The following is a 106915-nucleotide window of genomic DNA, read 5'->3' as shown; positions in this document are numbered from 1 at the left end:
ATTGATATCACTCACCTCGTAGATCACTGCCACTAGCTCATAATAGTTCTTTATCGTGTCGGGCTCGAGAGGACGGGTTCTGAGGGCACCGCGGCTAGGCGTGGGCGTGAAACGCCGTTACGATGGGCGCGCTGGACGTGGCGCGTCGGCGTCGGCGACGGGACTAGGTGCGGCCCGCGCGCCCGGGGTCGACGTCGATGGCGTCGACCGGGCAGACGTCGACGCAGAGCATGCAGTCGATGCACTGTGCCTCGTTCGCCGGATCGGCCTTGAGTTCGCTCTCCGGGTGCCCCGGCGTGTCCACCCACTCGAAGACGTCGACCGGACAGTCCTCGAGGCAGGCCCCGTCGGCGAGGCAGATGTCGAAGTCGACGGCGACGTGCGTTCCGTGGATGCCCAGTTTCTCGGGTTCCTCGACCGGCCCCCACACCGCGTGACCGTTGTGCTCGTCCACGGTTTCGCGGTTCGTCTCGAACTGCGGATCTATGGCCATTGTTGTCTATGGGCAGTGCACGCACGGACTTAATAGTATCCTCGCTGTCGATTCGGTCCGGTCGGTCGCCTCGCGGAGTTGACGACGACGAACGCGACCGGCGGGAACGCGGCGAGGTACGTCGACGCCGTCCTCGCGGTACTCGTGTCGCTCGATCCGATCGGCGTCCGGTCGCTACCCGTCGAGTGGATCGCCGCACTCCTCGGTCGGTTCGGCGTCGCCGGACGTCCCCCTCCCCCCGCTCGATTACCGCTTGCACCGGCCGATCGGTGATCGCCCCCGGGAACGAAAGTAGCGAGAGACCGAGGCGCGGTCCCGATGCACAATCACTTAGACGAAACGGGGATGACTGTTCGTATGGAGGAGATATTAACAGATATTCAGCAGACGATCGCGGCCTCGCCGACTCCGGCCGCGGAGTTCGGACGGTTGTCGCGGGGCCGACAGCGGGAGGTGTTCTTCCTCCTCCCGCGGCCGATTCAACAGTCGCTCGTCGAGGACATGGACCGCGAGCAGTTACAGCAGTTCGTCCGCAGGCTGGACCCCGACGAGGTCGCCGACGTACTGGGACTGGCGAACGAAGACACGCGTGGCGACGCGCTCCGACGACTCGACGACAATCGCCGGGAGAAAGTGGAATTCCTCCTCGGGTTCAGCCCCGAGAGTGCCGCCGGCCTGATGCACCTCGACTACGTTACCGTCGGAGCGCATCGAACCCTCGACGAGGTAGCACGGCGAGTCAAGCGACACGAGGCACGAACCGGCCGGGTCCCGACGATCTTCGTCACGGACGACGAGGAACTCGTGGGGGAACTCCCCGGACAGATCCTGGCGATGACCGACCAGGGATCCGTGGACCTCTACGACTACGTCCACGAGACGCCCGCTGTCACGTACGACACGCCGGAGGAGGAGGTCGTCGACGTGTTCCGGACGAATCCGGAGAGCTCAATCGCCGTGCTGGACGACGACGGGAGCATCCTGGGGGTCATCTACGCCGAAGATCTCCTCCGCATCATCGAGGAGGAAGCGGCCGAGACGCTCTACGAGTTCACCGGCGTTCAGGAGGAGGAGAGCATCCTCGACGGCCCGCTCGCGAAGGTTCGCCATCGCTACAAGTGGCTGATCATCAACCTCGGAACGGCGTTTCTGGCCGCCGGGGCGGTCGGCGTGTTCGAGGATACGATCGCGGCGTTCACGCTACTGGCGGTGTACATGCCGGTCGTCGCCGGAATGGGGGGCAACGCCGGCACGCAGTCGATGGCCGTGACCGTCCGCGGAATCGCGCTCGGACAGATCTCCCTGTCGACCGGGAGTCGCGCCGTGATCAACGAGGTCGTCGCGGGCGGCGCGAACGGGTTCATCACGGGCGTTCTCGTCGCGGTCATCGCCTCGGTGTTCAATCAGAGCCCGCTCCTGGGTCTCGTGCTCGGCGTGTCGATGGTGCTGAACCTCGTCATTGCCGGGTTTTTCGGGACGAGTATCCCGCTGGTGCTCGATCGGATCGGGAAGGATCCGGCGACCTCGGCGACGATCTTCATCACGACGGCGACGGACGTCCTCGGATTCTTCATCTTCCTCGGGTTGGCCCGGACTGTTCTCTGAGACGCCCCCGTGCCCGTCCGTGTTCACGGCCTCCGATTCGTGGACCGCGGTCCGCGCGCTGGACGAACGGGACGGCCTCTCGCTCGACCGTCCGGAGCGTAACCCGCTCGCCGTTCAGTAACGTCGGCCACGAGTCCGCGTTCGGCGAGGTTCACGATACCTCTCCGCGACGGTTCCGGTGGGGACGGGACCGGTCGATCCCCCGCCTCGACGTCGCGGACCTACGGGTGGGCGTAGTACGCCACGACGCGCCTCTCCTCCGACGTGTCCGCGTCGCCCCCCGCCACGCCGTCGATCCGGGCGAACCCGACGCGTTCGAACTGTACCACATCGCCGGGTTCGTACCCCTGGATGCCGGGCTCGGCGCGCCCCGTCACGTCGCCCCCCATCGTGCGCAGGGTGACGGGCACGCTCCCGTCGGCGGGGACCCAGTGGACGACGGGGACGCCCTCCTCGCGCACCGCGTCGATGTCGTCCCCGGTGAACTCGAACGCGTCCCGGGTGTGCCGGACGCAGCCGAAGCCCTTCAGCCAGACGCGTTTCCCGTTGGCCGGCACGTCGTCGGGTTCGACGAGGACGGCCCCCTCGACGGGAACCCGTCGCGTCCCCCGGTCCGGGTGGTCCGGGTGGATCGGCGGCTCGGCCGTCTCCGGGCCACCGACGACCGGCTTCTCCACGCCGCCGCGCACGAGGAAGCGGCGGTCGGCCTCGTCGTCGATCAGCTCGCGGTTCCTCGCGTAGATGGAAGACATGGCGAGGTCCACGTCGCTCGTGGAGGTGCCGAGTTCGACGAGGGCGTCCACGACGGCCCGGCCGCGGATCCCGCGCCGGCGGACGCTCGCGAGCGTCGGCGCGCGCGGATCGTCCCAGCCGTCGAGTTCGCCGCGCTCGATCAGTTCCTTGATCGTCGAGGTGGACATCTTCACGTCGTAGGCGTCGATCTGGATCTTCCCCCAGTGGATCACCTCGGGGTACTCCCAGTCGAAGTAGTCATAGACGAACCGCTGGCGCTTGGCGGAGTCCTGCAGGTCGATCCCGCGGACGATGTGGGTGATGCCGGTCAGGTGATCGTCGATCCCGGACTGGAAGTCGAGCATCGGCCAGCACCGGTAGTCCGCCGCTTCCGGGCGCGGGTGGGGCGTGTCGACGATCCGGAACGCCACCCAGTCGCGCAGCGCGGGGTTCCTGTGTTCGATGTCGGTCTTCACGCGCAGGACCATCTCGCCCGCGCGGTACTCGCCGTCGACCATCGCCTCGAACTCCGAGCGGACGGTCTCGGGATCCTTCCCCCGGTGGGGGCAGGGCTCGCCCGCGTTCTTCAGAGCGGAGAACGCCTCGGCGGCGCAGGAGCAGGTGTACGCCCCGCCTAGTTCGACGAGCTCGCGGGCGTGGTCGTAGTAGGTCTCCAGGCGGTCGCTCGCGCGGATCACCCCGTCCGGCTCGAAGCCGAGGTAGTCGATCGCGTCGAGGATGGCGTCGTAGGCGTCGAGATCGGGACGCTTGGTCTCCGGGTCGGTGTCGTCGAACCGACAGAGCATCCAGCCGCCGTAGCGGTCCTTGTACGTCCCGATGACGGCGGGCATGCGGGCGTTCCCCAGGTGCCACGGCCCGTTCGGGTTCGGCGCGAGGCGCATGCGGATCTCCCCGTAGTCCCCCGCGTTCGGGAGGTCGGGGAGCTCCCGCTCGTCCGCCTCGTCCTCGGCTTCGAGTTCCGCCAGCGCGTCGGGGTCGAGTTCCGCCAGACGTTCCCTGCGCTCGGCCGCCGGGAGGTCGTTGACGCGCTCGACGACGGGCGCGACGACGCCCGGGACCTCGCTCCCGTGCTCGCGGAACTCGGGGTTCTCGCCCATCAGCGGCCCCATGATCGCGCCCACCTGTGCGTCGCTGTCGTGCTTGAGCGCGTTGTAGAGCGCGCTCGTCTCGGCCGCGCGCTCGACGCGCTCGCGGAGGTCGTCGTCCATTACCGGTACGGTTCGCGCGAGGGGTCAAAACGGGCGTGGATTCCCTCGCGTCGGCGAACGACGATCGTCGTGGGCGGGGACCGTCGTCCGCCCCGGCGAGCAAACGTCGATCCGGCGGGAGAGCGCGACCCCGCCCTCAGCGCTGGGAGTCGCGCAGGATGAGCGGACCGATGGCGAGGGTTCGCTTCGCGATGGTGGCGACGCGGAGCACGTAGGCGATGAACAGGAGAAACGGAACGACCGTGACGGTGAACGCGGCCGCGGTCACCCACAGCAGGTCCGTGACGCCGAAGGTCGCCCCCGTGAACGTGGCCGTGTCCACGAACGTCGCCATGACCGCCGCGACGACGAGCGCGGGGACCGCCGCGTAGACGATGAGCTGTGAGAGGTCGATCAGCGCCCACTGGAAGTAGAGCGTCTTCACGTGCTCGCGGGCGGGGCCGAACATCGCGAGCGACGAGTGGAGGTCGTCGAGGGCGCGCCGGACGTTCTCGTCGATGTCGTCCGCGTACACGTCGCGGAGCCGCTCGGTCTGGAACATCTTCCAGGAGTAGTTGTAGTCGAGCGCCGCGTGGAGGACGTCGAACGAACCGAACGTGGCTCCGTCCAGCCGGTCGCCGACGACGTCCGCGTTCTCGACGAGGCTGTCGACGAACTCGTCTACCTCCCGCTTCAGGTCCTCCTCGGCGTCCGAGCCCGAGTCCAGGCCGTCGACCAGCCCCCGGAGCTTCTCCGCGCGTTTCGCGGACGCTTCGACGATGGACGCGAGGAACGCCGACGGGTCGGCCGGAGTCGTCGTCCCGATGAGTTCGCCGGTGTACGTGCGGAAGTCGAGCGCGTTGCTCATCCGTTCGCGCTGGTCGCCGAGCGGCCCGTTCTCCTGAGAGATGACGAGCTGGCTGATCGTGACGACCAGCGTCACGCCCGTGATGAGGGCGCTTATCATCGTGGTGAACAGCGTATCGAGGACGTCCCCGCTCGCGACCGTCTGCGTGAACGGAGGGAGGAGAAACACTCCCGCGAGGAGGAACGCGACGAACACCAGCGCCGCCAGGACGCCGGTGACGATGAGACGGTTCGCGCCCAGCAACAGCCAGAGCTTGAGTCGGTTCTCCCCGGCGCGCGACCGCATCGTGTTCTCCGTGCTGACGTCCGACTCCCGCCCCGCCGACCGCTCGGAACCGAGGGCCGTCTCACTCATCGGTCAGGGGGCGCTTGAGGACGAGGTACTTCGTCCCGCCGCCGGCGTAGTCGACGGAACACACGAGCTCCCATCCCTCGGTGCCGAGCTCGTTCAACTCCTCGCTCGGATCCGCCGCCTCGTGTTTCGTCGCCTCACGCGGCGGTCGGAGCGTCTCGTACTCCCAGCGCTGGGGGTCGTTCATCGTGCACTGTTGGACTCGGCGCGGGGGTAAAAACCTGACCGCGGGAGGGCGACCCGGCGGTCAGTAGGTGCGGTCGACGAGGTAGTCCGCGATGCCCGCGAGCGTCGTCCGCGCCTCGGACTCGGGGAGGACGTCGAGGCGCTCCTTCCCCCGGTCGACGAGGTCGCGCGCCGTCCCGCGGGCGTACTCGATGCTCCCGACCGACTCGAGGCGCTCGACCGCGGCCTCGATGTCCGCCTCGGTGACGTCGTCCGGGTGCCCCGCGTCGACGAGCGCGTCCACGTCGACGCCCCGCTCGCGGGCGTGCAGGGTGACGATGGTCCGCTTGCCCTCGACGAGGTCGCTCCCCCGCGTCTTACCGAGCGTCTCGCTCGGGACGGTGAGATCGAGGAGGTCGTCCTGGATCTGGAACGCCCGTCCGACGTCGAGCCCGTAGCCGCGTAGCGCGTCGACGACCGCCTCGTCCGCGCCGAGCAGGATCGCGGGGATGGCCGCGGCGGCGGCGTACAGCACCGCGGTCTTGTGCTCGATCATCTCGAGGTACTCCTCGGTCGTCACGTCGTCTCGCCCCTCGAAGTCTACGTCGAGGGCCTGCCCCTCGCAGATCTTCGTGCAGGTGGTGGCGAGCGTGTCGAGCGCGCGCACCGATCGATCGGCCGGCGCGCCGGTCTCGAGCATGCACTCGAACGCCTTCGAGTAGAGCGTGTCGCCCGCGAGGATGGCGGTCTCGGTGTCGTACTCCTGATGGACCGACGGGACGCCGCGACGGAGGTCGTCGTCGTCCATGATGTCGTCGTGGATGAGCGTGAACGACTGGATGACCTCGACGGAGACGGCGGCGGCCATGACGTCGAGTTCGTCCGGCCCGAACGCGCGGTAGTCCTCGGCCCGCGGTTCCGTCTCGGTGACCGCCTCCGCCGCGAGCAGGAGCATCGCCGGGCGCAGTCGCTTGCCGCCCGCGTCGAGCAGGTAGCGCGACGCCTCGTAGAGGCGCTCCGGACGCTTGATCGGGAGCGTCTCCGCGATGGCGTCGTTGACCTCCTCGCGGCGGGCCTCGATCGCCGCCTCGACGCGCGCGCTGTCGGCGCTCATTCCGTCAGTTGGATCATGTTCCCGTTTCGCGTGACGTGCAGGTCGCGCCCGAGCTTGTAGCCCTGGCTGGCGCAGAGGTCCGTGTACGGGGCGAAGCCCTTCATGTCCTGGTGGGCCGGGATGACGTGCTGGGGCTGGAGCGCCCGCAGCATCTCGTAGTGGCCCTCCTCGCGGAGGTGGCCCGAGACGTGGACGTCGTCGTAGATCCGGGCGCCCTGCATCTTCAGCAGCTTCTCGGACTGGTAGCGCTGGCCCTCGTTCGTCGGCTCGGGGATGACCCGCGCGCTGAAGATGACCTTGTCGCCGTCCTCGAGGTCGTAGGGGGTCTCCCCCCGACCCATCCGGGTGAGCATCGCGCGCGGCTCGCCCTGGTGGCCCGTCACGATGGGCAGGAAGTTCTCCTTGCCCTCGTTCATGATGCGCTTGAACGTCCGGTCGACCGACTTGCGGTGGCCGTACATCCCCAGATCCTCGGGGAAGTCGACGAAGTTCAGCCGCTCGGCCGTCCCGGAGTACTTCTCCATCGAGCGCCCCAGCAGGACCGGCTGGCGGCCGATGTCGTCGGCGAATTCGACGAGACTCGACACGCGGGCGATGTGACTGGAGAACGTGGTCGCGACGATCCCGCCGTCGTAGTCCTCCATCGACTGCAGCACGTCCCGGAGGTGGCGTCGGGCGACGCTCTCGCTCGGGGTGCGGCCCTTCCGCCCCGCGTTCGTGCAGTCCTCGATGTAGCAGAGGACGCCGTCGCCCTGCCGACCGATATCCCGGAAGCGGTCCATGTCGATCGGATCGCCCAGGACGGGCGTGTGGTCGATGCGCTTGTCGAGGCCGTAGACGACGGCACCCTCCGGCGTGTGGAGGACGGGATTAATGGCATCGATGATCGAGTGGGTGACGTTGACGAACTCTAGTTCCACCTGACCCGTGTCGCCGATGCGCATCGTCTCGCCGGCCTCCATCGCGACGAGGTCGTTCTGAACGCCGAACTTCTCCTCGCTCTGGATCTGCTGCTTGACGAGTTCGATCGTGAACGGCGTCGCCACGATGGGCGCGTCGTAGCGGTGGGCGAGCTTCGAGAGCGCGCCGATGTGGTCGAGGTGGCCGTGCGTCGGCACGATCGCCTGCACGTCGCCCTCCAGGTCGGACATGACGCGGTCGTCCGGGATCGCGCCCATGTCGATCAGATCGAGCGAGTGCATCCGCTCGGTCTCGACGTTGTCGTGAATCAGTACCTGCGAGAGGTTGAGGCCCATGTCGAAGACGACGACGTCGTCTCCGGCACGGACGGCCGTCATCTGCCGGCCGACCTCCTGGTAACCGCCGATCGTTGCGATTTCGACTTCCATAGTTTCCACTCCGAGAGGAGTCGCCCGGAGGAGCGCGGTCTGGCGCGCGACCGGCGAAGACGTACCGCTGGCACTCCAGAGGCCCGCGTGATCCGAGCGAATCGATAGACTGCGCCCGGATCGCGCCGGTCGCCCGCCCACGTTCCCGGGGCGACCGTATGCTCGGTTACTGTCCCCTACAGGCCGCGGTGTTAAAAACTACGTGGCTTGCTCCGCGTAATGCGACCCGGTAGCGAGGTCAGAAACCCGAGTTCGGCGAAGCAGTGACGGCGACCGGGCCGCCGTCGCGGTCACCCGATGCGCGTCCCCGGACTCCCGCCCGCGAGGAAGGTCTCGGCGTCGTCGAGTTCGAAGACGAACGCGGGGACCGAGAGCGAGAGCAGTTCGCGCACCTTTGCGGCCATCCCGCCGGTGACGTCGGTCGACTCGCTGCCGCCGACCGCGGCCTCGACCGCCTCGATCGATTCGATGCGCTCGATCACCTCGCCGTCCTCGTCGTAGACGCCCGGGACCGCCGAACAGAGGCCGACGCGGTCGGCGTCGAGGTGGTCGGCGAGTTCGACCACCAGTTCGTCGCCGCTGACGACGGTCGCGCCCCTCCCCTCGTGGGCGATGACGTCGCCGTGGACGACCGGGACGAACCCCTCCCGGACGAGCACCCGGACCTGTCCGGTCGGGAGGACGAGGTCGCTCACCGCGTTGCGAAAGCCCGCCGAGAACGGGTGGACGGGGACGGCGGGCACGTCCGCGGCGTGGAACGCGTCGAGGACCGCGTCGTTGAGTCGCTTCATCGCGGCGTGGATCGCGACCACGCCCTCGTAGTCGTGGGTGCCCCGCGTCCGGCTGACGCCGTACTCGTTCGCGTGGTGATGGCCGAACGACCCGCCGCCGTGGACCAGCACGAGGTCGTCGTCGGCCGCCGCCGCGACGGTGGCCGCGATCCGGTCGAGGGCCGCCTCGTCGACCGTCTCCGGCGAGTCCTTGTCGGTGATGACGCTCCCGCCGAGTTTCAGAATCGTGGTCATCCCTCGGCGCGCACCCCGTCGCGGTCGAGTCCCGCCCGGAAGGCGTCCTCGCAGCCGGGCGTGTACCGCAGCGCGGTCTGCGCGCCGGGCGTCTCGTCGAGCGCGACGATGCACCCGCCGCCGCCCGCGCCGGTCAGCTTCGCCCCGAGGGCGTCCGCCTCGCGCGCGGCCCACACCATCGCGTCGAGCGAGCGCGAGGAGACCCCGATCGCCGAGAGCAGGCCGTGGTTGAAGTCCATCAGGCGGCCGATCTCCTCGACGTCGTCCTCGGCCAGCGCGCGCTCGCCCCGGCGGACGACGTCGCCGATCGCCCCGACCGTGTCGGCGGCGAAGTCGTACTCCTCGCGGAGCGCGCGCACCCCGGCGACGAGTTCGCCGGTGTCGCCCGCGCCGCCGTCGTAGCCGACGACGAGCGGCAGGTCCGGGATGTCATCGATACGCTCGCAGTCGTCGCCCTCGACCCGGACGGCTCCGCCCACCGTCGAGCAGAACGTGTCGGTGCGGGACGCCTGGCCGTCCTGTACCCCGTGTTCGACCCTGTACGCGCGGTCGGCGATCTCCTCGGCCGGGAGGTCGACGCCGAGTTCGCGGGCCGCGGCGTCGATCGTCGCGACGATGACGGCCGCCGACGAACTCAACCCCGCCCCCAGCGGGATCTCGCTCTCGACGATCAGGTCGAGGCCGGCGTCCGGCGCGCCGGCGGCCTCGCGGGCCTGCTCGACGGCCCCGTCGACGTAGCCCATCGCCGCCTCCACGAGCGGCGTGGGGACGTTCACGTCCAACTGGTCGTTCGCGCCGCCGCTGTACTCGACGGTGAACCCGTCGAGAGTCAGGTCGCGGGCCTCCACCTGGAGGCGGTCGTCGTCCCGGCGTTCGACGGTCACCCGCGCACGACGGTCGATAGCACATCCGACCGCCGGTTCGCCGTAGACGACCGCGTGCTCGCCGAAGAGGTACAGTTTGCCCGGCGCGCTCGAAACGGTCATACCCGGTGGTAGCCGGACCGCCCGTTTAAGAGTATCCGAACGGTTCCGCCCGGCGGACGACCCGCCCGGCGCGACCGCTCGACGGCGTCGATTTCGACGGTACGATACCGATGCTCACGGCGACGGTGCCGCTCGTCGGAGAACGGGGAGACGGGCCCCCTCAGATCTCGGTCTCGAAGTCATCGAGCGCGTAGGACGGCTCGGCACCGCGGTTGTCCAGCGTCTCGTTCGCGAGCAGCCAGTAGACGACCGACAGCGCCTTGCGCCCCTTGTTGTTCGTCGGGACGACGAGGTCGACGTTGCTCGTCTGGTTGTTCGAGTCGCACATCGCCACGACGGGGATGCCGACGGTGATCGCCTCCTTCACGGCCTGACTGTCGCCGATGGGGTCGGTGACGACCACCACGTCGGGTTCGATGTAGCCCGCGTACTGCGGGTTCGTCAGCGTGCCGGGGATGAACCGCCCGGTGCGCGCGCGCGCGCCGACGGCGTCGGCGAACTTCTCCGCCGGATAGCGGCCGTACTGGCGCGAGGAGGCGACGAGGATCTGCTCTGGCTGGTAGTTCGCGAGGAACTTCGCCGCCGTGCGGATGCGCTCGTCGGTTCGGCTCACGTCGAGCACGTACAGCCCGTCGGTGCGGACGCGGTGGATGAACCGCTCCATGTCCTTGGTCTTCTGCTGGGTCCCGATGTGGACGCCGGCCGCGAGGTAGTCCTCCACCGGGATGAGCAGGTCCGCCTCCTCGTCGGGCATGACGTCCTCGTCGAAGGTGGGTCCCGACTCCTCCTCCTCCTCCGGTTCGGGGTCGGGGTTCGACTCCGTCGCGTCCTCGGTTTCCGGTTCGGCCGCCTCGTCGGCGGCGGGCGTCTCTGCTTCGGTAGACTCGTCTCGGACCTCGGCCTCGGCGGCCTCCTCCTCGGCGGCCTCCTCCTCGGCGAGCTCCTCGAGCCCTTCTTCGTTGTCGCTCATGCGTTTTCCTCGATTCGAATGAGTTCGTTGAGTTTCGCGGTTCGCTCGCCGCCGACCGCCCCCGTCTTGATGTAGGGGGCAGCGGTCGCCACGGCCAGGTGTGCGATCGTCGTGTCCTCGGTCTCGCCGCTACGGTGGGAGATCACCGGCGCGTAGCCGTTCTCCACCGCGAGTTCGATGGCGTCGAAGGCGTCGGTCAGCGTCCCGATCTGGTTCGGTTTCACCAGGACGCTGTTCGCCGCCCCGCGCTCTATCCCCGTCGCGAGCCGCTCCACGTTGGTGACAAACAGGTCGTCGCCGCAGATCAGCGTCCGGTCTCCTCGCGGGCGCTGCCCGCTCGAACGTCCCGAGGCGCTGTGCGCCTCGCTGCCCACCCGGTCGGTGAGGGCGGCGAAGCCGTCGAAGTCGTCCTCGTCGAGGGGGTCCTCGACGTAGACGAGGTCGTACTCGTCGATCAGGTCGGCGACGTAGTCGATCTGTTCGTCGGGCGTGCGCTCGGCGTCGGCGTACCGGTACGCGTCGCCGTCGAACAGCTCGGAGGCGGCCACGTCCAGCCCGATGCCGATCTCGAAGCCGACCTCGTCCTCGACGGTCGAGACGGCCTCGGCGACCACCTCGAACGCCTCGGCGTCGTCGATGGCGGGAGCCCACGCGCCCTCGTCGCCCTTCGCCGCGGGAACGCCGCGATCGGCGAGGACGTCGCTGACCTCGCCGTGGACGGCAGCGTTGGCGAAGACGGCGTCGGCGACGCTCGGCGCGCCGACCGGCGCGGCGAGGAACTCCTGGATGTCCGTCGCGTCCGCGGCGTGCTCGCCGCCGCCGATGACGTTGCCGAGCGGCGTCGGGAACTCGTTCCCGCGGAACGCGCCCCCGAGGTGCTGGTAGAGCGGCGCGCCGAGCATGTCCGCCCCGGCCTTCGCGGCGGCCATGCTGATCGCGACGGCGCTGTTCGCGCCGATCTCGCCGAAGTTCTCCGTCCCGTCCGCCTCTCGGAGCACCCGGTCGACCGACCGCTGATCGCCCGCGTACACCTGTCCCTCGAGCCGAGGGACCGCGAGTTCGCGCGCCCTGGCGATGGCCTCCTCGGCGGGGAGTTCGATCGCCTCGTACTCGCCCGTCGATGCGCCGCTCGGGGCGGCACCGCGTCCGAACCCGCCGCTCTCGGTTCGGACCTCGGCCTCGACGGTCGGGTTGCCGCGGGAGTCGAGGATCCGCCGCAGGCGGATCTCGGTGATGAGCGTCACGTTGCTCCCTCCCCCCGGTGGACGGTGAAGGGCAGGACCCCCGCGTCGTACTCCTCGGCGGCGATGAGGATGGGTTCGGTCTGCTCCGTCTCCACCAGCACCGGAGCGCCGTAGGAGACCTGCAGCGCTCGCGCGCCGATGATGCGAGCCTTCTCGTAGCGGTTGTGGTGTTGTTGGGCCATCACTGGTACGGAGAGACGATGTCGACGAGGTCCTTGTGCGAGACGAGCATCCGCCGGCAGCACGCCCGCTCGATGCCGAGGTCGTCGAGCACGTCCGACGGGGACTCACCCTCCTCGGTGCGGCGTCGGTACTCGTCCCAGTACTCGCCGACGACGGTACCACACGTGAAACACCGGACGGGTATCATCATGAGTGGATCACCTCAGCGGTAGGACTTCTGGTAGCGCGCGCGAGCGCCGGGACCGCCCCACTTCTTGGATTCGGACTGGCGCACGTCGTTCACCAGCAGCGAGCGGTCGAAGTTCATGTAGGCGTCGCGCAGTTCGGCGTCGTTCGTGTGCTCGACGAGTCCGCGGGCGATGGCCGTGCGGACGGCGTCGGCCTGTCCAGTGATGCCGCCGCCGGAGACGTGTACCTCGACGTCGACGCCCTCGCGGAGGTCCTCGCTCGCGATGCGGAACGGTTCCAGCATCTTCAGGCGGGCCATCTCGGGCTCGACGAGCTCGACCGGCCGTGCGTTGATTCGCACCCGACCCTGGCCCTCCCGGACCGTGGCGCGGGCGACCGCCGTCTTCTTCTTGCCGCTGGTGTTAGTTACCATGTAACGTTCGCCCCCAGTTGTTCGCTGATCTCGCCCAGCGAGACGAATTTGATGTTCGATAGCCGGTCGAGGGAGGTGTCCTCGAGCACCTCGCCCTCCTCGTCGAGCGGGTTGCCGACGTAGACGCGGACGTTCTCGAGGGCCTCGCGACCGCGCGGGGTCTTGTAGGGGAGCATCCCGCGGATCGAACGCTTGAGGATGCGGTCGGGGCGCTTCGGGTAGTACGGCCCCTGATCGGAACCGACCTCGGCGCGCTTGCGGTAGACCGCCATCACGTCGTTCTCGTTGCCCGTGATGACCGCGCTCTCGGCGTTCACGACGGCGACGCGCTCACCGTCGAGCGCGCGCTGGGCGACGTTGCTCGCGACGCGGCCGAGGATGCAGTCCCGGGCGTCGACGACGACGTCTGCGTCGAACTCGGCGACGCTCATCGGATCACCCGTACGTTCGAGCCGTCGGGGTTCTGTTCGAGTGCCTGTTCGAGGTCGATCGCCTCACCGACCTGACCGATCTTCGTGCGGGCCGTCCCGGAGAAGTCGACGGCGGCGACGGTCACTTCCTTGCGGAGTGCGCCGCTGCCGAGGACCTTACCGGGGACGATGACGGTCTCGTCCTCCTTGGCGTACCGCTCGATACGCCCGAGGTTGACCTCCGCGTGCGTGCGCCGGGGCTTCTCGAGCCGCTCGGCGACGTCGCCCCACACGGCCGCCCCGCTGCGCGCGGCGGCCTTACAGTCGGCGATGAGACTCTGGAGTCTCGGGTTCGTCTTGTTCATTATTGTGACACCTGAGAGAAGTGCAGGGAGCAGGATTTGAACCTGCGGACCTCTACAGGACAGCGCCCTGAACGCTGCGCCGTTGGCCAGACTTGGCTATCCCTGCTCGCGATTGTATCTACCTCGACGCCCCACATACCAGTTTCGATGCCTCGCTGACGCCGGCGGCGAGTCGCGGTGTGTGTGGGGGTCATGGTGTGGTGTGTCCGTGTTCGTCTGTCGCTCTCGTGGCTGTACTACAGCTGGACTGCCCGCTCGAGTTCGTCGGCCCGGTCGTACAGCGAGTCGACGGCCGCGAGGACCAGTTCCTCGACGCTCATCGAGCCGTCGGTCTCGACGTGGAACACGAACGCGTTGGGCACGTCGTGCACCTCGACCTCCTCGCCGGGGTAACGGTTGCGGAGGTCGTTGTCGAACGTCTCGGCCGGGACGAGTTCGCCGCCCTCCTCGATGACGCCGCGGACGATCTGCGGCTCGTCGTCGGCGAACTCGGCGCGGTCGCCGACGACCTCGACCCGCTGGAGGTGACGGTAACCGATGGCGACGCCGCCCTGGAACTTCGCGTGTTCCTTGCCGCGGTCGAGCGTGGCCTCGGCCTCGATCTCGAGGCGCTGGTTCTCCTTCAGTTCGATGATGGGAACGTTCCCGTCTGCGGGTTGCACCAGGCCGTCGCTCGAGACGAGGTCGCCCGAGTAGGCGGTCGCCGGCCCCTCGACGTCGAGCGCCAGCGTCACCGTGTCGCCGAGTTCGTATTCGCCCGGCGTCGTCGTCAGGGGGACGAGCCCCAGCCGCAGGCCGATCATCTCGTCGAACATCACCGACGAGTTCTCGATGACGCGCACGGTGTCGATCGACATCGTGGGCACGTCGGCGAGCATCGCCCGGCGGATGCCGTTGGCGAACGCGGGGGTCAGCCCGCGCACGACGAACCGCGCCTCGCGCTCGTCCCGGTCGATGAACTCCACGTCGAAGTCGCTCATGATGTTAGAACCCGCTGTTCTTCGGCGGGCGCGTTCCGTCGTGCGGGATGGGCGTGACGTCCTCGATGCGGCCGATCTCCAGCCCGGCGCGCGCGAGCGCGCGGATCGTCGCCTGCGCGCCCGGGCCGGGGTTCTTCTGCAGGTTGCCGCCGGGACCGCGGACGCGGACGTGGACGCCGGAGATCCCCTGCGCCAGGACATCCTCGGCGACGCGCTCGGCCATCTGCATGGCGGCGTACGGCGACGCCTCGTCGCGGTTCTGCTTCACCACCGAACCGCCGGAGGACTTGGCGAGCGTCTCCGCGCCCGTCTCGTCCGTGACGGTGATGATGGTGTTGTTGAACGATGCGTGTACGTGAGCGATGGCCCACCGCTCGTCGGATTCCTGACTCATTTACTCCTGACCCTCCGCCCGGGCGGGGTGCAGGTCGTCCGCCAGCGGGCTCGTCTCGTCGAACTCGATGCTGTCCTCCTCCTCGACGAGGACCGTGTACGACGGGGTGGTGACGCGGTGGTCGCCCACGGTGACGTGTCCGTGGACGATGAACTGCCGCGCCTGCTTGGGCGTGCTCCCCATCCCCTTGCGGTACGCGACCGTCTGGAGACGGCGTTCGAGCACGTCCGTGATGTCCAGGCTCAGGACGGCGTCGAGGCCGTCCTGCTCGTCGAGGATGCCCTTGCGCTTAAGGCTCTGGAGGAACTCGCCCGCCTCCTCGCCCGCGGCCTCGACGTCGCCCATCGTCCGGCCGAGCAGGCTCCGGGCCTCGCGACGGTAGTCGCGAAGCTGGGACTGGCTCCGCCAGAGCTCCTCCTTGTTCTTCAGGCCGTAGCGACCGAGGAGACCGGCCTCCTCGGCGATGCGCTCGCCCTGGTAGGGGTGGTTCGGCGTCTCGTAGAGCTTGGTGTTCTGTCCGAGCGCCATCTTACTCCGTCTCCTCCTCCTCCTTGATGGCCTCGACGTTCACGCCGACGGTGCCCTCGGTGCGACCCGTGGACTTCGTGCGCTGGCCGCGGACCTTCTGGCCGCGCTTGTGACGCACGCCCTTGTATGAGTTGATCATCTTCATGCGATTGACGTCCTGCCGACGGGTCATCGAGAGGTCGTTGCCGACCTCGTGTGTCGTCTCGCCCGAGAAGTAGCCGCGCTGGTGGTTCGTGAGCCACTCGGGCACTTCCTCGACGTAGTTCTCGACGGCCTCGACGACGGCGTCGACGCCGTCGTCGTCGAGACGGCCGAACGTCGCTCTCCGATCGACGCCCGCCGACTCGCAGACGAGTCGGGCCGTCCGTCGACCGATGCCGTTCATCTCGATGAGCGCACGCTCGACGCTCTTCGTCCCGTCGAGGTCGGTCTGTCCGATGCGGACGAAGTATCGGATGTCGTCCTCCCCTTCGCCCTCAGGTTGTTCCGTACTCATGGTGTGGTGGTGTGGTGGTCGAACGTTGTGGCGGGGATTCGAACCCCGGAGGCTTGACGCCACTGAGTTAGCAACCCAGCGCCTTGGGCCAGGCTTGGCTACCACAACTCGCGTACACTCGCGCCCTGTGCGGACTCGGGAGCCGCTCTCCCTACACTGATTGCATTCTGATCAAACCCGGTGGCCCTACTTAAGCGCACCGGATTCACGAGCGGCTGAGAGTCGTGCGCAGACGGCTCGTCGGCGCGGTTCCGCGCCGTTCAATCCGAGTACGACACGGGCGCGCCGAGGTACTCCTCGTTGATGGCCCACTCGCCGTCGTCGCCGCGGACGAGGTACTCGCCGTAGTACGGCACCCGGTCGTGCACGACGTCGACGAACGCCTCGCGGATCTCCTCGCGGGTCATCTCGCCCATCGGGCGCAGGTCGTCGTTGCGGTTGAGACAGCCCTTCAGGTACCCTTCGTGCGTCACGCGCACGCGGTGGCAGTTCGCGCAGAAGTCCTCGTTGCCGACGGGATCGACCACCTCGACCATCCCCCCGTCGATCCAGTACCGCCTGCGGTCGTGCATGTCGCGCTGTTCGATCCGGTCGGCCTGCTCGGCGAGCCAGTCGTGGACGCGCCCGATGTCGATGGCCCAGTCGGGCCGCCCCGCGAGTTCGGGCATGTACTCGATGAGCTGCAGCTGGAGGCCGTCGTTCGCCGCGACGTGCTCGACCATCTCGGGGACGTAGCCCGCGGTCGCCTCGAAGACGACCATGTTGAGCTTCACGGGCGTCAACCCCGCGTCGACCGCCGCCAGCACCCCCTCGATGACCCTGTCGTACGCCCCGCTCTTGGTCACCTCGCGGAACGCCTCCGGATCGAGCGCGTCCTGGGAGACGTTCACCCGGTCGAGCCCCGCCGCCGCGAGCGCCTCGGCTCGCTCGGGGAGAAACGTGCCGTTCGTCGTCAGCGAGGTCTCCATCGAGTCCGGCGTCCGCTCGATGATCTCCTCTAAGTCCTCCCGGAGCATCGGCTCGCCGCCGGTGAACTTCGCCTTCCGGACGTCGAACTCCTCGCACACCTCCAGAAAGCGCACCACGTCGTCCGTACCCATCTCGTTGTCCCCCGCCTCCATCGGTCCGCGCGTGTCTCCCAGCCCCTCGTTGTGACAGTAGACGCAGTCGAAGTTACATCGGTCCGTGAGCGAGATGCGAACGCCGGTGACCTCGCGGCCGAACCCGTCTACGAGCATATCCGAAGGTATCCGGCTGGACGCTTAAATCCGTGGGACCGACCGGCACGATCGTAACTGATAGTGGTTACACATCGTCGGTAACGTCGGCGTGCGTAGTAACATTCGGTCGATCATTCGATCGATCGATCATTCGATCGTTCGGTAGGTCCACCGTCGAACAATCGACGGTGGACCTAGTGCCCGCCCGCATCCTTCACAATCCTTATCGGTCGCTGCCGTCCACTCCTCACCATGGATCGAGAGGACATCTTCGACCGTCTCCGGAGCGTCGAGGACCCGGACCTCGGCGACGACATCGTTTCGCTCGGACTAGTCAACGACGTGGCGGTCGACGACGGGTCGGTTCGCGTCTCGCTGGCGCTCGGCGCGCCGTACTCGCCGACCGAGACGGCCATCGCGAGCGAGGTCCGCGAGGCGCTCGCGGATCTCGACCTCGACGTCGGACTCACCGCGGACGTCGACCGCGGCATCTCGCCGGAGGAGCAGGTCCTCCCCGGCGTGAAGAACATCGTCGCGGTCGCGTCCGGGAAGGGCGGCGTCGGCAAGAGCACCGTCGCGGTCAACCTCGCGGCCGGGCTCGCCGACATGGGTGCCCGGGTGGGTCTCTTCGACGCCGACATCTACGGACCGAACGTCCCGCGGATGGTCAGCGCGGACGAACGGCCGCGAGCGACCGAGGACGAGACCCTCATCCCGCCGGAACGGTACGGCGTGAAGCTGATGAGCATGGCCTTCCTCGTCGGCGAGGACGACCCCGTCATCTGGCGCGGCCCGATGGTCCACAAGCTCATCACGCAGCTCTGGGACGACGTCGAGTGGGGCGACCTCGACTACATGATCGTGGACCTCCCCCCGGGGACCGGCGACACGCAACTCACGCTGCTCCAGACGGTGCCGCTCGCCGGTGCGGTCGTCGTCACGACGCCCCAGGAGGTCGCCATCGACGACGCCCGCAAGGCGCTGCGCATGTTCGGCAAGCACGACACCGCCGTGCTGGGTATCATCGAGAACATGAGTTCCTTCCGGTGTCCCGACTGTGGTAGCACCCACCCCATCTTCGGCGAGGGCGGCGGGAGGCGCTTCGCGGACGAGGTCGACATGCCCTTCCTCGGCGAGATCCCGCTCGACCCTGCCGTCCGCGAGGGCGGCGACGAGGGCGCGCCCGTCGTCCTCGACGAGGACAGCGAGACCGGCGAGGCCTTCCGCGGGTTCGTCGAGCGCACGGCGAACAACGTCGGCGTCGTCCACCGCCGCCGGACGAGTCGGGCGAACCAGGCCCACCAGCGGCGATGACCGTCGAGGACGACCCCGAGAAGGCGGCGTTCCTGCGCGAGATCGCGGAGGAGGTGCGCGACGGGAGTTCCGAGGCCTCGCAACTCGCCGCGATCCTCTACCGCGTGAGCGACATGTACCACCCCGACGGGGAGACGACCCCGCAGGAGATCTACCTGAACGTGAAGTACATCCTCGGGATCAAAGAACAGGGCGGGATCGAGCGGCGGTAGTTAGCCCGTCAGGAACCGCCGAAGGACGAAGGCTCCGAGTAGAAGACTCCCTGCGAAGTAGACGATCGGAACGCCCCAGAGATCGACCCCTCCGCTCGCACGCTCGGCGAGGCCCTCCGATCCCCCGATCGAGGCGTTGTGATACTGGTACGGATCCTCGCTCCAGGGTGCCGCGACGGGTTCGAACGACTCGTTCCACATCTCCGAGGATCCTCCGGCACGACCGACGAACCCCACCTGATGGATCCCTCCTTCAGATTCGTTGAAGTCATCCGTGTAGAGTCGCGCTTCGCCGGCGATTTCGGTGTTCTGGTCGTCGAGGAGTTCGACCGTTATCGTCTCGGTTTCGCCGGGTGGGACGATGGCGGGATAGAAACTACCGTCGGTCCCTTCCGTGTGCACCATGAGTTTGGTCGAATAGGTCTGGATGGATGGGTTCACCACGGTGACGTTGACGACGGACGAGGGTTTTCCATCGATCACTGCGTTCCCGACCGAAACGTTCGTGATTCGAGGCACTTCGACCTCTCCGGGGTTTTCCGGGTCGATCTCGTAGGTGAATTCGAATTCGGTGTAGTCTCCGAATGTAGATACGGTAACTGTGTGGTTATCCTTGAGTGCATCGAGTTCCGGCCGTAACTGGTATTCTCCTTCCCAGGAATCGCCAGGATCGAGCTTGATCTCTGTCGAGTTCAAACGCGTACCGTCAACTTCGACCACTACTCCCGCATACGCTGGTCGATCTGTCGGGTTTTCGCCTCTAACCCCCAATACCTGGGTGGACGTGTTCAGCCACACTGTATGCTCGGCACCAGTACTGGAGACCAACGTTCGTTCGTCAGTAGCTAACTGGTCTGCTTTCTGTACGGATGCGAATACCGGGCTACTCAGCGGTACAACCAGGATTGAAACTAGCATACACAGGATAAGTACTTTATCTATATCGCACATATTCGTTTTTGCAGATGCCGTTAATCAAACACTTTTCGATATTCGTGGCTGTTCAACTGGTAAGTGAATCGTGATTCCGCTCGACTCGACGCTTAATTTCCTCCTTGGTGAGGAGTCCGTCGCCCGTGAACTCCGTCTCAAAGGAACCGATCACCTCGCGAGTCGGAGCACGATCGTCGGTGTCCGTCTGGTACCTGACGGTCACCCCGCGAACGGTGGCGCGCGTTTCCGTGACGCTATCCGGATCCTCATACGCGGGCCTCACCACGCGCTCGTGCTCCTCCTTGACGAGCGTCCATGTTCGGTCCTCCACGACCCCGTCCACTCGGAAGTTCTCGCGGTTCTTTACGAGTCGCCACGCGACGCGACCGCTCGAGACGGTTCGATACTCCTGCCACTCGTACTTCGCCGACTGAACCTGTTCGCGCTTCACTGCTCTGTACTGTCTGTCGGAGATCGTTCGCCACTCCGTGTACTCGTGTTCGTACTCCGTGACGTACTCCGCGGGTCGCAGGAGGTGACGTCGAGTCCGACCGGTCGGATCGTGCGACGACGACCTCGGAGCGATCGACCAGTAGGTGTGCTGTCTCTCCCACGACACGCGCCTGGTCGTCGTGACGGTGTAACAACCGATCCAGGGGAGGCACTGTCGGCTCTCGACCTCCCGTACCGCCGTCTCCGTCGTCCAGTACTCGTACTGCCGTTCCGTGATGTAGACGGCGGGGGACTGCTGGACGCGTCGCGTATCCCCGGTGAACGCGTCACCGTCAGGCGTGCGCCGCCACTCGGTTTCAGTGTACGGCACTCTCCGCTCTACTGTCTCGGTTCCGTCCGCGCGCCAGTCGGGGTGTTCGTCGACGAACGTCCGCCGCTGCCAGCGCCGGTCGAATAACCTCTCGCGAGTCCTGTACTTCGCGTCTCGTACCTTCACCCGTCGCTCGATCTCGTACTCGCTCACGTCGGTCGTGACGTCCTCTACGGAGAACCCGTACGATCGCAGTCGCCGGACTTCGTCTCGACTTTCGGCCTGCATCCGAATCTCAACGGGCTGCCTGATCCCGTAACTGAGGTTCGATATCCAGAGCTCCTCGCGGCGCGTCTCGTTCAGGCTCGTAACGGAGACGGTGGGGAGCCGGTATCGTTCGCGAGCGTACTCCGGTTGCTCCTCGTTGAACAGCACCAGCGTCGGTCGTAACTCCCGGGTAGCGAGATTCCCGGCCTTGATCTCGATCACGCCCTCGTAGTACACGGAGTTGCTCCCCCCCACCACGTCGCCCGGAGCAGTTTCGATGGGCGTGTATGGAACTTCCTTCCACTCTACGATGCGCCCCGCCGCGCCGTCTAACTCGGCACCGATCGAGATTCCCTCCGTCTCCCTGCGGAGGTGAACCGGCTCGGTTCGGACACGAACGCGGAGGTTCGTGCTCGGAGAATACGGCTCGTACCGATCGGGATACATCACGCCTCTAGTGGCGTCCGTACCCTCCCAGAACGGCGATACCCGCGTCATGTCGTCCATTACTTCTGGAACGAGTCCACCGCTCGCACTCCACGTTTGGATAGAACTCTGGCCTTGACCGTCCTCAATGATTAGTTGCCCGTTATCCCAGTATGTGAGATAGGCCGTGGTGTTGTCATCCGGAAGTGGATCAGCGCCCATCTTCCAAATATACGTCAGTTTGCTTCCATCCGGGTCGAACGAATCGCTGGCGTCGACCCGGATCGGCTCCTGCATATTCGACCCGTCAGTTCCGTCGTTTAGCGTCCGAAATCGAATCTCGGGTGGACTCGGCGTTACCGAGAGTTCGGCCATGGCATCCGGCGAACGTACCGTTTCGTCGTAACCGTAGTAGTCGAAATCAGTGGTGACTACGTAATCACCTGGTTCGAGTCCCGCCCAGTACGAATGGATAGTAAGGATTCCGTTCTCGATGACCTCTTGCTTTCGAGCAACCGTGAAAACCTTGCTCGAGGACTTGGCCTGTGATCGTACACGAATACTACCCGAATCCACCCCGTTCAACGCGATTCTCGTCACGTGATGGGCCGTGTATCGTCCTGGATCGATCCGCTCGTGGTAGGAATCGACGGGTCCGTTCACGAACTCCGCCGAAAGGAGTTCCGGCGTCCCGGTCGGCGAGAACGACCTGGTAACGGTCGCCGTCTGTCCCCGAGCGTCTATCGCACTCGCGGTGAGCGTGTACTCTCGGTCGGGGGAGAACTCGTCCCAGCCGAACGACAACGAATGCGAGCGACCCTCACGGTTTCGAACTCGATCCGCGTCCACGGTGGTCGATTCGGTCCCGACGCCATCGACTGACACGCGAACGTGTTCGAGGTTCCCGAACTCGTCGGCCGCCCGTATTCGCCCCGCGATCGACCCTTCCCATCGCAGGTTCGAGATGGAGAGCGCCGGTTTCGGATCGGCGACGATCTCGGTCGTCCCGTCGGGGAACCGGGCCGTGTTCGTCGAGCCGTCGACGTAGGTGACGACGGCACGGAGTCGGTGAATCCCCGGCTCCCAGGTGAGCGCGTCGCGCCGTCCGGAACCGCTCACCCGTCCGTCGGCGACCCAGCGGACGGATTCGATAGAATCCCGTCCGCCATCGGCGTTCAGTTCGTACTCGCCCGTAAGCGGGCGCGCGCCGGTGACCAGCGTCGGCCCGTCGATCGTCGGCGTTCGCCCGGCTGCGAGAGGTGGTTGGCTCGAGGGATCAGACTCGGACGGAGCCGGCGTCGGTGGATCGGTCGGCGGCGGATCCCGCGTCGTTTCGCCGACACGGACGTAGAGCGTGTCGGAGGCCACCGCTCCGTCGTCGTCGGTGATCGTCACGGTCACCTCGTACCGTCCGCGCTCGCGCGCGACGAACGTGGTCCGCGGTGCGGTCGGATCGGCGGGGGCGACGGTCGTCCCGGTCGGCGTCCCGATCGACCACTCGTACCGCTCAACGTGGCCGTCCGGGTCGCGGGAGCCCGTCGCGTCGAGGATGACCGTCGTCCCCCGATCGACTCGCTGGTCGAGCCCAGCGTCGACCAACGGCGGTTCGTTCGGCACTGACCCGGCGACGGGGGCGACAGGAGTGACGATCAGAGAGAGAACGAGGGCAATAGGCAGGAGGCGTCGAAGCATGCGTCTAACAGTGACACTTTCACGAAATATTACTTATAAAATTTCGGAATAGTTTGTCCGGCAGTGCAACGGGACGAGCCGGGGCTGAATCGCGGGGCGAGTGATCTCTCGCGGGCCGGCGCGTGACGCCCTCGCCATGTAGCGAATCACTTATCCGCGAAAGCGCGGAAGCGAGGCTATGGACACGGCCGAGCGGCGGGAGCTGGTCACCCGCCACATCGAGGAGGTCGTCACGGAGGAGGAGCTCGCCGAGGTGCTCTCGCGGGAGGAGCCGCGCGCGTACATCGGGTACGCGCCGACCGGCGAGATGCACATCGGTCACTTCACGACCATCCGGAAGCTGGCTGACTTCCTCCGGGCGGGCGTGGACGTGACGGTGCTCGTCGCTGACCTGCACGCCCACCTCGACGACGAGAAGAGCCCGTTCGACCTGCTCGACGCCCGCGCGGAGTACTACCGGGTCGCCATCGAGGCGATGATCGACGCCGCGGGCGCGGACGGCGAGGAGATCGAGTTCGTGCAGGGCCGGGAGTTCGAACTCGATCGGCCGTACACGCTCGACCTCTACCGGATGATCGCGGACACGACCATCAGCCGCGCCCAGCGCGCGGGCAGCGAAGTCGTCCGGCAGTCGGACAACCCGAAGCTCGGCGGACTCGTCTACACGTTGATGCAGAGCCTCGACGTGGCGGCGCTCGACGCCGACATCGCCTACGGCGGCATCGACCAGCGCGGCATCTACATGCTCGCCCGCGAGATGCTCCCGGACTACGGTTACGACAAGCCGGTGTGCGTATTCGCGCCCCTCCTCTCGGGGCTCACGGGCGGGAAGATGAGCGCCTCCGAGGCCGGATCGAAGATCTCGCTCACCGACGACCCCGAGGCGATCCACGAGAAGCTCCAGGGGGCCTACTGTCCGGCGGGCGAGGTCGAGGACAACGGCGTCCTCGAGTACGTCCGCTACCTCGTGTTCCCCGTCCTCGACGAACGCGACGAGGCGTTCGTCGTCGAGCGTCCCGAGAAGTTCGGCGGCGACCTCGTCTACGAGACGTACGACGACCTCGAGGCCGACTTCGTGAGCGAGGAACTGCACCCGCTCGACCTGAAGAACGCCACCGCGGACGCCATCGACGCCGTTATCGCGCCCGTCCGCGAGCGCGTCCTCGCCGACCCGGACCTCCTGCGGGAGGCCTACCCGGAGCAGTACGACTGAGCCCCGCCGGTCCCCGGTAGTACGCCAGTTTTGCGTACCGGCTGACGCCTTGCCCAGGCAGGCTCAATTCATTTGTTCCGAGCGCCGAACGTCACAGTCGGCAGGCGTTTTCGTTCCCAGTCGAACGCCTGCCGGACTGCGAAGCCACGACGCGCGGGAGCGCGACGCCACCGACATCCGCCTCGGGACGGAGAACCGGCGACCCCCGCCTCCGGACCCCCGTCCTCGGATCCCGGATCTCGGTTCGGTCCCCGATTCGTCGATCTCTCGAGCGGACGAGGGGTCCCCGGATCGAGCGACGCGTCCCGTCGAATGCGCGTCCGGCGAACGGCCGGAGAGAAGACAGGTTTACGATCCCGTCCGTCGCCAGGGTGACTCATGGCCACGGTTACGAGGGCGAAGATCCCCGCACGGGAGTTCGCGCTGTACCAGACGCTCCGCGAGGTTCCCGGTGCGGAGTTCGAGTGCGAACGGCTCGTCGAGAGCGGCGACGGGACCGTCATGCCACTCATCTGGGCGCGCGGAGCCGACCGGGAGACGCTGCGCGAGGCGTTCGAGCGGGATCCCAGCGTGAGCGACGTATCCCTCCTCGGCGAGTTCGACGACGAACTCCTCTACCGGATGCACTGGATCGACCAGGTCTATCTCGTCTTTCAGATGGTGACGACGCTCGAAGCGACCGTGATAGACGCCTACGGGGACGAGCAGTGGTGGTACCTGCGGATCCTCTTCCCCGACCGAGACGCGCTCTCGCGGACGAACGACCTCTGTGAATCCCGCGGCCTCACGTTCGAGGTCGTCCGGGTCCGCGAGATGCGCGGCGATCCGGTCGGTCGGTTCGGGCTGACGCGCGAACAGTACGAGGCGCTGACGATGGCGTGCGACCGCGGTTACTTCGAGGTCCCGCGACGGACTGGTCTCGACGTGCTGGCGGACGATCTCGACATCTCGCATCAGGCCCTCTCGGAGCGCCTCCGGCGCGGAACGGACGTGCTCGTTCAGGAGACGCTGCTCGTCGGCCCGCGAGGGGCTCTCGGGGAGAGTTCTCAGTGAACCACGGTGCTCGCCGACGGGTCGTCACCGTCAGGTGGGGATGGAGCGGTTCTCGAGGGACGTACGGTCGGGGCATGACCAACGGTTTGGAGGAGCATGCGACGCGTCGAGAGAGGACACGGACGCCCCCTACCGACGTCGATGTCACCCGGTTACGTTCACGTCCGCGAACGGATATAGCGATTCGAACGCGTACCAGGTTACGTGACGTTACCTGTACTCCAATCGACGGTCGGACTGTTCGACGGACCCGGCGCGGCGTTCGTCTTCCTGCTCGCCCGCGTCCTGTTCGGCGGGGTGCTGGCGTTCATGGGGTTGAACCACTTCACGGGGGGTGAGGAGATGGCGGGGTACGCCGGGGTGAAGGGCGTCCCCGCCCCGGACCTGCTCGTCCCGCTCTCCGGCGGAACGCTCGTCTTCGGCGGGCTCTCGGTGGCACTCGGAGTCTACCCGTTGCTCGGATCGGGCGCGCTAGCCGTCTTCCTGCTCGTGACGACGCCGGTGATGCACGACTTCTGGGCCGTCGGCGAGGAACAGCGCCAGCAGGAGACGATCAACTTCCTCAAGAACGCGGCGCTGCTCGGCGCCGCGCTCGTCTTTCTCGTCCTCTCGGGCGTCGCGTGGCCGCTGTCGCTCGGCGTCGGCGTCTGAGCGGGCGAGGAGCGGACCGTTCGAGAACGCTCCACTGATCGTCCTCGCCGTTTCAGTGGTAGGAGAGATCCGATGGAGATCGACCCGAACGAGATACCGTCGATGTACCGGACGCTGTCGGGCGCGGTCGTGCCGCGGCCCATCGCGTGGGTGAGTACGACGGGCGAGGACGGCGTGGACAACCTCGCACCGTACAGTTTCTTCAACGTGGTGAGTAGCGCCCCCCCGACGCTCGTGTTCGCCCCGGGCGACCGGCCGGGGGGGCACACCGACACCGCCCGCAACGCGATCGACACGGGGGAGTTCGTGGTGAACGTCGTCGATCGCGCGATGGCGGAGGCGATGAACGAGACGAGCGCGACCCTCCCGCGCGGCGAGAGCGAGTTCGATCACGCGGGCGTCGAGGCCGCCCCGTCGACCCGCGTGCGACCGCCGCGGGTGGCGACCTCGCCGGTCGCGTTCGAGTGTGAACTGACCGACTTCGTCGAGGTCGGCACCGGGAACGTCGTCTTCGGCGAGGTGGTCTACGTCCACGTGGACGACGCGGTCACGACCGACGGGAAGGTGGACGCCACGAAGCTCGACGCCGTCGGCCGCCTCGCGGGTAACTACTACTGCACCACCCGCGACCGCTTCCGCATGATTCGGCCCGATTGAACGGAGATCGCACGACTGCACCCGGAGGATCCGATCATCCCCGGAATTCCACCGCGACACGTATTCACACACCTGTTTGCGGTATTATTATATTTCAAGACGGCTCAGTAGTGGATATGGTGCACACCTGCCGTAACTGCAAGCGGACGTTCGACACGGAGCTCGGACTCGAACTCCACAAGGACACCTGCTCGGACGCGCAACTGTTCTGCCGCAAGTGCGGTACCCGGTTCGCGGAGCGACGCGCCACCCGCGACGGCTGGCACTACGACTGTCCGACCGACGACTGCGACGGCGAGGGCATCGGCGAGGACCTCCTGCGGGTACGGGACGCCCTCACGGTCGCGCGCTGAGGCCGGTTCGCCTCCGTCCGGGCAGGTGTGCTCGTCTCACTACCGCTCGTGCGCCATCTCCTCTAGCGTCGCGAGCGCTCGCCGGCAGACGACCGCGTAACCGACGGCGAGCGGCGGTAGCTCGAAGACGACCCGACAGCCCCGCCCCGCCGGTTCCACGCGGTGGCCCGTCGCCGGCACGGTGGGCGAGAGGTCGAGGGCGTTCCGCACGAGGGCGACCGTCGGGACGCCCACCTCCCACGTCCAGCGGTGGTCGGCGCACGAGGTGACCACGAACGGCACCCAGACGCCGCCGGCCGCCTCGGACACCCGCACGCGTCCGCGCGTCCCCGCCTCGACGTACCGGCGGTCGCACTCGACCGCCCGCACCGACGGTCCCCACTCCGGCCAGCGGGTCGTGTCGGTCAGCAGGTCCCAGAGTACGTCCGGGGGCGCGTCCATCCGGCGGCTCACCTCGAGGCGGTAGCCGTCGGGCGTGTTCCGGAAGGCGAGTCCCATGCGCGGGGAGACGGTCGCGAGGGGGATAATCCCCCACGAACGCTTTTGCTCCCCCGACGAGAGGCGGTCACATGGAGTACACCACGCTGGGTGACACGGGCGTGACCGTCAGCAGGATCTGTCTCGGCTGTATGAGCTTCGGTACCTCCGAGTGGCGCGACTGGGTGCTCGACGAGGAGGCGGGCGTCGAACTCGTCGAGCGTGCGATCGACCTCGGGATCAACTTCTTCGACACCGCGAACATGTACTCGCTGGGCGAGAGCGAGCGCGTCCTCGGGGCGGCGCTCGAGGGACGGCGCGAGGAGAGCGTCGTGGCCACGAAGGTCTTCTTCCGGATGGACGAGGACGACCCCAACTCCGGGGGCCTCTCGCGGAAGGCCATCGAACGGGAACTCGACGCCTCCCTCGAACGGCTCGGGATGGACGCGATCGACCTCTACCAGCTCCACCGCTGGGACTACGAGACGCCGATCGAGGAGACCCTCAGGGCGCTCGACGACGCCGTCCGCCGCGGGAAGGTGCGCTACGTCGGGGGCTCCTCGATGTGGACCCGTCAGTTCGCCGAGGCGCTGTACACCTCGGACCTGCTCGGCCTGGAGCGCTTCGCCACGATGCAGAACCACTACAACCTCCTCTATCGGGAGGAGGAGCGCGAGATGCTCCCCTACTGCCGGGAGCGGGGCGTCGGCGTCATCCCGTGGTCGCCGCTGGCCCGCGGGTACCTGACGCGACCCCACGAGGAGGTCGACGCGACTACGCGTGGCAAGACCGACTCCTACGCCCAGCGACACCCCTACTTCGAGGGGGGCGGGCGGGAGATCAACGAGCGGGTGCAGGAGCTCGCCGCCGAGGCGGACGCGACGATGGCGCAGATCGCGCTCGCGTGGATGCTCACGAAGGAGTGGGTCGACGCCCCCATCGTCGGGACGACGAGCGTCGAGCACCTCGAGGAGGCCGTCGAAGCGCTCGACATCTCGCTCTCCGACAGCGACGTCGAGTACCTCGAAGAACCGTACGAGCCCGTGCCCGTCTCCGGGCACGAGTGATCCCTCGCCGCGCCTACACGGACGCGCGGTGCTGCGTCGGGAGCTCCGGTTCGAACGTCGCGAGGAACGCGTCGAAGGCGTCCTCGCTCGGCGGTTCGATCCGCACCGCGCCGCGCCGTCCTTCGGGGTCCCGCTCGTCGGTTCCACGGCGTTCGTCGCGCTCGTCGATCTCGTCGAGTTCGATGACGACGGGCTCGCGCGCCGGCGCGCCGGCCAGTCCGCGCCCGCCGCGGTAGACGGCGGCCATCTGTCGCATCGCGGTCGCACCCTGGTGGTTCAGCCAGCGCTGCTCGTTCGTCAGCGCCTGCACGGCGTCGTAGACGGCCCGTTGTCCGGAGATCGCCGCGACCGCCATCGGCCGAGTTCCCGCGGTGTCTGTGCCTCCCTCGGTCTGCGTGTAGTCGGAACTCATGGTGCGCTTGACAGTGGCGGTCGTGCCACCACCTGTCATCCCCACGTGGAGAGACGGCCGAGCGGCGCAAAAGCGTTCCGTCGGTCGATCGCTCGGACAGTCACCGACCGCTGTCGCTCGGGAGTACCCCGCAGACGCGACCGATCCGACGGCCGTCGGATCGGTCTTCGGGGCGCCGATTTCGCCCACCTATTTACCGCTCGCGGCCGTCGATCCGCCAATGGAGGCCGCCGAACGTGGGATCGAACCGCTGACCGGCCCAGATCGGTCGCTCGATCCCCGCGTGCGTCTCGTCTGGGCGGGGCAGGCACTCGTGACCGCCGCGGTGTTCGCGGCGATCGTCGGCGCGGCCGCGTTCATCATCCGGGGGCTCGTCTGGCCCGGTGCCGTCGCGTTTCTCGTCCTCGCCGCCCTCGGCGTCGTTCACTCGGTGTTCCGGTACCGAGCGTGGCGCTACCGCGTCCGCGAGGAGTCGCTGTACCTCGAGCGGGGCGTCCTCACGCGGGTGACCACGGTCGTCCCCTACGTCCGCGTCCAGCACGTCGACACGAGTCGGGGGCCGCTGGAGCGGTCGATCGGCCTCGCAACGCTCGTCGTCTACACGGCCGGGTCGCGCGGCGCGGACGTCACCATCCCCGGACTCACCCCGGAGGACGCGGAGGACCTGCAGGCGCGGTTGAAGCGCCTCGCGATCGCGGCCGAGGGGGAAGAGGCGGTCTGAATGCGCCTCGACCCGCGCTCGGTGCTCTATCGCACCGCGGCGTCGACCACGCGGCTCCTCTGGGCGGTGGTCATCCTCGCCGTCACCTCGCAGGTCGAGGAGCGACTCGGACGGCTGCTCGTCGCGGGCGTCGTCCTGCTGCTCGCCGCGACGGCGGCCTACCAGGTGGCGTACTACCGACGGTTCGAGTACGAACTCACCGACGACACGTTCGACATCCGCTCGGGCGTCGTCTCGCGGCGCGACCGCGAGATCCCGCTCCGACGGATCCAGAACGTCGACATCGGCCGGAGCGTCCTCCAGCAGGTCCTCGGCATCGCCGAGGTCCGCCTGGAGACGGCGGGCGGGAGCGAGACGGAGGCCGTCCTGCGGTGCGTCTCGGTCGCGGAGGCGACCCGGCTCCAGGACGAGATCAGCCGATTGAAGCGGAGCCAGCGCGCCGGGGGGGACGAGACAACCGAGGACCGCGCCGAGACGGTCTTCGCCATCACGGCCCGCGAGCTGTTCCTCCTCGGCGTCGTCTCGCTCGACCTGCGCCTCGTCCCGATCTTCTCGGTCGTCGCCGGGGTGTTCGTGCCGTCGCTCGCCGCCACCGCGTCGCCGTTCACCCCGTTCGGGCCGACCCTCCGCTCGATGGCCGCCTCGCCGCTGGTGGCCATCTCGCTCAGCACGCTTGCGCTGTACGCGGTCGCGGCCGCAGCCAGCGGCCTCATCGCCGCGACGAACTACTACGGCTTCCGGCTGACGCGCGCGCCGGACGAACTGCGCTACGAGCGCGGCCTCTTCCAGCGCTACACGGGGACGATCCCACTCCCCAAGGTCCAGACGCTCACGATCGCCGAGAACGCGCTCGCCCGGCTCGGCGGGTACGCCTCGCTCACCGTCGAGACGGCGGGGTACGCGCCGGGCGACGGCGACGGGTCGCAGTCCGCCATCCCCTTCGCCGACCGCGAGCGCGTGTGGGACCTCGCGCGCAGCATCGAGGACGCGGGCGAGGTGACGTTCGAACGCCCGCCGAAGCGCGCGCGAACGCGCTACGCGGTGCGCTACGTCCTCGTCGTCCTCGCGATCACGGCGGGTTTCTACGCCGCGACGCTCCTCGTCGGGGTCTCCGGACGGTGGTGGCTCGCGCTCGCGCTGCTCCCGGTCGCCCCCGTCGCCGCGCACCTGAAGTGGCGCAATCGGGGCTACGCGCTGGGCGACGAGCACGTCGTCACCCGCAACGGCTTCCTGGTTCGGACGACCGTCGTCGTCCCCTACCACCGCGTCCAGACGGTGTTCACGACGCAGACGGTGTTCCAGCGCCGGCGCGACCTCGCAACGCTCGTCGTCGACACCGCCGGATCGCGGGGCCTCACGGGCGGCGGCGCGCGCGCGGTCGACGTCGACGCCGGGACGGCCGCGCGCACGCGGGACGGCATCGAGACGCGCCTGAACCGCTCGCTGGCGGTGCGCCGCGAACAGCGACGGCGCGAGCGCGCGAAGGCCCTCTCGGGCGACGACTGGCCCCCCTCGCCCGCCTGATGCGGCGACCCGACGACGGCAACGCTCTCGGTACCGACGACGGTCACGAGGACGTACTCGCGCCGGGGCTCGCGCTCCCGGAGGTCGTCGGTGCGGTCGCGCTCGGCGCGTGGACGGCGACGACGGCGTTCGCCGTCCGGCGGCGGTAGTCGCCCTCAGCTCTCGACCCACTGCGTGAACTCCCTGATGTCGTCGTCCGTGCCGGCGACGATCAGGTCGTCGCCCGCAAGGAGGGTGAAGTCCGGATCGAGGTCGGTGACGACGCTCCCGTTTCGCTCGACGGCCACGACGGTGCAGCCCGTCCGCGCCCGGATGTCGGCCTCGGCGAGCGACCGGCCGGCGAGCGGCCCGGGGTCGGTGCGGACGATGTCTACCTGCTGGTCGAAGGTGATGACCTCCTCGTCGAGGATGGTCGAGGCGAGCATCCGCCCGCTGACGATGGCGAGCGAGAGGACGTAGTCGGCCCCGGCGCGGTAGAGCTTGCGGACGCTCTCGGGCGAGTCGGCGCGGGCGATGATCTCGATGTCCGGCGCGAGTTCGCGGACGACGAGCGTCGCGAAGATGGTGGTCGTGTCGTCGGGAAGCGCGAGGATGACGGTGCTCGCCTCCTCGACGCCCGCGGCTTCGAGCGACGCCGTCTCCGTCACGTCGCCGACGACTTCGACGCCCTCCTTGTCCACCATGTCGAGGGTCACACAGGGGATCCCGGCCTCCTCGAGCGCGTCCTCGACCGTCGAGCCGACCATCCCGTACCCGGCGACGACGACGCGACCGCGCCGGAGGCGGCGCTGCTCGGAGAGCGTGAGGCGCTTCAGCCGCTCGAGCTGGCGCTCGTTGCCCGCGACGAGGAGGATCGTCTGCTCGTCGATGTACGCCTCCGGGGAGGGGGGACTGACGAACTCGCCGCGGAACCACGCGCCGATGACGTTCGCGCCGGTCCGCTCGCGGATGCCGCTCTCGGCGACGGTGACGCCCGCGATGTCGCTGCCGGACTGCACCGGTAGCTCCACGACGTCGAAGTCCTCCGTGATCTCGACGGCCCCGCCGAGATCGCGGGAGAGGCCCGCCGTCACCTTCGTCGCGAGGCTCTCGCCGATCAGTCGCCGGGGCGAGAGTACCCGATCGCTCCCCGCCAGACGCTGGTACTCGGCGAGGTCCGCGTCCTCGACGAACGTGATGACGGGGACGTCGCAGACCTCCTTGGCGGTGAGCGCGATGCTCGCGTTCGTCTCGTCGTCCACGTCGACGACGAGCGCCCGCGCGTCGGGGAGGTTCGCCCCGACGCGGCAGACCTCGATGCTCTCCGGGTCGCCGTGGATGACCGTCGTCCCCGTCTCGTAGATGTCCGCGGCGCGCTCGCGGTCGGGTTCGACGACGACATACGGGATGTTCCGGGTCGTGAGCTCGCGGACGAGCGCCCGGCCGCGGGGCGTGTACCCGGCGATGACGACGTGGTCCTCGTACCCGTCGATCCTGGTCGGGGCGGCCGTGGCGAGGGTCTCCTCGAGCAGCGGGAAGACGAGCACCGGGAGGGCCATGAAGATGAGCAGGACGCCGGTCAGGTCCATGACGATGACGATGAGGTTCATCTGCCAGCTCTCCCACGGGGCGTCCGAGCCGAACCCGGTCGTCGTGAACGTCTCGACGACGACCTGTAGCGAGTGGAGAAACGACGTGTTCGTGCCCTCGAAGGCCCGCATCCCGTAGTCGTAGACGACGGCGTAGCCGAGGATGATGACCGAGAGGACGAACATGTACCGGACGGTGCGCCGTTGCCACGTGTCCATCACTACTCCCACCTGCCGTCTGCGTCAAAACGGTTCCCCACCGGACCTCAACCTCTTTCGGCGTCGGCCCTCTACCCGCTCCCATGGCCCGCGACGTCACGCACACCGCTCGCAGCCCGTACATCGTCACGCCCGAGGACATCGACGCCGAGAAGGGCGACGTGGCCGTCTGTCGCTGCGGCCTCTCCCGGGAGTACCCCCTCTGCGACGGCTCACACCGCGCGACCCGCGACGAGGAGGAGGGCGTCGTCTACCGCTACGCGGGCGACGATCCCGAGGGCGACCGACGCGTCGTCCGCGGGCGCGAGGAGTAGGTCATCGCGCTCTCGGGCGTCGCGGCGACGAGCGTCGTCGTCCCCTCGGTCGCCGCAGCGACGGAGCGGTCGAACGGCTCCCTCGGTAGCGTTTTGCCCGCCGGGCGTGACTATCCGGTATGCGACCGGACCTCTCGAAGCTCGACGACTTCCTCGACGAGGTGGGCGCGGACGGCTACCTCGTCTACGCCGACGCCGACGAATCGGACCAGCGCTACCTCTCGGGCTTCGCCGCGCCCGATCCCTACGTGACGCTGTACGACGGCGACCTGCACCTGCTCGTCTCCAGCCTGGAGTACGGCCGGGCGAAGCGCGAGGCACCCACCGACGACGTCGCTCGCATCGCCGACTTCGACTACGGCGCGAAGCGCGAGGAGTACGGCCCCCACGGGGCGAGAGACCGCGTCCTCGCGGAGTTCCTCGCCGAGCGCGGCGTCTCGTCGGTCGCCGCGCCCGCCCGCTTCCCGCTCGCCACCGCCGACGGCCTGCGCGACCTCGGCGTCGAGGTGGCGGCCGAGACCGACGGCGTCGTCACCGAGATCCGCGCCACGAAGACTGACGAGGAGATCGAGCACGTCCGGGGCGCACAGCGCGCCAACGAGGTCGCGCTCGCGCGGGCCGAGGAACTCGTCCGCGAGTCCGAGATCGACGACGGCGTCCTCGTCCACGACGGCGAGGCCCTCACGAGCGAGCGCGTCAGGCGCGAGATGGAGATCGAACTCCTCCGGCGGGGCTACGCGCTCGACGAGGCCATCGTCGCCTGCGGCGCGGCGGCGGCCGACCCCCACGACCGCGGAAGCGGTCCCCTCCGACCGGACGAGCCCGTCATCGTCGACGTCTTCCCCCGCGACAAGGCGTCCAAGTACTACGCCGACATGACCCGGACGTTCGTGAGGGGCGAGCCGAGCGGGACCGTTCGCGAGTGGTACGACCTCACCGAGCGGGCGATGGAGGCCGCCCTCGACGCCGTCGAACCCGGCGCGACCGGCCGGGACGTCCACGACGCCGTCTGCGACGTGTACGAGGCGGCGGGCGAGCCGACCCTCCGGAGCGACCCAACGACGGAGACGGGGTTCATCCACTCGACGGGCCACGGCGTCGGCCTCGACGTCCACGAACTGCCGCGGATCGCCGACGTGGACGAGGAGCTCGAACCCGGGCACGTCATCACGATCGAGCCGGGGCTGTACGACCCCGACGTCGGCGGCGTCCGCATCGAGGACCTCGTGTGCGTCACCGAGGACGGCTACGAGAACCTGACGAGCTATCCGAAGGAACTGGTCGTGGAGTGATCCCGGACGGGACCAACGACCGACGCGGCGTCTGTGGCGAACGCCCGGCCTCGCCAGGCTGGCGGGACTGCACGGTGCTGGGTCCTTCGAGGTCTCTGTCCAGTAGACGCGCCCACGACTACCGTGGTTGGAGCCTCCCGCACCGATGATGCACCGGACGAACGACTCGGACAGGCTTTTGCACCGCGCCGGACACCTCAGGGCATGAACGTACTCGTCGTCGGCGCGGGCGAGATGGGGACGTGGTTCGGCTCCTGCCTCGACGCCGACCTCGCCTACGCCGACACCGACCCCGCGGCCGCGGAGCGCGCAGCCGAGACGACCGGCGGTCGGGCCGTCGGGCTCGACGCCGAGGAGCGCTTCGACGCCGTCTGCCTGGCCGTCCCGATGTCCGCCGTCGAGGGGGCCACCGCCGCCCACGCCGGGCGCGCGGAGCGCGCCGTCGTGGACCTGACGGGGGTGATGCGCCCCGCGGTCGCGGCGATGCGGGAGCACGCCCCCGACCGCGAGCGGCTGAGCCTCCACCCGCTGTTCGCCGCCGACGCCGCGCCGGGGCGCATCGCCGCCGTCGCCGACGAACCGGGCGAGGCGACCGACCGGATCCGTGCCGCGCTCGCCGCGGCGGGCAACGACCTCTTCGAGACGACGCCGGAGGAGCACGACCGCGCCATGCGGACGGTGCAGGCGCAGGCCCACGCCGCCGTCCTCGCCTACGGGCTCGCGCGCGAGGAGGTCGACGAGCGGTTCCACACGCCCGTCTCGCGGCGGCTCGCGGACCTCGTCGAGCGGGTGACCGACGGCACGCCCCGCGTCTACGCGGAGATCCAGGCCACCTTCGGGGGGGCCGACGCGATCGCCGAGGCCGCCGAGCGCGTCGCGGGCGCGGACGACGACGAGTTCGAGGCGCTCTACCGGGAGGCCGGGCGGTGAACGCGGACCGACGGCGGCAGGTGCTCGACGCCGCGCGCTACCTGCGCGAGGTGCGCCCGCTCGACCCCGAGGAGCTGTGCGAGTACGTCGAGGGGCGACCCCACCCGGCCGTCGTCCGGCAGGTGCTCCGCGAGGCGGCGTACGACCTCCGGATCCGCGAGCGCGAGGACGGCACGTTCGCCCCCGTCGAGGACGACCCCCTCGACCTCCCCGTCGGCGAGATCCGTCGCTTCCCGCGATCCCACGAGCGCCGCCTGGAGGACCTCCTCGTCGAGCGCTACGGCGCGCGCTGGCATGCGGGGGGGTCGGGCGACCGACTGCGCGCGACGATCCGGCGGATCAAGGACGAGTACTACCGCCAGCGCCCCGTCGAGTACGACGAGGAGACCGCGCTCGCGTACGCGATCTACCACCTGCCGGATTACTACGCCGTCGCGGGGTACGTCGCCGCCGACCTCGCGCGCGACGGACTGCTCCCGCGGGCGGTGCGCGTCCTCGACGTCGGCGCGGGCGTCGGCGGCCCCGCGCTGGGACTGCTCGATCTCCTCGCCGGCGAGGCGGTCGTCGAGTACCACGCGGTCGAGCCGAGCGCCGCCGCCGACGTGTTCGAGCGGCTGGTCGAATCGGGGCCGAACCGGCGGGTGACGGTCCACCGCGAGACGGCGGAGGCGTTCGAGCCCGCGGGCGAGTACGACCTGACGCTGTTCGCCAACGTCTGGAGCGAACTGGACGATCCGGAAGCCGTCGCCCGGCGCTACGTCGAGTCGGTCGCCGAGGACGGGACGATAGTCGGGATCGCGCCCGCCGACAAGAACACCGCGATCGGTCTGCGCGAGGTCGAGCGGGCGCTCGAACGCGACCCCGGCCTCACCGTCTACGCGCCCGAGGTGCGCCTCTGGCCGGGGCGAACGCCGAGCGACCGCGGCTGGTCGTTCGACGCCGAGCCCGACCTCGCCGTTCCCGACGTGCAGCGCCGCCTCGACGACGCCGCGACCGACGCCGAGCACGACCCCGGCGAGTTCGTCAACGCGGACGTGCAGTACGCCTACACGCTCCTCAGGCGCGACGGGCGGCGCGCGATCGACTTCGCGCCGGACGCCTCCCGGTTCGCCCGGATGGCCGACGCCGAGGACCACGTCACCGAGCGCATCGACCTGGCGGCGATCAAGCTCAGCCGCGACCTCGGGCGGAACAACCCACTGTTCAAGATCGGCGACGGGAGCGAGGCGGTCGATCACTACGCCGTTCTGACCCGCGAGTCGACGCTGAACCGCGACCTCCGCCGGGCGGACTACGGCGACCTGCTCCTGATCGAGAACGGCCTGCTGCTGTGGAACGACGACGAGCGGGCGTACAACCTCGTCGTGGACGGCGAGACCGTCGTCGACGCCGTTCCGACGCGGTGATCAGCGGGGGGCGACGGCCTGCCGTCGGATCTCGTACCGCTCGACCCCCTGCTCGGATCGGACGACCGTCTCGACGGTGACGACGCCGCCGTTCCGCTCGACGGCGAGGGCACCGCCGAGGTCGGTCTCGACCGTCCGCTCGATCGTGTGCGTCTCCCCCGGCGCGAGGCGACCGACCCGCTCCGTGCCCCGCCAGACGGGCTCGCCGCCGGCGGAGATGCGGGTCTCGACCACGACGCCCGTCCTGGGGCGGTCGGCGCGGTTGGTCACGGAGGCGACGACGGCCGCTCCGGTCGGGGCGATGGGTTCGATCCGGGTGACGCTGAACGCGTAGGAGCCGGCGCCGCTCGCGCTCGTCGCGGCCGTCGGCGTCGGGGAACCGCCCCCGCCGTTCCGTCCGCTCCTCGGCGGTACCGTTCCCTCGGCGAGTCGGCTGTCGTCGACGACGATCGAACCGGTGCTCCCGGCTCGGTCGCCGTCGTCGGTCGGTAGGGGCGTTCCCGGGTGGCCGGGGGCGGGCGCGCCGCCGACCACGAAGACGAGGCCCGTCGCCGTGGCGAGGATAGCGCCGAGGCTGACGAGCGTGATGAATCTGTGTGCGTGCATCGTGCGTCAACTGCCAGGCCGCGTGTGCCATCTGCGGGTTCCCGGCCGCCCCGAATAAACGACGTGGCTATACGTACTCCGCTCCCCTCGTCCGCGGGCTACGTGGGTCCCCGACGTTCTCCCGGCCCGATGCGTTTTTGCGGCACGGCGGCACAGGGCACACATGGACGTCCTCCTGACGAACGACGACGGCATCGAGGAGACCGGGTTACGGGCGCTCTACGAGGCGCTCTCGTCGGTCGCGGACGTGACGGCGATCGCCCCCGCGGAGGACCAGAGCGCCGTCGGGCGGTCGATGTCGAGCCGCGTCGCCGTCGACGAGCACGCACTCGGCTACGCCATCCACGGGACGCCCGCGGACTGCGTGGTCGCGGGGATCGAGGTGCTCGCGACCGACGTCGACCTCGTCGTCTCGGGCTGCAACCGGGGGGCGAACCTCGGTCAGTACGTCCTCGGACGGTCGGGGACCATCAGCGCCGCCGTCGAGGCGGCCTTCTTCGGCGTTCCGGCCGTCGCCGTCTCGATGTACATCCCCACCGGCGAGGTGGACTACACGACGTTCGACCCCGGCTTCGAGGAGTACGCGGAGGCGATGCGCGTCGCCCGCCACATCGCGGAGAACGCCCTCGAGGAGGGCGTCTTCGAGGAGGCCGACTACCTCAACGTGAACGTCCCCGTCGCCGACGACGAGCCGTGCGAGATGGAGATCACGACCCCCTCGACGGTGTACGACATGGGCGCGGACCGGAGCGAGGGGCACATCACGCTCGTCGACCGCATCTGGAGACGGATGGCGGAGGGAGAGGTCATCGACCCCGAGGGAACCGATCGCCGGGCGATCATGGAACGCCGGGTGAGCGTCTCGCCGCTCACGGCGTCGCACACCCCCTATCGGCACGACGCGCTCGACCGCCTCGCCGCGGGGTACTGAGCGACGGCCCCTCCCCGACCGGGCGCTCCCCCCGCGTCAGTCGCGTCGGGCGAGGACCGGCACCTCGACGGTCGACTCGCCCGGCGCGTGGTGGAGCGTGACGCCGACGGCCTCCCGCGAGTTGTAGAAGCCGGCGTCCGTCGTCGCGACGGTGAACCGGAGCGTATCGCCCGGGCGCAGCCGGCGCTGGATCGCGACCATCTCGGCCGCGACCGTCCGCTCGCCCGCCTCGCGGAGGCGCAGCGGCGTCACCTGGTTACCGACGAGCGTCGCGTCCCCGTCGCTGACGTGGTAGAACTTGGCGAAGAGCTGCGCGTCGGGGCCGAGCGGGGAGACGCACAGGGAGAGCCGCGGCGCGCCGAGCACCTCCAGGTCGCGCTCGACCGGGACGTCGAAGTGCGCCGCCGTCCCGGGCACGTGGTCACCGTTGACCGGCGAGAGCTGGCTCGTCGAGGTCGGGACGGGACTGTTGGCGATCGTCGTCGAGTCGAGGGCTGCCGCGTCCGCGAGGTCGATCGTCCGCGCGTCGGCGTTCGCCGGCGGGAGGGCGTTCGTCCGGCGGAACCGACCGGTCTGGATCTCGTAGTAGGTGACCGGGGGGAGGTCGGCCGCGCCGCGGCCGGCGACGTGCTCGTCGAGCCACGCGAGCGCGAGGTCGTCGAGCATCCGACGCTGCTCCGCGCCCGCCGTGTCCGTGAGCGTGTGCCCACCCTGGAACAGGACGAGTCGGGTCTCGACGCCGCGCTCGCGGAGCCCCTCGAACGTCCACAGCGCCTCGTTCGGAACGAACAGCGTGTCCGGCCACCCCGAGATCAGGAGCGTCGGCGTCTCTACCTCGTCGAGCTTCCGCCCCGGCGAGCGCGCGGCGTAGTACGCCCGCCCCTCGTCGGGGAACTCGTTGGTCGCCGTCGCGTACAGGATCGTCCCGTGAACCTCCCGGTCGAGCCCGTTCTCCACGTCCTCGTACGTCGGCCAGCCGTCGCCGGAGGTGAGGCCGCGCGACCCCGTGACGCCGGTCGCGTAGAGCAGCCCGTCCCACCCGGCCTTGATTACGCCGTTCGGGGCCAGCGAGTGGGGGAGGTCGTTCCACGCCCATCGCGGGACGACGGCGTCGAGGCGCGGCTCCTCCGCGGCCGCCTCGAGCTGGATGCCGCCCGCGTAGGAGACGTTGTCCATGCCGACCCTCGGATCGCCCGGCGCGTCGGTCGCCACCGCCGGTCGCGCGGCCAGCCAGTCGAGCAGCGCGCCCACGTCGCGCACCTCGTTCGGACCGTCGACGCCCACCCGGCCGCCGCTCTCGCCGAACCCCCGCGAGTCGTACGCGAGGACGGCGTACCCGTTGCTCGCGTAGAGATCCGTCAGCCGTCGCACCCGCTCGCTCCCGTGGTCGCCGCCCCAGCCGTGGGTCATGAGCACCGACGGGAACGGCCCCTCGTCGTCGGGCGTCGTGAACCGCCCCGACAGGGTCGTCCCGTCGAACGAGTCGATCTCGACCGAGGCACCGGAGTAGCCGCTCCCGGTCGCCGCGGCGGTTCGCACGCTCGCGTCCGCGGTCGCACCCGTCGCGGCCGCCGCCAGCGCCCCCAGCACCGCCCGCCTCGTCGTTCGGTCGCGCATACAGTCACTTCCGCCGGGAGGGCAATCCGCTGTCGCCGGGCATGACCGGGACACTATACTGTCGGCAGTACGCCGATGGAGGATATTCGGCGTCCCGGACGCCGAATATCGTAAAACGGGGACAGCCGACAGTATCCGTCGGTCACGGACCCGCGGTCGGGGCGTCGGTTCCCCACCGCGGCGATCACCGCAACGGGTACCTCGCGTCGGCGTGACGAGGAAGGCGTAGATGCGAACGAGTCTCAACGTCCCGAGCGAGCTCGTAGAGGAGTTCGACCGCGTGTGGCGGGAGCAGGGGTTGGACAGCCGGTCGCGGGCCGTCAGGGAGGCGATGTCGGAGTACGTCGAGGCCCACTCGCGCCTCGAGGCGACGACCGGGGAGGTCGTCGCGCTCGTGGGGTTCGACTACCGCTACCACGACGTGATCCGGGAGCTTCACGCGGTGCAACACGACTACCAGGACGTCATCCTCAACACGAGCCACACCCACCAGGGGGAGTGGTGCCTGGAGTCGCTGTTCTGTCGCGGGGACGCGGAGCGGGTGCGCGAGCTCACGTATCGGCTCCGCGACTTCGACGGCGTTCGTCGAGTGAAGGTCATGGTGATCCGCGAGCGCGCGTGAGCGACCGGCGTCGCGCGCGACGTTCGCGATCCAGCGTGGAGCCCCCACAGGTACTTGCTCGCCGCGCGCGAACGCCCGGCCGTGTCGAACCGACCGGCGCGGACCGCGCTCGCGATGGCGCTCGCGGATCGGCGACGACACCTCGTCGCGGTCGCGCTCGTCGCGGTCGCGTTCGGGATCGCCGCCGCTCTCGGGTCGGGCGTCGCGTACTACGCCGCGGCTCTGATCGCCTTCGCGGTCTGGATGGGCTGGTTCGTGCTGACGGCCGTCGACTGGATAGACCGGGCGGACTTCTGACGCAGTGTCCCGGGGGTGGCGACCGACCCCACGTCTCACGGGGCCAGCCCCCGTACTCACCGATGCAATGATACCGAAGCTCGTCTACGACGACGACTGCCGGTTCTGTACGTGGTCCGCGACGTTCGCGGTCCGTCGCGGCGACGTCATCCCCGTCCGTCTCTCGCGGGTCGAGCGCGGGGAGTCGCGGCTGAGCGACGAGGAGCGCGAACGGCTGCCGGAGGGTTTCGAGGAGTGCGCGCAGTTGCTCACCGACGACGCCGTGTTCTCCTGTGGTGCCGCGGTCGAGCGATCGCTGGTCATCGCCGGACTCCTCCCGGCCGGGGTCGTCGACGTCCTGAACCGGTTCGGGGCGTACGAGCGGCTCCGGGAGGCAGTCTACCACCTCGCGTCGGATCAGCGCGACCGCCTGTCGAACGTGATCGGTGCGGATCCCCCCGTCAGTCAGCACGTCCCCGAGGGGAGCGTTCACCCCGAAGAGTCGTCCCGGTAGCGACCCTTGCGGTCGGGTGTCCCCGGCCGGCGCGCGGATCGTCCGCGCGGAGCGCCGACGAAGTACGAACGGCCGGGGGTTACTCGAACTCGACGAGGGGGAAGACGACGCCGACCACCAGCCCGTAGGCGAGGTGGGCCAGCAGCGTCGCGGGGTCGAACCACGGGAACGGCGGCGGATCCGCGGCACCGATCGCCCCGAGCCACAGCGGCATCACGATGGACATCGACACCAGCCAGAGCAGCGCGCCGTACGCCAGACCGAGGCCGACGTCCCAGCCGACGCTCGGGGAGCGATCGACGAATCCCGTCTCCGTGGCGAGCGCCGCGTAACCGACGCCGAAGGTGGCGGCGACCCCCAGGTGAACGATCCAACCGGCGAGGAGGCCGTCGAGGGCAAGCAGGCCCGGGATGTACTCAGTCATCACCGCCGGCATCATCATCGTCGCCATGAGGCCCATAACGACGCCCCCGGCGAGGCCACCGACGACCCCCGACATCCAGGCCGGTCGAGCGGCCTCCTCGTCCGTGCGTCTCGATAGTTCGGCTTCGTTCAGGAGTGCCATGGGACGATCCCGTCCGGACGTAGGACGCGGCGCGTCTTACGTCCTGTTCCCGTTGGACGTCACGATATTGTCGGTGAGAGAGGCTCGCGGGCTCTCGTCGACGCTCGAGACGAACCGCCGATCGAACGTCCGCGCGTTCGACGTGACTGGAGTGCCCGACCCCTTTCGGGGACTGACACCGCGTGCACGCCGGACCTCCGTCGATCACCCTCGCCGATCAGGTCGACGCCGCGTCGTCCGCCGGGTAGACGACGCGACCGTCGCGGACCTCGGCGAACCGCGTCAGTTCGTGTTCGTCGGCGCGGTCGGGACCGAAGACGTCGACGACGTCGTGACCGCGCGCGACGCGTCGACGAACGTCCTCCGCGGAACGCGAGGCGTGACCGACGGTGTAGAACCGAGCCATACGGCGAGTCGGCGATCGGTTCAGGCAGATGTTCGGGACCGAACGGGGATCGTCACCGCGGCTCGGTTTCGGTGTCCCCGTCGGGAGCATCCGTTCCCTCGACCGGGTCGATTCGTGTGAGGAACGCACGGACGGCGGCGGTGAAGGAGTCGGGATTGTCGAGGTTCGAGGCGTGGCCGGCGTGGGGTACCTCGTCGATCTCGACGTCCGAGAGGTGGACCGCCAACTCCGCCGCGTGGCGCTTTACGAACGGCAGTTCGTTCTCGCCGTACAGGACGAGCGTCGGGACGGTGATCGCCGAGAGGTCGATCGCCACCCCGTGAAACCGAGTCACCGACCGGATCACCTTGGCGAACTCGTCGGTGGCCATCTTCGGCCCCGTTTCGCGGAGCCGTTCGATCCGCTCGTAGTCGCCGCTGACGCCGCCGAAGAGTCGCTCCGTCAGCCACACGTTGGCCCGTTCGACCCGTTCGTATCCGACGAGTCGAACGGGAGGGATCAGCGCGTTCAACGCCACCCGGCGCAGGAACCACTCCCCGCGGGTGAGGATCCTCGGCGTGAACGTGTCGGCGAGGACCAGACCGGCGATCCGATCGGGATGCGCCGCCGCGTACGCCTGTGCGATCATCCCGCCCATGGAGAGTCCGCAGAGAACCGGCCGGTCGAGATCTAACGCGGTAACGAGGGCGTACAGATCCTCGGCGAGGAGGTCCATCGTGTACTCGGGTTCGCCAGAGCCGCCGGTCCGGCCGTGGCCGCGGACGTCGTAGACGATCGTCGCGTAGTCGTCGGCGAGCGCGTCCGCTTGTCGGTCCCACATCGCGTGATCGACGATCGAAGCGTGGACGAACACGATCGGCGGGCCCTCGCCGCGGCGCTCGTAGTACGTCTCGACGCCGTTCGTTCGCACTGTCGGCATGTGTCCCGCCTAGACGCGCTTGACCGGCATGAACGAGGGTCGCCGTCCTCGCACCTGGGACTCACCCCCACCCGAGAACGGGCGAAATACCCCGAGACGACCGACACGATGTGCGGATTCGGACCACTGGAGTGGAGGGCCGAACAGTTATTACACCGACATGCGTACGAGTGCTATGATACCACGGACCACTAGCGCGGCGCTCGACGATATCGAATTCCTCGCGCGGTCGGAACACCGGGTCACCGCGTTGGCAGCCCTGGCCCGGCGGCCCCAGAGTCGCGCCGACCTCCGGGCGATGACCGGCGTATCGCGGTCCACGATCAGGCGAACGCTGCACGAATTCGAAGACCGACACTGGGTCAGCAGGGACGGTAGACATTACGAGGCGACGCAGCTGGGCGCGTTCGTCGCGGCGGGGGTACAGGAGCTGATCGAGCGGGTCGAAATCGAGCGGGCATTCCGCGACGTCTGGCAGTGGCTTCCGGACGAGGAGAGCGGGTTCACGATCGAGATGTGTACTAACGCGGTCGTGACCGTCGCCGCGGCCGACGACCCGTACCGCCCGGTGAACCGGTTCGTCTCCCTGCTCCGAGAGACGGACGGGTTTCGCTTCGTCGGGTTCGACCTGGCCTTCCTCGAACCCTGTAAGGACGAGCTCTGCCGGCGGATCGTCGACGGCATGCGGACGGAGATCATCGACCCGCCGAGCGTTATCAATCACATCCGCTCGACCTACCCGGAGCGGTTCGCCGAAGCCCTGGAGAGCGGCAATCTCACGGTCTGGGTACACGACGACCTGCCGCCCTACGGCGTCGGAATCTTCGACGACCGGATCGCGATCAGCGGCTACGATCCAGACACCGGAACGGTCCACGTGTTAGTCGACACCGACGCGCCGGCGGCGCGCGAGTGGGCGGAATCAGTCTACAGGGTCTTCCGCCGCGAAATTCCGACGGTCGCTCTCGAAGACGACCGTGGAGTGACCCCACCGGCGCCGGGTGTGTAGTCGAGGCCGCGCTGACGCCTCCGCTGTGTGTCGCCGTCCGCGGCGCTCGGGACCGCGACGAATTCGACCGGGGACGTGAGACGTGATACAACGAGCGGACAGGCCCCCTGCAACTGGTGACCAGTTTTCACCGGCTGCGAGGCGGTCAGTGGCTGCCGGAACGGCACGAGATACCTATCTAACCTCCACGGTCGTATCACCTCTCGCCGAGAGGTGACCACCTATGGCGAAAGCACACAAACTCGATTGTGAGGCGGCGGCAGCCGACTGCCGGTTCATCATCCAATCGGAAGACGAAGAGGAGGCGGTCGAACTAGCCAGGAAGCACATGAAGGACGTCCACGGTCAGGAATACACGGACGAGGAACTTCGAGCGGATCACCTGCAAGTCGTATAGCACGAGTAGAAGACGATCACAGATGGCTAACACAGTCGATACAGTGGAACTCGAGCGTCGAGTGAAAGGCGTGTACCGGGCCGTCGCCGAGGCCCCCGACGAGGAGTATCACTTCGAAATGGGCCGCGTGCTGGCCGAGAGACTCGGCTACCGGAACGCGGATCTCGATCGGGTGCCCGCCGACGCCGTCGAGTCCTTCGCAGGGGTGGGTTATCACTTCGATCTCGCCGCCCTGCAGGAGAGCGACGCGGTGCTCGATCTGGGCAGCGGCTCGGGCACGGACGTCTTCGTCGCGGCGCTCCGCGTCGGCGACACCGGGAACGTGACCGGTCTCGATATGACCAAGGAGCAACTGGCGAAAGCGCGACAGCTCCGAGACGAGGTCGGACTCGACAACGTCGTCCTCGAGAGAGGGTACATCGAGGAGCTCCCCTTCGAGGACGGAACGTTCGACGCCGTGATCTCGAACGGTGTCATCAACCTCTCCGCCGAGAAGGAACGCGTCTTCGCGGAGGCGAGTCGCGTCCTCAAACCGGAGGGTCGGTTGGCGCTCTCGGACATCGTCAGCGAGACCGAGATGCCGGACAGCATCAAGACCAACGCGGACCTCTGGGCGGCGTGCATCGGTGGCATGCAGATCAACGACTACATCGACGTGATCGAAACGTCCGGCTTCGACGTGTTCGAACTCAGGGAGAATCCGCAGTACGAATTCACATCGGAGCAGGCACAGGGGGCGTGTCAGACGTACGGCGTGAAGAGCATCTCGCTCGGTGCCCGCAAGCGGTGACGGGCACGCGCGGGAGCACCGTTCGACGTGCCACCGATCTCGATTTCGGACCGGCGGACGATACGTCCCGCTAGCTACGGAGGCATGCGGAAGAGTGACATAGCTCGTCGGCGTAGTCTTCGGGTCGAAGAATCATGGAGACAGTCGCCTCAGCGGATGGGACTCCCATCGCGTTCGAACAGACGGGGAGCGGACCGCCGCTCGTGCTCGTCCACGGGACGACCGCGGACCACACCCGGTGGGTATCAGTTCTCCCCGCCCTCAAAGAACACTTCACCGTCTACGCAATCGACCGTCGTGGCCGGGGCGAGAGCGGCGATGCCGATGAGTACGCTCTTGAGCGAGAGTTCGAGGACGTGGCGGCGGTTGTCGAGTCGATCAATAACCCCGTGATCCTGCTCGGCCACTCTTACGGGGCGCTCTGTTCGCTGGAGGCAGCCCTGCGAACCGACAATCTGCACACACTCGTCCTGTACGAACCGCCACTGCCGGTCAGCGACCACGACCCCGACACCGAGGACGTACTCGACGAGATGACGGCCCTCGTGGACGACGGTGAGAACGAGCAGGCACTCGTACTGTTCTTCAGCGGGGTCGTCGGGATGCCCTCGGCGGAACTCGACGCGCTTCGCTCGGCACCGAACTGGCCGGCCCGCGTGGACGCTGCCCATACGGCCATCCGGGAGGAACGGGCGCGGAAGGGATATGAGTTCGATGCTGCACGGTTCGCAGGGTTGACCGCCCCGACTTTGCTGTTGTCCGGTAGTGAGAGCGCTCCGTTTCTCACGGACGCGACGGACGTACTCGACGACGCACTTCCGAACAGCCGGATCGCCGTCCTCGATGGGCAGGCGCACGCAGCGATGAATACCGCGCCGGAGCGCTTCATCGACGAAGTACTCGCGTTCGTCCGTGAATCGAGCTAACGGATCGACGATCATTCACCCCAGCTCCGGCAACTGTTCGATATGCTTGCTGCACCGAGCGGCTGTTCCATTCGATCTGAATAACGTTCGAACATCGTGTTGAGGAGAGATAGCGTTCATCGACGAGGAACGAAAGAGCACCTTCCGGAAGAAGGCTTGGCCACTCGACCAGCGATAGGATCTCTGAAACGCCCGAATTCGGCTACCTGCTCTCGCGCTGCTCGACCTTGTTCAACTCGATAGAATCCACCATGAACTCGGCTGAACGGATCGTCTGTCCCGAGTAGCGGGTAGAGAGACGAACAGGAGAACGAAACGTTACAGGTCGCGATTTTCGGTCCGAGTCAACCGTCCCCGCGTTGCTGTCGAAGCGTGGCCTTCGCGCGTTCGACGTAGGAGTTCGACGACCAGCTGCGGGCGTCACTCACCTCGGCTAAAAACGTCTTCGCGGTGTCGGGTGAGAGCGCGTCGTTCCGAACCATCGCGGTGAAGAGGGTCGGTGTCGTGACGAGGCGGGTTTCGACCAGCGAGGCGTAGACGAGCGCGAGTCGGTTGAACTCGTCACAGAGCAGTTGCACGGCGTCGATCTCGTTCGCCAGCGTGACCGCCGCGTTCTCGCCGTCGTCCAGTGGAAACGTCTCGTCCAGTTCGACGGAACGCACCTCGAACGCGGAGCGACGGTCGAGAACCGCTCGTGTCCCCTCGCCGGAGGCGTCGTCGTAGGACGCCGTCTCGGTGAGTTCGCCGACGACCTGCTCTGGGACGACCACGATGTGCGAATCGAGGAGGAGGTCGAGTGGGTTCGGTGAACTGTCCGCCACGGTTCCGAGGCTCACGAGGGCAGACGTGTCGGCGACTATCAGAACCATCTACGAGTCAGCCAGTTCCTCCGCGACTTCGTCCACGAACTCGTCGGTCAGTTGCGTTTTCAGCAGTCGGAAGTTGGCGGCCTCCTCGTGCCCGACGAGGTCTTTCAGTTCCTCGAACGTGATGTCGTCGTCGTAGTAGGCGTCCGCGATCTCTTGTTTCACCTCGTCGGAGTGCGCGGCGTCCCGTAGGTACTCCCGAAGCGCAGAGATGAGGATATCCGTCCGGTCCGTCTCGAACACCGCAGCGAGCGCGTCGGCCCGGTCCACCAGCCCTCGCGGTGCGCGGAACTGGACGCGCTTCTTCTCCGATCCGGAACTCATGTGTGTACATTGTGAGTGCAGGAGCAAAACGCTTGCCCTCTCGTCACTACCTCATCCTTCGGAGCCACCGAGAGGAGATATGGTGTTTTTCATCGAACCCGAATTGAAAGAGCAGCTATCGGAAGAATAGTTTTGAGGACTAAACGGGCCTCATACGACTTGTATTGCTGGATTTTGGATTACCGATTGCTCCTTTGCTCCACCTTGTTCAACTCGATCAGCAACCGGAAGACCGCCTTCACGAGGTTCGAGTCTACGTCGAACCGTTCGGCGTTCTCCCCCGCGCGGGCCATCACCTGTTCCTCCTGGGCCTCGTCGGTCGTTGCGAGCCCCCGCTCCTGTTTCACGTCGGCGATGGTCTCGGCGACGTAGGTGCGCTGGGCGATGAGTTCCACGATCTCCCGGTCGATGCTCTCTATCTCCTCTCGGAGCGCGTCGAGGCTCAGATCCTCCGAGCGCCCGTCTGTTGCGTTCTCGTCAACCATGTAGTTCCCTCGTAGGTGTTCCAGATATCTCGAACGGAGTCGAGTTCCTCCCGGTCGCCCACCGCGACGAAACTCGGGCCGGTTCCCGACAGCGAGACGCCCTCGGCGCGGGGCATCGCCGTCACGAGCGGATGCGCGGGGAAGTCGAGCGCGGCGCAGAAGGCGAGGCCGTTTACCGTCATCGCGCGGCCGTACTCGCCGTCCATCGCGAGGTCGGCGACGAGGTCGGCCATCGGCGCGACGCGCTTGCAGTTCGCCACGTCGGCGTCGGCGCTGAACGCCCGCTCGTCCGGCGTCCAGACGAGCACGTCCCACTCGACGGCGTCGCGCTTCAGCACCTCGTCGCGCTCGTTGTCGGTGACGGTAAGCCCGCCGAGCATGGACGCGCTGGCGTCGTCGAACGCCCCGGTGACGGTGACGCCCGCCTCGCGGGCGGCGCGCACGCCGATCCGGGCGGCGTCCTCGCGGTCGACCGTCGCGTCGCGGTCGCCGGCGTCGTCCGACGCGTCGACGCCGAGCGCGTCGAGCGCCGCGAGCACCGTCGCGTTGGCCGCGGCGCTCGAACTCTTCAGTCCCGCCGCCATCGGCACCTCGCTCTCGGTGCGGACGCGTCCGCCCCCTCCGTCGCCGAAGCGCTCGACGACGAGTTCGACGCACCGCTCGACGAGGCGGGTGTCGGCGTCCGGCGCGCCCGCGATCTCGCCGTCGACGCTCTCGCTGTCGGCGTCGAGTTCGACGGTCGCCGTCGTGTGCGCGTCGATGGCGAACGCGCTTCCGACGCCCGTGGCGAGCGCGTTGAGCACCGTCCCCGCGGCCGGGGCGGTCGCCCGTCCGATCTCGGTCACGGACGCTCATCGCCCGCGGGAGCACTTACCGCTGCTGGTCGCGGTAACGCCGCGCCGGTTCGGCCGGTCGCGTCGGACGCCGATCGTTCCGGATCCGCCCCGGCGGTCGCGAACGCGGCGCTTTTCCGCGCTCCGACGGAAGGGTGCGCATGGAGTTCCGCAGCGACATCGCGCCGGACACGCTCCCCGTCGAACTCGATCCCCAGGGCGTCGGCGTCGAGTACACGGACGGACGGGTGGCCTTCTATCACGGGGTCCCCGAGCGGACCGAGGAGTCCGTCCTCACGCCGCCGGGCAAGGACGTACACGTCCTCGTCACGGACCCGACGGGGACCCAGGGCGTCATGGTCTACGTGAACGACCGCAAGACCGCGGACGAGATCCTCGAGGACACCGGCGTCGGGCGCGTCCTGCTCGACCAGGGCGAGGAGTCCTCCGTCTTCCCCGGCGTCACCGTCAGGCAGCGACCGTACCGCGTGGAGGTGGAGGCGGACCTCGACGAGGTCGACGGGCGGGTGTTCGTCTTCGCGGAGGACGAGACGGGCGAGTTCTCGTGGGAACTCGTCGCGGCGGACGAGGCGTGAGAACGTCCGCCACCACGCTATTGAATGTAGGTCGGCTCTTCGGCGTTGCAGTGCTCCTCGTGGCGCTTCGCGTCGTCGCGGTTATCGAACATGAGCCCACAACCCTCACAGGAGTACCACGTCATGTCGTCCCGTTCGACCTGTGTCACCATACCCGGTACTCCCCGCCCCTCGCCTATAGCCGTTACCCCGGTGGGATAAAGTCGCCGGGGCGGAAAGGGCCGGTATGACACGCGGGGTCGATCTCACCGTCCAGGGGGCCGAAAAGCGCGACGCCGGCCGCGGCATCGCGCGCCTCTCGAACGCGACCTGTCGGACGCTCGGCATCCTGAGCGGCGAGACGGTGGTGATCGCGGGCGACGACGACCGCGAGACCGTCGCAAAGGTGTGGCCGGGCGGCGAGGACGGCGTCGTCCGCATCGACGCCGACACCCGCCGCAACGCGGGCGTGACGATCGGCGATACCGTCACCGTTCGGAAGGAGGCGGTCGAGGACGCCCGGAGCGTCACCGTCTCGCTGCCGAACACCCCCGAGCACGAGGACCTCCCCGAGTACGTCAAGCGGCGACTGCTCGACCGGCCGATCCGCGTCGACGAGCGCATCCACCTCGGGGGCATCGGCGACTACGCCGTCGTCTCGGCGACCGACCCGGACGGGACGGTGCGGATCTCCGACGACACCCGGGTGACGGTCGTCCCGGGGCAGGTCGCCGAGGGCCGATCGACCGGCGGGTCGTCGACTCCCGCGGGATCGGGATCCGCCGCCGGCACCGCCGGTGAATCCGGATCCGGATCCGGATCGGGGTCTGGGGCGGTGCCCCCCGCCGCGTCGACGCCGGCCGAGCCCGCCGCGAGCGACGTCACCTACGAGGACATCGGCGGACTCGACGAGGAACTCGACCTCATCCGCGAGATGATCGAACTCCCGCTGGCCGAGCCCGAGCTGTTCCGGCGGCTCGGCGTCGAGCCGCCGAAGGGCGTCCTCCTGCACGGGCCGCCCGGCACCGGTAAGACGCTCATCGCGAAGGCGGTCGCCAACGAGGTCGACGCCCACTTCATCACGATCTCGGGGCCGGAGATCGTCTCGAAGTACAAGGGCGAGAGCGAGGAGCGCATCCGGGAGAAGTTCGAGGAGGCGCGGGACAACGCCCCGACGATCCTCTTCATCGACGAGATCGACTCCATCGGCGGCGCGCGCGACGAGGACGCCGACATGGAGAACCGCGTCGTCGCGCAGCTCCTGACCGAGCTCGACGGGCTGCGCGGCCGCGACGAGATCGTCGTCATCGGCGCGACCAACCGCGTCGACACGATCGATCCGGCGCTCCGCCGCGGCGGCCGGTTCGACCGCGAGATCGAGATCGGCGTGCCGAACGAGGGGGGTCGCCGCGAGATCCTGGACGTGCACACCCGCGGCATGCCCCTCGCGGACGACGTGGACCTCGACGCGCTGGCCGAGCGCACGCACGGCTTCGTCGGCGCGGACGTGCGCTCGCTCACGACCGAGGCCGCGATGAGCGCGCTCCGGCGCTACCGCGACGAACGCGACGGCGGGGACGCCCCGGAGCTGGTCGTCACGCGCGCCGACTTCGAGTCCGCGATGGCCGCCGTGGACCCCAGCGCCATGCGCGAGTACGTCGTCGAGACGCCCCTCACCACCTTCGAGGACGTGGGCGGGCTGGCGGAGGCGAAGGCGACCCTCCGCGAGACCGTGCTGTGGCCCCTCTCCTACGAGCGGCTGTTCGCGGCGACGAACACTGCGCCCCCCTCGGGCATCCTCCTCTACGGTCCGCCGGGGACGGGAAAGACCCTGCTCGCGCGGGCCATCGCGGGCGAGAGCGAGGTGAACTTCATCCACGTCGCCGGCCCGGAACTCATCGACAAGTACGTCGGCGAGTCCGAGCGGGCCATCCGCGAGGTGTTCGAGCGCGCCCGCCAGACCGCCCCGACCATCGTCTTCTTCGACGAGATCGACGCGCTTGCAGGCCGACGCGGCGAGGGCCACGAGGTGACCGAGCGCGTCGTCTCCCAACTCCTGACCGAACTGGACGGGCTCGCCGCCAACCCGAACCTCGTCGTCCTCGCCGCGACGAACCGCTACGAGGTGCTCGACCCGGCGCTCCTCAGGCCCGGACGCCTGGAGGCTCACGTCGAGGTGCCGCTGCCCGACGAGGCCGCGCGGCGGGCCATCCTCGCGGTCCACACCGACGGCAAGCCCCTCGCGGACGACGTGGACCTCGACGAACTCGCCGCCGACACGGTCGGCTACTCCGGCGCGGAACTCGAGGCGCTGGTCCGGCAGGCGTCGCTGCTGGCGATCCGCGAACTCGCGGCGGAACTCGGCCCGGAGGAAGCCAACGAGCGCGCCGACGAGATCGACATCGACCGCGGCCACTTCGAGGACGCCCGCGCGAAGGTCGAGCCGCCGAGCGGGGGCCACTGAGCGGTTGACGGCTGCTCCCGGCCGTTACGCACGAGCAGGTACCACCCGAGGAGCGTCTCCCGACAGTTCCATTCACCTCCGGAGCGTAGGGGAGCGCTATGAACGCCGCCCGGCTGCTCGCTCCGGTCGTCTCGACGCTCGCGGTCTGCGCGTACGGACTGGTCGGCCGCTCGCGGCTGGACCCGGACGCCAGCTGGCCCGAGCGCCTGCACCGACGCTGGTTGCCCACGCTCGCGGCCCCCGCCGAGCGGTGGCTCCCGGGAACCGCCGCTCGGGAGGTGTCAGAGGACGAGTACGCGCTGACGCTCCCGCTCCCCCCCGAGCGCGTCGATCGACGGCTCCACGAGCGCGGGTTCGTGCGTCACCCCCTGGCCCGGGTGAAGACGCGGGAGGGCGTCGAGAGCGTCGGCTCGTGGGTCCTCCTCGATCACCTCCTCGCCCCGCGGATGCTCCACGCGATGCTGTTTGCGAGCGAGGACGGCGGGGCGACGCACGTCTACGCCCACGAGGAGTACTCCAGCCTGAACCCGCTGGTCGCGTACGCCCACTACGCGGGCGACGGACAGAGCGCCGCGGCGGGCGTCGCCAGAGTGCGTGAGCTACTCGCGTAAGACCGCGCTACGTTCGCCGTCACGCACAGAGCGCCTCCACGCGCTCGCGCAGCGCCGCTGGACCGGCGGCGATCGCGTCCGCGGCCGAGAGGTCCTGCGACTCGTTCGCGTCGGTTCGGTAGCCGACGCAGTACATCCCGGCGGCGGTCGCCGCGGCGACGCCGTGGGCCGAGTCCTCGACGGCGACGCACCGCTCGGGGGCGGCATCGAGGCGCGCGGCGGCGCGCTCGTACACGTCGGGCGCGGGCTTGCTCGGACCGTCGACGTCCTCCGCGCTCACGACCGCGTCGAACGCCCCGCGGAGGTCGAACCGATCGAGGACGAACCGGATCCAGCGGCGGGGCGACGAGGAGACGATCGAGAGCGCCGCGCCGCGCTCGCCCAGGCGCTCGCACAGCGGCTCGAACCCCTCGATGAGCGCGACGCGCTCCGTGTACAGTTCCTCCGCGGCCTCGTCGTACAGCGCGACGAACGCCGCCTCGCTCATCGTCGTCCCGTACTCCTCGGCGAGGTGGGCGTGGAGGTCGGCGACGTTCATCCCGGTGATGTCGCTCGCCGTCACGGTCCCCGACTCGACCGCCCGCGGGAGGATGCGCTCGTTCTCCAGGGGGGCCCAGTGGCGCTCGGAGTCGACGATCACTCCGTCCATGTCGAAGCAGACGGCGTCCATGTCCCGACGCTCGCGCGACGTGACGATAGTCGTACCGGAGGACGGCGTCGCTCGGGTTCGGTCGGTCAGCCCTCCCCGTCGACGATCGCGTCGGCCTCTATCTCGACCAGCATGTCGGGGTCGACGAGCCGGCTCACCTCGACCATGCTCGTCGCGGGCCGGATCTCGCCGAAGTACTCGGCGTGGGCGTTCGCGATCCGCTCCCAGTCGTCGATGTCGGTCACGAACAGTCGGGTCCGGACGACGTCCGCGAGGGAGGCGTCGGCCCGTTCGAGGGCCGCCTCGACGTTCTCGATCGCCCGAACGGCCTGCCGGTAGGGATCGCCGCGGCCGACGAGCGCGCCGTCCGCGTCGGTCGCCGTCGTGCCGGACACCCGGACGTGCGGCCCGACGCGGACGGCCCGCGAGTAGCCGACGCGTGGCTCCCACTCCGTCCCGCTCGAGACGCGGTGGCGCTCCATGCCCGCCCATCGCGCGGCCGAGGGATAGTCGTGGCGGCGTCCGGCCGCCAAAGCGCGGGGCTTTCCCCTCGACGTTCCGTCACGGAGAACGGAGAGGTTGTCGAGCGGAACTCCGAAGCCCTCGCGCTACGGACCTGCCCTTCGAGTCCACCGGAATGGACGCACCAGGCGGCAGTTCGGCGCTGGCTGGATCGAGCAACCGCCCCTGGCGGATTGAAAGGGCGAGCGCTCTCGGTCCCTCCCGGACGAAGCAAGCACTACAGCGAGCGACCGACGGGAGCGAGCGAATCGCGCAGCGAGGCCCGGAGCGGTCGAGAGCGCGAGGGCTTTCGAGAACTGATCCTCGGGTCGACCGCCGTAACGCCCACGTCCTACGTCTACTCGAACTGACGGAGTACACGACTCGTTTCGCAAATGTCGCTGTAAGCTCAATCCCAGAACGACTTCGTCCGTGCGTACTGGCGCTCCTGGGCGAGGATGTCGCGGTAGAAGTCGTCCTCGTTCTCGCGGAGCTTCGAGATGATGCGGGCGGCGTTGTGCGGGCCGACGCCGCGGGCCGCCAGCGCGATCACCGCCCGCTTGCCGTGGCTCTGGACGAGGCCGGCCGCGCGGTAGGCGCGCCGGGTCTGCCTCTCCTGCTCCTCGTCCTTCTCGGTCGCCCGGACGGCCGTCACCACCTCGTCGGCCCACGGGTTGAGCGCGGCGATCCGCGTCGACCCGCAGCGCGGGCACTCGGGCTGTTCGGGGACGCGCCTCACCTGCTGGGTGCGCGTCCACTCCCTGCAGTGGACGCAGAGCAGGAGAACGCGGTCCTCCTGAATGCGCTCGCGCACCGTCTCGACGACGCTCGCGTCGGCGTTCTCGGGGGCGAGGAGCTCCCGGCCTGACGAGCGGCCGCCGCGCCCGATCGACGTGCGCTCGTTGATCGCCTCGACGGCGACCTCGGCCGAGCGGATCCGGCCCAGGACGGTGCTCGCGGTCGGCACGTCGAGGTCCTCGTGGAGCACCTCCCGGACGGCCTCGTCGTAGATCGGCGTGTCGCGGAGCGCCTCGAGCAGGCGCGAGCGCCCGAAGCCGTTCGTCCCCCCGCGCCAGCGTTTGAGCGCGCCGAACTTCGCCGCGACCTGCGCGAGCTTGAACTTCAGCGCGTCGGCGTTCTTGAGTGACAGTTCGATGAGCGTCCGCACGTGGTCCGGGTCGGTCCCCTCGAGCACCTCGACCACGTCGTAGCCCGTCACGCCGCGGGGCACCTCGAGTTCGATCCGGTAGGGATCGACGTCCATCGCCACCGACGACCCGGTGCGCTGGCCGAGCAGCGCCGAGACGAGCCGCCCGAGCGTCTCGTTCGTGCGGTGGCCGAAGGCCGCGTTGACCACGACCTCGCGGCCGAAGAACTCGACGACGACGCGGTCCGCCGCGGGCACCGCCGCCTCGTGGGCCTCGACCTGTTTCAGGGCCTCGCCCGCCGTGTGCTCGTCCGTGGGGTACCGCTCGCCGAGCCAGCGGGCGACCGCAGCGCGCGACTCGCCCACGTCGAACCGCTCGCGCGCCCACGCCCGGAGGTCGGCTACCTCCTGGGCCACCGCGAACGGGACGGGGATCTCCTGGCCGGTCCAGGAGGGCACCTCGCCGGCGGGATCGCCGACGGGCGTCACCTTCACCTCCTCGTCCTCCTCGTCGACCTCCGTGATGCGCCACATCTCGCCGCGCTGGATGAACACCTCCCCAGGCGTGGCGAAGTTGACGACGAAGCGCTCGTCGAGCGTCCCCACCCCCCGCCCGGCGGCCATGTCGTACACGCGGTAGGTGGACTCGTCGGGGATCATCGAGAGGTTGGCGTAGACGTACTGCCACGTCCCGCTCGACTTCTCCAGCCGGTCGGCCGCCTCGTCGAGCCAGAGGATACGGTTCCCGGAGAGTTCGCGCACCACCTCGCGGAACGCCTCCGGTTCGAGGTCGCGAAACGGGTAGGCGCGGGTGACGATCTCGTACGCCCGCACCGCGTCGATCTCGCCGAAGTCCATCAGCAGGCCGGCGATCTGGTTCGCGACCGTGTCGAGGCTGCCGTGGTGGATGTTGGCGGGTTCGACCGCGCCGCGTCGCGCCCGGTCCGCGATGACCAGCGCCTCGAACGTGTCGTCCGGGCGCGTCGTGACGACCGTCCCCGAGGAGACCACGTCCCGGCGGTGGCCCGCCCGCCCCACGCGCTGGAGCAGGCGCGAGACCTGCCGCGGACTGGAGTACTGCACCACGTGGTCGATGCGCCCCACGTCGATGCCGAGCTCCATCGACGACGTGCAGAGGAGCGCGTCGATCCCCCCCGCCTTGAAGTCGTCCTCCACCTCGATCCGGGCCTCCTTCGAGAGCGAGCCGTGGTGGATGCCGATGTTGACGTCGAGCTCCTTGAACCGCGAGCCGAGCGCCTCCGCCGTCTGTCGGGTGTTGACGAACACGAGCGTCGACTCGTTTTCCTCGATCACGTCCCGGATCGCCCGGACGTGGCTCGCGACGTCGGGGTCGGTCATCAGCCGCCCGGCGAGGCGCTCGTCCTCCGGCGTGACCTCGGGCGTGAGCACGTGCAGGTCGAGCTCGCTTCCAACGTCGACCTCCACGACGGCGCATCCCCGGTCGCCCGTGAGGAACTTCCCGACCTCCTCCGGGTCCCCCACCGTCGCCGAGAGGCCGACGCGCTGGAAGTCCCCGGCGAGTTCGTACAGCCGCTCCAGCCCGACGGTCAACTGCGCGCCGCGCTTCGAACTCGCCAGCTCGTGCACCTCGTCGACGACGACGTGGCGCACGTCCGCGAGCGCCCGCCGGAGCTTCTCGCCCGTGAGCATCGCCTGGAGCGTCTCGGGCGTCGTCACGAGCACGTCGGGCGGATCGTTCGCCTGCTGCGTGCGGCGGTACCGCGAGGTGTCGCCGTGGCGGACGTCGATGTCGAGGTCCAGCTCCTCGCCCCACCACTCCAGGCGCTCGCGCATGTCGCGGTTCAGCGCCCGCAGCGGCGTGACGTAGAGCGCCGAGACGCCGTGGACGCCCGTCGATTCGTCGGCCTTCCGCCGCACGACGGCGTCGAGCACCGGCAGCATCGCCGTCTCGGTCTTCCCCGTCCCGGTCGGCGCGATGACGAGCGCGTTGCGCCCGGCGACCAGGGCGGGGATCGCCCGGCGCTGGGGCTCCGTGGGCGTCTCGAACCCCCGCTCCGACAGCGCCGCCCGCACCCGGTCGCCGAGGTGCGTGAACGCGTCCATCCCCGCCGCCACCTCGCGCTCACTCATTCGGTTTCGGTAGGATCTTCGGCCGATTAAGGCCTGCGTGTTCGCGGTTGGCACGGTCGTTCGCGGGACGCGGTCCGGGCGTCGACACGTTCGGGCGCTCCCGTACGCCGCGGCCTGTCGCCTCGGCGCACCGGTTCGGACGGACCACCGTCACACCCGCGTGTACTCCCCCAGCCGCGTCCCGTCGAGCAGATACGCCTGCGCGCCGTCCATCCCTTCCGGGAGGAACGGCGCGAGGAAGCCCTGGCCGGCGTTCGTCCACGTCCCGCCGAGCAGGTCGTTGAACGCCGGGCAGACGACGAGTTCGCCGTCGATCTCCACCGACCCGTGAAACGCCTCGAACGGCGCGGGGTTCAGGCGGCCGCGGAGCCACGCGCGCTCGGCGCGGCTGCCGCCCACCTCGTCCTCCAGGCGGACCATCGGGTGCTCGTGACCCATCGCGACCACGTCCGCCCGGAGCACGTCCGGGCCGGGCCACGTGTGGCCGTGGACGAGGCCGACCCGCCCGAACCGCGCGCCGCAGCTCGGGGTCGTCTCGACGGAGTGGGCGGCGTCGATCGCATCGATCACGTCCTCGAGGCCGCCGTCGTGGTTCCCCCGCACCACGGTGACGGGTACGCGCGCCACGACCGCCGACAGCAGGCGCTCCAGCTCGCGGCGCTCCTCGCGGCCGGGCGCGCCGATGGCGTTCCCGAGGTCGCCGAGGAAGACGGCGCGCTCCGCGTCGGTGCGCGAGAGCAGGTCGAGCACCGCCTCGCGTCGCTCCTCGGCGCGGCTGCGCAACTCGACGCCGTCGTACCGGAGCGCGACCTCGAGGCCGGCGTGGTAGTCGGCGACGACGAGCGCGCGGTCCCCGTCGAGCGTCGCGACGGCCGCCGGCTCCCCCGGGACCGGCTCGAACACCGCTAGATGGGCTTGAGGCGGTCGTCACTCGGCTCGTAGCACTGGCCGCTCATCAGCGCGTCCTGTATCGCGTCCTCGATTTCGTCCTCGCCCGCGCCGGTGGCGTCGGCCACCCGCCCGATCAGCTCCTCGCGCGGCGCGCCGTCGCCGTCGTCCAGCTCGCGCATCGTCGCCAGCAGGACCTCCTCGAGGTCGAACTCCTCGGCCGGTTCGTCCCCTGCTGGCTCGTCGGATCTCCCCGCGGGCTCGGGCTCCTCGGCGGGTTCGTCGCCCACCTCCGCCGCGAGTTCGCGGTCGGAGTCGAGATCGGGTTCCCCCTCGGCGGTGGTCTCCGCCTCGGCCTCGGATGCGGGTTCCGGCTCGGGCTCCGGTTCCGCCTCGGACGCGCCCTCGGGTTCGGCGGCGGGCGTCTCGGGTTCGATGTCGGCCTCACCCGCCGGTTCGACATCGCCGCCGCTCGAGAACTCCGTGCCGAACTCCTCCTCGACCTCCTGGCGGGTCTCCTCGTCGAGCTCGAAGTCGTCCGGATCGAACTCGCCCGGGTCGAAGTCGCCGAGTTCGTCCTCCGCGGTCGGTTCACCCTCGGCGGCCGCGTCCTCCGCGGCGTCTTCCGGCTCGGCGGCGGGCTCGGAGTCGGCGGTCGGTTTGGGGGCGGCGGACGCCGATTCGGCCTCCGCGGATTCGGGTTCCGGCTCGGGTTCGGCCTCCCGCTCCTCGGCCGCCGCCTCGGACTCGGCGTCCGCGTCCGCCGCCGTCCGCTCCGTCGTCTCGGGCTCGGGGTCGGCCTCCGACGCCGACTCGGTCTCCGCTGTCCGCTCCATCTCCGCCACGTCGGTGCTGGTCGCCATCGTGCCCGGTGCGACCGCTTCCGCGTCGAGGTCGAGAGCCACGTCGACGGCGGGCGCGAACGGTTCGTCGCCGCCCTCGTCGGGCGCGACGGCGAGGTCGCCCACCTCGTCCACCTCGTCGGCGACGAGGCGCGCGGCGTCGAGCGCGAGGTCCTGTAGCGCCGCGAGGTAGCCCCGTGTGGTGCCGTACTGCTCCATCGCGATCGGGATGCCGGCGGCGAGGCTCGCGTCCACGCCGGCCTCGGAGAGCGCCTCGCGCAGCCCCGACCCGCTCAGCCCGGAGTCGAGCGCCGCCGCGACGGTGGCGACGCGTTCGAGCGTCCGCTCCGCGGCGTTGACCGTCCAGCGGTCGCGCGTGTCGGCGTCGATCTCGCTCATGCTCTCCGGGCGCACGGAGGTGTAGACGACCTCGGAGTCCTCCGGCTGGAAGGTGCGGGCCTTGCCGGTCACGGCGACGAACGCGGGCGGTTCGACGCGGTCGAGAAACGCCATCGCCTCGGGCTGGTACTGCCCGGCGTAGACGACGAACGCGCCCGTCGGGTCCACGACCCGCGCCCGGAGGACGTTCTCGCCCGCCTGCGTCACCTCGGTGACGACGCCCGCGGCGAACAGTCGGTTGACCCGCGCGCCCGTCGGCGTAACGACGTAGTTCGGCGCGCGCTCCTCGTCGCTCTCGGAGTAGGAGTACTCCGCGTCGTTGAACTCGGCGGCGAACAGGCGGTGGGCGACCTCCCGGCGGCCGGGCGCGGAGCTCACGCGCTCACCTCCGTCAGGAGCGCCCGAGCGCGTTCGCCGGGGTCCTCCTCGACGAGGTCGAACTCGCTCGCGTCGAGGTTCGCGCCGTACTCGTCCACGGAGAGCACCCCGCGGACGCGGTACTCCTTGCCGACGACGCGCTCCGCGATGTCGTCGGCGACGACCTCCTTGTCCATCGCGTCGCGGGCGTGCTCGAGGGCGTCCGCGAGCGTCCCGCCGTAGACCTCCTCGGTGAGGTCGCGGTCGAGGACGGCGGTCACGGTGCCCGTCCCGTCGTCGAGGATGGCCTTCACGCGCAGGTCGTCCACGCCGTCGACCTCGCCGTGGCTGCGACACTGGCCGTTCTGGATGACGCGGTTGCACTCCGGGCAGCGCTGGATGAGCCCCGAGCCGTCGCGCACGTCGAGCAGGTTGCCGACGAGTTCGACGTCGAACGCGCCGCCCTCGGCGACCGCCTCCCCGACGGCCCTGCGCGGGGCCGCGTCGCTCACCTCGACCGCCCGGTCGAGCGGCGTCACCGTCGTGAACTCCGAGAGGTTGACCGAGGGGACGCCGCGGAACTCGCGGACGTAGCAGTTCTCGAGCCGGAGCGACGCGCCCTCGGCGACGTCGGGGTGCGGGTTCCAGTCGGTGAACGGCAGGCGGGCGGTCTCGTCGGCCAGCACGCCGCTCAGGATGTCCGTCGGGCCGTCCCGTCCGTCGATGGTGCGCGACTCCACTTCGAGGACGACGGCCTCGACGTTGACGCCGCGGTCGCCGGGATCGAGGTCCGCGAGCGACGCGTCGCCGCCGATCTCGTAGGGGACCGAGAGCGTCTCGTCCTCGAACGTGACGTCGGTGCTCTCGCCGAGGTTGAGCTCCGGTTCGCCCTCCCACTCGCGGACGCCCGCGTTCCCGGCGGTGATCGTCGCGCCCGGTTCGAGGCCGAAGTCGGTCCAGGCGGTGTAGGAGATCCTCCCGCTCTCGTCGGCGAGTTCGCCCTCGAAGATGGTGTAGTCGTCGCCCTGGTAGCGGATGGTCCGCTTGCCGACGGTGAGGACGCGGGCGGTGACGGTCACGCTCGCGTCCTCGGTCGTGACGTCGCCGATCGACCTGGCGGCGGGGGCCGCCCCGCCGCCCCCTCCGCCGTACTTCCGGCGGAGGCTCTGGACGGCCTCGTCGATCGGTACGTCGTACTCCAGGAGGTTCTGCAGGTCTGCTTTGACCTCCTCGTTGTCTGCGCCGAGGTCGGAGGCGAGTGCCTCGGCACGGTCGTCGATGTCCATCGGGAGAGCATTACCCGGTCTGTACTAAAAGCGTTCGCACGATCGCGATCCGAAATTCCGATACCCCTCGGCGGTACACTCACTCCATGCACGTCCTCGTCAACGCCGCGATGAGCGCCGACGGGAAGCTGTCGACCCGACGGCGCGAGCAGGTGCGCATCAGCGGCGACGACGACTTCGCCCGCGTGGACCGCCTGCGGGCGGCGGCCGACGCCGTGATGGTCGGCGTCGGCACCGTCCTCGCGGACGATCCCTCGCTCGTTCGGTTCGATCGCAAGCACCGCCAACGGGTCGGGAAGTCGGGCGTCCCCGCCCGCGTCGTGGCCGACTCCCGGGCGCGGACGCCCCCCGACGCGGAGATCCTCCGGGGCGACGCGCCGACCTACGTCCTCGCGAGCGAGGCCGCCCCCGCGGACCGCCGCAGGGCGCTCGTCGGGGCGGGAGCGGGACTCGTCGTCGCCGGGGAGGGGCGCGTGGACCTCGCCGCGGCGCTCGGCGCGCTCTCCGACGACGGCGTCGCCGACCTCCTGGTCGAGGGGGGCGGCGAACTGATCTTCTCGCTGGTCGAGGCGGGCCTCGTGGACGAACTGTCGGTGTTCGTCGGCCCCCTCCTGATCGGCGGCCGGGACGCACCGACGCTCGCCGACGGCGAGGGGTTCGTCGACGACTTCCCCCGCCTCGAACTCGACGACGTGGAACTCCTCGACGGCGGTGCGGTGCTCCGCTGGAGCCTCGCGGAGTGATCCCCCGACGGCGCGGAGAACTAGTGCTGGTGGCCCGTCGCCTCGCCGAAGGACATCCCGAAGCGCTCCTCGAAGAGGTCCATCGTGGTGCCCTCGATGGCCTGCAGGCGCTCGTCGGTCTCGCCCTGGCCGTGCGCGACGGTCGCGTGGATTCGCTGGGCGCAGGACATGAGCGCGAGGTCGCCGACGACCTCGGCGGCGCTCTGGCCGTCCTCGGCGAGGAGGTCGAGCAGGTGCGAGGGGAGCGTCACGTCGTCCTCGCCGTCGGGCGATTCGATGGTGACCAGAACCGTGTCGTCTTTCGTCGTCATGGATCCGCTTGACGGTGCGAACGTAAACCTCTGCTGGGTCAGGACGCGCCGCTCGCACGGTTACGCCGGGGTACGCGGACTGACGATCGCCGAGTGGACGGGGTCGGCGATCGGAGTTCAGCGGCGAGCGGTCCGTCAGTCGTCCGACTCGGCCGCCGCAGCTTCGGCCGGTCGCTCGGCGCGGTCGAGTTCGTCGAGGTAGTCGTCGGCGTCGAGCGCTGCCATCACGCCCAGGCCGCCCGCGGTGGCCGCCTGCTGGTAGTGGAAGTCCACCACGTCGCCCGCGCCGAAGATCCCGGGGACGGCGGTGGCCGTCTGACCGCCACCGCGGCCGCCCTTCGTGAGGAGGTAGCCCTCATCGTCGAGTTCGACGCCTGCGTCGGTCAGGTAGTCGGTGTTGGGCGTGTGGCCGATCGCGAGGAAGACGGCCCCGACGTCGAAGTCGAACTGCTCCGTGTCGGGGTCGTCGAGCTTCTCCGCGGGGTGGCCCTCGGGGTTCCGAACGAGGGTGACGTGCGAGACGCCTTCCTCCCGGCTGCCGTGGATCTCGCGCACCTCGGTGTTGAGCAGAAGCTCGACGTTCCCCTCCTCGACCTGCTCCATCGTGCGGTCGATCCAGTAGTCCTCCGCGCGGAACTCCTCGCGGCGGTGGGCGACGTAGACCGTGTCGGCGAACTTCGTGAGGAAGTTGGCCTCCTCCATCGCGGCGTCGCCCCCGCCGACGACGAGCATGTCCTCGCCGCGGAAGAACGCGCCGTCGCACGTCGCGCACGTCGAGACGCCGTAGCCCATCAGCAGGTCCTCGCCGGGGACGCCGAGCGTGCGCGCGCTCGCGCCCGAGGCGGCGATGAACGCGTCGGCGGTGTAGACGTCGCCGTTCGTGAGGTCGACCCGGAAGGGACCCCCCTCCTCGCGCTCGACGCGCTCGACGACGCCGTGCTCGATCTCCGTGCCGAAGCGCTCTGCCTGCTGGCGCATGTTCTGGACGAGTTCCGGGCCGCTGATGCCCTCGGGGAAGCCGGGGTAGTTGGCCACGTCCGTCGTGAGCGTCAGCTGGCCGCCGGGCTCGCGTCCCTCGAGGACGAGCGGATCGTTGTTCGCCCGCGCCGCGTAGATGGCGGCGCTGAGGCCCGCGATACCCGATCCGGCGACGACGAGCCGGCGGTGGGAGGCGTCGGTCATGTCCCACCCTACACCCCGAACGGGCTTTGTAGCTTGCGCACGAGTACGGCGGGCGCACACTCGCGCCCGTCGACCGTTGGCGAGCGAGAGCACGCGACCGGGGGCGAGCGAGATTGCGAGCAGGGGGGAGCGAACGGAAGCTTGACGCCGACGGCCGCGCCAGGTGCGGCCGTGACTCCCGAGGACCTCCGCGCGTCGATCCCCGCACTCGAGGACGGCGTCTACCTGAACACGGGGGCGTCCGGCCCCTGCCCCGAGCCGGTGATCGAGGCGACGACCGACTACGTCCGGTACCACGAGGCCGACGCGCCGACCGGCGAGGGGGCGTACCCGGCCGCCTTCGACACCTTCGAGGAGACGCGGGAGCGCGTCGCCGACTTCCTCGGCGCGTACCCCGCCGAGATCGCCCTCGCGTCGAGCACCGCGGACGGCATCAGCCGGATCGCCGCGAGCGTCGACTGGCGACCCGGGGACGTCGTCGTCCGCACCGACCTCGAACACTCCGCCGGCGTCCTCCCGTGGTGGAACCTCGAGCGCCGCGGCGTCGAGACGCGCGTGCTCGAAACCGAGGGCGGGCGCGTCGACCGTGACGCCTACGCGGAGGCCGTCGAGGACGCCCGCCTCGTCTGTTTTAACTCCATAACGTGGAACTACGGGACGCGCCTGCCCGTCGGCGACCTCGTGGACGTCGCCCGCGACGCCGGCGCGCTGGTGCTCGTCGACGCCGTGCAGTCGCCCGGTCAGACCCGCGTGGACGTACACGAGTGGGGCGCGGACTTCGCGGCCGCGGCGGGACACAAGTGGCTGCTCGGGCCGTGGGGCGCGGGCTTCCTCCACGTCCGCGAGGACGTGATCGGCGACCTCCAGCCCGCGACGGTCGGGTACCGGAGCGTCGAGGAGCCGGACGCCGACGAGCCGACGCTCAAGCCGGGCGCGGCGCGCCTGGAGGTCGGGACGACCAATCCCGCGCCCTACGTCGGCCTGCGAGCGGCGATGGACCTGATCGAGTCGGTGGGGTTCGACGCGATCGAGTCGCACGTCGCGGGACTCGCGGAGCGGCTGATAGACGGCCTCGGCGACCGGCACCTCGGCCCCGCCGAGCCCGAGTCCGGGCTGGTCACGTTCGAGGCTGACGACCCGGAGGCGACGGTCGAGCGCCTCGCGGCCGAGGGAATCGTCGTCCGGTCGCTCCCCCACCCTGACGCGGTCCGGGCGTCGCTGCACGTCTTCAACGCCGAATCGGACGTGGAGGCGCTGCTCGACGCGCTCTGAGGTGACTTCCGCTACCGATTTCCGTCTCCGCGCCGCCCCTCGGGACATGGCCGCCGACCTGGAGGAGAAGACGGACCGCTACGAGCGATTGCTGGCCGAGGCGCTCGACGCCGCCACCGTCGCCGTCCCCGAGGGGTCGCCGCTGGCCGACGCCGCCGCGGAGTACCGCGAGATGGCGCGGTCCTACCTCGACGACGGGCGGCACTTCCGCGAGCGCGGCGACCTCGTGAACGCCCTCGCGTCGTTCTCGTACGGCCACGGGTGGCTGGACGCCGGCGCGCGCGTCGGACTGTTCGACGTACCCGACGAGGGACACCTGTTCACCGTCTGAGAGGGAGTATCGTAGGCGTTCATCGATTCTCTCCGAGAGGCTCGAACACCGTACCCGGTCGAGACCCGCTGTGTTTCCGGCTGGCTACGATACTCCCTATGAGCCCCCGTTCGAAGCCCGCTCCTCACGCCCATCCCCACTCTCGCGCCAGTTCGTACACCTCGTAGGCGAAGACGGCGAGGACGAGCGCGATCGACCCCCAGGCGAGCGCGGCGAACGCGAGCGGCGAGAGGATCATCGCTGGCCTCCGCGTTCGCGCGCTCCCTCGCCCGCCTGTCCGCCGTCGGCGACCGGGTCCGACTCGTCGAGGCGGGTGATCTCGCGGTCGAGGCGGCCGAGGTCGAAGCGCGTCCCGGAGGCGAGCGCGGCGAGCGCCGTCAGTCCGCCAGAGACGGCCGCAGCGCCGATGAACGCGTTGAAGAACGACGCTTCGAGGGGGAGTACCTGGAGCGGCGCGGGCGTGAGCGGGAAGAGCATCCCGCCGACGGCGAGGCCGACCGCGCTGGCTACGAACGCCCCGAGGCCGGTGAGCCGTCGGGAGTACAGCCCCGCGAGCAGGGGGACGAACGTGGCCGTCGCGAGCAGGTCGGCGACGAAGAACACCGTCAGGACGCTGTACCCCTGGGCGGCGACGAAGACGCCCGCGAGCGCGACGACGACGGTGAGCAGCCGCGCGGCGAGCGTGAGCGTCCGGTCCCCGGCGTCGACGAGCCTCGGCAGGTCGGCCGTGACGACGCTCGCGATGGCGTTGAACAGCGTGTCGGCGCTGCTCGTCACGAGGAGCACGGCGAGGACGACCACCGCGAGGACGATCGGCTCGGCGAACGCGTCGCGAACGACGACGAAGAACGCCACGCTCGCGCGGTCGGTCCCGACGCCCTGCCCCCGGGCGACGAGGCCGAACAGCCCGGCGACGAACACCATCGGGACCACCGCGACCGCCGCGAGGAGGAACGATCGGCGGAGCGTCCCGTCGTCGTCGGCCGCGTAGATGCGCTGCCACCACGCCTGGTTCAACATCTCCGCGGCGAGGATGGCGACGATCACGTACGCGCCGAACTCGATCCCCGCGGCGAAGCCCGGGTCGAGCAGCGACGGGTCGGCGGCGACCACCTGCGAGTGGATCTCGTCGGTGCCGCCGAGCGAGAGGAGCGCCGCGCCGAAACCCACCGCGAGCAGCGGGAGGATGACGAGCGTCTGCACCGCGTCCGTGAAGATACTCGCCTTGAGGCCGCCGTAGGCGGTGTAGAGCAGGACCGCCCCGCCGACGACGACCGCCGTCTGCCACGCCGGGACGCCGGCGACGACCTCGAGGCCGCCGGCGATGCCGGTCAGCTCCGCCGCGAGGAAGGTGAACATGTACGCGACGCTGATGACGAGTACGAACGCGTACATCGTCGGCCCGTAGCGGACGTAGGCGTACTCGGTGAGGCTGTGTCCCTCCGGGATGAGGCGGCGGATCCGCGGGCCGAGGACGGAGTACGCGGCGAGCGGGACCGCGCTCCCGAGGGCGTACCCAACGACGGCGGAGAGCCCGCCGAAGGCCGCCCCCGCCTCCGCGGGGGAGAACAGTATCCACGCCCCCATGCTGGAGGCGACGATGGTCGCCGTTAGCGATCCACCTCCGACCGTGTTCCGCGCCGAGATGAAGTCCTCGACGCCCTCGATCCCGCGGCGCGACGCGGCGATCCCCGCCGCGGCCGTCAGCGCGACGACGACGAACGTGACCGCGAGCGCGACCCCGGCGCTCACCACCGCCGCTCACCACCCAGTGTCCGTGTCATTATCGAGTGGTACTAACTAGTTATACAAAGGCGTGACGACGCGCGCGCACCCGTCGAGAATAGCGAAAATCTAATAAACTAACTCCCGGCCGATTTCCAACTGCTGACCGAGCGACTGTACGAGTCACCCTGCCTCCGTCTGACGTTTTTCGAGATCAGAAATTCGGAACGTTTAAATACTTTGCTCCCTAACTGAGGGTGAAGAGCCCCTGCGGGGAGTCTCCCTCTTCTCTCCCCCCGCAGCGACCTGAATCCCCCATAACCACCATGACAGATACGACAATCCGAACCTACAACGGAGAGGTATCCGAGGCGGAAGCCGAGACCGAGGAGGTCGAGTCGGAGACGACTTGCCCCGAGTGCGGCGGCCGACTCGTGACCGATACCGAGCACGGCGAGACGGTGTGCACGGACTGCGGCCTCGTCGTCGAGGAGGACAGCATCGACCGCGGCCCCGAGTGGCGCGCCTTCGACTCCGCCGAGCGCGACCGGAAGTCCCGCGTCGGCGCACCCACCACCACGATGATGCACGACAAGGGGCTGTCGACCAACATCGGCTGGCAGGACAAGGACGCCTACGGGAAGGCCCTGTCCTCGCGCCAGCGCGCGAAGATGCAGCGGTTGCGCACGTGGAACGAGCGCTTTCGCACCCGCGACTCCAAGGAGCGCAACCTGAAACAGGCGCTCGGCGAGATCGACCGCATGGCCAGCGCGCTCGGCCTCCCCGAGAACGTGCGCGAGACCGCCAGCGTCATCTACCGCCGCGCGCTCAACGAGGACCTGCTGCCCGGCCGCTCGATCGAGGGCGTCGCCACCGCCGCGCTCTACGCGGCGGCGCGCCAGGCCGGCACCCCCCGCAGCCTCGACGAGGTGACGATGGTATCGCGCATCGACAAGATGGAGCTCACCCGGACGTATCGGTACATCATCCGCCAGTTGAACCTGGAGATCAAGCCGGCGGACCCGGAGAGCTACGTCCCGCGCTTCGCCAGCGACCTCGACCTCTCCGACGAGGTCGAACGCCGCGCCCGCGAACTGCTGCGCAACGCCCGCGACACCGGGCTGCTGAGCGGTAAGTCCCCGGTGGGGCTCGCGGCGGCGGCGATCTACGCGGCGGCGCTGCTCTCGAACGAGAAGGTCACCCAGAGCCAGGTCTCGGAGGTCGCCAACATCTCCGAGGTCACCATCCGCAACCGGTACAAGGAACTCCTCGAGGCGAGCGAAGTCACTGCGGCTCTCTGACGCGGGTCAAGCTTTTTGTGGACGGCCGGCCCACTTCGTGGCATGCCGACCGAAACGTACGTTCGGTTGCTCTGCCCCGAGTGCGGCAAACAGTGGGAAGCAGCCCCCCGCGACCTCCCGGCGCACAAGGACTCCTTTCACTGCCCGAACTGTCACGCCACGCGTCGGATGGCCGAGTTCACGCGCACCGAGCGCGACCTCGAGACGCTGAAGCAACTCGGCTGATAGTCGCCCTTTCGAGCCGATTAACCGCTGAGTAACCCTCGATTAACCCCCGTATTTTCGGTTAACCGGAGGTTGCGTTAACCGGCCGTCTCACGCCTTCTCCGACAGGAATGTGCTAACGGTACTCAGGGTAATACTATATGCCCCCAGTCGTTATCGAGTGCTGAGCATGAAGAAGCAGGAGCTCATTCACCTTCATGGCCTGCTCGCACAGGTACGCGACTACTACCAGCAGCAGACTAGCAACGACATAGAACACGAGATGTACGACGAACTCGGTGTCCGTCCGACATCTATACACAAATCGAAGACGGAACACAAGCGGGCTGTTTTCGCGCTCGCCACCGGGGTCACGTCCGAACTGGAGACGGTCGACGAGCAGCCTGTTTCGGCAGCCGCCGACTGAGTTCTCAACTCGGTATCTCCGAAACGCCGTTACGACGAGCCGCCGCGCTCGTCGTTCGAGACGGCCCCGTTCGTGTCGTCTACCCGTTCGGTATCCTCGTCGACGTCCGGTTCGTCGGCTTCCTCCCCCTCCCCCTCCTCCTCCACCGTGTCGACCCGCAGGACGTCGAGGGGGATGTTCCGCATGCGTTGACCGATCTCCTTGCGGGCGATGCGGGCGGCGTGCTGGTCGTCCTCGACGTTGAACACCGTCATCTCGAGTTCGAGCGCCACCAGCCCCTCGTCGGCGGCGACGAACGCGGGTTCCAGGTCGCCCTCGCAGTGCGGGCACGCCCGCGCGCCCATCGTTATCTCCACGTAGTTTAGATCCGGGTTCAACATATCTCCGGTCTTGGAGATCGCGATGCGGACTGCCTCGTCCGCGGACGCGACGTCGTACACCGGAACGGCGGCCTCGACAACGACACGACAGTCCATACCATGCGATTTCTCGTGAAGTGTCATGAACCTTCGCCCCGTTTCGTAAGCCGGAAGCGCCCGCACGTCGACCGTTCACGCGATGGAGACGGGCAGCATTCCGGTACGTTCGCTCCCGGGAGGGTTCGATCTGCAGGCGACCCTGGAGAGCGGTCAGAGCTACACGTGGCTGCGCGAGGACGGTGGGATGTACGACGAGGTCGCGCGGGGCGGCGACGCCTGGTACGCGACGGTCCTCCCGACGAGCGTGACGGGCGGGCGGCCGGCGGTCGTCCGCGCTCGCCAGCGCGACGGCCGGATCGAGTGGGCCTCGAACGTCGACGCCCACGCCCACCTCGTCCGCCTCCTGCGCCTCGACGACGACCTCGACGCGATCATGGCGCGGACCCCCGACGACCCGCTCCTGACGACGGCCTACGACGCCTATCGCGGGATGCGCCTCGTGCGGGACCCCCCGTTCGCGTCGCTCGTCTCGTTCATCTGCTCGGCGCAGATGCGCGTCTCGCGCATCCACGGCATGCAGACCCGCCTCGCCCGCGAGTTCGGCGATCCGGTCGAGTTCGACGGCCGCACGTACTACGCCTTCCCGCGGCCCGAGCAGCTCGCGCGCGCCACCGAGGAGCGACTGCGCGAGCTGCGCCTCGGCTACCGCGCGCCGTACGTCGCCCGCACCGCCGAGATGGTCGCCTCCGGCGAGGCGCGACCCGAGGACGCCGCCGACCTCGGGTACGAGGACGCCCGCGAGTACCTCACGCGGTTCGTGGGGGTCGGGGAGAAGGTGGCCGACTGCGTGCTCCTGTTCTCGCTCGGCTTCCTCGAGGCCGTCCCGCTCGACACCTGGATCCGCACCGCCATCGCCGAGTACTACCCCGAGTGCGACCGGGGCGGGTACGCCGAGACCTCCCGCGCCATCCGCGAGCGCTTCGGCGGCGAGTACGCCGGCTACGCCCAGACGTACGTCTTCTTCTACCTGCGGACCGGCGGCGCGGTCTGATCGGTCCCGCTACGGACCGTCCGGCGCGTCGCCGCGGTTCACCGGTCGCGCCGGACGGCCTCGGTCGAGCTACGTAGTTCGATATAGCGGACTGTATCGCTCTGACGGTACGCTTATCCGGGCGTACTCTCAACCGACGGCCGACGGTCGAGACGACCGACCGCGGCACCGAAACAACACGCTGATCCGACAATGTCCACCCAACCCGTCCGAATCGCATTCGTGTGCGTCCAGAACGCCGGTCGATCGCAGATGGCCACCGCCTTCGCCGAGCGCGAGCGCGAGCGGCGGGGGCTCGACTGGGAGATACGAACCGGCGGCACCCACCCCGCCGACCGCGTCCACGAGGAGGTGATCGAGGTGATGGCCGAGGAGGGCTTCGACCTCTCCGATCGGACGCCGCGGGAGATCACGACCGAGGAGCTTCGACCCTGCGACTACGTCGCCACGATGGGCTGCTCGACGCTCGACGTGAGCGACGCGGAGTCGGCGGTCGACGTGCGCGACTGGGCGCTCTCGGACCCCGACGGCCGGGACCTCGAGGCGGTCCGCGCCATCCGCGACGAGATCGAGGCGCGCGTGATCGCGCTGTTCAACGAGGCCGAAGCCGCGGTCGAAGCGGGGACCGCGGAGCCGTAGAGGCACAGCTTTTTCGCCCGACGGGACGCACGTTACCCCATGAGCAGAACCCGCGCACGCGTGTACGTCTCCGGGAAGGTGCAGGGCGTCTGGTATCGCGACTCGACCCAGAGCGCCGCGCGCGAGCGCGGCGTCGATGGGTGGGTGCGCAACCTCGAGGACGGACGGGTGGAGGCTGTCTTCGAGGGGCGCGAGGACGCGGTCGAGTCGATGATCGAGTGGTGTCACACCGGGAGCGACCTCGCGCGCGTCCGCGAGGTCGCGGTGGAGTACGAGGAGCCGAGGGGCGAAGACGGGTTCGAGATGCGCCGGTAGGCCGGACCGGCGTACCGGCGCGCTCGACGCCGGTACCGGTAGGGCCGACAGTATAAGCCCCCCGGCGCACAAGGCCGGGTGGAATCCCCCATGTCAGCCGTCGAGACGAGGTACTGTCGAAGCTGTGGCACCGAACTGGCCCCGGAGGCGGAGGTCTGCACCGAGTGCGGCGTCAACGTCCGCACGGTCGAGGTGGGCACGCCGACGGCGTACTGCCGCGACTGCGGCGAGGAGATCAGGACCGCGGCGGAGATCTGCCCGCACTGCGGGGTCCGCCAGCGTCCGGCCCCGGCCGCGAGCACCGACCTCACGGGCTTCGTCGAGGAGAACCGCGCGTTCGTCGCGGCCGCGGCGTCCTTCCTCCTTCCCGGTCTCGGGCAGATCGTCAACGGCGAGGTCGGCAAGGGGATCGTCGTCTTCGGGCTGTTTCTCCTGTCCGCGTTCTCGATGCTCGCGCTCGTCGGGTTCCTGGCCGTACCGATCGTGTGGGCCTACGGCGTCTACGACGCGTACACGACGGGTAAGCGCCTCGAAGAGGAGGGTCGACCGCTGACGCTCCCGCAGGCTTAATCCGCCGCCGGTCGAAGCGCGGTACATGATTTCGAGCGACAGGATGGCCGCCGTCGACGAGAACGCGGAGGCGCTCGGCGTCCCCCGCAAGCAGCTCATGGAGTCGAGCGGGAACGCCGTCGCCCGCCGCGTACGGGACCTCGTCGATCCGGGCGCGTCGGTCGCGGTCGTGGCCGGCCGCGGGAACAACGGCGGCGACGGGTTCGTCGCGGCGCGCTTTCTCGACGACTACGACGTGACCGTCCACCTCCTCGGCCGCGCGGGGACCATCGCCACCGACATCGCCCGCGAGAACTGGGAGGCCCTCCTGCGGAGCGAGTACGACGCCCGCGAGGTGCGCGACTCGCGCGACCTCGACTTCGGGACGCCCGACCTCGTGGTAGACGCGATGCTCGGGACCGGGGTGGCGGGCGAGCCGCGCGACCCGGAGCGGAGCGCCGTCGAGGCGGTGAACGCGACCGACGCGGTCGTCCTCGCGGTCGACGTTCCCTCCGGGGTGGACGCGGACACCGGCGAGGCGGTCGGCGTCGCCGTCGAGGCGGACCACGTCGTCACCTTCCACGACCGGAAGCCCGGGCTGGACGCGCTCGACGCCGACGTGACGGTCGCGGACATCGGCATCCCGCCGGCCGCGGAGCGGTTCGTCGGCCCCGGCGACCTGCGCGCTCCCCGCCGCGACCCGGACAGCGCGAAGGGCGACGCCGGCCGCGTCTTCGTCATCGGCGGCGGGCCGTACACCGGCGCGCCGGCGCTCGCCGCGCAGGCGGCGCTCCGGGCGGGAGCGGACCTCTCGTTCGTGGCGGTGCCCGAGTCCGTCGGGACGCCGATCCAGGGGTACGCCGAGGACCTCATCGTCCAGCCGTACGAGGGGGAGCGGCTCGCGCCCGAGCACGTGGACGGGCTGGTGGAGACGGCGACGAGCTACGAGGACGTCGTCGTCCTCGGCCCCGGACTCGGCACCGCCGACGAGACGCTCGCGGCCGTCGAGCGGTTCCTCGAATCCTTCGACGGGCGGGCGGTCGTGGACGCCGACGCGCTCTCGGTGGTCCCCGAGGTGGAGACCGACGCCGCGCTCGTCTGCACCCCGAACCGCCACGAACTCGCGGAGATGGGCGGCCCCGACGCGGCCGACCTCCGCGAGGCCGCCGGGGAGATCGAGGCGTTCGCGGCCGACCTCGGCCACGTCGTGCTGGCGAAGTCGAGAGAGGACGTCGTCACCGACGGCGAGCGGACGCGGATCTGCCGGGCGGGGACTCCGGGGATGACCGTCGGCGGCACCGGCGACACGCTCGCGGGCGTCGCCGCGGCGATGCTCGCCACGCGGGAGCCGTTCGACGCCGCGTGCGTCGCCCCCTACGTCAACGGGCGGGCCGCCGAACTGCTCGCCGAGTCGCGGGGGGACGGCCTGCTCGCCTCGGACCTGCTCGACGCCATCCCGACGGCGATCTGGGGGGAGCGATGACCGGGGCGGACGACGCGGGGGACGACCTGACCCACACCGACGAGGAGGGGAACGTGCAGATGGTGGACGTGGGATCGAAACCGGACGCGACCCGCCGAGCGGTCGCCGCGGGGGAGATCCGTCTCGATCCCTCGACCGTCGAGGCAGTTCGAAACAACGAGATCGGCAAGGGCGACGTGCTCGCCACCGCCCGCGTCGGCGCGGTGCAGGCCGTGAAGCACACCTGGGAGACCATCCCCATGTGCCACCAGATCCCGATCACCAACGTGGACACCGAGTTCGACGTGCGGGAGGACCGGGTGCTCCTCGAAGTCGCCGTCGAGACGACCGGCAAGACCGGCTGCGAGATGGAGGCGCTCTCGGGCGTCACGACCGGCCTCAACGTCGTCTGGGACATGGTGAAGGCCGCGGAGAAGGACGACGACGGCCAGTATCCTGGCACGCGCATCGAGAACGTGCGCGTCGTCGCGAAGGAGAAGCGGGAGCTAGCGTAACTCCCGCAGGGCGGCGTCGCCCGCCTCGCGCACGTCGGTGCGCGTCAGGCCGGCGAGCGCCGAGAGGTCGCCCTCGGGGGCGAGTTCCTCGACGACGGCGGCCGCCACGCCGCCGAACGCGCGGTCGATCACGGGCGGCTCCGACGAGCCGAGCGTCTCGCGCAGCGCCGTCCACCGGGCGTCGAGCGCGTCCGGGTCGTCCCCGCGCCACGGCCGCGGGGCGTCCGGCACGGCGCGGGCGGCGAGGCGGTCGCCGGCGGCGAACGCGAGCAGGCGCTGCCAGCGGAACGCGACGCGCTCGACGCGCTCGCGGTACCACGCCTCGCCGTACAGCCGCGCCGCCTCCGGGCCGAGGCGGTCCGCCCACCCCTCGACGCCCGCGTTGAACGCGAGTTCGACCTCGCCGCCAGGGTAGGTCGTCCCGGAGACGCCGCCGAACTCCTCCGCGACGCCGGCGTCGTCGGTCCACCCGATCGCGATCGAGAGGGGCGATTCGATGGGGTACTCGCGCTCGCAGGCGTCGAGCGCGACGGTCGCGAGCGCGCGGGCCTCGCTCAACTCCCGCTCGGTGGGGCGCAGATCGTAGGACATGCGCGAAGCGTCGGGCGGCCCCGAAAAGGTGCTGTCGGATCGGACCGGTCGGACGCGATCCGCCGTCCGGGCGCGACCGTCGGCCGCGGACGGGGCCCCGGGCGTGAACCGAAAGCGGCGTCAGCGTCACTCCGCGGGGACGGGTAGTTCGCTCGCCTTCGCGCGGGACTTCTCGACGACGACTGGCCGGGCCTCGAAGTCGACGACCACCTGCTCGCCGTAGTCCACGTCGTTGACGTTGGCGTTGTCGTGGATCCACGAGACGAGGCTCATCGTCTCGTCGGTCATCGGGAGGACGAGGCGCTCGCGCTCGTAGGGGGGGAGTTCGTCGTCGATGCGGTCGAGCAGGTCGTCGACGCCGGTGCCCTCCCTGCCGCTCACGGCGATGGGGTACGGCGCGAGCGCCGAGAGCGCGGCCTTCTTCTCCTCGACCTCCGCCTCCGCGACCTTGTCCACCTTGTTCAGGACGGTGACGATGGGCGCTTCGTTGCGCTCGTAGAGGGTGTCGTGGCTCGTGACCAGCTTCTCGCGGATCTCGTCGATCGGTTCGCTCACGTCCACGACGAGGAGGACGAGGTCGGCGCGGTAGACGGCGTCGAGCGTGGACTTGAACGACTCGACCAGCCAGTGGGGAAGATCGGAGATGAACCCGACGGTGTCCGTGACGAGCACGTCCCGCCGATCCATGTCCGCCCGGCGGGTGGTGGTCCCGAGGGTGGTGAACAGCCGGTCCTGGGATTCGGCGGTCGCCTCGAGGTCCGGGTGGAGGCCCTCGTTCTCGTCCACGTCGAGGTCCGCCGCGAGGCGGCGCAGGAGGGTGGACTTCCCGGCGTTGGTGTAGCCCGCGAGCGCCACGAGGTCGAACCCGGACTCGCGCCGGCGCTCGCGCCGGTGCTCCTCGTCGCGCTCGATCTGATCGAGCTCCTCGCGGATGCGGCTGATCCGGGCCTTGATGTCCTGCTCGCGGGACTCGTCGTACTCGCCGAGGCCCATGAACCCCGGACGCTCGTCGCGCTTCGCGAGGCTCACCTTCGCCTCGACGCGCGGCAGTTCGTAGCGCAGTTCGGCCAGTTCGACCTGCAGTTGCGCCTTGCGCGTCTGCGCGCGCTGCCCGAAGATGTCGAGGATGAGACGGAACCGGTCTGCGACCTCGACCCCGTCGGGCAGGCGGGTGCCCAGGTTGTACGTCTGATACGGTCCGAGGCGGTTGTCGAAGATCACGACGCCCGCGCCCGTCTCGACGACGAGCGCCACGAGGTCGTCGACCTTGCCCTCGCCGAGACACAGCGCGGGGTCCTCCTTGCGCGTCTGCGTGACCTCTCCCGCGACCCGGTAGTCCGCCGCGCGGGCGAGCTCTCGGATCTCCGCCGTGTCGGGCGTCCCGCGATCGACTCGCGTTGCGATAACCGCCGTTTCGGGGTCTCTCGGTGCGCCAGTCACTCGTCCTCGACTACGACAGCCTCGTATATAACTCCGGGGCCGGCCGCCGAAAGAGCCTTATCTATCTGATTCGTGTAGTATCACGAAAACATGAATATAGACGTGGCACAACTGGGACTCGACCTCGGCACGGGCGGCGTCGTCGGCGCAGTGACGGGGTTCGCGGCCAAGAAGGTCGCCAAGTTCGTCGCCGTCCTCGTCGGCGTTCAACTCGCCCTGTTCAAGTACCTCGAGTCGCAGCGGATCCTCGTCGTCGACTGGGAGCGCCTCTCGGCGGGTCTGCTCGAGGCGGGCGGTGCCGCCTCCTCGAGCACCCCGCCGTCCTGGGTGACGTCGCTCCTCTCGACCGCCTCGGTCTCCGGCGGGTTCGCCGCCGGTTTCTTCGTCGGGTTCAGGGCCGGATGAGCGACGACCCCGAGCGGTGACGCCCGACGGCGACGCTCCGACGACCTCCCCCCTCGGCGGCAGAAAGCTTTTGCCGACGTCAGCGAGTCTACAGGTCGATGCCCTCCCGACCCTCCCGCGCGGACCTCGCGGTCCTCGCGGTCGTCCTCGCCGTCGGCGCGCTCGTCACCCTCTCGATCCCCCCGTCAGTCGTCTCCGGCCCGGTCGGTCGTCCGGCGCGGGCCGCGACGCTCGGCGGTCTCGCCGCGCTCTCGCTCGCCGGGGCGTCCCTGGTCGCGGTGGCGGCGGGTTCCGCGCTCGGATCACGGCGCTAGCCACACCCGTCTCACTCCGTCCCACCCCGCCTCGACGCGCCGGAATCGCGCCGGGTGCCGAGGTGGCTCGCCCGCCCGTTCGTCGGGGCAGACGCCGTCGTCGAGCGCTGGCGCAGGGACGGAACGCTTCTCGAGGGCGCGGGCGGGTCCGAGTGGCGAGGTGGGTAGGAGGGCGGTCCCCGACTCAGCGCGTGCTCAGTTCGTCCTCGTCCCTGATGACGCGCGTGTCGGCCTCGCCGCTCGACGTCTCGTTGACCAGGTCGTAGAAGTCGTTCTGGAGTCCGGCGGGGAACTCGACGACGCCGACCCAGGAGCCGTCGTTCTGCCACTCCTCGCGCAGGAGGTCGCCGAACTGGCGGATGCGCGCCTGTGCGCTCCCGGCGTACTCGGGGGGAACGCGGACGGCCATCACCACCTCGTCGAAGCGGATGGGGATGATCGGCCGGAGCGCGTCGAGCGCGTCGTCGACCTGCCCCTCGACGGGGAGCATCGGGTCGACCTTGAATCCCGCCTCCTCCAGCGCGCGCTCGATGCGCTCGGGCGGGTGGGGGGCGTTGTCCATCTGCGGGTTGACCGCGTTGCGCGCGATGCGGTCGATGAGGCGGCGGCGCTTCTGCTCTTGCATCTCGCGGCGCTGCTCGGCGGTGATCTGGATCTCGCCGCGCTTTATCACCTCGGGGATGATCTCCATCGGATCGGTCGTTCCGAACGCGTCCTCGAGATCGCTCTCGGCGGGCCGATCGCCGCGCGAGGCGTCCTCGAAGACGTCCTCGGCGGCGATGACCTCCTCCAGGTCCCCGTCGAACTTGTCGCGTTTGATCGCCAGCGCGGCGTCCGGGTCCACGAGCACTTCGAATCGAGCGCCGTGGGATTCGAGTCGGGCCGTCACCGCCTCGTCGAGGGAAATCATGACGGAGAGTACCGCTTCGCTCCTAAAGTGTGTTTCTTCGGCGGCGAATGGTCGCGACGCGGACGGGAGAGAGAGCGATACGAGCGCGGGTCGTCGCGCGTTACTGCTCCTCCTCCGCGAGGAGGTCGTGCTCCTCGAGGTAGGAGGCGATCCGCTCCTCGTCGAACTCGCTATACTGCTCGGTCTCGGCGTCGATCGTGGCGATGCCGAGGCCGTCCGACCGGAGCCCGTCGTCGCTGACGGAGGCGAGCGCGTTGAGCGCCAGGCCGACGCCCGCGTCGAGGTCCATCTCCTCGCGGTAGTGTTCCTTGAGGTAGTCCTCGATGGCGCTTCGGTCCGCGCCGACGGCGAGCGCCTTCCACTCGTAGGGTGTGCCCGACGGGTCCGTCTCGAACAGGCGGGGCCTGCCGCTGTCGTCGATGCCGCCGATGATGAGCGCGACGCCGAAGGGGCGCGCGCCGCCGACCTGCGTGTACTGCTGGATGTTGTCGGTGACCGCCTTGGTCAGCGTCTCGACGCTGATGGGCTCGCCGTAGCGCAGCTGGTTGATCTGCGCCTGCCGGCGGGCGTAGTCGATGAGCTGTCGGGCGTCGGCGACGTGGCCCGCGCTCGCGATGCCGATGTGGTCGTCGGCCTTGTGGAGCTTCTCCACGCTGGAGCCCTCGAGGAGCGGTGAACTGATTCGCTTGTCCGCGACGAGGACCACGCCGTCGGTCGTTCGAACGCCGATACTTGCGGACCCGCGCTTTACGGCCTCGCGGGCGTACTCGACCTGATAGAGCCGTCCGTCCGGGGAGAAGATGGTGATTCCCCGGTCGTAGGCCTGCTGTTGACTTTGACCCTGCATCGTTAGTTGAGATCGTGTCCTGTCGCCCCCGCGAACCCCGACTCGACCCGCACGTCGACGCGGTCGTTCCGCTCGACTGCGGGTCGCTCGGCGCCCTCGAACGCGACGGTGTTCTCCTCGGAAAGTTCCGGCGGGCGCCGTATATACCTTTCTTCGCAGGCCCGGACGGTCCCGCTGACGCCGCGGACGGTCACCCCCACGGGGTGACCGTCGACCTCGCGGACGCACGCGAGCACCGCCCGCCCCCGGCTCACCTCGCCGCGTCGGACCCGAACGACCGCGTATCCGGCGCCGTCCTCGAAGGCGAACCCGTAGACGCTCAGGTCGATCGCCGCGCTCCCCGCGTCGCCGACGAGGTTCTGCGCGGCGTACCACACCTCGCGCTGGAACGCCCCGCGGTCGAAATCGGCGTCCGGCCAGCCCTCGATGCCGACCCCGAGGTAGCGCCAGCGCGGGCGGAGGTGCTTCGGGAGGTGTCTCACGTCCCGGGGTCGGCGTCGACGGGGTTTAACCGCTCGGAATCGCGCAGCGAGCATCAGAATCGACGTGCGGACCGAGGAGGTGGAGGGTCAGAGCCAATCGCTGACGTACGCGACGTGGTCGGAGAGGTCCGGAATGGAACGGTCGATTCGGTGGACGGCACGTCTGACCTGTCCGCCTGTCCGAGTGACGTCGGCGATGATGACGACGCCGGAGTGGTCGTCCGCCGGTAGGTCGCTGAAGTCGGACTGATCTGCGGTCAGGAGAACGCGGTTCTCTCGGGATGCAACTGCCAGGACGTTCGCATCGGTACACTCACGCCGAGTTCCTCTACGTCAACGACACGAACGAGATCGTGTCCGTCGTCACGAAGCGCCTGAATCCACTCCGTCTCGACGTTTTCGTCCGCGAGAAGTTCCATCGGTTCCCTCAGTCGTGCCCGTCCGGGGTAACGCGGTTCGACGCGCTTCGCTGGCGTCTCTTCCGGTTTCGGGCCTCGATGTCGCGCATCTCGTCGGGGTTGCTGAAGGCGTAAGCGAGTGCGGCGTGGACCTCGGCGATCGATATATCGTACCCTGTAGCGATCGCTTCGGGCGTTTCGCCCCCCTCGACGTACCGCTGATAGACGTGATACACCCCGATGCGGTGGTTCTCGATACGCGGATCGCCCCCGAGTACGCCCTCAGTGTTCACTATTCTGGGCATCCTACCGCTCGATCCCGATCTGAAACCCGCTCCTGCCATTGTCCTGTCTCTCCTCTGCGCTCTACGAGAGCGAGTGAGGCGTAATAACCGTCCGGTTCAGTTCGTTACTCTCGCGCCTCGGCCCGCTCCGCCACGAGCACGCCGAACTGCTCATGGACCATCTCGACCGCGGTCAGCGCGAACCCGGCGTCGGTGAGCGCGTCCGCGAGCATCCCGACGGTGGCGGGGTCGTCCACCTCGGGGCTGTACAGCGGGTTCTCCGGGTCGGGCGACCCGAAGAACATCACGTCGCCGAGGACGAACCGCCGCGGGCCGAGCGCCGCGATCGTCTCGATCGCCTCGCGCTTCTCCTCGTCCGCCAGGTGGTGCATGGCGAAGTTCGAGACGACCACGTCGACCCGTCCGTCGTACGCGGGGTCGCGGAACGTCCCCCGCCCGAACTCCACGTTGTCGAGGCCCCGTTCGGCGGCCTTCTCGCGGGCGCGCTCCATCATCCCCTCGCTGATGTCGCGGCCGACCACGCGCCCCGCGCGTTCGGCGAGCGCCAGCCCGATGGCCCCCGTCCCGCAGCCGAGGTCGAGGACCACGTCCTCCGGTCCGGGGTCGGCGTGGTCGACGACGAGCGAGACGCACGCCCGGTACTCAGCGGTCTGGTTCTGCGAGTCGTCGTAGTCGGCGGCGATCTCGTCGAAGCGGTCGGCGTGTTCCTCAATCGTCCTCTTCATACCGACCACGTCGGACGCCCGGCTCAATGAACGAATCGGAGCGCCGCTCTCGGTTCCGGGCGGCGAGTCGACCCCACTCCCGGAGCCCCTCGCGGACCCACTCCGCGTCGAGGCCGATCACCTCGCCGACGGCGACGAGTTCGCGCGGCGCGCGCAGTTCGAGGTGTCCCCTCGCGTCGGCGCTCACCACGTGGGGGGCGTCGTACTTCCCGACGAGTTCGCGCAGCTTTCGCAGGTCCGCGATGGCCCGCACCCGCGGACCGCCGTCGGCGCGGAGCACCCGCGAGAGGTTGAACTCGACGCGGACGCCGTTCTCCGCGGCGGCCCGGGCGAGGACGTGGTTGACGTCGCCGCCGTCCATCGGGTGCGCGAGCACGTCCACGCGCTCGTCCTCGACGGCGAACCGGTTGAGCGGGCCGCCGTGGACGCAGACGATCGTGCGCCGCGCCCGGTGGCTCGTGACGAACCCGGCCGCCCGGGGGCGGCGGTCGGCGCGCACCTCCACCCCGTCGACGACGTCGATGCCGTACTCGTCGGCGATCGCCGCGGCGTCGTAGTCGGCCGTCGCGTCGCCGTGGTTGCGGACCACGAGCCCCTCGTACCCCTGCTCGGCGGCGGTCAGCGCCATGCGGGCGACCGTGCTCTCCCCGTCGGGGCGGACGTGAACGGCCTCGTACATACCCGCCGTTCACCCGTGGACGGTTTGACGGTTGTGTTCCGCGCGAAGAAAGGAACCGGCGTGCCGGGCCACACCGGGGCCGCCGCACCTCGTCACGGTGGTCACTTGACTTCACGGCGGCCGCCCGAAGTGAGGGACGACGGCCGAATAGTTACGAGTCGGCTACACCGTGAAAACGATCCTCAAGGTGACGTTTATCGAGGAGCCGTCGGACGCACGGGGACTCCTCCGGGGGTCCCGAAAGGATCGCGTTACAGTTCGGAGAGCGTCTCCCTCGCGTTCTCGACGGCGGCGTCCTTCTTCGCGGGGTAGGCCTCGACCTTCGCCCGGAACGAGATGCCCCTCCCGAGCGCGACGTCGCCGGCCAGCGCCCCCTGCTTGTCGAGGTAGAGGTAGAGTTCGCAGTCCTCGGTGACGCGTCGGTCGAGTTCGTCGAGGATCTCGTCGAGGTCGTCCGAGGTCGCCAGTCGCGACAGCACGTGACGGACGTCGTCGGCGTTCTCGACCCGCGCGGAGAGGACGACGATGCGGTCGCCGTGGTGGCCGACGCTCTCGGCGCGCTCGACCGGGAACTCCTCGGGGAGATACGTCCGGAGGGCGTCCTCGACGCGCCGGTCGTCCTCCGTCGCGTAGGCGAACGCCTGCAGGTCGACGTAGTGGAAGGGAACGCCCGACATCCGTCGTCGCGCTACTCCTCGTCTTCCGCGACGGCCTCCAGCGAGTCCTCCGCGACGCCCTGTTCCTGGCCGTCCTCGAAGCTCACCGTGTAGGTCGCGTTACCGAACATGTTCTCTACGACCTGCGTGACCGTCCCGGTCTCGCCGTCGAACTCGCTGTGCTGGTCGTGTAGAACGACGCGGTCGTCCTCTTCGAATGCCATAGGGGTGGTACCCGAGGACGGGACAAAAAGCCCGTGATTTGCCCGACGGACCCGCCGTCCGGCGGCGGACTATGGCCGTGCGGCCGACGCCGGCCGAAGGCCGGCGTCGATCAGTTCCCGTCGTCCCCGTCGCGCCCGGTCATCAGCGCGTTCTCGATGAGCGCCTCGTGGCCCCGCCGGAGGCGCTCGGAGAGTGCCTGGTGGGAGATGCCCATCTCGTCGGCGAGTTCGGCCGTGGTGACCTCGCGGGGGACCCCGTAGTACCCGCGCTCGAGCGCGGCGGTGAGCGTCTCCTGTTGCATCCTCGTCAGTCCCAGTCCCCCCTCCCGTCCCGAACCGTCGTCCATCCGATAGATCTTCGTGAACTCGAGTGCGAACCCGTTCTCCTCGCAGTACTCGTAGGTCTCGGAGAGCGCGCTGTGTCGGGGAAAGAGGACGCGAAAGCGCCACACGTCGCCCCGCCCGACGGCCGCGAGGACCGTCGCCTCCTCCTGTACGAGCATGTGGACGAGCGTCTGTATCCGGTCGATCCACTCCATCTGGTAGAGCTGCTCCCCGTCGCCATCGACCAGTCGTCTCAGGTTCTCCACGCTCGGATCGGCGTCGAGCGCGGCGGTGAGTTCGTCGCCGTCGGCACCACTGGCCCAGACGAACGGCATGACCCGATCCATGTCGTGGGCGACGAGGCGCTCGATCTCGAACACCACGTCGCCGAACGCCGCGAGCGTCTCGTGCAGCGCGAACTCGTCGGCCGGTATCTCCACCTCCGCAACTGTTCCCCCCATGATCCCAGAAGGATAGCCGAGGTGACCGTATATCGTCGTCGGTACGGCGACCGAACCGGCGAGACGTCTACGAGTTCGTCTCGCGCGCGTCGTCGACCAGCGTCGCCAGGTCGTGGAGCAGCGATTCGACGGCCGGATGCTCGGAGTACGAGACTCGCCCGCGTCGGGGGTCGTACTCTACGAGCCCCGCGTCGGCGAGTTTCGGGAGGTGCTCGTGGTGCAGTCGCAGGGCGAGTCGATCCCGACCGCCCTGCGTGGTGATCCCCGCCCCGCGGCCGGCGGAGTCGGACAGTCGCTCGCAGAGTTCGTCGAACGTGACGTCGTCCGCGGGGGCGTCGCTCAGGTAGGAGAGCACGCGCCGACGGTTCCCGTCGGCGAGCACGCGGAGTAACTCGTCGCGGGACGGTCGGGCGTCGAGGCGACCGTTCCCTCCGGCAGCGGCGATAGACCGATTCCGTTTGTCGGGGCCCATACCACGACCGGGCGCGCGTCGGGAATAGGCTCCGTCCTTGTCCCATCCAGTTATTCAAGTAGTTTAAAACGGTGTAACAAATCCGGTCAGTGTTCGATCGGTGGATCTCCGGAGGAGGTGTCGAGAACGCGTTCGAGGATCGCCCTGTTCCCGCGGCGGATGCGCTGTGAGAGCGCCTGTTGGGAGATGTCGAGTTCGTTCGCGAGGTCCGTCAGCGTGGTCTGGCTCGGCGTGTCGAAGTACCCGCGGTGGAGCGCGAGGAGGAGCGCCTTCCGCTGTTCCGGGGTGACGTCGACGATGTCCCGCTCGAGGATCGGATCGTTCAGCGAGTAGATGCGGCCGAGTGAGTAGGATACCTCGCCGTCGAGACAGATGTTGTGAAACTCGGAGAGCCGCTCGTGGGACGGGAACAGGAGGCGAAAGTCCCAGTTCTCGTCGCTCTGCGTGTGTGCCTGGAGGATGACGGCGTCCGTCGCGGCCAGTCCGTCGAGGAACCCCAGTTTCGGTTCGTTCCACTGTACTGAGTATAGCACCCGGTTGTCGAGTCGCTCGAGCACGGTGAGTTCGTCGACGTACTCGCTCTCCACGACCCGGCTCTCGAACGCCTCCAGGTCGCCGTTCTTCGCCCAGAAGAGCGGCAGCGGACCCTTGCGGAGTGGGACGATTCGCTCGAACTCGACCCGAACGTCCCGCGTGTCGCGGAGGATCGCGCCGAGAGGAAAGTGTGACGGCGAGAGGGAAATTTCGGCGATGACGACCATTGACGCGAACCGTCACCTGCCGGGGAGATTTGTCTCCGCCTTGTTGGGACAAGGAGTTTAAATATCCGAAGCCCGGCGTCCGCCTCACTCGGCGTCCGACGGCGTCCCCACGAGGACCTGCTCGAGGATCGCCCTGTTCCCGCGCCGGATGCGCTGTGACAGCGCCTGTTGAGAGATGCCGAGTTCCCTCGCGAGTTCGGTGAGGGTCACCCGGCTCGGGATGTCGAAGTATCCGCCCTCGAGCGCCAACTGGAGGGCCTCCCGCTGTTCGTCCGTGAGCGTGACCGCCGGCCGGTCGAGGCCCGCTTCCGACAGCGCGTGGACGCGGCCGAGCGTGTACGTGAGATCGAGATCGTGACAGAAATTGTGGAAGCTCGAGAACTTCTCGTGGGAGGAAAACAGGAGGCGAAAGTCCCAGCTGTCGTCGTCGTGACCGTGAGCCCGCAGGATGAGCGCTTCGGTCGCCGCGAGTCCGTCGATGAATCCCGTCGCCTCGCTGCTCCAGGTGACCGAATACAGGGACCGCCCGTCCACCCGCTGGAGCAGGGTGAACGCGCTGACGTCGTCGCTCCGCCGAAGCCGACGCTCGAACGCCTCCATGTCGCCCCCCCACGCCCAGAGGATGGGGAGGACGCCGTCGTCGATCGGGACGACCCGTTCGAACTCGATGTGGAGGTCTCGGTCGGCAGTGAGGAGTGTGCCCAGGGGGAAGCTGTTAGGCGGCAGGGCGACTTCGCCGATGACGGCCATGCACTACGTAGGCGGCCAGCAACGCTGTAAAGGTTCCCCCGACCGCCGCTTTCCTCGACGGTCGCTCCCCCGACGGCCGCACTGCCCCCCGATCCGGTACGAACTCTCTACCCGCTCCGACGCCCGGATGCGACCGAGGACGCGTCACGACCGTACTCTTTCTAAGCTGGTTAAGATCTCATTACCGGTCACGTCGTCTTTTATAGAACATCCGTCGTTGTCACCTCGGCGGCCATCGTCGCGCCGCCCGCTTTCCGCCCTGCGGGGTCGCGTACCCCGGTCGCACGCCCTCGAACGGGCTCGTCGGATCGGTCCGACGTCGAGGGGAGATCGGGTCCGACCGATAGAATATTCCGGCCACTCGACGTACCCGGGACGATGAACGACGACGGAACGACAGCGAGGTGTCCGCCGTGACGCTCGACGAGCTGTGGTTCCTCGCCGACCGTGCGACCCAGCGCGCGGAACGGGCGTACCACCGCCTGCGCGAGCGCGACGGCGACTGCCTCGAGTTCACCCGCCAGCGCGTCGTGTCCCGACGCCGGTTCGAGACGCTCGCCGAGCGCATCCGCGCGACCGGGGCCCCCTACGGCGCTCACTCGGTCGTCCACCGCGAGTCGGGGGAACTCCTGCTCGTCCGCCACGAGGGGGTCGACATGTGGGTCCTCCCGGGCGGCGGCGTCGACGGCGACGAGTCCTTCCGCGAGACGGCCCGCCGCGAACTCGGCGAGGAGGCCGGCGTCGAGGTGACCTACGAGGGGCTGGCGATGCTCACGCGCGTCGAACTCCTCCACGGCGACTACCGGACGTGGGGCGTCCTCCCGGTGTTCGCCGCCCGGGCGGAGACGGTCGAGCCGACGGTGTCGGACCCCGACGAGGAGATCAGCGAGGCCCGCTGGTTCGCGGACCTCCCCGCGGACACGCGCGATCGAGAGGAACTGCTCGCCTGGCGTGCCGAGGCGCTGTGACCGCGCCGCGGACCGAGGACGCATAGCGCACCACGCGCCGGTTCGCGTCAGGCGGGTTCGAACACGTGGATCGGCCAGCCGTCCTCGTAGGAGAGCGCCGCCGCCCGCTCCGCGTCGGTGGGCTCTCGAACGGCGAGTTCGACCCGCGAACCGATCCCGACCGCGTCGTACGGCGCGTCCACCCGACCGGTGAGGCGCGCGCCGGAGTCCAGTTCGACGACCGCGACGGTGTACGGCGCGAGGTCGGCGAAGGCCGGCGGCGGCGTCCGGACCTCGGTGTGGGAGACGACCGTCCCGGAGCGCGGCTGTTCCTCGACGGCGACCGCCCGCCCGCCGCAGGCGTAGCAGGCTGGGCGCGGGGGAACGAGCGCGGTCCCACAGTCCTCGCAGGTCGCGCCGAGCAGCCGCCCGTCGGCGAGCGCCGCGAAGAACCCCGGCAGGGTGAACGGGCTGTCGGCGTCGAGGTCGTCGGGCGCGAGCGGCCCGGTCATGGCGCGGTCACCACGTGCGAGACGGTCACGGCGTCGGCGACGCCGCCCTCGTTGACCAGGAGCGCAGTCGTGACGTCCTCGACCTGCCGGTCGCCCGCCCGGCCGGTGAGCTGTTCGTACGCCTCGACGGCCTGGGCGATCCCCGTCGCGCCGATGGGGTGGCCGCGCGCCTTCAGCCCGCCGCTCGTGCTGAGGCGCACGTCGGTCCAGCCGTCGGAGCGCTCGGCCGGGTCGAGGGCGCTCTCGTAGCCCAGCCCACGCGGGGCGAACCCGACCGCCTCCGAGAGGAGCGCCTCGCAGACGGTGAACGCGTCGTGGACCTCCGCGACGTCGACGTCCTCGGGACCGACGCCCGCCTCCCCGTAGGCCCGCTCGGCGGCGACGTTCGCCCCCTCGACGAAGGTCAGGTCCCGCTCGGCGACGCTGATGTTGTTCGCGGCCGCCCCGACGCCCGCCACCCGAACCTGCTCGTCGCGGGGCGCGAGGTCGTCCGCGAGCTCCGGCGTGGTCACGAGCGCGACGGCCGCCCCGTCGGAGACGGGCGCGCAGTCGAACAGCTTCAGCGGCGGCGCGATGTAGTTCGACTCGAGGACGGCGTCGAGGTCGATCTCCCGCCGGAACTGCGCCCGGGGGTTGTCGGCCGCGTTCCGGTGGTTCTTCACGGCGATGCGCGCGAGGTCCGCCTCGGTCGCGTCGTGCTCGTGTAGGTACCGCTGGGCGAGCAGCGCGTACTGGCTGGGCGCGGTGATCCCCGAGCGCTGTTCGAGCGCGCGGTCGAACGCCGCCGAGAGGGCGTCGGTCGCGCCGGCCGTCCCGCCGGCGGTCATCTTCTCGACGCCGCAGGCGAGGACGGCCTCGTGGGTTCCCCGGCGCACGTCCTCGACCGCGTGGCGGAGCGCGAGCGCCCCGGCGGCGGCGCACCCCTCGACGCGCTCGGCGGGGACGTTCCGCAACCCCGCCCACTCCGCGAGGAGCGTCCCGTACATGATCTGGTGCTCGTACGCCTCCGACTGGTTGCCGACGTAGAGGGCCTCCACCACCTCCGCGGGGTCGGGGAGTCCCTCGAACGCCTCCGCCAGCGCGACCGAGAAGAGGTCCCGGCCGGGCAGGTCGGTGCGACCGATCGGCGAACAGCCGACCGCGACGATCCGTGGGTCTGGCATGCGTGCACACTGCACGAGCATCGCCAAATCGTTTCGCCCCCGCCGCGGCGTTTCGTCCGGTTCGAGCGACTGTCACCGGACCCGACCGGGTAAATAGTCCCCTACTCGGGACGGATCCCCCGCTACTCCGGACCGAACGTCTCTCCCGGGCGCGCGTCGGCGTCCATCCGCCGGAGGGCGGCGCGGGCGTTCGCCGCGTCGTAGCCGAACAGCACGTCCTTCGAGTAGGCGTCCGCCACCTCGCTCGCCTTGATCAGGCGGTCGACGTCGACGTTCACGGCGTACAGTTCGATCGAGAACGGCGTCACCAGCTCGTCGACGAAGCCCGTGGCGATCACCTCGAGCCAGTAGGTCGTCGAGTACGCCATGTCGTAGATCGGGACGACGAACTCGTCCACGTACTCGTCGAGGGCGGCGGGGTCGAGCCCGGCGCGCTCGCGGAGGTGCCCGGGGTACGGATCGGGGTAGAGCGTGAGGTGGAGGCGGCCGGGCACGCGCTCGCGCGCCTCGGCGACGAACTCCTCGATGACGTGCGCGCGCCACTCGAAGCGATCCTCGAAGTCGCTCCCTTCGAACTCCCGCGCACACCGATCGCAGAAGCAGTACTCCGGGCGGGGAAAGCCCACGTCGTCGAGGCGAACGTCCGGCGAGACCGCCGCGCAGTCCTCGATCGTCTCCAGCAGCCCCTCGCGGTAGCCCTCGTGGGTCGGACAGACGTAGGACCAGTCGAAGAACCGGCGCTCGCGCGTGGCGGGCTGGCCCTCGTCGTTCACCGGCAGGAGGTCCGGTTCGGCCCGCGTCGCGGCGTTGTCCGCGAAGCAGGAGACCATGTTCACCGCGCCGGAGACGGGCTCCGAGGCGCGCCCGGAGACGTCCTTCGCCTCGTAGAACCGCCGGTCGAACTCCTCCCACTCCAGCTCTGGCGGGTTGCGCGTGACGACGCCGTACATGTCCCCCGCTTTCGCGGGGGTACGCCTAAGTGGTTCGTTCGGCGGGGATCGCACCCCCGGAGAGGGGGCGTGTCCGAAGGAGTCGGGGATCGTTCGTCTACCGCTTCGCGTAGAACGCGACGGCGATGGCGACCAGTGCGACGAGTGCGAGTACTTTCTTGGACATCGATCGATCGGTCACCGCGACGGACCATAGTCTTTCTCCCTGGCCCGGCGGAGCGGGCGTCACCCGATGTGGTCCGCGATGTCCCGCCGGATGATCGTGTCGCAGTACGCACACCGGACGCCGGCGTCGAGGACCTCGAAGGCGGACGCTACCGGTTCGTCGCCCGTCGTGATGCAGTTGGGGTTCGGGCAGGCGAGCACGCCCTCGACGCGCTCCGGGCGGACGACGCGGTTCTTCTCGATCACCTCGTAGTCGCGGACGATGTTGATCGAGGCGGCGGGCGCGATGAGCGAGATGACGTCCACCTCCGCCTGGCTCAGCTCGCGCCCCTCGACCTTCACGATGTCCTTCCGGCCGAGCTTGTCGCTCGGGACGTTCATCCCGACGCTGACCGTCTCGCCGGCGGAGCCGTCGATGCCGAGGATGGCGAGCACCTTGAGCGCCTGCCCGCCGGGGACGTGGTCGATGACGGTCCCGTTTCGGATCTTGGAGACGCGGAGCGTGTCGTCGCTCATCGGTCGTCACCTCCGAGCATCGCATCGAGCAGCGCCATCCGGACGGGGACGCCGTTGTGCGCCTGCTCGAAGTACTTCGCGCGGGTCGTGTCGTCCACGTCGGCCGAGATCTCGTCCACCCGGGGGAGCGGGTGCATCACGACGAGGTCATCGCGGGCGGCGGCGAGCGTCCCCTCGTCGATGCGGTACTGCCCCGCGACGGCGCGGTACTCGTTCTCGTCGGGGAAGCGCTCGCGCTGGATGCGCGTCACGTAGAGCACGTCGAGCGCCGGGAGCACCTCCTCCAGGTCGGTGTGTTCGCGGACCTTCGCCCCCGCCTCGTGGAGGTCGTAGCGCACCGAGCGCGGCAGCCGAAGGCTCTCGGGGCTGACGAAGTGCTGGCGGGCGTCGAAGTTCGTGAGCGCGGACGCGAGCGAGTGGACCGTCCGGCCGTACTTCAGGTCGCCCATGATCCCGATGGTGAGGTCGTCCAGTCCCGCGTTCTCCCGGATCGTGTAGAGGTCGAGCAGCGTCTGGGTGGGGTGCTGTCCGGCCCCGTCGCCCGCGTTGATGAGCGGGACGTCGACGAACTCGCTCGCCATCTTCGCCGCTCCCTCGCTCGGGTGCCGGAGGACGATCGCGTCGGCGTACCCCTCGACGACGCGCACCGTGTCGGCGAGCGTCTCTCCCTTCTTGATCGAGGAGGCCTCGACGGAGCCCATGTCGACGGTGGTCCCGCCGAGGCGCTTCATCGCGGTGTCGAAGCTCATCTTCGTCCGGGTACTCGGCTCGAAGAACAGGAGCGCGAGGATCGCGTCGCCGTGGTCCGGCGGATCGTCCGCGATGGTCGCGGCACGGTCGAGCACGGCCTCGATGTCGTCCCGCGAGAGCTGTTTCGCGCTTATCAGGTGGTCGTGCCGCATCAGTTGCAAACCGGACACCGAACGGCTTGAATCTCCCGAACCGAGCCGTAGGTTCATATAGCGTGACGGGACCAGCGTCGGTATGCTGGCGGTCGCAGGCGGGAAGGGCGGCGTCGGGAAGACGACTACGGCGCTCGGTCTCGCGGACGCGCTCGCACGGGAGGCGGGGCGAGCCGTGGCCGTGGACGCCGACAGGGAGATGCCGGACCTCGCGCGCGCCGCCGGGCTCTGCGAGGTCGGCCCGCGCGACGCGCCGGAGGCGGGCGTCGCCGCCCTCGCCGCCGGACGCACCCCGGCGGAGGCGGGTCGTCCCCTCCCCTCGAACCCCGACGTGACCGTCGTCTCGACCCGACGCTGCTCGGCGGCGACCCTCCGACGCGGCCTCTCGGTCACGTCGGGGACGGCCGCGCCCGTCGTGGTCGACTGTCCGGCGGGAGCCGGTCGCGCCGCCGCGCTTCCGCTCCTGTGTGCGGACCGCGCGCTCGTCGTCTCGACGCCGACGCCGGCCAGCCTCCGGGACGCGGCGAAGACGGTCGCGATGGCCGAGGCGCTCGACACCCGCGTCGTCGGCGCGGTGCTGACGCGGTGCGACGACGCCCCGCGCAACGCGTCGCGCCTGCTCTCGTGTCCGATCCGCGGTTGCGTCCCCGCGGCCCCCTCACCCCGCTCGAATCGCGACGCAAGGGCGGCGTACGCCCGGATCGCCGGATATTTCACCTGATATTTTCGCGACCAAAACAGCTATACATACACGGAATCGTGATCTATAATAGATCGAGATGGTACAGAGGTTGCGAACGGGCGTCGAGGTTCTCGACCGCAAGCTCGGCGGCGGTATCCCCACCGGGAGCCTCGTCGCCCTCTGCGCGCAACCCGCGAGTCAGGCGGAGCTGTTCCTCCACGAACTCACCGCGATGCGCGGGACGCTCTACGTCACGCTCGGGCGCACGGAGGCGGCGGTCGCGGACAGCATCCAGAACTCGCCGACGCGGACGGGGACTCCCACGATCCGTCACGTCACGGGCGACGCGCCCATCGACAACGCGGCGAAATTCGTCAGCGCGCTCCCGGAGGCCTCGAACCTCATCGTCGATCCGGCGGACGTGCTCGAGCGCCACGACGCGGATCGCTACCGGAACTTCCTGAACGAGGTCCAGAACCACCTCCAGAACACCGGGAGCATGGCGGTGTTCTACTGTCTGGACGGGATCGCCGTCCCCCCGGGGCGCGACACGACGCGACACATGGCTGACGTGGTCTTCGACCTCGAGACGCACGTCGGAAGCGACGAGATCGAGAACCGCCTCACCGTGCCGAAGTTCCGGGGCGGGCGCGCGCTCACGGACGTGGTGAAACTCGGGCTCGCGGAGGAGGTCACGATCGACACGAGCCGAGACATTGCGTGAGCCGGACCGGTCGCCACGCGCCCGCCAGCCCCCTGTCGGCGGCCGTGGTAGTCCCGGACGAGCGTGTGTCACGGTAGCGCCAACGTTACGCGGCTCTTACCCCGGCCCGTCGGGGGGTTCGGGGATGAAACGACCCCCTCGTCCCCGGCGCTCCTGTTGAAATGTTAGCGTTACGTGACTCTCGGTCAGCCCCTCCTAAACGAAAAAACCGGCGCACGTGAACGGGGTGAAACGGTCCGAAACTCCGCGGGACCGTGCGGAACGTACTCGCAGTGATATAACGATGCACGTCCCTGATGAGGACGAGTACACATGGACGATGTCACGAGGGGGTTACTGGCAAACCACCGGCGGCGGTACGTGCTCTCGTACCTGGACGACCGCTCGGGCGAGGCGGTTTCGGTCGCCGACCTCGCCAGCCAGGTCGTCGCCCGGGAGCTGGTCATGGGACCGACGCCGGTGGATCCGGAATCGGTCGAGGTCACGCTCACGCACGTCCACCTGCCCAGGCTGGACGACGCGGGCGTGATCGAGTACGATCGGGACGCTGATACGGTCCGCCGGCAGCGCCCGGAGGACCAGGAGGTGGTCCTCGAGGACAGCACCGTGCGCGTACCACAGGAAGGCAGCTCCGCGTAGAACCGGTTCGATCTCGTCTCTCTTTCGCCGTCCCGGCCGACACAGCGTAGTGGGACCGCCGTCGGAGGGCGGGCCGCCGGGGGAGAGTCGAGTTACTCCCCGGCGCTCTCGCCGCCGTCGCCCTCTTCTCCGCCCTCGAGTTCCTCGACGATCTCGTCCGCGTCCACGTCGGCCTCCTCGAGCGCGGCCTCGAGGTCGGCACCGCCGGCACCGCCCATGCCGCCCATCATGCCGCCGAGACCGCCCATGCCGGCGGACGCGTTGTCGATGGTCTCCTGAATGATCACGCGGTCGAGGTCGACCTGCTCCATGATCTGCTGGGCGATCTGCTGCTTCTGGAACATCCACTGCTGGTTGAACGAGAGCTGCGGGCTGGCCTCGACGTAGAGCGTCTCCTTCTCGACCGTGACGGTCTCGAACTCGGGTTCGGTTTCGCCCTCCCCGTCCTCCTCGCCCTCCTCGTCCTCGTCGGGTTCGACCAGCTGCTCCTCCTCGACCTCGTCGGTCTGGATGTGCATCTCGAGGTCGGCGTCGAGGTACATGTCGAACAGGCCCTTCGTGCGCTCGAGTTTGTCCTCGACGACGTCGACGATCTCGTACTCGTACTCGATGTCCTCGCCGGCGAGCGGGTGGTTGAAGTCGACGCGCGCGCGGCCGCCGATGATCGTCTCGAGGTACCCCTGCTCCCCGTCGACGTTCACCTGCGCCCCGGGGTAGCGGTCGTCCTCGGGGATCTTCTCGGCGCTGACCGTGCGCACGTTCTCCTGGTCGTACTCGCCGAAGGCCTCGGCGGCCGGGACGGTCACGGAGCCGGAGTCGCCGACCTCCTTGCCGACGACGTCCTCCTCGACGGCCTCGAAGATGTGACCGGCCCCGAGGACGACGACGCGGGGTTCGAACTCGCGGCCCTCGGTCTCGATGCCCTCCTCCTCCGCGACCTCCTCGTCAGTCGTGTCGACCAGTTGATCGCCCTCGACGGTCCGGGCGGTGTAGGCGAGTCGGACGAAGTCGCCGTCCCCCAGCCCCTCGGCCTCGGCCTCCGTTTCGGCCTCCTCGGCCTCGGTCTGCTCCTGGTCCGTCTCCTCGGGTTCGTCGCTCATACCGAACACGTCCTCTCGAAGCGCCCTTAATAACCACGTTTCGAGGAGGCCAGTGAGTCGCTGTACCACGGCGGGCGGCCCGGGCGGTTTTTACCGTCCGCGGCCCCGTCTCCGCGTATGTACGAGGTCGAGGTGAAGTTCCCGGCGGACCACGGGCGGCTCCGGCGACGACTCGACGAACTCGACGCCGTCCACGAGGCGACCGTCGAGCAGCGGGACACCTACTACGACGCACCGCACCGCTCCTTCGCCGAGACCGACGAGGCCCTCCGCATCCGTCGGGTGCGACGGGACGGGACGACCGACGCCCGCATCGCCTACAAGGGCCCGCTCGTGGACGAGGCCTCGAAGACCCGCGAGGAGGTGGAGACGGGCGTCGAGGACGGCGAGACGATGGCCGCGGTTCTCGACCGTCTCGGGTTCTCGGCGGTCGCCACCGTCGAGAAGCGCCGGGCGGTGTACGCCCTCGACGGGTACGCGGTCGTCCTCGACGCGGTGGAGGGTCTGGGCGAGTTCGTGGAGGTCGAGCGCGAGAGCGCCGACGTGGCCGCTACCCGCGAGGGCGCGTTCGACCTGTGTCGGGAACTCGGCCTCGACCCCGACGATCAGATACGCGCGTCGTACCTCGAACTGCTCCTCGGCGAATAACCGATGCGCATATTTACGGCCATCGTGGTTTCCGTAAGTTATACGGCCGGAGCCGGTGAAGGGGGGTCAATGAGTCATCGAAACATCCGCGTCGAGCCGATGGCCGGGCTCGCCGTCGAGGATCAGGCGGTGGAGATCGTCGAGCGAAAGGGACTCGGCCACCCCGACTCCATCTGTGACGGGGTCGCCGAACACGTCTCGCAGGCGCTCGCCCGCGAGTACCTCGACCGCGTCGGGACGGTCCTCCACTACAACACCGACGAGACTCAGCTCGTCGCCGGGTCGGCCGCGCCGGCCTTCGGCGGCGGCGAGACCATCGAACCGATCTACCTGCTCATCGTCGGCCGCGCCACGAAGGAGTACGAGGGGACGAAGATACCCACCGAGACGACCGCGCTGCGCGCCGCCCGCGAGTACCTCTCGACGCACTTTCCCGAACTCGAGTTCGGGACGGACGTCGTCGTCGACGTAGAACTCGGCGAGGGGTCCGGCGACCTCCAGGAGGTCTTCGGCGACGAGGGGCGCAGCGTCCCGATGGCCAACGACACGAGCTTCGGGGTCGGACACGCCCCCCTCACCGAGACCGAGGAGATCGTCCTCAACGCCGAGCGCCGGTTGAACGCCGAGTACGCGAGCGACCACCCCGAACTCGGACAGGACATCAAGGTGATGGGCAAGCGCGAGGGCGACCGCATCGACGTGACGGTCGCCGCAGCGATGATCGACGCCTACGTCGACGGCCTGGCCGACTACCGCGACGCGGTGGCGGGCGTCCGCGAGTTCGTCCTCGACGTCGCCGCCGACTACACGGACCGTGAGGTCGAGATACACGTCAACACGGCCGACGACTACGACCAGGGAGCCATCTACCTCACGACGACCGGCACCTCGGCGGAACAGGGTGACGACGGCTCGGTGGGTCGGGGCAACCGCGCCAACGGCCTCATCACCCCCAACCGCTCGATGAGCATGGAGGCCACGAGCGGCAAGAACCCCGTCAACCACATCGGGAAGATCTACAACCTCCTCTCGACGCAGATCGCCCGCGCCGTCGTCGCGGAGGTCGGCGGCATCCGCGAGATCCGCGTCCGCCTGCTCTCCCAGATCGGCCAGCCCATCGACGACCCGCACGTCGCCGACGCGGCGCTCGTCACCGAGGCGGGCGTCGAGGTCGCGGACATCCAGGCCGACGTCGAAGCCGTCATCGATCGCGAACTCGCGGACGTGACATCGATCACCGAGCGCGTGATCGCCGGCGAACTCGCGACGTTCTAAGAACCACCTTTTTAGAGGGGGTCCTCGGCGCTCGCGGAGCGAGCGCCTCGAACCCCCACCAAAAATCTGCATTGTTGGACGCTTCGCGTCCAACAGGCTTCCAGAACCGACGGGCGGCGGTTCTGGAAGGACTAAAAAGGCGCGCCTCGCTCCGCTCGGCGCGTGAACCGCTCGCTCCCTGCGGTCGCTCGCGGACGCTTCGATATCGGCGATCCACTCCGACGAGTTTCGCGCCGTCTCTTTGGTTATCGTATCGCGGCTCGCGGGTGCGGAACTGCGAGCGTACAGTATCTTTGACCGGGGCGCGCCGCATCTCGCACCCCGCCACGCCGCGTAACGAAACCGATTTCCCGCGTCTACGTCGAGTACGCCCATGACCACGGTCTGTCTCCTCGGGGCGGACGACTGCGACCTCCGCTACGAGCTGCTCTCCCGGGAGACCTCGCGCGAAGCGCTCTCGACCTACCGGCTGAACCGGCCGTTCGAGAACAGCGTCGCCGTCGAGACCATCAGCCTCGGGAGCGCCGTCTCGCTGCTCAACGACCTCGACTGGTACCTCGTCCGGTTCGCGGAGGCGGCGCTCGTGCTCGAACCCTCGGTTAGCGGGGCGGAGTGGCTCTCCCGCGCGCTCGCGGAGGCCGTCCGCGAGGGGAGCGTCCCTCCAGAGGAGTCGGGCCGATACCTGATGGTCTACGGCCTCGAAACCGCCGAGGACGGCGCGGCGCGACCGGTCGAACCGATGTACGTCACCCGCACCGGGCCGCAGCTACCCGAGTACGACCTGCGGGAGGTCGAGGAGACGATGGTCGTGCGCATCACCGAGGACGAGTTCGGCGGGTGAGGGTCGGCCGAGAGGGATCTCCGACGGCCGTCCGGCCGTTCCTCGACGGCTGAGGCCAGAGGGTAAGTGTTTACTCGGCGGGACGGACACTGCTGGTATGGAACTGGGGTCCGCCGACGCGTTCGACCGGACGGGGACGCTCGGCATCGAAGAGGAGTTCTTCGTCGTCGACGAGCGGGGTCGCCCCACCTCCGGGACGGACGAACTCGTCTACGAGACGGAGCCGCCCGCGATACTGGAGGGGCGACTGGACCACGAGCTGTTCAAGTTCGTGATCGAGACGCAGACGCCGACTGTCGAGTCGCTCGCCGACGCCCGCGCCGCGTTCGTCGAGGTCCGCGAGGCGCTGGTCGAGCACGCGGCGGCCCACGGCTACCGGATCGCGGCCGCCGGACTGCACCCCGCCGCGAGGTGGCGCGAACTCGAACACGCCGAGAAGCCGCGCTACCGCGCCCAGCTCGACCGCATCCAGTACCCCCAGCACCGCAACACGACCGCGGGCCTGCACGTCCACGTCGGCGTCGACGACGCCGACAAGGCGACGTGGATCGCCAACGAGATCCGCTGGCACCTCCCCGTGCTGCTCGCGCTGTCGGCAAACTCGCCGTTCTGGGACGGCTACGACACCGGCCTCGCCTCCGCCCGGGCGAAGATCTTCGAGGGGCTGCCGAACACGGGCATGCCCACCGCCTTCGGGTCGTTCGAGGAGTTCCTCCGGCTGGAGCGGCTGATGATCGAGACGAACTCCATCAGGGATCGCGGGGAACTCTGGTACGACGTCCGGCCCCACTCCGCCCACGGCACCGTCGAGGTGCGGACCCCCGACGGTCAGGCCGACCCCGAGCGGGTGTTCGCGTTCGTCGAGCACGTCCACGCGCTCGTGACGGAGCTCGGGGAGCGATACGAGGACAGCCGGGACCCGTGGGGCGAGGCCCGCCACCGCGGCGACGGAACGCGCCACCGGCGCGAGACGCTCGACGAGAACAAGTGGCGGGCGATGCGCTGGGGGCACGAGGCGTCGTTCATCGATCGCGCGTGCGAGTCGACGTGCGGCCTCGGCGAGGTCGTCGACCGCGAGTGCGAGCGCCTCGGGATCTCCGGCATCCGCGACGTGTACGACGACGAGAGTGGGGCCGACCGACAGCGTCGCGTCCGGCGCGAGGGAGGGCTCGACGCGCTGTGCGAGTCGCTGCTCCTCTAGGGGAGGATTTTTATTGGCCAATTCCCTGGAATCGGATACACTCAATCTATGGCGACAGATGACAAGAACGACGACGCGTCGGGTATCCACGGCGGAGGCGTCCGCGAGCGGCTCGAAGGGGAGGCCGACAGGGCGGTAGAGACGCTCGACGACGGGCTCGTCGACCTGCTCGCGTGGGTGCTCGACACCGAGACCCGGGCGCGCATCTACCTCTACCTGCGGCAGTACCCCGACTCGACGAGCGACGAGATCGCCGAGGGGACGGGGCTGTACCCGAGTACGGTCCGCGAGGCGCTCGCGAAGTTGAACGACGACGGCAAGGTGACCCGGGACAAGCGCGAGTCCGCCGGGGCGGGGAACAACCCCTACGAGTACGTCGCCATCTCGCCGAGCGACCTCGTGGCCGACATCGTCGGGGACGTCCAGGCGGAACTGAACACGGTGTTCAACCTCGACGACCGACTCGCCGATCGGGCGAGCGACGAGCGACCGGTGCAGATCTCCGTCGAGCGACCCGTCGAGGAGGCGCCGGACGACGATTGACCGCTCCGCTCGACCGCGGATCGATAGCCGAAGGCATAAGCCCCGTGCGCCCCACGGCATGTGTATGAATGTCGCGCTCGGGGGGACGTTTGACCCGGTGCACGACGGTCATCGGGCGCTGTTCGAGCGGGCGTTCGAACTCGGCGACGTCACCGTCGGACTGACGAGCGACGATCTCGCACCGAGGACGCGAAACGAGGAGCGGTACGTCCGCCCGTACGAGGAACGGCGGCGCGACCTCGAGCGCGAGCTCTCCGCCTACGCCGAGCGCCACGACCGCGAGTACGAGATCCGCACGCTCCACGAACCGACGGGTATCGCGACGGAGGAACCCGACTTCGACTACCTGATCGTCTCGCCCGAGACGACCGAGGGCGGTGAGCTCGTAAACGAGATCCGCGAGGAGAAGGGGTTCGACCCGCTCGAGATCGTCGTCGTGGACCACGTCCCCGCCGAGGACGGCGAGCGGATCTCCTCGACGCGCATCGTCCGCGGCGAGATCGACGAACACGGCGACCTCACGCCCGACGCGGCGGGACGACCTCCCGCGCGCGAACAGGGCTGACGCCGCTCGCTATCGACGTTCGGGACCGTCTGCGTCATCAGCTATCGGTCACTACCAGTTCGGCCGTCGCAGTCCCGCCTCCTCGATCAGTTCCTTCCACCGCTTCTGGATCGTGAGCCTGGACACCCCCGCGGCGTCGGCCACGTCGCCCTGCGAGCGCCGCTCGCCCTCGATGAGCGCCCCGACGTAGACGCTCGCCGCGAGCGTGGCCTGCTTGGAGCGCTCCGACTCCGGGAGCGTGGAGAGAAAGAGGTCGGTCGCGCGCGAGCGGGCCGCGGCACCGAGATCGAGGCGGTCGCCGATCCGGTCGAGGGTCGCCAACCACTGCTCGTTCTCGACCTGGTCGCGCGCGCGGAACATGCCCTACGGTGGACGCCCGACGCGCATAGCGCTTTTGCCCGAGGAGAGCGAGAGCGACAAATTCATTGTGAACATCGGGGTACGTGGAGGTGAGCGTGGGTAGCCAAGCCAGGAAACGGCGCAGCGCTTAGGACGCTGTCCCGTAGGGGTCCGCCGGTTCAAATCCGGTCCCACGCATTTTCTGTCCGAGCGACAGCGAGGACGAAAAGCGAACAGAGCGGATTTGAATCAGGGAGTGAAGCGAGCGCGAGCGAGCGGAACGACCGTGGTTCAAATCCGGTCCCACGCACTACGACCTTTTGCGCTCCGAGTTGCCGAAGGCAGCCCTCGGCAAAAGCTCGATCAAAAGCACAGCGTCGCTCCCTGCGGTCGCTCCTTGGCCCGAGCGCCGCAGGCGCTCGGCGAACGGCGTCGTCCGGGTTCTCCGACCCGCTCACTCGCCGACGCTCGAACCCAGGGGATGTACGGCGGTTTCCCGACGGTCGGTCGCGCAGAAAGGCTATGCCCGAAACGGTGGTATCCTATCGGCATGCCCTCCTGCTCCCGTCGCGCCGCGCTCTACCGGTGCGCCCTCGTCGGCGCGGTCGGCGTCGCCGGCTGCCTGGGCCGGTATGGACGCGGAGACGATCGACGCGGCGGAGCGGACGCGTCGACCGAATCCCGGGTGAACTGTCCGGACGACGGGTCGGTGACCGCGTGCGTCGAAGACGTCGTCCTCCTGCAGGGGGAGTCGGGGACCGCCACGGTGCTCGTCCGGCACGCGAGCACCGTACAGGTGTTTCCCCCCGAGACGTTCGCCGAGTCGCTGCCTCCCTCGCACGCCTCTCCCGTCGAGATGGGTCTCGGGATCGACGAGGCGTCCGTTCGACCGCGGCCCGACGGCACGATGGAGTCGTACCCGCCCTACTGGCAGTGGGACGAGCCGCGGGACCGGGTGACCGCCGAGCTCCCCGTCTTCGTCGAGTCGACCGCGCCGCCGGGATCGTACCGATACGGCGTCGAGGCGCGGCCGAGGGACGTCTCGGCCGATCGAAGACCGGTGACGGCGAACGGCACGATAGACGTGACGGAGCGTACGTAGCCGGGGCCGTCCGCCCTCTCGCGGGCCAGTCGCCGATCTCGGCGGCGAGTTCGCCGCGTTATCGGGGAGCGCGTACCGGTACTCTGGAGGCGGGTCGATGCTCCGGACGACCGGCTCCGTCCGCGGAGTCACCGGTCCCCCGATCCGCACGCTTCGACTGTCAGCGACTCCACTTTCGGTTGCTCTCCGCGAGGTAGACCAGACGAAAGAGCGGGAGGAACGCGCGACCGAGGACGATGCCGACCGCGACGAGGACCAGTACGACGGCCATACCCTCGATACGGAAGAACAGCGCCACGGCGACGCTCGCGACGACCCACGAGAGCAGGAAGAAGGTGAACAGGGCGACCTGAACGAACCGTCCGTGCGTCCGCGCTGCCGCCCACGAGCTTGACACGCGAGGAATTCTTGGCGAGAGGACATGAGCTTTGTGTCGTTATTCGGTGTTCGAGCGCGATGTCGACCAGTTTCGCCCGTTGAACTCGTGGGGACGGGGGAGGGACCCCCCCCCCGAGCATGGAGGTGCGCTATAACAGGGTGGCGCGCCGGGGACAACAGACAAGCCGTCGGCCGAGAGTGAGTGTATATGGGTATTCTCAGCGAAACTCGCGTCGAAGCGGTGATGGCGACGCCGGTGGAGACGATCGCGTCGAATGCGACTGCCAGGGAAGCGGCGGTAGTGATGCGCGATCACGACATCAACGCGCTCCTCGTCCCGGGCGTCGACGCGGGGATCTTCACGAGCACCGATCTGCGGGACGCGATCGCCGACGGACACGACCCCGACCGGTGCCGCGTCGCCGACGTGATGACGACCCCGGTCGAGTCGGTCACGACGGACCTGCGGTTGGGAGAGGCCGCCGCGATGATGACCACGTACGGCTTCAACCACCTCCCGGTCCGCGATAGCGACGGGGACTACGTCGGGATCGTGTCCTCGACCGACATCAAGGAACGGCTCGCCGAGCCCTCGGACGAGTAAGCCCCGGAAGAGCAACGCCTCGCGGGGGTACCGATCCGAAGCCGGTATCGGGGACGCTGCCCCGACCGGTATCGGGGGCGTCTCCCGCTATACCGCCGGCCGTTCAGGCGGGCGCGAGCAGTTCCTCGACGTGGCGCTTCCCGAGGGCGATCGTGTCGTAGTCCTCGGTCCCGACCTCCAGCGTCGCCGTGCCGGACCAACCGGCCTCGGTCAGCCCCGCGAACACGGCGGCGAAGTCGATCCGACCCATCCCGACCGGCAGGTGCTCGTCGCCGCCGCCCCGGGTGTCCACCAGGTGGAGGTGTCCGATCCGGTCTGCGTGGTCGCGACAGAACGACGCCATCCCCGGTTCGTCCATTCCGGCGAGCAGCGCGTGGCTGGTGTCGAAGGTCATCGACGCGTCGGGGTAGCGCTCCAGCAGTTCCGGGAAGGCCGTCGCGTCGTAGTACCCCGAGATGACGTTCTCGAGGCAGGGTTCCAGGTCCCGCTCGCGGGCCGCGGGAACGAGGTCGTCGAGCCCCGCGTGGACGAACTCCCGGCGCTCCGTCGCGGTCCAGCCGAGGTCCCAGGCGTCGGAGGAGGGGTGGAACACGACCGTCCCCGCACCGAGGTCGACAGCGAGGTCCATCCCGGCGACGAGTTCGGCGACGGCACCCTGCCGGACGGGGGCGAACGGCGACCCCGGATCGACGGCGAACGGGAGGTGGACGACGAGGTCGACGCCGCCCGCGTCGAGCGTCGTCCGCATCGACGCGCGCCGGTCGACGATGCGCTCGCGGGCGTACGGCCCGTCGAGCAACAGTTCGACGAAGTCGAACCCCTCGTCCGCGGCCCACGCCACGCTTTCCTCGAACGGCATGCTGAGTCCGACGGTGAAGCCGAGGTCGAGATCCGGATCGCGGCCGGCGGCCCCTCCGATCCCGGGGTCGTTGGTCGGCATAGAGTCGATCCCGCGTGGCCGCGGCGCATAAAGGTTCCCGGCCCGACCACGGAGAATCGGGCAGGCCTGCGCAACCCCAGGGCCTACCCGTGTCGGGTGTTTACCCCGGTTCATGGTCGAGGAGGACTTCGGACAGGCGACGATCGCGTACGAGGACCCGGACGAGGGCACCGTCGAACGAACGGTACAGAACGAGCACGTCGCGTACTTCCAGGATCACTGGATCGTGAAGACCGGCGAGGACGAGGAGGGCCGCGACATCGTCCGCCGAATCCCCGCTCGGCGGGTCTACTACGTCGAACGGACCGTCGAGCGGTTCGAGGAGGAGGTGAAGACGCTCAAGGACCAGGTCCAGTCCATCACCGACGACCTGCGGGCGAAGTTCCTCGGCGGCGGCGATAGCGGCGAGGACGACGTTCGGCGCATCGACGTGGAGAGCGGCGAACCGGACGAGCGGAGCGGATAGCCGGTTCGTCGTCGCCCTCGGTGGTGGTCTTCGCCGGCCGCGCGGCCGGAAAGGTAATGAACAGGATGGATCCGGGTCAAACGTTATTTCGGACTAACGAGTGCGAACCAGTAGCACCGTGTCCACGTTCCCCGAACTCGATCGACGGCGACCGCGTCGGAACGGCTCCGCGTCGCGGCGGGGGTCTCGACGGCGGATGCCCCCGGCCGCGACGCCGACGCTCCGGAGCCACCGATGACCGACGCGGCAGACGATCCGTCGCTGTTCGCGCCCGTCGTCTGTCTGACGACGGGCCACCGGTGGCGGTACGACCCCGCTCGCGGCGTCGTGCTGGAGTGTCGACGCTGCGGTACGATCGCGACGGAGAGCGGCCGCCGGAACCCGAGCGGCGGGATCTCGCCGCGGGATCTCGTCCTGGCGGTCACCGTCGCGGGACTCGTCGGCGCCTGGCTCACCGTCGGGTTCGTGATGTTCCTCTGGTGATGCGCGCGTACGGACCTCGCTCTCGCCGCGACGTGTATGGGTTTTTGAACGTTCAGCGTGGCGAGGGGCGGATCGGAGCACGCCCGTCAGACGTTCGTCCGCCGTTCGGATGACGTTCGCAAAGGTTTTTGACGTACTCCTTAGATATACGAGGTATGTCCGCGCTGGGTGACTTGCTGGACGACATCGTTGAGGATGTCGACGTCGTGTTTCTGTTCTCACCGAGCGCGTCTACCTACGACCACTTCGCCGACTCAGAGGAGACGCCGGTCGTGGTCGTCGCGCTGGAGAACGCCGTCGACGCGGAACAGTTCGTCGAGCTCCCCCTCGAGTTCACGGAGGTGACCGAACGGATCCGGTTCGGGCTCGAGGGCGCGCTCGACAAGGGATACATCGACGAGGGGACCGACGTGGCCTGCGCGACGCGGCTCTTCGCCGACGGCATCGACACCGTGACGCACGTTCGCGGCGGGGAGTTCACTCACTCGGGCGTCTACGACCTGTTCGTCAGTTCGCGCGCCGAGCCGTCGGTCATCCGCGACGTGCTCGAGGTGGCCATCGAGCTCGGAAAGAAGGGCCAGAAGGGAAAGCCGGTCGGGGCGCTGTTCGTCGTCGGCGACGCGGGGAAGGTGATGAACAAGTCGCGGTCGCTGTCGTACAACCCCTTCGAGAAGTCACACGTCCACGTCGGCGACCCCATCGTGAACGTGATGCTGAAGGAGTTCTCCCGGCTGGACGGCGCGTTCATCATCAGCGACTCGGGGAAGATCGTCTCCGCCTACCGGTACCTCGAACCCTCCGCCGAGGGCGTCGACATCCCGAAGGGCCTCGGGGCGCGGCACATGGCCGCCGGGGCCATCACCCGCGACACGAACGCCATCGCGGTCGTCCTCTCGGAGAGCGACGGCCTCGTCCGCGCGTTCTCGGGCGGCGAGCTGATATTCGAACTCGATCCGGAGGAGTACTGAGATGTCGCAGGTCCGAGCGTTCGCACGGGACGTCGTCGAGGTGCTCTCCACCTCGCTCATCTCCGTCTTCGTTCTCCTGTTCGGACTGATACTCGGCTTTCTCGTCGGGCGACTCACCCAGCGACTCCTGACCGCCGTCGGCGTTCCGGGGGCGGTCGAGGGGACGGCGTTCGAACGGGGGGCCCAGCGCCTCGGCACCTCGACGGTCGGCCTGATCGCCACGCTCGTCACCCTGTTCATCTACCTCGCGACCATCGGCGCGGCGCTCGAACTCGAGGGCTTCCTCGAGACGCGACTCTCACTGATGGCGCTCCTGGGGTACGTCCCGCAGGTGTTCGCCGCCGTGCTCGTGCTCATCGTCGGGCTCATCATCGGGGACAAACTGGAGCTCGCCATCCAGGAGCGGTTCAAGGGCGTGAAGCTCACCGAGGTGGGCGTCCTCCCGCAGATCGTCAAGTACAGCGTCGTCTACCTCGCCGTCGTCATCGCGCTCTCGACGCTGGGGCTCCCCTCGGGGGCGCTTCTCATCCTGCTCGGCGGCTACTTCCTCGCGGTCATCGTCTTCGGCGCGCTCGCGCTTCGCGACGTGCTCGCCGCCGCCTCGGCCGGCGTGTTCCTCCTGCTGACCCAGCCGTACGGCATCGGCGACACGGTCGAGGTCGACGGACACCGGGGCATCGTCCAGGAGGTCGACGTCTTCGTCACGCACGTCGAGAACGACGACGAGGAGTTCATCGTCCCCAATCACCTCGTCTTCAAGTCCGGCATCGTCCGGGTTCGTCAGTGATCGATCCCCGAATCAGTCCCGGTCGACCGGCTCCGCCGGCACGCCGACGACCGTCTCGCCCGGCGGCACGTCCTCGACGACCAGCGAGTTAGCGCCCACCTGCGCGCCCGCTCCGATCGTCACCCCCGGGAGGACGACCGCCTTCGCGCCGATCATGGCGCGCTCGCCCACGACGACGTCGCCCAGTCGGTACTCGTCCTGCAGGAACTCGTGGCAGAGCAGGACGGCGTCGTAGCCGACGATGCAGTGGTCCTCGAGGGTGATGCGCTCGGGCCAGAACACGTCCGGGGTGGCCTCGAGCCCCCACGAGACCCCCTCGCCGACGGTGACGCCGGCGCGCCGGAGCGCCCGGTTGCGCAGGCGGAGGCTCGGGGCGATCCGCGCGAGCAGGACGAGCAGGTAGTTCAGCGTCACCCGGAGCGGCGACTTCGCGTCGGTCCAGTGCTGCAGCGAGTTGAGCGGTCCCGGCGTGGCGACCCGATCCAGGCGGTCGTGGCGGCGCGTGTCGTCGGTCACGGTCGCGCTTCGTCCGGGGGGATAATGAACGGCTACGGGTCCGCGTCAGCCCCGGAGTTCCTTCACGTGGTCGATGCGTCGCCGCACCAGCGCCTCGGTCCCGATGTCGTGGCGCACGTGCAGCCCCTCCTCGCCCGCGACGGCGAGCGCCCTCTCGGCGATCCCCTCCGCCTCCGCGATGGTGTGTCCGACGCCGACGACCGCGAACGACCGGGAGGTGGTGGTGTAGATGCCGTCCTCGCGCTCGTCCACGCTGGCGTAGAAGAGGAGCGCGTCGCCGGCGCTCCGTTCGTCTATCTCGACTCTCGCGCCCGCCTCGGGATCGGTCGGGTACCCCGCGGGGACGGCGTACTTGCAGACGGTCGCCTTCGCGTCGAAGGCGAGTTCCGGGAGCGGGTCGCCCTCGCGCGCGGCGACGAGCACGTCGAGCAGGGGGGTTTGAAGCACCGGAAGGGTGTTCATCGCCTCGGGATCGCCGAACCGGGCGTTGAACTCGACCACTCGCACGCCGTCGGCGGTGAGCATGAACTGGCCGTAGAGGATGCCCTTGTAGCCATCGAGCGCCTCGACGGTGGCCTCGACGATCGACACCGCCTCGTCGTAGTCGGCCTCGGTCATGAAGGGGAGTTCGAACGAGGCGTCGCTGTAGCTGCCCATCCCGCCGGTGTTCGGCCCCTCGTCGCCCTCGTAGGCGCGCTTGTGGTCCTGCACGGCGGGCGAGACGCGGACCTCGCCGCCCGCGACGAACGCCTGCACGGTGAACTCCTCGCCAACGAGGCGCTCCTCGAGCACCACGCGGTCGTACCCCGACTCGCGGAGGTACGCCTTCGCCTCCTCCTTGGTGATCTGATCGCCCGTCACGCGGACGCCCTTCCCGCCGGTCAGGCCCGCGGGCTTCACCGCGAGGTCGCCGTCGGAGGCGTCCACGTACTCGCAGGCGGCCTCCACGTCGTCGAACGTCTCGAAGTCGGGACAGCCCGGGATACCGTTCTCGCGCATGAACCGCCGCTGGAAGGCCTTGTCCGTCTCGATGCGGGCCTGCTCCGCGCGCGGGCCGAACGCGTAGACGCCCGCCTCGTCCAGCGCGTCGGCCACGCCGGCCGCGAGCGGGGCTTCGGGGCCGACCACCGCGAGCGTCGCCCCGACCTCCTCGGCGTAGGCGACGACCGCGTCGGGATCCGTCTCGTCCAGCCCTTCGAACCCGTCGGCCAGGTCGACGATGCCGGGGTTGCGGTTGCTCGCGCAGGCGTAGAGCGCGCAGTCGGGGGCGGGGCGCGACCCGTCCGAGGAGTCGGGAGCGGACGCTAGCGCGCGGGCGACGGCGTGTTCGCGGCCGCCGCCGCCGACGAGGAGCACGGTCTCGGTCATGCGCGAGAGGCGTGCGCACGGTGATGTAAAGGTTGCTCTTCGAAGGGCGAGCCATGTGCACGGGCGTGAATACTCGCGGGAGGGACGGCGGTCTCAGTCGTCCGCCTCGTCGGGAGGTGCTCGTCCGCCGAGGCGCGCCCGGACGGTGGCGAGTTCCTCGCCGAGCGAGTCCCGCTCGACGAGGACGAACCCGAGGACGACGACGGCGAAGCCGACGACCGTCGTCGCGGCGATCCGTTCGAGGAGAACGAGCGCGCCGGTGACCGACGCGACGACGGGCACGGCGTACGTGACGAGGTTCGCCCGGATCGGCCCCACGCGCTCGATGAGCGCGAAGTAGGCGGGGAACGCGCCCGCGGTCGAGAAGAGCCCGAGGTACGCGACGGCACCGAGCGCGACGGGCGTCCAGGCGACCGCGGCGGCCGATTCGCCGAGCGCGAGGCTGGCGACGTGGACGAGGGCGGCCGAGAGCGTCATCGCCCACGCCGTCATGGCGAGGCTCCCCACGTCCGGGTCGATGCGCCGCAGGAGGACGCTCCCGAAGGCCACGGACACCGCCGCGACGGCGACGAGCGCCTGACCGACTGCGTCCGCGGCGAGCAGCCGCGTCGGGTCGGGGGCGACGACCACCACCACGCCGACCAGTCCGAGGAGGATGCCGACCGCGCCGACCGCGGAGATGCGCTCGTCGGGGAGGAGGAAGCGCGCGAACAGCGGCGAGAGGACCGGCGCGAGGCTGAACATGACCGCCGCGGCCCCGCTCGTCGTGTACTGCTGGCCGACGAAGAGCAGGACGGCGTTGAGCGAGACGAGGAAGACGGCGCTGACGACGACGGCGCGGTAGTCAGCGCCCGTCAGGGGTCGCCAGTAGCCGCCGCGGACGGCGACGACGGCGAGCAGGACGAGCGCGCCCACGTCGAACCGGAGCGCCGCGAAGAGGACCGGCGGGAGGGCCGTCAGCCCCACCTCGATTCCGGCGAACGCGGTCCCGAACAGCAGCGCGGTCACGAGGAACAACCCCGCCGTCGCGTACCGCCTCACGCGCTCGTCCCCCGATTCGTCCCCGACGGTTCGCTCCTCGGAATCGGCGACGTGTGACTCGGCACGTTCTGCCTCACGATACCTCACGGTACGTGCGGGGCGGCGTTACGGTGTCGATCACCGCGCGAGGTACTGTTCAGATGCGCTCCGACTGGCCGGATCCCCCGCTGGGTGGGACTGAAAGGGGCCGTCGTCGAGACGGCAGGGGCTTTCGAACCGTTCCGCTCGACCGATGCGACGCGGACTCGCGTCTCTGAACACCGCCCCGCACGACGGGCACGCCTTTACCGCGTGCGGGTCCAAGGGAGAGACATGAGCGCCACGGACCGAAACCGCCTCGACGAGGAGCAGAGTCCGTACCTCCGCCAGCACGCCGACAACCCCGTCAACTGGCAGCCGTGGGACGAGGACGCCCTCGCCGCGGCGCGCGAGCGGGACGTTCCGATCTTCCTCTCGATCGGCTACTCCGCCTGCCACTGGTGTCACGTGATGGAGGAGGAGAGCTTCGAGGACGAGGAGGTCGCCGAACTGCTCAACGAGCACTTCGTCCCGATCAAGGTCGACCGCGAGGAGCGCCCCGACCTCGACAGCCTGTACATCAACATCTGTCAGATGGTCAGGGGGAACGCCGGGTGGCCCCTCTCGGTGTGGCTCACGCCTGACGGGCGGCCCTTCTACGTCGGGACCTACTT

At 69.2% G+C, this 106915-nt stretch carries 132 protein-coding genes, 3 tRNA genes and 1 pseudogene (2 of these 136 cut by a window edge); 60 read left to right on the top strand and 76 right to left on the bottom strand.

Annotated features, from left to right (window positions below; all coding sequences use genetic code 11):
* Positions 1 to 2 carry a 2-nt sliver of an electron transfer flavoprotein subunit beta/FixA family protein gene (locus P1K31_RS04750; protein ID WP_276305134.1) on the bottom strand. 877 nt of this gene lie to the left of the window's left edge, so just 2 of its 879 coding nucleotides fall inside the window; the start codon is cut by the window's left edge — 2 of its three bases fall inside, at positions 1 to 2; the stop codon falls past the left edge of the window.
* Positions 3 to 163: 161 nt separating this feature from the next.
* Positions 164 to 493: a 4Fe-4S dicluster domain-containing protein gene (locus P1K31_RS04745; protein WP_276305133.1), complete on the bottom strand. Its 330-nt coding sequence runs from the start codon at positions 491 to 493 to the stop codon at positions 164 to 166.
* A 78-nt stretch (positions 494 to 571) separates the two neighbouring features.
* On the opposite strand from P1K31_RS04745, the gene P1K31_RS04740 reads away from it, so the two are divergent.
* Entirely contained in the window at positions 572 to 766 is a 195-nt protein-coding gene (locus P1K31_RS04740; RefSeq protein WP_276305132.1) for a hypothetical protein, read from the top strand.
* Between the two features lie 84 nt (positions 767 to 850).
* Positions 851 to 2098: a magnesium transporter gene (locus P1K31_RS04735; protein WP_276305131.1), complete on the top strand. Its 1248-nt coding sequence runs from the start codon at positions 851 to 853 to the stop codon at positions 2096 to 2098.
* Between the two features lie 221 nt (positions 2099 to 2319).
* On the opposite strand, the gene P1K31_RS04730 is transcribed toward P1K31_RS04735, so the two are convergent.
* From P1K31_RS04730 to moaA, 21 genes are all read right to left on the bottom strand, one after another.
* Complete coding sequence (locus tag P1K31_RS04730) at positions 2320 to 4059, bottom strand: glutamate--tRNA ligase (RefSeq protein ID WP_276305130.1); 1740 nt, start codon at positions 4057 to 4059, stop codon at positions 2320 to 2322.
* 136 nt (positions 4060 to 4195) lie between these two features.
* Positions 4196 to 5260, bottom strand: a complete 1065-nt coding sequence (locus tag P1K31_RS04725) for a DUF7972 family membrane protein (RefSeq protein ID WP_276305129.1) — start codon at positions 5258 to 5260, stop codon at positions 4196 to 4198.
* A complete protein-coding gene (gene sp36 / locus P1K31_RS04720) occupies positions 5253 to 5444 on the bottom strand; it encodes a Sp36 family protein (protein ID WP_276305128.1) in 192 nt (63 codons plus the stop codon). The genes P1K31_RS04725 and sp36 overlap by 8 nt, the downstream gene beginning before the upstream one ends.
* Before the next feature lie 60 nt (positions 5445 to 5504).
* Positions 5505 to 6536, bottom strand: a complete 1032-nt coding sequence (idsA3, locus tag P1K31_RS04715) for a geranylfarnesyl diphosphate synthase (protein WP_276305127.1) — start codon at positions 6534 to 6536, stop codon at positions 5505 to 5507.
* A complete protein-coding gene (locus P1K31_RS04710; RefSeq protein WP_276305126.1) occupies positions 6533 to 7885 on the bottom strand; it encodes a ribonuclease J in 1353 nt (450 codons plus the stop codon). Before P1K31_RS04710 ends, idsA3 begins: the two co-directional genes overlap by 4 nt.
* 290 nt (positions 7886 to 8175) lie before the next feature.
* Complete coding sequence (locus P1K31_RS04705) at positions 8176 to 8910, bottom strand: isopentenyl phosphate kinase (RefSeq protein ID WP_276305125.1); 735 nt, start codon at positions 8908 to 8910, stop codon at positions 8176 to 8178.
* The gene (gene mvk / locus P1K31_RS04700; protein WP_276305124.1) at positions 8907 to 9896 is read right to left on the bottom strand and encodes a mevalonate kinase; all 990 of its coding nucleotides are present in this window, start codon (positions 9894 to 9896) and stop codon (positions 8907 to 8909) included. Before mvk ends, P1K31_RS04705 begins: the two co-directional genes overlap by 4 nt.
* Before the next feature lie 160 nt (positions 9897 to 10056).
* Positions 10057 to 10866, bottom strand: a complete 810-nt coding sequence (gene rpsB, locus P1K31_RS04695; RefSeq protein WP_276305123.1) for a 30S ribosomal protein S2 — start codon at positions 10864 to 10866, stop codon at positions 10057 to 10059.
* Entirely contained in the window at positions 10863 to 12110 is a 1248-nt protein-coding gene (eno, locus tag P1K31_RS04690; RefSeq protein WP_276305122.1) for a phosphopyruvate hydratase, read from the bottom strand. Before eno ends, rpsB begins: the two co-directional genes overlap by 4 nt.
* Positions 12107 to 12292, bottom strand: coding sequence for a DNA-directed RNA polymerase subunit K (locus P1K31_RS04685; protein WP_276305121.1), 186 nt, complete (start codon positions 12290 to 12292; stop codon positions 12107 to 12109). Before P1K31_RS04685 ends, eno begins: the two co-directional genes overlap by 4 nt.
* Positions 12292 to 12483, bottom strand: coding sequence for a DNA-directed RNA polymerase subunit N (locus P1K31_RS04680; RefSeq protein WP_276305120.1), 192 nt, complete (start codon positions 12481 to 12483; stop codon positions 12292 to 12294). Before P1K31_RS04680 ends, P1K31_RS04685 begins: the two co-directional genes overlap by 1 nt.
* Before the next feature lie 12 nt (positions 12484 to 12495).
* Positions 12496 to 12894 (bottom strand): 30S ribosomal protein S9, encoded by a 399-nt coding sequence (locus P1K31_RS04675; protein WP_276305119.1) that lies wholly within the window; start codon positions 12892 to 12894, stop codon positions 12496 to 12498.
* Positions 12888 to 13325, bottom strand: a complete 438-nt coding sequence (locus P1K31_RS04670; RefSeq protein WP_276305118.1) for a 50S ribosomal protein L13 — start codon at positions 13323 to 13325, stop codon at positions 12888 to 12890. The genes P1K31_RS04675 and P1K31_RS04670 overlap by 7 nt, the downstream gene beginning before the upstream one ends.
* Positions 13322 to 13669 (bottom strand): 50S ribosomal protein L18e, encoded by a 348-nt coding sequence (locus P1K31_RS04665; RefSeq protein ID WP_276305117.1) that lies wholly within the window; start codon positions 13667 to 13669, stop codon positions 13322 to 13324. The genes P1K31_RS04670 and P1K31_RS04665 overlap by 4 nt, the downstream gene beginning before the upstream one ends.
* 21 nt (positions 13670 to 13690) lie before the next feature.
* Positions 13691 to 13775, bottom strand: a tRNA-Leu gene (locus P1K31_RS04660).
* A gap of 130 nt (positions 13776 to 13905) precedes the next feature.
* A complete protein-coding gene (locus P1K31_RS04655; protein WP_276305116.1) occupies positions 13906 to 14649 on the bottom strand; it encodes a DNA-directed RNA polymerase subunit D in 744 nt (247 codons plus the stop codon).
* Positions 14650 to 14653: 4 nt separating this feature from the next.
* Positions 14654 to 15043, bottom strand: coding sequence for a 30S ribosomal protein S11 (locus tag P1K31_RS04650; protein WP_276305115.1), 390 nt, complete (start codon positions 15041 to 15043; stop codon positions 14654 to 14656).
* Entirely contained in the window at positions 15044 to 15571 is a 528-nt protein-coding gene (locus tag P1K31_RS04645) for a 30S ribosomal protein S4 (protein WP_276305114.1), read from the bottom strand.
* 1 nt (position 15572) lies between these two features.
* On the bottom strand, positions 15573 to 16067 hold the full coding sequence (locus P1K31_RS04640; protein ID WP_276305113.1) for a 30S ribosomal protein S13: 495 nt from the start codon (positions 16065 to 16067) through the stop codon (positions 15573 to 15575).
* Positions 16068 to 16090: 23 nt separating this feature from the next.
* A tRNA-Ser gene (locus P1K31_RS04635) sits at positions 16091 to 16175 on the bottom strand.
* A gap of 152 nt (positions 16176 to 16327) precedes the next feature.
* Positions 16328 to 17305, bottom strand: a complete 978-nt coding sequence (gene moaA, locus P1K31_RS04630; RefSeq protein ID WP_276305112.1) for a GTP 3',8-cyclase MoaA — start codon at positions 17303 to 17305, stop codon at positions 16328 to 16330.
* A 234-nt stretch (positions 17306 to 17539) separates the two neighbouring features.
* On the opposite strand from moaA, the gene P1K31_RS04625 reads away from it, so the two are divergent.
* Together P1K31_RS04625 and P1K31_RS04620 are read left to right on the top strand one after the other, a co-directional pair.
* Positions 17540 to 18601, top strand: coding sequence for an Mrp/NBP35 family ATP-binding protein (locus P1K31_RS04625; RefSeq protein WP_276305111.1), 1062 nt, complete (start codon positions 17540 to 17542; stop codon positions 18599 to 18601).
* A gap of 8 nt (positions 18602 to 18609) precedes the next feature.
* A pseudogene (locus P1K31_RS04620) lies at positions 18610 to 18813 on the top strand (DUF7976 family protein); the annotation flags it as partial.
* On the opposite strand, the gene P1K31_RS04615 reads toward P1K31_RS04620, so the two are convergent.
* Together P1K31_RS04615 and P1K31_RS21850 are read right to left on the bottom strand one after the other, a co-directional pair.
* Positions 18814 to 19611 carry a hypothetical protein gene (locus P1K31_RS04615; RefSeq protein ID WP_276305109.1) on the bottom strand — a complete coding sequence of 266 codons (798 nt, stop codon included), beginning with the start codon at positions 19609 to 19611 and terminating at the stop codon, positions 18814 to 18816.
* 205 nt (positions 19612 to 19816) lie between these two features.
* A complete protein-coding gene (locus P1K31_RS21850; protein ID WP_368410834.1) occupies positions 19817 to 22894 on the bottom strand; it encodes a PKD domain-containing protein in 3078 nt (1025 codons plus the stop codon).
* Between the two features lie 178 nt (positions 22895 to 23072).
* Between P1K31_RS21850 and P1K31_RS04605 the strand changes: the two genes are divergently transcribed.
* From P1K31_RS04605 to P1K31_RS04585, 5 genes are all read left to right on the top strand, one after another.
* Positions 23073 to 24107, top strand: a complete 1035-nt coding sequence (locus tag P1K31_RS04605; protein ID WP_276305108.1) for a tyrosine--tRNA ligase — start codon at positions 23073 to 23075, stop codon at positions 24105 to 24107.
* 378 nt (positions 24108 to 24485) lie between these two features.
* Entirely contained in the window at positions 24486 to 25160 is a 675-nt protein-coding gene (locus tag P1K31_RS04600; protein ID WP_276305107.1) for a helix-turn-helix domain-containing protein, read from the top strand.
* A gap of 204 nt (positions 25161 to 25364) precedes the next feature.
* Positions 25365 to 25811, top strand: a complete 447-nt coding sequence (locus tag P1K31_RS04595) for a DoxX family protein (RefSeq protein WP_276305106.1) — start codon at positions 25365 to 25367, stop codon at positions 25809 to 25811.
* Positions 25812 to 25883: 72 nt separating this feature from the next.
* A complete protein-coding gene (locus P1K31_RS04590) occupies positions 25884 to 26468 on the top strand; it encodes a flavin reductase family protein (RefSeq protein WP_276305105.1) in 585 nt (194 codons plus the stop codon).
* 116 nt (positions 26469 to 26584) lie between these two features.
* Positions 26585 to 26821 (top strand): HVO_2901 family zinc finger protein, encoded by a 237-nt coding sequence (locus P1K31_RS04585; protein ID WP_276305104.1) that lies wholly within the window; start codon positions 26585 to 26587, stop codon positions 26819 to 26821.
* A gap of 39 nt (positions 26822 to 26860) precedes the next feature.
* On the opposite strand, the gene P1K31_RS04580 is transcribed toward P1K31_RS04585, so the two are convergent.
* Complete coding sequence (locus P1K31_RS04580) at positions 26861 to 27319, bottom strand: SRPBCC family protein (protein WP_276305103.1); 459 nt, start codon at positions 27317 to 27319, stop codon at positions 26861 to 26863.
* Positions 27320 to 27390: 71 nt separating this feature from the next.
* On the opposite strand from P1K31_RS04580, the gene P1K31_RS04575 reads away from it, so the two are divergent.
* Entirely contained in the window at positions 27391 to 28365 is a 975-nt protein-coding gene (locus P1K31_RS04575) for an aldo/keto reductase (protein WP_276305102.1), read from the top strand.
* Between the two features lie 13 nt (positions 28366 to 28378).
* Here the strand turns inward: P1K31_RS04575 and P1K31_RS04570 are convergent, their stop codons facing one another.
* Positions 28379 to 28816, bottom strand: coding sequence for a hypothetical protein (locus P1K31_RS04570; protein WP_276305101.1), 438 nt, complete (start codon positions 28814 to 28816; stop codon positions 28379 to 28381).
* A gap of 181 nt (positions 28817 to 28997) precedes the next feature.
* Between P1K31_RS04570 and P1K31_RS04565 the strand changes: the two genes are divergently transcribed.
* Genes P1K31_RS04565 through P1K31_RS04555 form a run of 3 tightly spaced genes read left to right on the top strand, consistent with a single transcriptional unit; the run spans position 28998 to position 31171 of the window.
* On the top strand, positions 28998 to 29498 hold the full coding sequence (locus tag P1K31_RS04565) for a PH domain-containing protein (protein WP_276305100.1): 501 nt from the start codon (positions 28998 to 29000) through the stop codon (positions 29496 to 29498).
* Positions 29499 to 31022: a PH domain-containing protein gene (locus tag P1K31_RS04560; protein ID WP_276305099.1), complete on the top strand. Its 1524-nt coding sequence runs from the start codon at positions 29499 to 29501 to the stop codon at positions 31020 to 31022.
* Complete coding sequence (locus P1K31_RS04555; RefSeq protein ID WP_276305098.1) at positions 31022 to 31171, top strand: hypothetical protein; 150 nt, start codon at positions 31022 to 31024, stop codon at positions 31169 to 31171. The genes P1K31_RS04560 and P1K31_RS04555 overlap by 1 nt, the downstream gene beginning before the upstream one ends.
* Before the next feature lie 6 nt (positions 31172 to 31177).
* On the opposite strand, the gene P1K31_RS04550 is transcribed toward P1K31_RS04555, so the two are convergent.
* The gene (locus P1K31_RS04550; protein ID WP_276305097.1) at positions 31178 to 32809 is read right to left on the bottom strand and encodes a potassium channel family protein; all 1632 of its coding nucleotides are present in this window, start codon (positions 32807 to 32809) and stop codon (positions 31178 to 31180) included.
* An 83-nt stretch (positions 32810 to 32892) separates the two neighbouring features.
* Between P1K31_RS04550 and P1K31_RS04545 the strand changes: the two genes are divergently transcribed.
* The 4 genes from P1K31_RS04545 to P1K31_RS04530 all read left to right on the top strand — a co-directional run bounded on the left by P1K31_RS04545 (position 32893) and on the right by P1K31_RS04530 (position 36751).
* Positions 32893 to 33123 carry a CDGSH iron-sulfur domain-containing protein gene (locus P1K31_RS04545; RefSeq protein WP_276305096.1) on the top strand — a complete coding sequence of 77 codons (231 nt, stop codon included), beginning with the start codon at positions 32893 to 32895 and terminating at the stop codon, positions 33121 to 33123.
* Between the two features lie 119 nt (positions 33124 to 33242).
* Positions 33243 to 34415, top strand: a complete 1173-nt coding sequence (locus tag P1K31_RS04540; protein ID WP_276305094.1) for a M24 family metallopeptidase — start codon at positions 33243 to 33245, stop codon at positions 34413 to 34415.
* Between the two features lie 204 nt (positions 34416 to 34619).
* A complete protein-coding gene (locus tag P1K31_RS04535; RefSeq protein WP_276305093.1) occupies positions 34620 to 35345 on the top strand; it encodes a prephenate dehydrogenase/arogenate dehydrogenase family protein in 726 nt (241 codons plus the stop codon).
* Positions 35342 to 36751 (top strand): DUF8157 domain-containing protein, encoded by a 1410-nt coding sequence (locus P1K31_RS04530; RefSeq protein ID WP_276305092.1) that lies wholly within the window; start codon positions 35342 to 35344, stop codon positions 36749 to 36751. The genes P1K31_RS04535 and P1K31_RS04530 overlap by 4 nt, the downstream gene beginning before the upstream one ends.
* Here the strand turns inward: P1K31_RS04530 and P1K31_RS04525 are convergent, their stop codons facing one another.
* Positions 36752 to 37357, bottom strand: coding sequence for a hypothetical protein (locus P1K31_RS04525; RefSeq protein WP_276305091.1), 606 nt, complete (start codon positions 37355 to 37357; stop codon positions 36752 to 36754).
* A gap of 163 nt (positions 37358 to 37520) precedes the next feature.
* Here P1K31_RS04525 and surE point away from each other — a divergent pair, with 163 nt between their 5' ends.
* The gene (surE, locus tag P1K31_RS04520; protein ID WP_276305090.1) at positions 37521 to 38288 is read left to right on the top strand and encodes a 5'/3'-nucleotidase SurE; all 768 of its coding nucleotides are present in this window, start codon (positions 37521 to 37523) and stop codon (positions 38286 to 38288) included.
* Between the two features lie 36 nt (positions 38289 to 38324).
* Here surE and P1K31_RS04515 read toward each other — a convergent pair whose 3' ends face one another.
* Positions 38325 to 39905: a CocE/NonD family hydrolase gene (locus P1K31_RS04515; RefSeq protein ID WP_276305089.1), complete on the bottom strand. Its 1581-nt coding sequence runs from the start codon at positions 39903 to 39905 to the stop codon at positions 38325 to 38327.
* 229 nt (positions 39906 to 40134) lie between these two features.
* On the opposite strand from P1K31_RS04515, the gene P1K31_RS04510 reads away from it, so the two are divergent.
* The 3 genes from P1K31_RS04510 to P1K31_RS04500 all read left to right on the top strand — a co-directional run bounded on the left by P1K31_RS04510 (position 40135) and on the right by P1K31_RS04500 (position 41317).
* Positions 40135 to 40527 carry a CopG family ribbon-helix-helix protein gene (locus P1K31_RS04510; RefSeq protein ID WP_276305088.1) on the top strand — a complete coding sequence of 131 codons (393 nt, stop codon included), beginning with the start codon at positions 40135 to 40137 and terminating at the stop codon, positions 40525 to 40527.
* 81 nt (positions 40528 to 40608) lie between these two features.
* Entirely contained in the window at positions 40609 to 40824 is a 216-nt protein-coding gene (locus P1K31_RS04505) for a hypothetical protein (RefSeq protein WP_276305087.1), read from the top strand.
* Positions 40825 to 40891: 67 nt separating this feature from the next.
* Entirely contained in the window at positions 40892 to 41317 is a 426-nt protein-coding gene (locus tag P1K31_RS04500) for a DCC1-like thiol-disulfide oxidoreductase family protein (RefSeq protein ID WP_276305086.1), read from the top strand.
* A 79-nt stretch (positions 41318 to 41396) separates the two neighbouring features.
* On the opposite strand, the gene P1K31_RS04495 is transcribed toward P1K31_RS04500, so the two are convergent.
* From P1K31_RS04495 to P1K31_RS04485, 3 genes are all read right to left on the bottom strand, one after another.
* Positions 41397 to 41882 (bottom strand): histidine kinase, encoded by a 486-nt coding sequence (locus P1K31_RS04495; RefSeq protein ID WP_276305085.1) that lies wholly within the window; start codon positions 41880 to 41882, stop codon positions 41397 to 41399.
* A 217-nt stretch (positions 41883 to 42099) separates the two neighbouring features.
* Entirely contained in the window at positions 42100 to 42288 is a 189-nt protein-coding gene (locus tag P1K31_RS04490; protein WP_276305084.1) for a hypothetical protein, read from the bottom strand.
* 52 nt (positions 42289 to 42340) lie between these two features.
* On the bottom strand, positions 42341 to 43207 hold the full coding sequence (locus tag P1K31_RS04485) for an alpha/beta fold hydrolase (protein ID WP_276305083.1): 867 nt from the start codon (positions 43205 to 43207) through the stop codon (positions 42341 to 42343).
* 175 nt (positions 43208 to 43382) lie between these two features.
* On the opposite strand from P1K31_RS04485, the gene P1K31_RS04480 reads away from it, so the two are divergent.
* From P1K31_RS04480 to P1K31_RS04465, 4 genes are all read left to right on the top strand, one after another.
* Positions 43383 to 44216 (top strand): helix-turn-helix transcriptional regulator, encoded by an 834-nt coding sequence (locus tag P1K31_RS04480; protein ID WP_276305082.1) that lies wholly within the window; start codon positions 43383 to 43385, stop codon positions 44214 to 44216.
* A gap of 223 nt (positions 44217 to 44439) precedes the next feature.
* A complete protein-coding gene (locus P1K31_RS04475; protein ID WP_276305081.1) occupies positions 44440 to 44613 on the top strand; it encodes a DUF1059 domain-containing protein in 174 nt (57 codons plus the stop codon).
* 22 nt (positions 44614 to 44635) lie between these two features.
* Positions 44636 to 45403, top strand: a complete 768-nt coding sequence (locus tag P1K31_RS04470) for a methyltransferase domain-containing protein (protein WP_276305080.1) — start codon at positions 44636 to 44638, stop codon at positions 45401 to 45403.
* A 203-nt stretch (positions 45404 to 45606) separates the two neighbouring features.
* Positions 45607 to 46329, top strand: a complete 723-nt coding sequence (locus tag P1K31_RS04465; protein WP_276305079.1) for an alpha/beta fold hydrolase — start codon at positions 45607 to 45609, stop codon at positions 46327 to 46329.
* Positions 46330 to 46673: 344 nt separating this feature from the next.
* Here P1K31_RS04465 and P1K31_RS04460 read toward each other — a convergent pair whose 3' ends face one another.
* From P1K31_RS04460 to P1K31_RS04445, 4 genes are all read right to left on the bottom strand, one after another.
* Complete coding sequence (locus tag P1K31_RS04460; RefSeq protein ID WP_276305078.1) at positions 46674 to 47198, bottom strand: PIN domain-containing protein; 525 nt, start codon at positions 47196 to 47198, stop codon at positions 46674 to 46676.
* On the bottom strand, positions 47199 to 47519 hold the full coding sequence (locus P1K31_RS04455; protein ID WP_276305077.1) for a hypothetical protein: 321 nt from the start codon (positions 47517 to 47519) through the stop codon (positions 47199 to 47201).
* 179 nt (positions 47520 to 47698) lie between these two features.
* A complete protein-coding gene (locus tag P1K31_RS04450) occupies positions 47699 to 48004 on the bottom strand; it encodes a chorismate mutase (RefSeq protein ID WP_276305076.1) in 306 nt (101 codons plus the stop codon).
* A complete protein-coding gene (locus P1K31_RS04445) occupies positions 47962 to 48849 on the bottom strand; it encodes a shikimate kinase (protein WP_368410833.1) in 888 nt (295 codons plus the stop codon). The genes P1K31_RS04450 and P1K31_RS04445 overlap by 43 nt, the downstream gene beginning before the upstream one ends.
* Positions 48850 to 48998: 149 nt before the next feature.
* Between P1K31_RS04445 and P1K31_RS04440 the strand changes: the two genes are divergently transcribed.
* The gene (locus P1K31_RS04440; protein ID WP_276305075.1) at positions 48999 to 49433 is read left to right on the top strand and encodes a DUF5796 family protein; all 435 of its coding nucleotides are present in this window, start codon (positions 48999 to 49001) and stop codon (positions 49431 to 49433) included.
* 17 nt (positions 49434 to 49450) lie between these two features.
* On the opposite strand, the gene P1K31_RS04435 is transcribed toward P1K31_RS04440, so the two are convergent.
* Complete coding sequence (locus tag P1K31_RS04435; RefSeq protein WP_276305074.1) at positions 49451 to 49585, bottom strand: DUF7128 family protein; 135 nt, start codon at positions 49583 to 49585, stop codon at positions 49451 to 49453.
* Positions 49586 to 49659: 74 nt separating this feature from the next.
* Here P1K31_RS04435 and P1K31_RS04430 point away from each other — a divergent pair, with 74 nt between their 5' ends.
* Positions 49660 to 51876, top strand: coding sequence for an AAA family ATPase (locus P1K31_RS04430; protein ID WP_276305073.1), 2217 nt, complete (start codon positions 49660 to 49662; stop codon positions 51874 to 51876).
* A gap of 98 nt (positions 51877 to 51974) precedes the next feature.
* On the top strand, positions 51975 to 52487 hold the full coding sequence (locus P1K31_RS04425) for a hypothetical protein (protein ID WP_276305072.1): 513 nt from the start codon (positions 51975 to 51977) through the stop codon (positions 52485 to 52487).
* 19 nt (positions 52488 to 52506) lie between these two features.
* Here the strand turns inward: P1K31_RS04425 and P1K31_RS04420 are convergent, their stop codons facing one another.
* The 6 genes from P1K31_RS04420 to P1K31_RS04395 form a co-directional block, all read right to left on the bottom strand.
* The gene (locus P1K31_RS04420; protein WP_276305071.1) at positions 52507 to 53157 is read right to left on the bottom strand and encodes an HAD family hydrolase; all 651 of its coding nucleotides are present in this window, start codon (positions 53155 to 53157) and stop codon (positions 52507 to 52509) included.
* Between the two features lie 65 nt (positions 53158 to 53222).
* Complete coding sequence (locus P1K31_RS04415) at positions 53223 to 53618, bottom strand: RidA family protein (RefSeq protein ID WP_276305070.1); 396 nt, start codon at positions 53616 to 53618, stop codon at positions 53223 to 53225.
* A 428-nt stretch (positions 53619 to 54046) separates the two neighbouring features.
* Entirely contained in the window at positions 54047 to 56896 is a 2850-nt protein-coding gene (locus tag P1K31_RS04410; RefSeq protein WP_276305069.1) for a DEAD/DEAH box helicase, read from the bottom strand.
* Between the two features lie 150 nt (positions 56897 to 57046).
* Complete coding sequence (locus tag P1K31_RS04405) at positions 57047 to 57799, bottom strand: metallophosphoesterase (protein WP_276305068.1); 753 nt, start codon at positions 57797 to 57799, stop codon at positions 57047 to 57049.
* Positions 57800 to 57801: 2 nt separating this feature from the next.
* On the bottom strand, positions 57802 to 59403 hold the full coding sequence (locus P1K31_RS04400; protein ID WP_276305067.1) for an RPA family protein: 1602 nt from the start codon (positions 59401 to 59403) through the stop codon (positions 57802 to 57804).
* Positions 59400 to 60668 (bottom strand): Single-stranded DNA binding protein, encoded by a 1269-nt coding sequence (locus P1K31_RS04395; RefSeq protein ID WP_276305066.1) that lies wholly within the window; start codon positions 60666 to 60668, stop codon positions 59400 to 59402. The genes P1K31_RS04400 and P1K31_RS04395 overlap by 4 nt, the downstream gene beginning before the upstream one ends.
* Positions 60669 to 60754: 86 nt before the next feature.
* Here P1K31_RS04395 and P1K31_RS04390 point away from each other — a divergent pair, with 86 nt between their 5' ends.
* Positions 60755 to 61411 carry a 2,5-diamino-6-(ribosylamino)-4(3H)-pyrimidinone 5'-phosphate reductase gene (locus P1K31_RS04390; RefSeq protein ID WP_276305065.1) on the top strand — a complete coding sequence of 219 codons (657 nt, stop codon included), beginning with the start codon at positions 60755 to 60757 and terminating at the stop codon, positions 61409 to 61411.
* Positions 61412 to 61431: 20 nt separating this feature from the next.
* Here the strand turns inward: P1K31_RS04390 and P1K31_RS04385 are convergent, their stop codons facing one another.
* Together P1K31_RS04385 and P1K31_RS04380 are read right to left on the bottom strand one after the other, a co-directional pair.
* A complete protein-coding gene (locus P1K31_RS04385) occupies positions 61432 to 61722 on the bottom strand; it encodes a DUF7545 family protein (RefSeq protein WP_276305064.1) in 291 nt (96 codons plus the stop codon).
* 135 nt (positions 61723 to 61857) lie between these two features.
* Complete coding sequence (locus P1K31_RS04380) at positions 61858 to 62904, bottom strand: NAD(P)/FAD-dependent oxidoreductase (RefSeq protein WP_276305063.1); 1047 nt, start codon at positions 62902 to 62904, stop codon at positions 61858 to 61860.
* A 171-nt stretch (positions 62905 to 63075) separates the two neighbouring features.
* Here P1K31_RS04380 and P1K31_RS04375 point away from each other — a divergent pair, with 171 nt between their 5' ends.
* Together P1K31_RS04375 and P1K31_RS04370 are read left to right on the top strand one after the other, a co-directional pair.
* Positions 63076 to 64176, top strand: a complete 1101-nt coding sequence (locus P1K31_RS04375) for an aminotransferase class V-fold PLP-dependent enzyme (RefSeq protein ID WP_276305062.1) — start codon at positions 63076 to 63078, stop codon at positions 64174 to 64176.
* Between the two features lie 46 nt (positions 64177 to 64222).
* The gene (locus P1K31_RS04370) at positions 64223 to 64507 is read left to right on the top strand and encodes a DUF357 domain-containing protein (RefSeq protein ID WP_276305061.1); all 285 of its coding nucleotides are present in this window, start codon (positions 64223 to 64225) and stop codon (positions 64505 to 64507) included.
* A gap of 234 nt (positions 64508 to 64741) precedes the next feature.
* Here P1K31_RS04370 and P1K31_RS04365 read toward each other — a convergent pair whose 3' ends face one another.
* Positions 64742 to 66262, bottom strand: coding sequence for a sodium:solute symporter family transporter (locus tag P1K31_RS04365; RefSeq protein WP_379801543.1), 1521 nt, complete (start codon positions 66260 to 66262; stop codon positions 64742 to 64744).
* A 296-nt stretch (positions 66263 to 66558) separates the two neighbouring features.
* Here P1K31_RS04365 and P1K31_RS04360 point away from each other — a divergent pair, with 296 nt between their 5' ends.
* The 3 genes from P1K31_RS04360 (at position 66559) to P1K31_RS04350 (ending at position 68164) form a co-directional block, all read left to right on the top strand.
* The gene (locus tag P1K31_RS04360; protein WP_276305059.1) at positions 66559 to 67533 is read left to right on the top strand and encodes a transcription initiation factor IIB; all 975 of its coding nucleotides are present in this window, start codon (positions 66559 to 66561) and stop codon (positions 67531 to 67533) included.
* A gap of 42 nt (positions 67534 to 67575) precedes the next feature.
* Positions 67576 to 67758, top strand: a complete 183-nt coding sequence (locus tag P1K31_RS04355; protein ID WP_276305058.1) for a DUF7836 family putative zinc-binding protein — start codon at positions 67576 to 67578, stop codon at positions 67756 to 67758.
* A gap of 169 nt (positions 67759 to 67927) precedes the next feature.
* Complete coding sequence (locus tag P1K31_RS04350; protein WP_276305057.1) at positions 67928 to 68164, top strand: UPF0058 family protein; 237 nt, start codon at positions 67928 to 67930, stop codon at positions 68162 to 68164.
* A 29-nt stretch (positions 68165 to 68193) separates the two neighbouring features.
* On the opposite strand, the gene P1K31_RS04345 is transcribed toward P1K31_RS04350, so the two are convergent.
* Positions 68194 to 68640 carry a DUF555 domain-containing protein gene (locus P1K31_RS04345; RefSeq protein ID WP_276305056.1) on the bottom strand — a complete coding sequence of 149 codons (447 nt, stop codon included), beginning with the start codon at positions 68638 to 68640 and terminating at the stop codon, positions 68194 to 68196.
* A gap of 82 nt (positions 68641 to 68722) precedes the next feature.
* Between P1K31_RS04345 and P1K31_RS04340 the strand changes: the two genes are divergently transcribed.
* From P1K31_RS04340 to moaC, 6 genes are all read left to right on the top strand, one after another.
* Complete coding sequence (locus tag P1K31_RS04340) at positions 68723 to 69634, top strand: DNA-3-methyladenine glycosylase family protein (protein ID WP_276305055.1); 912 nt, start codon at positions 68723 to 68725, stop codon at positions 69632 to 69634.
* Positions 69635 to 69826: 192 nt separating this feature from the next.
* A complete protein-coding gene (locus P1K31_RS04335; RefSeq protein ID WP_276305054.1) occupies positions 69827 to 70273 on the top strand; it encodes a low molecular weight phosphatase family protein in 447 nt (148 codons plus the stop codon).
* A 39-nt stretch (positions 70274 to 70312) separates the two neighbouring features.
* Positions 70313 to 70588 carry an acylphosphatase gene (locus P1K31_RS04330; protein ID WP_276305053.1) on the top strand — a complete coding sequence of 92 codons (276 nt, stop codon included), beginning with the start codon at positions 70313 to 70315 and terminating at the stop codon, positions 70586 to 70588.
* A 90-nt stretch (positions 70589 to 70678) separates the two neighbouring features.
* A complete protein-coding gene (locus P1K31_RS04325; protein WP_276305052.1) occupies positions 70679 to 71158 on the top strand; it encodes a double zinc ribbon domain-containing protein in 480 nt (159 codons plus the stop codon).
* 25 nt (positions 71159 to 71183) lie between these two features.
* Positions 71184 to 72620, top strand: coding sequence for an NAD(P)H-hydrate dehydratase (locus P1K31_RS04320; protein ID WP_276305051.1), 1437 nt, complete (start codon positions 71184 to 71186; stop codon positions 72618 to 72620).
* Positions 72617 to 73114, top strand: coding sequence for a cyclic pyranopterin monophosphate synthase MoaC (moaC, locus tag P1K31_RS04315; RefSeq protein ID WP_276305050.1), 498 nt, complete (start codon positions 72617 to 72619; stop codon positions 73112 to 73114). The genes P1K31_RS04320 and moaC overlap by 4 nt, the downstream gene beginning before the upstream one ends.
* On the opposite strand, the gene P1K31_RS04310 is transcribed toward moaC, so the two are convergent.
* Positions 73106 to 73705 (bottom strand): hypothetical protein, encoded by a 600-nt coding sequence (locus P1K31_RS04310; protein WP_276305049.1) that lies wholly within the window; start codon positions 73703 to 73705, stop codon positions 73106 to 73108. The genes moaC and P1K31_RS04310 overlap by 9 nt on opposite strands.
* Positions 73706 to 73831: 126 nt before the next feature.
* Entirely contained in the window at positions 73832 to 75145 is a 1314-nt protein-coding gene (hflX, locus tag P1K31_RS04305; RefSeq protein WP_276305048.1) for a GTPase HflX, read from the bottom strand.
* Positions 75146 to 75235: 90 nt separating this feature from the next.
* On the opposite strand from hflX, the gene P1K31_RS04300 reads away from it, so the two are divergent.
* Both P1K31_RS04300 and P1K31_RS04295 read left to right on the top strand, forming a co-directional pair.
* Entirely contained in the window at positions 75236 to 75550 is a 315-nt protein-coding gene (locus P1K31_RS04300; protein WP_276305047.1) for an FUN14 domain-containing protein, read from the top strand.
* A 98-nt stretch (positions 75551 to 75648) separates the two neighbouring features.
* Positions 75649 to 75864 (top strand): hypothetical protein, encoded by a 216-nt coding sequence (locus P1K31_RS04295; protein ID WP_276305046.1) that lies wholly within the window; start codon positions 75649 to 75651, stop codon positions 75862 to 75864.
* Positions 75865 to 76048: 184 nt separating this feature from the next.
* On the opposite strand, the gene P1K31_RS04290 is transcribed toward P1K31_RS04295, so the two are convergent.
* The 14 genes from P1K31_RS04290 to P1K31_RS04230 form a co-directional block, all read right to left on the bottom strand.
* Positions 76049 to 76774, bottom strand: coding sequence for a ribosome assembly factor SBDS (locus P1K31_RS04290; protein ID WP_276305045.1), 726 nt, complete (start codon positions 76772 to 76774; stop codon positions 76049 to 76051).
* A gap of 100 nt (positions 76775 to 76874) precedes the next feature.
* The gene (gene psmA / locus P1K31_RS04285; protein ID WP_276305044.1) at positions 76875 to 77621 is read right to left on the bottom strand and encodes an archaeal proteasome endopeptidase complex subunit alpha; all 747 of its coding nucleotides are present in this window, start codon (positions 77619 to 77621) and stop codon (positions 76875 to 76877) included.
* Positions 77622 to 77623: 2 nt separating this feature from the next.
* Positions 77624 to 78103, bottom strand: a complete 480-nt coding sequence (locus tag P1K31_RS04280; protein WP_276305043.1) for an Rpp14/Pop5 family protein — start codon at positions 78101 to 78103, stop codon at positions 77624 to 77626.
* An 87-nt stretch (positions 78104 to 78190) separates the two neighbouring features.
* On the bottom strand, positions 78191 to 78364 hold the full coding sequence (locus P1K31_RS21845; RefSeq protein ID WP_368410880.1) for a hypothetical protein: 174 nt from the start codon (positions 78362 to 78364) through the stop codon (positions 78191 to 78193).
* The gene (locus tag P1K31_RS04275; protein WP_276305042.1) at positions 78361 to 78522 is read right to left on the bottom strand and encodes a hypothetical protein; all 162 of its coding nucleotides are present in this window, start codon (positions 78520 to 78522) and stop codon (positions 78361 to 78363) included. Before P1K31_RS04275 ends, P1K31_RS21845 begins: the two co-directional genes overlap by 4 nt.
* A gap of 8 nt (positions 78523 to 78530) precedes the next feature.
* Positions 78531 to 78845: a DUF433 domain-containing protein gene (locus tag P1K31_RS04270; RefSeq protein ID WP_276305041.1), complete on the bottom strand. Its 315-nt coding sequence runs from the start codon at positions 78843 to 78845 to the stop codon at positions 78531 to 78533.
* 65 nt (positions 78846 to 78910) lie between these two features.
* Positions 78911 to 79531, bottom strand: coding sequence for a class I SAM-dependent methyltransferase (locus P1K31_RS04265; protein WP_276305040.1), 621 nt, complete (start codon positions 79529 to 79531; stop codon positions 78911 to 78913).
* Positions 79515 to 80210: an RNase P subunit p30 family protein gene (locus tag P1K31_RS04260; protein ID WP_276305039.1), complete on the bottom strand. Its 696-nt coding sequence runs from the start codon at positions 80208 to 80210 to the stop codon at positions 79515 to 79517. The genes P1K31_RS04265 and P1K31_RS04260 overlap by 17 nt, the downstream gene beginning before the upstream one ends.
* A 251-nt stretch (positions 80211 to 80461) precedes the next feature.
* Entirely contained in the window at positions 80462 to 80887 is a 426-nt protein-coding gene (locus P1K31_RS04255) for an RNA-binding protein (protein WP_276305038.1), read from the bottom strand.
* An 11-nt stretch (positions 80888 to 80898) separates the two neighbouring features.
* The gene (locus P1K31_RS04250) at positions 80899 to 81090 is read right to left on the bottom strand and encodes a DUF1918 domain-containing protein (protein WP_276305037.1); all 192 of its coding nucleotides are present in this window, start codon (positions 81088 to 81090) and stop codon (positions 80899 to 80901) included.
* 110 nt (positions 81091 to 81200) lie between these two features.
* Positions 81201 to 81875 (bottom strand): helix-turn-helix domain-containing protein, encoded by a 675-nt coding sequence (locus P1K31_RS04245; RefSeq protein WP_276305036.1) that lies wholly within the window; start codon positions 81873 to 81875, stop codon positions 81201 to 81203.
* A 67-nt stretch (positions 81876 to 81942) separates the two neighbouring features.
* Entirely contained in the window at positions 81943 to 82347 is a 405-nt protein-coding gene (locus tag P1K31_RS04240; RefSeq protein ID WP_276305035.1) for a DUF7344 domain-containing protein, read from the bottom strand.
* Between the two features lie 86 nt (positions 82348 to 82433).
* A complete protein-coding gene (locus P1K31_RS04235; protein WP_276305034.1) occupies positions 82434 to 83108 on the bottom strand; it encodes a helix-turn-helix domain-containing protein in 675 nt (224 codons plus the stop codon).
* Between the two features lie 84 nt (positions 83109 to 83192).
* Positions 83193 to 83858, bottom strand: coding sequence for a helix-turn-helix domain-containing protein (locus tag P1K31_RS04230; protein ID WP_276305033.1), 666 nt, complete (start codon positions 83856 to 83858; stop codon positions 83193 to 83195).
* A gap of 413 nt (positions 83859 to 84271) precedes the next feature.
* Here P1K31_RS04230 and P1K31_RS04225 point away from each other — a divergent pair, with 413 nt between their 5' ends.
* Positions 84272 to 84826: an NUDIX hydrolase gene (locus P1K31_RS04225; protein ID WP_276305032.1), complete on the top strand. Its 555-nt coding sequence runs from the start codon at positions 84272 to 84274 to the stop codon at positions 84824 to 84826.
* Positions 84827 to 84873: 47 nt separating this feature from the next.
* Here P1K31_RS04225 and P1K31_RS04220 read toward each other — a convergent pair whose 3' ends face one another.
* The 5 genes from P1K31_RS04220 to pyrB all read right to left on the bottom strand — a co-directional run bounded on the left by P1K31_RS04220 (position 84874) and on the right by pyrB (position 89013).
* Positions 84874 to 85317, bottom strand: a complete 444-nt coding sequence (locus P1K31_RS04220) for a Zn-ribbon domain-containing OB-fold protein (RefSeq protein ID WP_276305031.1) — start codon at positions 85315 to 85317, stop codon at positions 84874 to 84876.
* On the bottom strand, positions 85314 to 86480 hold the full coding sequence (locus P1K31_RS04215; protein ID WP_276305030.1) for a thiolase C-terminal domain-containing protein: 1167 nt from the start codon (positions 86478 to 86480) through the stop codon (positions 85314 to 85316). Before P1K31_RS04215 ends, P1K31_RS04220 begins: the two co-directional genes overlap by 4 nt.
* 122 nt (positions 86481 to 86602) lie before the next feature.
* Positions 86603 to 87430, bottom strand: coding sequence for a hypothetical protein (locus tag P1K31_RS04210; protein WP_276305029.1), 828 nt, complete (start codon positions 87428 to 87430; stop codon positions 86603 to 86605).
* A 225-nt stretch (positions 87431 to 87655) separates the two neighbouring features.
* The gene (gene pyrI, locus P1K31_RS04205) at positions 87656 to 88111 is read right to left on the bottom strand and encodes an aspartate carbamoyltransferase regulatory subunit (protein WP_276305028.1); all 456 of its coding nucleotides are present in this window, start codon (positions 88109 to 88111) and stop codon (positions 87656 to 87658) included.
* Positions 88108 to 89013 carry an aspartate carbamoyltransferase gene (gene pyrB / locus P1K31_RS04200; RefSeq protein WP_276305027.1) on the bottom strand — a complete coding sequence of 302 codons (906 nt, stop codon included), beginning with the start codon at positions 89011 to 89013 and terminating at the stop codon, positions 88108 to 88110. Before pyrB ends, pyrI begins: the two co-directional genes overlap by 4 nt.
* 82 nt (positions 89014 to 89095) lie before the next feature.
* Here pyrB and P1K31_RS04195 point away from each other — a divergent pair, with 82 nt between their 5' ends.
* The 3 genes from P1K31_RS04195 to P1K31_RS04185 all read left to right on the top strand — a co-directional run bounded on the left by P1K31_RS04195 (position 89096) and on the right by P1K31_RS04185 (position 91058).
* Positions 89096 to 89734, top strand: coding sequence for a MinD/ParA family ATP-binding protein (locus tag P1K31_RS04195; protein ID WP_276305026.1), 639 nt, complete (start codon positions 89096 to 89098; stop codon positions 89732 to 89734).
* A 58-nt stretch (positions 89735 to 89792) separates the two neighbouring features.
* Entirely contained in the window at positions 89793 to 90419 is a 627-nt protein-coding gene (locus tag P1K31_RS04190; protein WP_276305025.1) for an RAD55 family ATPase, read from the top strand.
* Positions 90420 to 90731: 312 nt separating this feature from the next.
* The gene (locus P1K31_RS04185; RefSeq protein WP_276305024.1) at positions 90732 to 91058 is read left to right on the top strand and encodes a DUF7344 domain-containing protein; all 327 of its coding nucleotides are present in this window, start codon (positions 90732 to 90734) and stop codon (positions 91056 to 91058) included.
* 92 nt (positions 91059 to 91150) lie between these two features.
* On the opposite strand, the gene P1K31_RS04180 is transcribed toward P1K31_RS04185, so the two are convergent.
* The gene (locus tag P1K31_RS04180) at positions 91151 to 92158 is read right to left on the bottom strand and encodes an FKBP-type peptidyl-prolyl cis-trans isomerase (protein ID WP_276305023.1); all 1008 of its coding nucleotides are present in this window, start codon (positions 92156 to 92158) and stop codon (positions 91151 to 91153) included.
* Positions 92159 to 92275: 117 nt separating this feature from the next.
* Between P1K31_RS04180 and cyaB the strand changes: the two genes are divergently transcribed.
* The 6 genes from cyaB (at position 92276) to P1K31_RS04150 (ending at position 97231) form a co-directional block, all read left to right on the top strand.
* A complete protein-coding gene (gene cyaB / locus P1K31_RS04175; RefSeq protein WP_276305022.1) occupies positions 92276 to 92806 on the top strand; it encodes a class IV adenylate cyclase in 531 nt (176 codons plus the stop codon).
* Between the two features lie 69 nt (positions 92807 to 92875).
* Positions 92876 to 94081 (top strand): methionine adenosyltransferase, encoded by a 1206-nt coding sequence (locus tag P1K31_RS04170; protein ID WP_276305021.1) that lies wholly within the window; start codon positions 92876 to 92878, stop codon positions 94079 to 94081.
* 373 nt (positions 94082 to 94454) lie between these two features.
* On the top strand, positions 94455 to 94922 hold the full coding sequence (locus P1K31_RS04165) for a DUF5804 family protein (protein WP_276305020.1): 468 nt from the start codon (positions 94455 to 94457) through the stop codon (positions 94920 to 94922).
* Positions 94923 to 95019: 97 nt separating this feature from the next.
* A complete protein-coding gene (locus tag P1K31_RS04160; RefSeq protein WP_276305019.1) occupies positions 95020 to 96123 on the top strand; it encodes a glutamate--cysteine ligase in 1104 nt (367 codons plus the stop codon).
* Between the two features lie 48 nt (positions 96124 to 96171).
* Entirely contained in the window at positions 96172 to 96666 is a 495-nt protein-coding gene (locus tag P1K31_RS04155; protein ID WP_276305018.1) for a winged helix-turn-helix domain-containing protein, read from the top strand.
* Between the two features lie 64 nt (positions 96667 to 96730).
* Positions 96731 to 97231, top strand: coding sequence for a phosphopantetheine adenylyltransferase (locus P1K31_RS04150; RefSeq protein WP_276305017.1), 501 nt, complete (start codon positions 96731 to 96733; stop codon positions 97229 to 97231).
* Between the two features lie 51 nt (positions 97232 to 97282).
* Here the strand turns inward: P1K31_RS04150 and P1K31_RS04145 are convergent, their stop codons facing one another.
* Positions 97283 to 97591, bottom strand: coding sequence for a cyclin family protein (locus tag P1K31_RS04145; protein ID WP_276305016.1), 309 nt, complete (start codon positions 97589 to 97591; stop codon positions 97283 to 97285).
* Positions 97592 to 97684: 93 nt separating this feature from the next.
* On the opposite strand from P1K31_RS04145, the gene P1K31_RS04140 reads away from it, so the two are divergent.
* Positions 97685 to 97768: transfer RNA gene (locus P1K31_RS04140), tRNA-Leu, on the top strand.
* 352 nt (positions 97769 to 98120) lie between these two features.
* Positions 98121 to 98672 carry a hypothetical protein gene (locus tag P1K31_RS04135; RefSeq protein ID WP_276305015.1) on the top strand — a complete coding sequence of 184 codons (552 nt, stop codon included), beginning with the start codon at positions 98121 to 98123 and terminating at the stop codon, positions 98670 to 98672.
* A 160-nt stretch (positions 98673 to 98832) separates the two neighbouring features.
* Here P1K31_RS04135 and P1K31_RS04130 read toward each other — a convergent pair whose 3' ends face one another.
* Entirely contained in the window at positions 98833 to 99069 is a 237-nt protein-coding gene (locus tag P1K31_RS04130; RefSeq protein WP_276305014.1) for a hypothetical protein, read from the bottom strand.
* A 189-nt stretch (positions 99070 to 99258) separates the two neighbouring features.
* Here P1K31_RS04130 and P1K31_RS04125 point away from each other — a divergent pair, with 189 nt between their 5' ends.
* The gene (locus P1K31_RS04125; protein WP_276305013.1) at positions 99259 to 99654 is read left to right on the top strand and encodes a CBS domain-containing protein; all 396 of its coding nucleotides are present in this window, start codon (positions 99259 to 99261) and stop codon (positions 99652 to 99654) included.
* A 103-nt stretch (positions 99655 to 99757) separates the two neighbouring features.
* Here P1K31_RS04125 and P1K31_RS04120 read toward each other — a convergent pair whose 3' ends face one another.
* The gene (locus tag P1K31_RS04120) at positions 99758 to 100594 is read right to left on the bottom strand and encodes a sugar phosphate isomerase/epimerase family protein (protein WP_276305012.1); all 837 of its coding nucleotides are present in this window, start codon (positions 100592 to 100594) and stop codon (positions 99758 to 99760) included.
* 112 nt (positions 100595 to 100706) lie between these two features.
* Here P1K31_RS04120 and P1K31_RS04115 point away from each other — a divergent pair, with 112 nt between their 5' ends.
* The 4 genes from P1K31_RS04115 (at position 100707) to P1K31_RS04100 (ending at position 103298) form a co-directional block, all read left to right on the top strand.
* Positions 100707 to 101060 carry a hypothetical protein gene (locus tag P1K31_RS04115; RefSeq protein WP_276305011.1) on the top strand — a complete coding sequence of 118 codons (354 nt, stop codon included), beginning with the start codon at positions 100707 to 100709 and terminating at the stop codon, positions 101058 to 101060.
* A gap of 234 nt (positions 101061 to 101294) precedes the next feature.
* Positions 101295 to 101543, top strand: a complete 249-nt coding sequence (locus P1K31_RS04110; protein ID WP_276305010.1) for a hypothetical protein — start codon at positions 101295 to 101297, stop codon at positions 101541 to 101543.
* 155 nt (positions 101544 to 101698) lie between these two features.
* Positions 101699 to 102511, top strand: a complete 813-nt coding sequence (gene dacZ, locus P1K31_RS04105; protein ID WP_276305009.1) for a diadenylate cyclase DacZ — start codon at positions 101699 to 101701, stop codon at positions 102509 to 102511.
* Between the two features lies 1 nt (position 102512).
* Positions 102513 to 103298: a mechanosensitive ion channel domain-containing protein gene (locus P1K31_RS04100; protein WP_276305008.1), complete on the top strand. Its 786-nt coding sequence runs from the start codon at positions 102513 to 102515 to the stop codon at positions 103296 to 103298.
* Positions 103299 to 103310: 12 nt separating this feature from the next.
* On the opposite strand, the gene P1K31_RS04095 is transcribed toward P1K31_RS04100, so the two are convergent.
* The 3 genes from P1K31_RS04095 to P1K31_RS04085 all read right to left on the bottom strand — a co-directional run bounded on the left by P1K31_RS04095 (position 103311) and on the right by P1K31_RS04085 (position 106310).
* Positions 103311 to 103814: an acyltransferase gene (locus P1K31_RS04095; protein ID WP_276305007.1), complete on the bottom strand. Its 504-nt coding sequence runs from the start codon at positions 103812 to 103814 to the stop codon at positions 103311 to 103313.
* A gap of 45 nt (positions 103815 to 103859) precedes the next feature.
* A complete protein-coding gene (gene purD / locus P1K31_RS04090; protein WP_276305006.1) occupies positions 103860 to 105182 on the bottom strand; it encodes a phosphoribosylamine--glycine ligase in 1323 nt (440 codons plus the stop codon).
* A 93-nt stretch (positions 105183 to 105275) separates the two neighbouring features.
* A complete protein-coding gene (locus P1K31_RS04085) occupies positions 105276 to 106310 on the bottom strand; it encodes a DMT family transporter (protein WP_276305005.1) in 1035 nt (344 codons plus the stop codon).
* A 225-nt stretch (positions 106311 to 106535) separates the two neighbouring features.
* Between P1K31_RS04085 and P1K31_RS04080 the strand changes: the two genes are divergently transcribed.
* A protein-coding gene (locus P1K31_RS04080) for a thioredoxin domain-containing protein (RefSeq protein ID WP_276305004.1) crosses the window boundary here: on the top strand, positions 106536 to 106915 show its 5' end (the start). 1720 nt of this gene lie beyond the right edge of the window; the window shows 380 of its 2100 coding nt (coding positions 1-380); it begins with the start codon at positions 106536 to 106538; its stop codon lies beyond the right edge, outside the window.

The organism is Halomarina halobia (genome assembly GCF_029338575.1).
GTDB classification, from domain to species: Archaea; Halobacteriota; Halobacteria; order Halobacteriales; family Haloarculaceae; genus Halomarina; species Halomarina halobia.
Note: the sequence above shows the minus strand (reverse complement) of the source record. Positions and strands in the feature narration are given on the sequence as shown.

Coding starts and splice junctions, on each gene's coding strand:
- P1K31_RS04745 (WP_276305133.1), bottom strand. CDS start 493: ATGGCCATAGATCCGCAGTTCGAGACGAACCGCGAAACCGTGGACGAG.
- P1K31_RS04735 (WP_276305131.1), top strand. CDS start 851: ATGGAGGAGATATTAACAGATATTCAGCAGACGATCGCGGCCTCGCCG.
- P1K31_RS04730 (WP_276305130.1), bottom strand. CDS start 4,059: ATGGACGACGACCTCCGCGAGCGCGTCGAGCGCGCGGCCGAGACGAGC.
- P1K31_RS04725 (WP_276305129.1), bottom strand. CDS start 5,260: ATGAGTGAGACGGCCCTCGGTTCCGAGCGGTCGGCGGGGCGGGAGTCG.
- sp36 (WP_276305128.1), bottom strand. CDS start 5,444: ATGAACGACCCCCAGCGCTGGGAGTACGAGACGCTCCGACCGCCGCGT.
- idsA3 (WP_276305127.1), bottom strand. CDS start 6,536: ATGAGCGCCGACAGCGCGCGCGTCGAGGCGGCGATCGAGGCCCGCCGC.
- P1K31_RS04710 (WP_276305126.1), bottom strand. CDS start 7,885: ATGGAAGTCGAAATCGCAACGATCGGCGGTTACCAGGAGGTCGGCCGG.
- P1K31_RS04705 (WP_276305125.1), bottom strand. CDS start 8,910: ATGACCACGATTCTGAAACTCGGCGGGAGCGTCATCACCGACAAGGAC.
- mvk (WP_276305124.1), bottom strand. CDS start 9,896: ATGACCGTTTCGAGCGCGCCGGGCAAACTGTACCTCTTCGGCGAGCAC.
- rpsB (WP_276305123.1), bottom strand. CDS start 10,866: ATGAGCGACAACGAAGAAGGGCTCGAGGAGCTCGCCGAGGAGGAGGCC.
- P1K31_RS04685 (WP_276305121.1), bottom strand. CDS start 12,292: ATGGCCCAACAACACCACAACCGCTACGAGAAGGCTCGCATCATCGGC.
- P1K31_RS04680 (WP_276305120.1), bottom strand. CDS start 12,483: ATGATGATACCCGTCCGGTGTTTCACGTGTGGTACCGTCGTCGGCGAG.
- P1K31_RS04675 (WP_276305119.1), bottom strand. CDS start 12,894: ATGGTAACTAACACCAGCGGCAAGAAGAAGACGGCGGTCGCCCGCGCC.
- P1K31_RS04670 (WP_276305118.1), bottom strand. CDS start 13,325: ATGAGCGTCGCCGAGTTCGACGCAGACGTCGTCGTCGACGCCCGGGAC.
- P1K31_RS04665 (WP_276305117.1), bottom strand. CDS start 13,669: ATGAACAAGACGAACCCGAGACTCCAGAGTCTCATCGCCGACTGTAAG.
- P1K31_RS04655 (WP_276305116.1), bottom strand. CDS start 14,649: ATGAGCGACTTCGACGTGGAGTTCATCGACCGGGACGAGCGCGAGGCG.
- P1K31_RS04650 (WP_276305115.1), bottom strand. CDS start 15,043: ATGAGTCAGGAATCCGACGAGCGGTGGGCCATCGCTCACGTACACGCA.
- P1K31_RS04645 (WP_276305114.1), bottom strand. CDS start 15,571: ATGGCGCTCGGACAGAACACCAAGCTCTACGAGACGCCGAACCACCCC.
- P1K31_RS04640 (WP_276305113.1), bottom strand. CDS start 16,067: ATGAGTACGGAACAACCTGAGGGCGAAGGGGAGGACGACATCCGATAC.
- moaA (WP_276305112.1), bottom strand. CDS start 17,305: ATGCTCGTAGACGGGTTCGGCCGCGAGGTCACCGGCGTTCGCATCTCG.
- P1K31_RS04625 (WP_276305111.1), top strand. CDS start 17,540: ATGGATCGAGAGGACATCTTCGACCGTCTCCGGAGCGTCGAGGACCCG.
- P1K31_RS21850 (WP_368410834.1), bottom strand. CDS start 22,894: ATGCTTCGACGCCTCCTGCCTATTGCCCTCGTTCTCTCTCTGATCGTC.
- P1K31_RS04605 (WP_276305108.1), top strand. CDS start 23,073: ATGGACACGGCCGAGCGGCGGGAGCTGGTCACCCGCCACATCGAGGAG.
- P1K31_RS04600 (WP_276305107.1), top strand. CDS start 24,486: ATGGCCACGGTTACGAGGGCGAAGATCCCCGCACGGGAGTTCGCGCTG.
- P1K31_RS04590 (WP_276305105.1), top strand. CDS start 25,884: ATGGAGATCGACCCGAACGAGATACCGTCGATGTACCGGACGCTGTCG.
- P1K31_RS04585 (WP_276305104.1), top strand. CDS start 26,585: ATGGTGCACACCTGCCGTAACTGCAAGCGGACGTTCGACACGGAGCTC.
- P1K31_RS04580 (WP_276305103.1), bottom strand. CDS start 27,319: ATGGGACTCGCCTTCCGGAACACGCCCGACGGCTACCGCCTCGAGGTG.
- P1K31_RS04575 (WP_276305102.1), top strand. CDS start 27,391: ATGGAGTACACCACGCTGGGTGACACGGGCGTGACCGTCAGCAGGATC.
- P1K31_RS04570 (WP_276305101.1), bottom strand. CDS start 28,816: ATGACAGGTGGTGGCACGACCGCCACTGTCAAGCGCACCATGAGTTCC.
- P1K31_RS04565 (WP_276305100.1), top strand. CDS start 28,998: ATGGAGGCCGCCGAACGTGGGATCGAACCGCTGACCGGCCCAGATCGG.
- P1K31_RS04560 (WP_276305099.1), top strand. CDS start 29,499: ATGCGCCTCGACCCGCGCTCGGTGCTCTATCGCACCGCGGCGTCGACC.
- P1K31_RS04555 (WP_276305098.1), top strand. CDS start 31,022: ATGCGGCGACCCGACGACGGCAACGCTCTCGGTACCGACGACGGTCAC.
- P1K31_RS04550 (WP_276305097.1), bottom strand. CDS start 32,809: ATGGACACGTGGCAACGGCGCACCGTCCGGTACATGTTCGTCCTCTCG.
- P1K31_RS04545 (WP_276305096.1), top strand. CDS start 32,893: ATGGCCCGCGACGTCACGCACACCGCTCGCAGCCCGTACATCGTCACG.
- P1K31_RS04540 (WP_276305094.1), top strand. CDS start 33,243: ATGCGACCGGACCTCTCGAAGCTCGACGACTTCCTCGACGAGGTGGGC.
- P1K31_RS04535 (WP_276305093.1), top strand. CDS start 34,620: ATGAACGTACTCGTCGTCGGCGCGGGCGAGATGGGGACGTGGTTCGGC.
- P1K31_RS04525 (WP_276305091.1), bottom strand. CDS start 37,357: ATGCACGCACACAGATTCATCACGCTCGTCAGCCTCGGCGCTATCCTC.
- surE (WP_276305090.1), top strand. CDS start 37,521: ATGGACGTCCTCCTGACGAACGACGACGGCATCGAGGAGACCGGGTTA.
- P1K31_RS04515 (WP_276305089.1), bottom strand. CDS start 39,905: ATGCGCGACCGAACGACGAGGCGGGCGGTGCTGGGGGCGCTGGCGGCG.
- P1K31_RS04510 (WP_276305088.1), top strand. CDS start 40,135: ATGCGAACGAGTCTCAACGTCCCGAGCGAGCTCGTAGAGGAGTTCGAC.
- P1K31_RS04500 (WP_276305086.1), top strand. CDS start 40,892: ATGATACCGAAGCTCGTCTACGACGACGACTGCCGGTTCTGTACGTGG.
- P1K31_RS04495 (WP_276305085.1), bottom strand. CDS start 41,882: ATGGCACTCCTGAACGAAGCCGAACTATCGAGACGCACGGACGAGGAG.
- P1K31_RS04490 (WP_276305084.1), bottom strand. CDS start 42,288: ATGGCTCGGTTCTACACCGTCGGTCACGCCTCGCGTTCCGCGGAGGAC.
- P1K31_RS04485 (WP_276305083.1), bottom strand. CDS start 43,207: ATGCCGACAGTGCGAACGAACGGCGTCGAGACGTACTACGAGCGCCGC.
- P1K31_RS04480 (WP_276305082.1), top strand. CDS start 43,383: ATGATACCACGGACCACTAGCGCGGCGCTCGACGATATCGAATTCCTC.
- P1K31_RS04475 (WP_276305081.1), top strand. CDS start 44,440: ATGGCGAAAGCACACAAACTCGATTGTGAGGCGGCGGCAGCCGACTGC.
- P1K31_RS04470 (WP_276305080.1), top strand. CDS start 44,636: ATGGCTAACACAGTCGATACAGTGGAACTCGAGCGTCGAGTGAAAGGC.
- P1K31_RS04460 (WP_276305078.1), bottom strand. CDS start 47,198: ATGGTTCTGATAGTCGCCGACACGTCTGCCCTCGTGAGCCTCGGAACC.
- P1K31_RS04455 (WP_276305077.1), bottom strand. CDS start 47,519: ATGAGTTCCGGATCGGAGAAGAAGCGCGTCCAGTTCCGCGCACCGCGA.
- P1K31_RS04450 (WP_276305076.1), bottom strand. CDS start 48,004: ATGGTTGACGAGAACGCAACAGACGGGCGCTCGGAGGATCTGAGCCTC.
- P1K31_RS04440 (WP_276305075.1), top strand. CDS start 48,999: ATGGAGTTCCGCAGCGACATCGCGCCGGACACGCTCCCCGTCGAACTC.
- P1K31_RS04435 (WP_276305074.1), bottom strand. CDS start 49,585: ATGGTGACACAGGTCGAACGGGACGACATGACGTGGTACTCCTGTGAG.
- P1K31_RS04430 (WP_276305073.1), top strand. CDS start 49,660: ATGACACGCGGGGTCGATCTCACCGTCCAGGGGGCCGAAAAGCGCGAC.
- P1K31_RS04425 (WP_276305072.1), top strand. CDS start 51,975: ATGAACGCCGCCCGGCTGCTCGCTCCGGTCGTCTCGACGCTCGCGGTC.
- P1K31_RS04420 (WP_276305071.1), bottom strand. CDS start 53,157: ATGGACGCCGTCTGCTTCGACATGGACGGAGTGATCGTCGACTCCGAG.
- P1K31_RS04415 (WP_276305070.1), bottom strand. CDS start 53,618: ATGGAGCGCCACCGCGTCTCGAGCGGGACGGAGTGGGAGCCACGCGTC.
- P1K31_RS04410 (WP_276305069.1), bottom strand. CDS start 56,896: ATGAGTGAGCGCGAGGTGGCGGCGGGGATGGACGCGTTCACGCACCTC.
- P1K31_RS04395 (WP_276305066.1), bottom strand. CDS start 60,668: ATGGACATCGACGACCGTGCCGAGGCACTCGCCTCCGACCTCGGCGCA.
- P1K31_RS04390 (WP_276305065.1), top strand. CDS start 60,755: ATGCACGTCCTCGTCAACGCCGCGATGAGCGCCGACGGGAAGCTGTCG.
- P1K31_RS04385 (WP_276305064.1), bottom strand. CDS start 61,722: ATGACGACGAAAGACGACACGGTTCTGGTCACCATCGAATCGCCCGAC.
- P1K31_RS04380 (WP_276305063.1), bottom strand. CDS start 62,904: ATGACCGACGCCTCCCACCGCCGGCTCGTCGTCGCCGGATCGGGTATC.
- P1K31_RS04370 (WP_276305061.1), top strand. CDS start 64,223: ATGGCCGCCGACCTGGAGGAGAAGACGGACCGCTACGAGCGATTGCTG.
- P1K31_RS04360 (WP_276305059.1), top strand. CDS start 66,559: ATGACAGATACGACAATCCGAACCTACAACGGAGAGGTATCCGAGGCG.
- P1K31_RS04355 (WP_276305058.1), top strand. CDS start 67,576: ATGCCGACCGAAACGTACGTTCGGTTGCTCTGCCCCGAGTGCGGCAAA.
- P1K31_RS04350 (WP_276305057.1), top strand. CDS start 67,928: ATGAAGAAGCAGGAGCTCATTCACCTTCATGGCCTGCTCGCACAGGTA.
- P1K31_RS04345 (WP_276305056.1), bottom strand. CDS start 68,640: ATGGACTGTCGTGTCGTTGTCGAGGCCGCCGTTCCGGTGTACGACGTC.
- P1K31_RS04340 (WP_276305055.1), top strand. CDS start 68,723: ATGGAGACGGGCAGCATTCCGGTACGTTCGCTCCCGGGAGGGTTCGAT.
- P1K31_RS04335 (WP_276305054.1), top strand. CDS start 69,827: ATGTCCACCCAACCCGTCCGAATCGCATTCGTGTGCGTCCAGAACGCC.
- P1K31_RS04330 (WP_276305053.1), top strand. CDS start 70,313: ATGAGCAGAACCCGCGCACGCGTGTACGTCTCCGGGAAGGTGCAGGGC.
- P1K31_RS04325 (WP_276305052.1), top strand. CDS start 70,679: ATGTCAGCCGTCGAGACGAGGTACTGTCGAAGCTGTGGCACCGAACTG.
- P1K31_RS04320 (WP_276305051.1), top strand. CDS start 71,184: ATGATTTCGAGCGACAGGATGGCCGCCGTCGACGAGAACGCGGAGGCG.
- moaC (WP_276305050.1), top strand. CDS start 72,617: ATGACCGGGGCGGACGACGCGGGGGACGACCTGACCCACACCGACGAG.
- P1K31_RS04310 (WP_276305049.1), bottom strand. CDS start 73,705: ATGTCCTACGATCTGCGCCCCACCGAGCGGGAGTTGAGCGAGGCCCGC.
- P1K31_RS04300 (WP_276305047.1), top strand. CDS start 75,236: ATGAATATAGACGTGGCACAACTGGGACTCGACCTCGGCACGGGCGGC.
- P1K31_RS04295 (WP_276305046.1), top strand. CDS start 75,649: ATGCCCTCCCGACCCTCCCGCGCGGACCTCGCGGTCCTCGCGGTCGTC.
- P1K31_RS04290 (WP_276305045.1), bottom strand. CDS start 76,774: ATGATTTCCCTCGACGAGGCGGTGACGGCCCGACTCGAATCCCACGGC.
- psmA (WP_276305044.1), bottom strand. CDS start 77,621: ATGCAGGGTCAAAGTCAACAGCAGGCCTACGACCGGGGAATCACCATC.
- P1K31_RS04275 (WP_276305042.1), bottom strand. CDS start 78,522: ATGGAACTTCTCGCGGACGAAAACGTCGAGACGGAGTGGATTCAGGCG.
- P1K31_RS04270 (WP_276305041.1), bottom strand. CDS start 78,845: ATGGCAGGAGCGGGTTTCAGATCGGGATCGAGCGGTAGGATGCCCAGA.
- P1K31_RS04265 (WP_276305040.1), bottom strand. CDS start 79,531: ATGAAGAGGACGATTGAGGAACACGCCGACCGCTTCGACGAGATCGCC.
- P1K31_RS04260 (WP_276305039.1), bottom strand. CDS start 80,210: ATGTACGAGGCCGTTCACGTCCGCCCCGACGGGGAGAGCACGGTCGCC.
- P1K31_RS04255 (WP_276305038.1), bottom strand. CDS start 80,887: ATGTCGGGCGTTCCCTTCCACTACGTCGACCTGCAGGCGTTCGCCTAC.
- P1K31_RS04250 (WP_276305037.1), bottom strand. CDS start 81,090: ATGGCATTCGAAGAGGACGACCGCGTCGTTCTACACGACCAGCACAGC.
- P1K31_RS04245 (WP_276305036.1), bottom strand. CDS start 81,875: ATGGGGGGAACAGTTGCGGAGGTGGAGATACCGGCCGACGAGTTCGCG.
- P1K31_RS04240 (WP_276305035.1), bottom strand. CDS start 82,347: ATGGGCCCCGACAAACGGAATCGGTCTATCGCCGCTGCCGGAGGGAAC.
- P1K31_RS04235 (WP_276305034.1), bottom strand. CDS start 83,108: ATGGTCGTCATCGCCGAAATTTCCCTCTCGCCGTCACACTTTCCTCTC.
- P1K31_RS04230 (WP_276305033.1), bottom strand. CDS start 83,858: ATGGCCGTCATCGGCGAAGTCGCCCTGCCGCCTAACAGCTTCCCCCTG.
- P1K31_RS04220 (WP_276305031.1), bottom strand. CDS start 85,317: ATGACCGGGCCGCTCGCGCCCGACGACCTCGACGCCGACAGCCCGTTC.
- P1K31_RS04215 (WP_276305030.1), bottom strand. CDS start 86,480: ATGCCAGACCCACGGATCGTCGCGGTCGGCTGTTCGCCGATCGGTCGC.
- P1K31_RS04210 (WP_276305029.1), bottom strand. CDS start 87,430: ATGTACGGCGTCGTCACGCGCAACCCGCCAGAGCTGGAGTGGGAGGAG.
- pyrI (WP_276305028.1), bottom strand. CDS start 88,111: ATGAGCGACGACACGCTCCGCGTCTCCAAGATCCGAAACGGGACCGTC.
- pyrB (WP_276305027.1), bottom strand. CDS start 89,013: ATGCGGCACGACCACCTGATAAGCGCGAAACAGCTCTCGCGGGACGAC.
- P1K31_RS04195 (WP_276305026.1), top strand. CDS start 89,096: ATGCTGGCGGTCGCAGGCGGGAAGGGCGGCGTCGGGAAGACGACTACG.
- P1K31_RS04190 (WP_276305025.1), top strand. CDS start 89,793: ATGGTACAGAGGTTGCGAACGGGCGTCGAGGTTCTCGACCGCAAGCTC.
- P1K31_RS04185 (WP_276305024.1), top strand. CDS start 90,732: ATGGACGATGTCACGAGGGGGTTACTGGCAAACCACCGGCGGCGGTAC.
- P1K31_RS04180 (WP_276305023.1), bottom strand. CDS start 92,158: ATGAGCGACGAACCCGAGGAGACGGACCAGGAGCAGACCGAGGCCGAG.
- cyaB (WP_276305022.1), top strand. CDS start 92,276: ATGTACGAGGTCGAGGTGAAGTTCCCGGCGGACCACGGGCGGCTCCGG.
- P1K31_RS04170 (WP_276305021.1), top strand. CDS start 92,876: ATGAGTCATCGAAACATCCGCGTCGAGCCGATGGCCGGGCTCGCCGTC.
- P1K31_RS04165 (WP_276305020.1), top strand. CDS start 94,455: ATGACCACGGTCTGTCTCCTCGGGGCGGACGACTGCGACCTCCGCTAC.
- P1K31_RS04160 (WP_276305019.1), top strand. CDS start 95,020: ATGGAACTGGGGTCCGCCGACGCGTTCGACCGGACGGGGACGCTCGGC.
- P1K31_RS04155 (WP_276305018.1), top strand. CDS start 96,172: ATGGCGACAGATGACAAGAACGACGACGCGTCGGGTATCCACGGCGGA.
- P1K31_RS04150 (WP_276305017.1), top strand. CDS start 96,731: ATGAATGTCGCGCTCGGGGGGACGTTTGACCCGGTGCACGACGGTCAT.
- P1K31_RS04145 (WP_276305016.1), bottom strand. CDS start 97,591: ATGTTCCGCGCGCGCGACCAGGTCGAGAACGAGCAGTGGTTGGCGACC.
- P1K31_RS04135 (WP_276305015.1), top strand. CDS start 98,121: ATGCCCTCCTGCTCCCGTCGCGCCGCGCTCTACCGGTGCGCCCTCGTC.
- P1K31_RS04125 (WP_276305013.1), top strand. CDS start 99,259: ATGGGTATTCTCAGCGAAACTCGCGTCGAAGCGGTGATGGCGACGCCG.
- P1K31_RS04120 (WP_276305012.1), bottom strand. CDS start 100,594: ATGCCGACCAACGACCCCGGGATCGGAGGGGCCGCCGGCCGCGATCCG.
- P1K31_RS04115 (WP_276305011.1), top strand. CDS start 100,707: ATGGTCGAGGAGGACTTCGGACAGGCGACGATCGCGTACGAGGACCCG.
- P1K31_RS04110 (WP_276305010.1), top strand. CDS start 101,295: ATGACCGACGCGGCAGACGATCCGTCGCTGTTCGCGCCCGTCGTCTGT.
- dacZ (WP_276305009.1), top strand. CDS start 101,699: ATGTCCGCGCTGGGTGACTTGCTGGACGACATCGTTGAGGATGTCGAC.
- P1K31_RS04100 (WP_276305008.1), top strand. CDS start 102,513: ATGTCGCAGGTCCGAGCGTTCGCACGGGACGTCGTCGAGGTGCTCTCC.
- purD (WP_276305006.1), bottom strand. CDS start 105,182: ATGACCGAGACCGTGCTCCTCGTCGGCGGCGGCGGCCGCGAACACGCC.